The sequence below is a fragment of the Xylanibacter rarus genome (genome assembly GCF_001275135.1).
GTDB lineage: Bacteria > Bacteroidota > Bacteroidia > Bacteroidales > Bacteroidaceae > Prevotella > Prevotella rara.
Genome location: NZ_LFQU01000007.1, coordinates 1 through 115,343, shown reverse-complemented (window position 1 = coordinate 115,343; position 115,343 = coordinate 1). Strand labels below are relative to the sequence as shown.

Below are 115,343 nucleotides of genomic sequence, written 5' to 3'. Positions count from 1 at the left end.
ATACTGCAATAGTTTTATGTGACGAGTCTCTTTTACCAACAATCATACACTGCATACCCAAAGAAGTTGAATGCGTAAACATTACTTCTGGCTATCCACTTTTTCAGACACCAGTTTCATCGTTTGTTCTACAGCTACTCGATCTTAAATTAAAAGGCTATTCACACAACAAGAACAGATACCAGCTTCATTATGTAGCTCAGATTTTGTCGCATCCTTATGCACAATATATATCAGAAAAATGCTCGGACCTATTGAATGAACTAAAAGAAAAGAACATTTATTATCCAACATTTCAGATTCTTGACAAAGATGAATTTACAAAACATCTGTTTGAGCTACAGAATAACAATAACGATTTGATGCAATGGCTTATGGACATCTTGAAACGAGTTGCCATAAATATGGGCAATACAGACAAAGACCCATTGTTTCAAGAGTCGATATTCAGAATGTACACATTATGCAATAGATTAAATGAACTGGTCAAGTCAGGCGACCTTGATGTGGACGTAATAACATTGCAAAAGCTTATCGTGCAACTGATCAACTCAACCTCTATTCCATTTCATGGTGAGCCAGCAGAAGGCATCCAAGTTATGGGTATACTTGAAACCAGGAATCTGGATTTTGAGCATGTACTGATTCTCTCATGTAATGAGGGAAATATGCCAAAAGGCATAACGGACTCGTCCTTTATACCTTATTCGATAAGAAAGGCATACGAACTGACAACGGTAGATAACAAAGTAGCCATTTATGCATATTATTTCTACAATTTGATACAGAGAGCCTCTGACGTTACAATTGTATACAACAACTCAACAGAAGACGGACACACAGGTGAAATGAGCCGATTTATGCTTCAACTTATGACAGACGGTAACTTTGACATCAAGCGCATATCCCTAAAAACAGATCAACAGCTGGTATATTCAAAGCCTAATATAATTGCCAAGGATGAAACCATTGTCAATATATTAAACTCGATGAAATTTATTTCACCGACATCAATAAACAGATATATGCGTTGTCCGCTGCAATTTTACTTTTACAATATTGCCCAGATTAAAGAACTTGATGAAAGTGACGAAATGGACAACAGGATGTTTGGTAATATATTCCATGGAGCTGCAGAAATATTATACCGGAAATATCTTAACGCAGAAAACCACATCATTACAAAAGAAACCATTAATAAAGCATTGGAAGACAAATCGTTAATTGGAAGGATTGTTGATGAGGCCTTTACTGATATATACTTTAAGCAAGAATATAATGACAACAATAACAAATCGTTTTATAATGGTCTGCAGCTGATTAATCGAGAAGTAATAATAAGGTATCTGAAAAGATTAATTGAAATTGACTCAGCATTGGCACCATTTACTATCATTGGGATTGAAAATGACGTCTATGAGGATATTAAATTTGTTGCAAATGGTGACGAACGTAAGATATGCATAGGCGGACGCATAGACAGAATGGACAAAATTGTTGATAAAGAAAATAATACAGAAAAAATAAGAATTGTTGACTATAAGACAGGAAGCAGTAATCTAAAAGATGCGAAATCATTGGACGACATATTCATACGTCCGCTAAATACAGAAATACACGCAGACTATTATCTGCAAATAATGCTATATTCGTTAATAGTTAGAGGCAATAAGAAATATAACAGCAGCAGTTTGCCTGTAAGTCCTGCACTGCTTTTTATACAGCACTCTTCAGAAGAAGGATATAATCCGATAATATCAATAAACAAGAATAAGATTAACGATATATCTGAATATCTGCCGGATTTTTTGGAGAATGTCAAGTCTATATTGTCTGAAATATTTGACATTGCTACTCCATTTAAGCCTACAACAGAAAGAAAAACATGTGAAAACTGTCCGTATGCACGCTTGTGCAACTGCTAAAATTCTACATGAAGATACTTCAAAAAACGAATACTATTACAAATATCCCAGACGACATATACGTTAAACTGTCATCTGGGATATTTTTGAGTTACTATATCAATAAACTTAGTGCATAGATTCATCAACAAATGACAATGGCAACAAATCTTTTATGCTGTCAATAACATAAATGCCATCTGTTCCACAAAGTAATATCTTTATGTTACGTTGGTATCTTTGCTCCATTTCTAATATTACTTGCCGGCAAGAACCACAAGGCGAAACAGGAGTTTTAACCAGTCCTTCTATATTTTTTGCAGCGATTGCAATGGCTGTTATCGCCAACTCTGGATGATTAGACTGAGCATTAAATATCGCAGCACGTTCAGCACACATAGTAACGGGAAATGCAGCATTTTCCTGATTGGCCCCAATCACGATAGTACCATCCTCAAGCCTCAACGCAGCCCCCACCTTAAAGTGGGAATAAGGTGAATATGATTTGTCTGTAGCTTCAATAGCATGTTTTACCAATGCTTTTGACATATCATCAAGTTCTTCAAATTTTAACAGACTTAATTCTGATTTTATAATGATTTTTTCCATGTCTACGTTTATATTTATTCATTTTCGTTGTTTGTCGGATCTTTAAAATATTCATAGCAACCAACATCCGGGAGTTCATCTCTTTGTCTTCCGTCACGGTCTTCAGGCAAGGAATATTCTATCGCAGCAGTGTTTATAGCCGGAGATTTTTCGTTCAGATGAAAGTCATACCTCTGTTTGTCTATATCAACTAAAACAAAGTTTTCTTCTCCTGATACAGCTGAAGTGTCCTCAACATTCTCGAAAGCCACATTAATTATATTCTCATCGTCCGTAACTTCTGGTGTACGCAATAATGAGTTCACAAATCTATAATTAAACTCTTTCGTTTCATCATCCATCTTCGCACCAGTTATTACATCGTTTGCATAGCCAGTAACAATACTATTCAGACAATCCATCTTTAACAACGGCATATAACGTTCACCCTGAAAATTAGAATAATACAGAGCAGCTCCGCGATTAGAGTCAAATGGATAAAACTGTGCCAATGTACATTGTTGTATTATTGCACTGCCGCCAAATATTGCCACACAATCATTTAAGGTATTGGTTATTTGGCTGTTACGTATCTCTATTGAACAATTTTCAGATTTAACGCCATATCCCTGACAATTATGAACTGTACTATTAAGTAATTGAAGTTTAACCTTCGATACATCAGAAGAGTCACAAACAATACCATTAAATGTGCTATGAATGTCTGTATAGCAGATTTTATTATCGTAAGAAGAACCATAGAAACGGATTCCCTGCCACTGACCACTGACATTATCGTAAGGAAGATAGTCAAACATGTTATCCAGTCTGTCACCACGAAGCACAATATTTCTATCTGCCGTACCTTCAGATATCATACGGCCATATATATTAATTCCGGCATCACCATGAAAATACAAAGTTGTTCCGGCTGCTATATTCAATGTAGCACAGCTGTCAACCGTCAGTCCACCATAAATTACAGTCGGTTTAGAGTCTGTTCCGATAGTAGTGTCATTTTGCACATACACATTCTTCAGTAAATTGGCATCCCACGTATAAGCGTTTAAAGCAACCTTCTGCTCTACCCCACTTTCCAAAAGGAAAACAAGCTCATCCTCGAGCAGTTGAGGCTCCTGCTTTCCGTTTTCCGGAGATGTTAATTCAACAAATACCCTTATACTGTCATTTTTACGGATCTCTACGTCAGAAATTTGATACCCTGACGTCGGGCTAAGGTATTCTCCGTCAACATTTATTCTAAATCCAGTCTGGTTTCCACGAGCTAATCTAACCTTTGTACATCGTATCCCGTCGCCAGCCTTATTATAAACCCAAAATGTACGTGTAGAAGTTGGAACCGTTGAAAAAATGGTATCCATACTTATCGTATCAGTTGAAAATGTCAATATGTCAGATTTTGACAATGAAAAAGAATCATCGTCTGTACACGACACAAACAGACAAAGAAAACTTATTAGTGAAATAATATTTTTTATCTTCATGATTATATAACGATGTTTGAAATATTATATTGCACTTAATTTGAAAGAAATTATTTCATTCCTTATAGAACATTATTTCACAAAATAACAATAAATCCTTGTTCTTGCTTATTCAACATTATCAATGTCCCTATTAAAGGGGGCACCGAATAAATACATACGACTTGAAATGACAAATACAGCAGTAACAGACTTATGTTTTTCTGTATGTAATTCATTATTTATGACAAGCGCAAATCTGTATATTATCATTTATGCTTCACTATACATCTTCTAATAAAAAACATTTCTGCCTTTTCTTCGAAAGAAACCAATGAAATACATCCATTAAACAAATGACTTTTGGATTAAAAACAACTGATTTATGGGCAAAAACTCAATCACTAATAATCTGAAAGGCATACGCGTATTTATATTAATAAAACGGATATATACAAACCGAAACAATCCTTTTTAATACAAAATCAGCTTTATTTGTTATAATTTTTTACAACTAAAAAAGTATTAGACAAATAAAGATTAAGTATACATCTAAATTTATAAATCAAATTATATGCACGACACACATTCAAAATAAAGACGATAATGCATTAATGAAAAGCTCCATTACATAACCAAGCCCAAGCAAACCATTGATAATAAAGAAGTACTCTCTATACATAAATAATATAGGGGCAACATCATGAAAATGACTTGCCCCTATATTAAATAATATTTAAATTACAAAGAAATCAATCTGTTCCTTCTATCTTAAACGACAGGCTATCTTTATCTGGATTCTTATCTATTAAGATAACGTCATTATCTTTTAATTTTCCATCCAATATCAATTCACAAAGCCCATCCTCAATATAGTTCTGTATTGCTCGTTTCAAAGGTCTTGCGCCAAATTGCACATCATAGCCTTTTGAGGCAACAAACTCTTTTGCAGCATTTGAAATCTTTATGTTACAACCAAGTTCCTTGATTCTGCCGACAAGCCCCTTTAACTCTATGTCTATAATTCTTTTTATAGCCTCAAGATCCAATTGGTCAAATGTTATAATCTCATCAAGACGATTCAAGAATTCAGGACTAAACTGCTTACTCAAACTTTTTTGTATTATGCTTCTAGCATATTCTTTGTCGGTTTCATTGATGTTTTCACTGCTAAAGCCACCTGCATTGAAACCTATACCGCGTCCAAATTCTTTTAATTGACGAGTTCCAGCATTACTTGTCATGATTATCACCGTATTACGGAAATCTATCAAGCGGCCATTACCGTCTGTCAGACGTCCTTCATCAAGAACCTGCAATAACATATTGAACACATTGCCGTGTGCCTTCTCAATCTCATCAAGCAATACAATTGAATATGGATGACGTCTTACTTTCTCTGTAAGTTGTCCGCCTTCTTCATATCCTACATATCCCGGAGGAGCGCCAACTAATCGAGACGTATTAAAGCTCTCGCTGTATTCGCTCATGTCAACACGGATCAACGCATCAGAACTGCCAAACATATGCTCAGCCAGTTTCTTCGCCAAATATGTCTTACCGACACCCGTTGGTCCCAAAAACATAAACGCTCCTATCGGATGATTTTTCTCTTTCAGACCAACCCTGTTACGCTGTATAGCCTTAACCATCTTTTCGATAGCCTTATCTTGAGCAACTACAACAGCTTTCAAATCATTAGCCATATTTTTGAGCCTTGCACTTTCGGCCTCAGCCATCCGTTGTACAGGCACACCTGTTATCATTGACACTACCTCTGTAACATCATTCTCTGTTATTTCATCTCGAGTGCCAATCTCATTATTTGCCCATTTTTCCTGAAGTTCAGAAAGTTCAGCTTCCAATTCTGTCTGCTTATCCCTGTAACTTGCAGCCAGCTCAAAGTTCTGATTTCTTACCGCAGCCTGCTTCTTCCCTTTGATAAAATTAATTTCTTTTTCCTTTTCACTTATCTCAGGAGGCATTTGTGTGTGCCGCAGATGCACACGTGCACCCACCTCATCAAGAACATCAATAGCCTTATCAGGAAAGAACCTGTCTGTTACATACCTTTCTGTCAATTTGACACACGCCAATATGGCATCGTTAGTATAAGAAACATGATGGTGATTCTCGTAACGCTCTTTTATATTATTCAAGATGGTTATTGTTTCATCAGACGTTGTCGGTTCCACAATAACCTTCTGAAACCTTCGTTCCAAAGCTCCGTCCTTCTCGATAGAATTACGATATTCACTTAATGTCGTTGCTCCAATGCACTGAATAGTGCCACGTGCTAATGCCGGTTTCAATATATTGGCGGCATCCATTGAACCCGGAGTAGAACCGGCTCCTATAAGCGTATGTATCTCATCTATAAAAATAACGACGTCAGGATTCTGCTCTATTTCCTTAATCAGTGCGCGTATACGTTCCTCAAATTGTCCACGATACTTTGTGCCTGCAACAATAGCAGTCATATCAAGACTAATTATACGCTTATTGAATAGGACTGGTGATGTATGATGCTTGTTAATAAGCTGAGCCAGACCTTCAACTATTGCGCTTTTACCTACACCAGGTTCTCCAATCAAGATTGGATTGTTCTTCTTTCTACGACACAAGATTTCTACAACGCGCTGAATCTCACGCTCACGGCCTACAACAGGATCCAATTTTCCTTCCGAGGCGCATTTAGTCAAATCGGTTCCAAAGTTATCTAGCACTGGCGTTTTTCCTTGGCTTCTATGTACACCAGTTGCAGTACTCTGCGGATTTGATTTCTGTGAATTACCGCCATTAATACTAAGCATGCCGTCCTCATCTTCATCCTTATCAGGCATGTCAATCCCATCATTTGTCATATAACCTGATTTATTCTGAAAATAGGTTAACGCATCTTCATAACTCATATTATTAAACTCTAACACCTCTTTTGCTCCATTATTTGCATGATCATGTAAAATCGCCAACAATAAATGCTGTTCATCAACCATTTGCATAGACTGAATACGGGCCTCCAAAACAGCAAGTTTTAAAATATTACTGGCCTTTTCATTCAACACAAGCTCATGAGTATTTAAAGGTTGCATAAAATCATCTTCACGCACCTTCTGTTCCAACTCGGTTTTTATTGACTGATAGTTTATATCTAATTTCAAAAATAATTCATGCACAGGGCCCGTCTTGTCACGAAGTATACCAAGCAGCAAATGCTCCGGACCAACAGACCTGCTGGCTAACCTGGCAGCCTCTTCTCTGCTAAACGCTAGAATTTGAGACACTTTTGGTGAAAATTGACTGGTCATTTTATATATATTCTTATTTACAATAATTTTACGATGCAAAGATAAACATTTTATCACAAACAAATATTATGCCATATTTCATTTTTAATTATAAGCGCGCAGATTTTAGCATTCAAAATAAAAAACATATATCCTCTTTAATATTTAACAATAACTATTTTGCAATCATTTTAAATAGTTATTAATAAAATAATCATAAATCAATAAAATCTCTCATTTCTTAAAAATACATAATACAAAATTTGTTTTTGTATGATTTTTTATTAACTTTGCGCCCATATTACAAAAGAATTATGGCAACAAAATTATTAACACCTGATTATATTTTTGAATCTAGTTGGGAAGTTTGCAATAAGGTCGGAGGTATATATACAGTTCTTTCAACAAGAGCAAAAACCCTACAGAATCTTCTGAAAGACAAAATTATTTTTATCGGTCCTGATGTTTTTATTAACGATAATCCTTATTTCATAGAAGACAACAAACTGTTTTCTGAATGGCATGAACAAGCCAACAAAGAAGGTCTTGTTATTAAAATTGGAAGATGGAATATACCAGGACTACCTATTGCAATATTGGTAAACTTCAATCAATATTATAAAGATAAAAACAATATTTATACATGGACATGGGAACATTTTCAGGTAGACAGTCTACATGCCTATGGTGATTATGACGAAGCGTCTATGTTCTCATATGCAGCTGCCAAGGTAGTTGAAAGTTTCTATAATTTTTATCTTGACGATTCTCAAAGGGTCATATATCATGCAAATGAATGGATGACCGGGTTAGGACTTCTGTACTTAAGCTACAAGATACCACAAATTGCAACAATATTCACCACTCATGCCACGAGTATAGGAAGAAGTATTGCAGGAAACAATAAGCCGTTATATGATTATTTGTTTGCCTATAATGGTGATCAAATGGCTAACGAGCTTAACATGCAAAGCAAACATTCAATTGAGAAACAAACTGCTAAATACACTGACTGCTTTACCACTGTAAGTGAAATTACTGCAAATGAATGTAAAGAACTTCTGGATAAGCCTGTAGACGTTATCTTGCCCAATGGCTTTGAAAATGATTTTGTACCCAAAGGCGCAGAGTTTACCAGAAAAAGGAATATTGCCCGCAAACATGTTCTAAACATTGCGAATGCATTACTCGGAACAGACTTAGACGACGACACACTCATTGTATCAACTAGTGGACGATATGAGTTCAGGAACAAAGGAGTTGATGTATACATAGAAGCAATGAACAGGTTGCTTAGAGATAATCGTCTGAATAAAAAAATACTTGCATTCATCGAAGTTCCCGGATGGGTTGGTGAACCTCGCGAAGACTTAAAAGAACGTATTAAGTCACAAAAGAAATACAACGAGCCATTACCAGTACCAATGATAACACACTGGCTTCAAAATATGAGTCAGGACAATGTCTTAGGAATGTTGAAATTCTTAGACATGCAAAACAGGTATGAAGATAAAGTAAAATTAATATTTCTGCCTTGCTATCTTAATGGCAATGATGGTATTTTCAACATGAAATATTACGACCTCGTATTAGGAAATGACCTTTGCGTTTATCCTTCATACTACGAACCCTGGGGATATACTCCATTGGAGGCAATTGCATTTAAGGTTCCATGCATAACATCTGATTTAGCAGGTTTTGGACTTTGGGCAAATGCCGAATTTGGAAGATATGGAGAAATTACTGACGGCGTAAAAGTTATTCACCGTACAGATTACAATTATTCTGAAGTTGCTGATAAGATAAAAGATACAATTGTAGAATTCTCCAATATGTCCGACAGCGAGATTAAGAAAGCCAGAAACAATGCAGAAAAGCTGTCTAAAAAAGCATTATGGAGCAATTTTATAAAATACTATTACCAAGCATATGACTTTGCGCTCAGACGAGCAGAAGCAAGAAAGCATTAAATCAATTTGTAAATTACATAAATTAAATAAACAATGAAAATTAAAGCAGACTATGTCAACGCTCCACAATGGAGAGAACTGACTGTAAAATCAAGATTACCTGAACAATTAAAGTGTTTAGATGAACTTGCTCATAACATGTGGTGGGCATGGAACTACGAAGCAAGAGATTTATGGCGCAGCTTAGATGAAAAATTGTACGAAGAAGTTGGTCATAATCCTGTTTTATTGCTCGAACGTCTTAGCTATGACAGAAAAGAAGAAATTGTCAAGGATAAGACAATAATGAAAAAAGTTAAGGACGTATATTCACTGTTCCGTAAATATATGGACGTTAAACCAAATACAAAACGTCCTTCTGTTGCATATTTCAGCATGGAGTATGGTCTTAACCAAGTTCTTAAGATATATTCAGGCGGTCTAGGAATGTTAGCCGGTGATTATCTGAAAGAAGCATCTGACAGCAATGTTGATATGTGTGCCGTAGGATTCCTTTATCGCTATGGATATTTCAAGCAGTCCCTCAGCATGGACGGACAGCAGATTGCAAACTACGAAGCTCAAAACTTCAACTCACTTCCTATTGTTCGCCAACTTGATGCCGAAGGCAATCCCTTGGTTGTAGATGTTCCATATATGAACTATCAAGTTCATGCTTATGTATGGAGAGTTAATGTTGGTAGAATTCCGCTTTACCTACTTGATACAGATAACGAAATGAACTCTGATTTTGACAAACCAATAACCCACTCTCTTTACGGTGGTGACTGGGAGAACCGTCTGAAACAAGAGATTCTGTTAGGTATAGGAGGTATTTTAACTCTTAAAAAACTAGGTATAAAGAAACAAATATACCACTGCAACGAAGGACATGCAGCATTATGCAACCTTCAGCGTCTTTGTGACTATGTACAAAGCGGACTCTCTTTCAATCAGGCAATAGAGTTGGTTAGAGCCTCATCACTTTACACTGTTCATACTCCAGTTCCTGCCGGTCATGACTATTTTGACGAAGGTCTGTTTGGCAAATATATGGGCGGTTACCCCTCAATACTTGGCATCACATGGGATGAATTTATTGGCATGGGACGCACTAATCCTGATGACCACAACGAAAAATTCTGTATGTCAACATTCGCCTGCAACACTTGTCAGGAAGTGAATGGTGTAAGTAAGCTCCATGGATGGGTCAGCCAGAAGATGTTCTCAGGAATATGGAAAGGTTATTATCCGGAGGAAAACCACGTTGGTTACGTTACCAATGGTGTTCACTTCCCCACATGGGCAGCAACAGAATGGCGTAAGCTATATGCCAAATATTTTGACTCAGCTTTCATGTCTGACCAAAGCAATGAAAGCATATGGCATGCAATATACAAAGTTCCAGATAATGTCATTTGGGACACACGCATGGTATTAAAGAAGAAACTTACAGATTATATTCGCGATAAATTCCGTGAAACATGGCTAAAGAATCAAGGAGATCCTTCAAGAGTTGTTTCTTTGCTTGAAAAGATCAATCCAAATGCCTTGATGATTGGTTTCTGCAGAAGATTTGCTACATATAAGCGTGCACACCTTCTGTTTACTGACCTCGACCGTCTGGCAAAAATTGTCAACAATCCAGAGCGTCCTGTTCAATTCCTGTTCTCAGGAAAAGCCCATCCTGCAGATGGCGCAGGCCAAGGTCTTATAAAGAAGATTTTCGAAATTAGCCAACGTCCTGAATTCTTAGGAAAAATTATCTTCCTCGAGGATTATGACATGCAGCTTGCACGCCGCCTGGTTTCAGGTGTTGATATATGGATGAACACACCGACACGTCCTCTTGAAGCATCTGGTACATCTGGTGAAAAAGCTGAAATGAACGGTGTTGTCAATTTGTCTGTTTTGGACGGCTGGTGGCTCGAAGGATATCGTGAAGGAGCCGGCTGGGCACTTACAGAGAAACGTACATACAAGAATCAAGGCTACCAAGACCAACTTGATGCTGCAACGATCTACGGATTATTGGAAAATGAAATCATACCTTTATACTATAACAAGAATGAAAACGGATATAGTGAAGGTTGGATTAAAGTGATAAAGAACTCTATCGCAAAAATTGCTCCTCATTATACCATGAAGAGACAATTGGATGATTATTACGAAAAGTTCTATACAAAAGAAGCTATCCGTTTCGAGAAACTTGCAGCAAATGATAATCGTTTAGCAAAAGACATTGCACAATGGAAAGAAAGCGTAGCTGAACGTTGGGACTCAATACATGTTGTATCAAAAGAATCTATGTTCCCCAACACTGGTTTAGAAACAGGAGTTACATACAAAATTAGATACGTAATTGACGAACAGGGCTTAAATGACGCAATAGGACTTGAATTTGTTTCATTAACTGTTGACAATAATGGCGAAGACCGTATTTCAAATGTATTCCCATTCAAGTTAATCGGACATGAAGGCAACCTTTACACATTTGAAGCTACAGTAGAGGCATCAGAAGCAGGCACATACAAGACTGCCGTCAGAATGTATCCAAAGAATTCTGCCCTGCCTCACCGTCAAGACTTCTGTTATGTAAAATGGCTTGATTAATAATCATTTGCCTATAAGCGACATTATGTAATTTTTATTACATATATAACTAAAGATAAATCTCCTTAACTAATGACATTTTTTTGTCAATAGTTAAGGAGATTATTTATTATACTTTGTCCAAGTTCCACATCAAATAATCCATTTAATCATCCCTAAAAATTCTTACGAGACATCATCCTGGACAGCATCTCTTATATTTTTTGAAGCATGCAACAAAGAGCTTTCATGGCTCTTTTGAAGTTATAGGCTGCAGCCGCCATAAGCACGTTTACAATATCTCCCACCACACCCTTATAAAAGTTACGGCCTAATCGGTAATCTGATTACTTAATACCAACAGATAATGATGGTTTTAAGGGACAACTAAGTAAAAAACGTGCTTTACTTAAAATCACAAGCAAAAAGACATATAAAATTTCTAAATTATTAACCTATCGTTCACCTGTAATGAACAGACCTGTTTCGCATCATAAATGCCCCCTTATTTGTGACTGTAAATACACTACTATTATTTATAAATTAAACCATATGGATTTATTTCATTTTGAAATTTATAAAATCATCCTAGAAATTTATAATAAAACAAGAAAGATGTTCACGACTTTTGCCTTGATTATTAATCATAATTGACATATAGAATAATAAGCTATTTTTATCCAAATAAAAAGCCCTACATTCATATCACTACGAATGTAAGGGCAACAACCTTAAAACAACCTATCGAATGTATTAATTAACCATTATCATGCTAACATTTTGCTCATATACTTTCTAATAACCTTACGAGCACTACCTAACTTATTTTCGACACTCTTATAATTCATATTTAATGTTTTAGATATCTCAGAAACAGCCAAATCGTCGTATATATTCATCTTGTAAATCTTTCGTTGATTTTCATTTAGTTTCTGAATTCCGCAATCAAGTATTTCGATAATTTCCTCAAATGAATAATTGGGAAAGTCATCACAAGAGTCCTTTTTAGTCTTAGACACAACATAACAAGAATAATCATCCACTGATTTTTTATGCCTATAATAATCGTATATAAGATTGCGCGTTATAGTATAGACCAAATTTGAAAGACTCTCTTCCGTCAAAATTTTATCTATTGACAATAACTTAATAAATACATTTTGAACAATATCATCGGCGTATTCTGTTTCTTTAATTCTGCTTACAACGAATGCACGCAAATCATTAAAATGCTCTGCATAATACTTGCCAATTGTAGTAAATTTAGTTTCGAGTTTTTCCATAGCTGTAAATTAGCTTTATATATGCAAAGATACTTCATTTCCTACGACACAAAAAATGAATCAATCTATTTATTCCTGCCGTATACAAATTCAAATTGTTTTGAAACATCTAAAAAAGTTATAGCCAACAGCATTTACAAAAAGCAGAATCTCTAGCAATAAAACACAGCCATCTGACAATCAATTAATTATCAATAATATTTTATTAAAGCAATAGCCGTAATCATTACTTATATCTAATTTCAAAATGTCAGGCAGATATTATTACGAATAACAAAAGCAATAATGATCTCCCGCACTTAATTAATAACAATAAAAGTAAGCGACAATTATGGCACAGTATTTGCAAGTTGATTTGACGATTACTTATTACAAAAATACATTTAAAATACATATAGCTATGCAAAAAGGAAATATTGGGGTTACAACAGAAAACATTTTCCCCGTCATCAAAAAATTCTTGTATTCAGACCATGAAATATTCCTTCGTGAAATGGTAAGCAATGCTGTAGATGCAACACAGAAAATAAAAACACTTGCTGATAAAGGAATATTCAAAGGTGAACTTGGCGATTTGACGGTACGTGTTACTCTCGACGAGAAAAACAACACACTTACAATCAGCGACCGAGGCATCGGTATGACAGAAGAGGAGATTGACAAATATATTAACCAAATTGCATTTTCAGGTGTTAATGATTTCCTTAATAAATATAAAGACAATGCCAATGCGATAATCGGACATTTTGGACTTGGTTTCTATAGTTCGTTTATGGTCAGCAACAAGGTGGAAATCATAACAAAGAGCTACAAAGACGGAGCAAAAGCGGTTAAATGGAGCTGTGACGGCAGTCCGGCATACGAAATAGACGATGCAGAAAAAGCAGATAGAGGTTCAGATATAATACTTCATATTGACGATGACTGTAAAGAATTTTTGGAAAAGGCACGCATACAGTCTCTGCTAAACAAATATTGCAAATTTATGCCCGTTCCTGTAGCTTTTGGCAAAAAGACAGAATGGAAAGACGGAAAACAAGTTGAAACAGAAGAAGACAATATAATAAACAGTGTAGAGCCGTTATGGACAAAAACTCCAAGTACGCTTAAGGACGAGGATTACAAAAAGTTCTACAACGAACTCTATCCTATGCAGGATGAACCTCTGTTCTGGATACATCTTAATGTAGACTATCCATTCAACCTAACAGGTATATTATATTTCCCACGCATCAAGTCTAATATTGAACTTCAGCGTAATAAAATACAGCTATACTGCAATCAGGTATTCGTAACAGATCAAGTTGAAGGCATAGTTCCTGAATTCCTTACACTATTACACGGAGTAATTGATTCTCCGGATATACCTCTAAACGTAAGTCGAAGCTATCTGCAAAGTGACAGAGACGTAAAGAAGATCTCTACATACATTACTAAAAAAGTTGCAGACAGACTCAACAGCATATTCAAAGAAAACCGCAAAGATTATGAAAGCAAATGGGATGACCTGAAGCTTTTCATAAATTACGGTATGCTGTCTCAAGAGGATTTCTATGATAGGGCTAAGGACTTTGCACTGTTGAAAGATGTTGAAGGCAAATATTTCACATTTGACGAATACAAACAATTAATAAAAGACAATCAGACAGACAAAGACGGACAGCTTATTTATCTTTATGCAAACAATAAAGAAGAAGAATATTCTTATATTGAAGCTGCAAAAGATAAGGGATATAGTGTATTGTTGCTTGACGGACAGCTCGATGTTCCTGTTGTTTCAATGCTTGAGCAGAAATTTGAGAAGAGCAGATTCATGCGCGTAGACAGCGATATTATAGACCGTCTTATTGTCAAAGATGATGTCAAGAAGACAGAACTTGACAGCGATCAAGCCGACAATTTGTCAGCAGCATTCCGTTCACAGATGCCTAAAATTAACAAAGTTGAATTCAATATTGAAGTTCAAGCCCTGGGAGAGAATGGCATGCCTGTAATGATCACTCAAAGTGAGTATATGCGCAGAATGAAAGACATAAGCCGTTTCCAAAGCGGAATGAGTTTCTATGCTCAGATGCCAGACAGCTATAGTCTTGTTCTGAACAGCGATCATAAGCTCATAAAAAATATTCTTGATGATGAAACCAGCAAATGCAGTGATGCTCTTAACCCTGTAATCAGCGAAATAAAGGGTCAACAAGCACGCCTTGCAGCTCTACATCAGAATCAAAGCAAGAAAAAGCCGGAAGAAATTACTCAAGAAGAAAAGGATGATCTTGCAAATACAGAAAAAGCATTAAACGAACAACGTGAGAAAAAGAACCAAATCATCTCAGAATACGCTAAAGATAACAAAATTGTGCATCAGCTAATAGACTTGGCTCTGCTTCAGAACGGCATGCTGAAAGGATCATCCCTCGATGCATTTATTAAACGTTCTGTTTCTTTAATAAAATAAGAAACAGCGTTGTAACACTTTGCAACATAAAATCAATTAACTCAACTTATAAAAAAATACACCCAAGCATTTAAGTTTTAACTCAAGCTTGGGTGTATTTTATTTTTGTTTTATCAAGAATAGATCTTCATCTTCAGCAATCATTTTTCCTAATCTTGTGTTTAAGCTAATTAATTTGACTGTTTTTCACATAATAAACCACTGAGTTTTACATCAAAAATCATTGACTTTTACCTTAAAAGTCTATTAGTTTCAAATCGAATAAAGATACAGCGTTATTTATCCAAAATCAAACATCCAGCACCGCACACGACATAATTTATCATGAAACGCAGATAAAAACTATCAATTACGTTCCATGTATATTACAAAATAAATTATTACATAAAATATTCAGATAAGACGCTATCAACCATCACATAAAAATCTAACACTTGCAATATCCGAAACAATACCAGTTATTCACCAAACATTTTAAGATATAGATGTATTTCGTTATACGTAACATCCGGTCCGACACCTGAATATATATCACTTACGGACCTATTATTTGGATTATTAATAATAAAAGTCTTTATAGCTTTTATATGCTCCTCAGGTACAAGACGATCCATCTCAAGTTCACCAGCCTCAACATAACGGGCAATATGTCCAAATACAGTGCCATAAACAAGTCCTCTTTCTTTAGCAATCTGCTCTATTGTCATACCAGAAGAAAACATGTCATAGCTAATTTTATAAGTTGGTATCTTCGGCTCTTTCACTGTCTTTGGTTTTCTTGCCTTTACTATTTTCTTTCCACCATCATCAATACTCAATAATATCTTCGATTTTATCCGGAGATAATTCGGTATTGAAAATTCAACATTATTGTCTTCCGCATGTATGAAAAGCTGTTTTTTTAGTTCTATATCCCTGAAGAAGACACTATATCTGTCATCAAACTGTTTTTTAACAGCCTTATTCTCAATCTCAACTTTTGTTTTGTTGCACAACAAGGTGAAAACCTTCATCTCTTCAGAGAAATACGCTGCAGCTTTATGTATCCTCGTCTGAATATCAGGGCTGCTTATATCAGGATTTGCATGCAACATTCTTGTATATTGTATTTTAAAGCGATATGACACATCAATAATGCGCTCAAACGACAGCCCTATACGTTTATATTCAGCCAAGAGTTTCGGATATTTTTTATACAAATGCTCATCAAGCGTTCTCAACAACATATCAAACGAAGACTTCAATGACGAAAAATCGAACAATTCGTCCAACAACTGTATAACATAAGAATTATGCAAAGCTGATAATGTTTCTGCAGACGGAACACGCTTGTCGATAGTGTTAATATATGCATCCAAAGTACTGTCACTGATTATGGCATCACGTTGTAAAGGGGCACTCAACACCATTCCGTCAAGAGTTCTGCAGCGACTTAATGCAACATATGCCTGTCCGTGTGCAAACGAATGTGAAACATCTATTATAGCATGATCAAAAGTCAGTCCCTGGCTTTTATGTATTGTTATAGCCCATGCAAGGCGTAAAGGATACTGTCTGAAAACACCTTCTACAGTTTCTGTTATTTCTTTTGTAGTTTCATCTATAGTATACTTGGCATTTGCCCACTCTGATTTTTCAAGATTGAAGCTTTCTCCTCCATTCTTATCTCTGACAATAATAGCACTTTCATCCAATGACACCACTTCGCCAATCATACCGTTAAAGAAACGTTTCTCTGGGTCATTTTTAATAAACATAACCTGCGCTCCCTGTTTTAGAACCAAATTAACATCGGCTGGATATGAAGTTTCAGGAAAATCCCCCTCAATCTCAGCCTTAAATTCATATTCACGCGAAGGCAACAATGACAGTTCCCTGTCATTTATCATATGTGCCGGATTGTTATGTGTCGTCAAACGAATATAATCGCTGTCTTTCTCTGGAATAAAATCAGGAATATAACGTCTGTTTAAAGCTGACAATGTTTCATTTGTAGCACGATTCTCCCGTATCTGATTCAAGAGAGAGATAAACGTTTCATCTTGCTGTCTGTATACGGTATTAAGCTCAACAGTATGATACTCTGCAGCATTAAGAGCCTTGCTTGAAAAAAAGTAAGGTGTCGGATAATACTTGCTCAACATTGCCCATTCTTCATCTTTTATAACGGGAGCAAGCTGTTGCAGATCGCCAATCATCAGCAGTTGTACACCGCCAAAAGGTTTTCCATGGTCACGGTATCGTCTCATTACGGAATCTATTGCATCAAGCAAATCTGCACGTACCATACTTATTTCATCAATAACAAGCAAGTCCATGGTTCGTATTATGTTACGCTTAACCTTACTGAAACGATAATACTTTTGATCTTCACCTCCAAAGGTAGCTCCAGGCACATAAGGAGACAGAGGAAGTTGAAAGAAGGAATGAATGGTTACTCCTCCTGCATTTATTGCAGCAATACCTGTAGGAGCGAGCACGACAAGCCGTTTAGTTGATTTGTTCTTTATTTCCTTGAGAAACGTTGTTTTACCTGTTCCAGCCTTACCGGTCAAAAAAAGATTTGCCCCGGTATTTTCTATTATATCCCAAGCCATTGCCTGCTCGGAAGCAGCATTCATCATAGTATACTAAAATAAAAACAGATAAGTTGTATTTAAAATATAAAATCGAAAAAGGCGCAGAAAAATCACCACGCCTCGCGATATTTTCCTTCTTCTTTATCTTTCAGCATGCTGAGATATGAATTGTATCTGCTTTCTGAAATATAATGTTCCTCAACAGCTTTTCTTACGGCACATCCCGGTTCATGAGTATGCGTACAATTATTGAAGCGACAATCTTTTGAAAACTTAAATATCTCTTTAAAATATCCACAGATTTCTTCTGGCTCCATATCAAATGTACCAAATCCCTTTATTCCGGGAGTATCAATAACCCATCCCCCGTAAGGTAGTGGAAGCATTTCACTGAATGTTGTAGTATGCATTCCTGTGTTATGAGCTTCACTAATTTCAGCTGTCCGTAAGTTTAATCCTGGTATCAGATGATTTAACAGGGTACTTTTACCTACACCGCTATTTCCACTAAAAAGCGTTATACGGTCTTTTAGCTCAGGGACAAGGCAATCAAGCGATTTTGCATCAAGAGCTGAAACAGCAAAACATGTATAACCTATTGTCTCATAAAGGTTTATCATTAAATTCTGATAGTTTAGTTCAGCTTCCGAAAGTATGTCGGTTTTATTGAATATTAAAGAAACAGGTATTCTGTAAGCTTCTGCTGATGCCAAAAACCTGTCAATAAATGTTGTGGATGTCTCCGGATAATTTACTGTAACAATCAGAAATGCCTGATCTATATTTGCTGCAATAATATGGCTCTGCTTAGAGAGATTTGGAGACTTTCTTATAATATAGTTTTTTCTTTCCTCAATATCTTTTATAAAAGCCGTACCTTCCTGATTGCAGATTATCTCAACACGGTCACCCACAGCAACCGGATTGGTGCTGCGGATGCCCTTTAGTCTAAAATTGCCTTTAATTTTACATTCTACAGTGTGTCCTTCGTCGGTTTTAACCGAATACCAACTACCTGTATTTTTTATTACAAGTCCTCTCACTGCTGTTATACTGTCATTATTTCCTTATTCTTTGCAGCAAGCAAATCATCGATTTTCTTGATATACTTATCATGAAGTTTCTGCAATTCAGCCTCTGCATCTTTTTCATTATCCTCTGAAAGGCCGTCTTTTATAGCTTTTTTAAGTTTGTCTTTTACATCAGCACGCACATTACGTACCTCAACCTTAGCCTTCTCTCCAATCTTGTTGCATTGTTTAGCGAGTTCCTTACGACGCTCCTCTGTGGGCTGTGGTATGCCAAGTCTTATTATCTCACCATTGTTTTCAGGAGTTATGCCAACATCTGAGTCCATAATGGCTTTCTCAATATCCCTAATCATTTTTTTATCCCATGGGCGTATGGCTATTGTCCGCGCATCAGGTGTTGACACATTAGCAACTTGATTCAAAGGAACCATTGATCCGTATGAATCTACTCTTATACCATCAAGAATGGCAACATTTGCACGTCCGGCACGTACACGAGAGAGCTGCTCATCTAAAAACATAGCAGCCATTTCCATTCTCTCTTCGCTTTCGCTTAAAGTTGTCTTTACGTCTAACATATATAATTATATTTTGTTACATAAATATTTTCAAATCAAGCTCCAAAACACATCACTACAGATATTGTCTTTTTTGCTATTTATTGATATTTCTATTCATCTGCTCATGAACCATATTTGTGAGGTCAACAAACTGCTGTATTGAAAGTTGCTCAGGTCTCTTTGTCATTATATCCTGTTCAAAAAAGCTGTCATCAGGCATTCTGTCAAACAATTGTTTTAATGATACACGAAGCATCTTCCTCCGTTGGTTAAAAACAGCCTTTACAACACGCCTGAACATATGCCAATCACACCCCAAATCATTAACATTGTTACGAGTTATACGAATAACTGCACTTTTAACTTTTGGCGGTGGATTGAATACGTTTTCATCAACTGTGAACAAATACTCAACATCGTACCAGGCCTGAATAAGCACACTTAGTATTCCATACGCTTTTGTTCCAGGTTCGGAAGCCATACGCTGAGCCACTTCACGTTGAATCATTCCGGTACAACATGGTATCAAATCTTTATTATCCAACATCTTAAAAAAGATTTGTGAAGATATGTCATAAGGATAGTTTCCCGTAAGAACAAACTTCCGTCCGTTGAATACTGTATTCAGATCCATTTTAAGGAAATCATCCTCAATAATGTTTTCTCTTAAATCCGGATATTTTTCATTAAGATAATTAACAGATTCAGAATCTATTTCAACAACCTTTACATCTCTGTTTTTTTGAACAAGATACTGAGTCAATACACCCATACCGGGACCTACCTCCAAAATTGGAATATCAGGGCATGCATCTACGGTATCGGCTATTGCATTGGCAATATTAAGATCCGTCAGAAAATGCTGTCCTAAATTTTTCTTTGGCCGTACTGTTCTCATATCTTATTTTTTGTTTTTGCAAAAATAAATAAATATTTTGCAAAACAGACACATTGACATGGAAAAAATAATATTATCTGAAAATAATATGACAAAAATAAGTTACATTGTTACTTTTTCCCGTCTTAAATTTAAAACACATTTATAACAAACGATTAACTAATTTAAAATCAAATCCAATGAAAACATTAAACAAATACCATGGAGTTGTAGTGCCAATGGTCACACCTATTACAAAGAATAACGAAATTGATATTGATGCCGTAAAACGAATTATAAATAATTTTGCTCAATATAATGTATCTGCATTGATAATGGGAACAACAGGAGAAGGTAATTCTGTTTCAGTTGAAAGTGGCGTTAAAATGATAAAAGCTGCATCGGAGGCAGCCGCAGGAAGAATAACAATATACGCCGGACTTGCCGGGAATTGTATTTCAGAACAATATGATGCGGCTGTAAAGTTTATTGAAGCAGGTGCAGATGTCATTGCAGCCACACTGCCATGCTACTATTCATTAACACCGAAACAAATGTATGAATACTACAAGAATCTTGCAGACACGCTTACTGCTCCTTTAATGCTATACAACATAACTATAACTACCCACATGAGCATACCACTTGACGTTATTGAAAAACTAAGCCATCATCCCAACATTGTTGGATTAAAAGACTCTGAAAACAACATTCAACGCATGGAAGAAGCGTTAACACTATTCTCTGACCGCGAAGATTTTGCATACTTCTGTGGATGCGCAGCTAATTCTGCAAAAGCTCTGTCACTAGGAGCAGACGGCATTGTGCCAAGCGTAGGTAATTATTTGCCTAAGATATATAATGACTTGTTTGAAGCCGGAATAAGCGGAAACACAGAAATTGCAAATGATCTACAAGCTAAAACAATTGAAATTGGAAAAATAAATACCGACAATCTTACACTTGGCGAATCCCTTGCAGGTTTAAAAGTTATAATGAAGATGTATGGACTTTGTGAGACATATATGCTACCTCCCCTTACAGAGCTTGAAGAAGAAACTGTAATTAACATTCAAAATAAAGTCAGGGATATCATTAATAAATATAAATAACATGTAATACTAACCTTAAAAAACATACCATGAATTACGAAGGTCTACACTGGATTGACACAACAATCGTGATCGCATCCGTATTGCTTGCCATAGGTGTTGGCATTTATTTTGCAAAAAGACAAAACTCAACAGAAGCTTATTTTGCTGCAAGCGGCAACATACCTGCATGGGCTGTCGGTATGTCTATGTTTGCGACAATCATAAGTAGTGTAACATTTTTAGCATACCCAGGAAGCGCATATTCAGGAAATTGGATTTTATTAGTACAAGGTCTGATGGTTCCATTGGTTTTACTTGGAGTAATAGGCTTTATCGTTCCATTATACAGAAGAGTAATAAAACTTAGCACATACGAATACTTTGAAAGACGTTTTGGAGCATTTGCACGATTCTATAGTTCTATAGCATTTGTGTTGGAACATTTTTCTAAAATGGGAACCATACTATATCTACTAGCCATGGCCATGGTTGCTTTTTCTGGCGGAATAAATATCACTTGGTTTATCATTAGTATTGGTATTGCAGTTATTATTCTTACATACTTCGGCGGCATGGAAGCTATAATATGGATGGACGTCATCCAAGGATTTCTCCTTATCATTGGCGGAATAATGGCTATTGCCATGTTATTCCATCTAACAGAGGGAGGGGCTTCCGCGATATTAAATATAGCTGCAGAACATAACAAAATTGATTTCGGTCCATACGCTTGGGATTTCACACAATTGACATTTATTGTAATGGTGTTTAATGGCATCTTCTATGCCATACAGAAATATGGTACAGACCAAAGTATTGTACAGCGATATCTTACCGCAAGAACTGATAAAAGCGCAAAAAAAGCGTCATATCTGGGAATTATGCTAAGTGTACCGACATGGGCTTTATTTATGTTCGTTGGCACATGTTTATTTGCATATTATCAGATAAATGCAGGCGATTTACCGTCAGGTATTAAGAGTGATGAAATTTTCCCATATTTTATTGCGACAGAAATGCCAATCGGAATAACCGGACTTATAATCTCCGCATTGATTGCAGGAGCGATATCTAGTTTGGATGCAGATGTTAATTGCATATCAGCTGTAGTTGTAGAAGATTACTATACACGTTTTCGCCCAAAAGCAACAGACAAGCAAAAATTACTTGTCGGACGCATATCTGTAATTGCAATAGGCATAGGAGCTATCCTAATTGCATTATTATATGTAGCCTGGGGAGGTGAAGGCGTTTTAGGTACATTATTCGGGCTTTATGCAATATTGTCTGCAGGCATCGTCGGCATATTTCTACTAGGTCTGTTCAGTCGCAGAGCAAATTGGCAAGGATTATACATAGGTATTGCGGCTGCAATCTTATTCACAGCATATGCAGTATTAACGACAACAAAATTTGGCAACGATCCTAATGCTGGAATAATTTTAGATCTTGAAGATTGGAATTTCAGACATCACACTTATATGCTCGGCGTATATAGTCACCTTATTGTATTGGTCGTTGGGTATATTGCGAGTCTGTTTTTCAAGACACCTCTTGCTGATAAGGAGCTGACAATATATGGTTACCTTGAAGAAAAGAAAAATAAAAAATAACATATTACAAATATGAAAGAAATTACATTACTTCAACCACAAAAGATTGTGTTTGGAACAAATTGTATAGACAAATTTGTGAACGACTATTTAAAACTTGGTCTTAACCGTCTATTCATTATAACCATGCCAGTAATTAGGCCTTTGATTTCCAATATGGTTGAAAGACTTAATAAAAATGGCATACATATTGAGTTTTACGAAAAGATATGCAATGAGCCATCTATAACAGACTTTGATGCTCTAATGGCAGAAGCAAAAAAATTCGGTGCAGACAGTTTTCTTGGCATCGGCGGTGGAAGCATTCTTGATATAACTAAGCTTGTTGCCACATTGATTAACAGCAATCAAAAAATTGAAGATTTATTCGGCATTGATCTTATTAATCAGAAAGGGAAATGGTTTGCGTGTATGCCGACTACAGCCGGTACGGGTAGCGAAGTATCACCCAACGCAATATTACTTGATGAAAAAGACTCTTTGAAAAAAGGTGTTGTAAGTCCATATTTAATAGCAGATGCGGCATACATTGACCCCAAACTGACATGGAGCGTACCTGCCAAAATAACAGCAGAAACAGGTATGGATGCCTTAACTCATTGCATTGAAGCATATACAAACAAGTTTGCACATCCTATAGTTGACATGTATGCACTTCAAGGCATTAAATTAATCGCAAGCAACATATTTAAAGCTGTAACAGACGGGAATAACGTTGAAGCACGTGAGGCAATGGCATTAGGAAGTATGTATGGTGGTTTATGCCTTGGACCTGTTAATACAGCTGCTGTTCATGCCTTATCATATCCACTTGGAGGAGAGTTTCATATATCACATGGATTGTCAAATGCAATATTGCTACCTTCTGTCATGAAGTTTAATTACACCGCAAATCTTAAAAAGTATGCAGATATAGCAATTGCATTTGGTGCAAAACGTGGAACAACAGATGAAGAGACGGCTCTAAATGGAGTTGATTATATAACAAACCTTTCAATAAAATGTGGAATACCTACAACACTTACAGAAATTGGCATTCCGCAAGAAGCAGTAAGCCGTATGGCAAAAGCAGCAATGAAAGTACAAAGGTTACTAAAGAATAATCCACGTGAAGTTACAGAAACAGACGCATGTGATATTTACAACAATCTATACAAATAAAACAAGACCATGGATACGAACAAAAAGCCAATATTAGCATTAACAATGGGCGATCCTGCTGGTATTGGTCCTGAAATAATAATAAAATCTCTTGCTTTTAAAGAGACCTATAATAAATGTAATCCTGTTGTTATTGGTGACGCGTCAATAATGGAATATGCAGTCAAACAATGCAATATATCTTTATCTATTAATGCTATTGATGATATAAAAGACGCAATATTTACCTATGGGACAATAGACGTATATGATTTAAAATGTATCAATATGGATACATTCAAACAGGGCAAGGTAGATGCTCAATGCGGCAATGCGGCATTTTTGGCGGTAAAAAAGGCCATTGAACTTGCTATGGCAAATATCGTTGACGGCACTGTAACTGCTCCCCTAAATAAAGAATCCCTAAATATGGCAGGACACCATTTTGATGGTCACACAGAAATATATGCCCATTTTACGAATACAAAAAAATATGCCATGCTGCTTGCTGATGAATTTATGCGTGTAATTCATGTATCAACACATGTACCACTTCGAAAAGCGTGTGACTTAGTGAAAAAACAACGCATAATTGACGTCACCGAACTAATATATAATGCATGTCAACAATTTGGCATTTCACATCCCCAAATAGGCATTGCCGGTCTTAATCCTCACGCTAGCGACAATGGACTCTTCGGTGATGAAGAAAGGAATGAAATCATACCTGCTATAGAAGAACTGCGTTTAAAAGGATATGATGTAGAAGGTCCGATTCCACCAGATACATTATTTGCAAAAGCAAAATGTGGAAAATACGACGGATGTGTGGCCATGTACCACGACCAAGGGCATATTCCATTTAAGGTCGTAGGTTTCAACTGGAATAAAGAAACAGGCCAAATGGAAAGTGCGAAAGGTGTTAACATAACATTAGGATTGCCAATAATACGTGTTTCCGTAGACCATGGAACAGCGTTCGACGTTGTTGGGAAAAATATAGCAAGTCCTGATGCGATGATGCTTTCAATAGATTATGCATCACGCATGGCAAGGGAAAGAATAAATAATCAGAAATAAATTTTTCAACATGATTGTTGTCATTTCAGACGATATTACAGGTGCAGCAGAACTTGGAGGTATTGCATTAAGATATGGATTAAATACAATAATTACAACTGATATCACCAATGTTCTGCCGCATTCAGATATACTTATTATTGCTACTGATACCCGTTCTGATACTGAGTCTGGCTCTGTAAAAGCTATCAAACATTTAATGTGTAAATTGAAAGATAAAGCCATTACAATATACAAAAAGACAGATTCAGTTCTACGTGGCCATATTGTAGCAGAAATTAAAACGATAATCTCATATTCCTATTATAGGAACACATTATTGTTACCTCAAAATCCGTCTAAGGGGAGAATTATTAAAGACGGTATCTATTACATCTATGAAAATAAATTAGATAAAACCAAATTCAGGAATGACCCGGAATATCCAATATTATCATCAAACGTTAATACATTATTAAATAATTCAGCCAAAATCCTCAATATAGACGATATTACTTTATCTGATAATAATATTTACATTGCAAATGCCCAAAATGAAAACGACATCATTATACAATTATCCAAAGCGCATAAACACACATTACTTTCCGGTGGAGCAGATTTCTTTAACTGCATAATAAAGAAAGAATTTAATGTTTATCCGTTAAGAAAAGAAGTTGCAAAGATTCCAAATGCAAATCGCATTATAATTGTATGCGGAAGTACACAAAGTAATTCTCTTGTCAATGAACCTTATATAACAGAGCACAACGGATATGAAGCTGTAATGCCTGATGATGTATTTAACGGACATGGAATAAATAAATGGATTATTAAGCTAAAAAAGTTATATGATAAACATGAAACAATGATTCTCAATGTTGGAAAAAGAGAAAATCGAGGAAAAGAATATGCAGTCAGACTTAAACATATCATGGCTGAAGCCACAAGAACTCTCGTTAAAATACATCAACCGGACATACTAATCATAGAAGGAGGAGCTACAGCATATTCAATAATTCAAAATTTGAAGTGGTACAACTTGGAATTTAAGACGGAATACTCTCCAGGTATAGTGAGTATGCTTTATGATAAAACCGAAATAATATTAAAACCTGGCAGTTACTCTTGGAATGACATATTTAAATCCAACAAATAGTAACAAATTAAAATCTATGATATGCATTGTAATTTTTCTATAATCTTTTCTAAAGCCCCAAATACGATTTCATTTTCAAAAGAAGACAAACACAACCGCAAAATAAAGTTGCATAACAAAAATATAAATCGGCCATAATGAGGCTGACATTTTTATTCCGACATAAAGACTTTTATAAACTTGATACAAATCACCAAGTTTACCACATGAAATTCCATATGACAAAGAAAGAACTATAACAATAAATGCAAATAAAGGAACTGCGCCGGCCGTAAAAGCGCTAGGACACAATTCGCCTGTAACTCCTAATAGAACCGCATGTGGAACAAATGTCAGAGAAATTATGACAATACAAAATACGATAAAAAATATAGCAGAAATAATTAATGCATGTTTCTCTCTATATGTGATGGGACTCCCCCTATAAACACATAAAATAGCATCACAAAAACCACTATACCTAAATGTGCCCCATGCAATTGAGCACAAGACTAACCATACTAATAGTGGAGATGCCAAACAATAAGCAAAACCACCCATAAACTGACGCACCCCTTCTTCACTTATCATTGACCTTATTGGTAATGATGGATTAACAGAACTGACAATCCACGAAAATACTATCACACAAATAAACATTAACAACAATGTCAATGCGGATAAAGCCAATACTTGTTTACGATGCATCATTTAAATAATTCATTAATTATAAATCATCTGGTATAATATTATCCACGTCAAGAATATGAAGTTCAATCGCTCTGGTTACCAATCTTGTTGCATTTATTCCAACACCTCCATTACCATCAGGGAATAGTCTGCGAATAAGTTCGTTCTGTCTTTTTTCCAAACTCTTAACACCAAAAGGCATACCACGCAATCCCGTTATCTGTTCTTTCGTGTATCCTAATGCAAGATGTCTCAAAAAACGCTCATCATATTCATCAATCTCATAATTTACCAACGCTTCTTGGCGCATTATTTGTTTACTTACGCTATCTTTAAAGCGTTTAACAATCTTTTCAAGTATTGGCTGATTGAAAACATACTTACGCCCTTTCATTACACTAGAAATATCGCCCCGCGTAAGAAGTTCACCACTTTTTAGTATAATTCCGTCACAGCCAGCATCAAGTGCGTCAACCCATAATTTCTCGTTAAGAATTTCGCCAGTGAATATCAAGACTTTAACATCAGGATACAACTCTTTAGTTTGTCTACAAATCTCAACTCCAACCGTTGTTGAGCCGCCAAGTCCTAAATCAAGCAATACCAAATTTGGCAATTGCTGCTTAATCAAATGCCAATACGCAATTTCACTATCTGCAGTACCTATTATCTCTGCCTCAGGTATATCATTTCTTAATATACCTTCCGTTCCTTTTAATTCTAGAGGAACGTCTTCAACTATAATAACTTTAAAACTATTCATTTTAACTCTTAATTTAAGATGTTTTTATATTTGAACAAATATACCTAGCCAAAGTTATACGCAAAATCATCTTGTTCTCCCTTTCCTCGAAAATTGTAACAATACCACATCCATGAAGATTAGTCAGTTCACTATTTTCACGTATAATTTGTCTACATATCAAATATGGAATATTTTTTACTGATGGAACAAACAAATCAATATTAGTTTTCATCAAATCAGACGATAAACTACGGCAGATAACATCAAAAACTATATATTGATTATTTTTAGAGGAAATTATCACATCACCATTTACACATCCGCATTGAGTTTTCAAAATATCAAATAGATACTTTATCAATACGCTATCCCCTAACACGTATTCATCTATACCGATTATTTCTTTTAAAGAGACAGGTTTGCATTCATAAGATACTAAATCAACCTGTCGCTGTATCTGCTCACATAACAGAGTATACAATTCTTTATAATATACAGTAACTTCAATTAAAGGTTGAATATTTTTATCCGCTTCATCAACAAGCTGTCTGATTCGAGAAGGATAATACATTGTTTCATGCTTCAACGCACTCAAACAATTATCTGTAACATTATTACATACATACAGTTTTTCATCCTCATATCTAGCCCGATTAAGTTCGTCTGAAAGATATTCTATATCAGCCTTCTTACGTTCATTCAAGTCAATCGAGTTATCCAAAACACTTTTTATCTGCCCTATCACTTTTTGTAACGAATGAGGATATCTTGAAACATCAACTTCTGAGATAGTTGAAATCTTTTGCGAAATAGATTTATCAGAAAAAAGAAGTTTATTAATATCATTAATTTTGTCTACACAAAAACGATAATATAAGACATGGCGATAATATAACAAATAATATAATCCCGCAGCAGAAATTAATAATATAATAAGAAATATGACTGCTATTACTTTATTTGTTTTCGAACGCTGCATTGTAAGACAATATTCAGCCAAACCTCTATCTGCAGACATTTCTTTAAATAGTTGAGTATAAATTTTATTATTATATACATACAAATCCCATTTATGTAATGCCAAAGAAGCGACTGCACATTCGTTACGAATATCTAGAATTACATCATAATCAGTTTTAATCTCCTTACGAAACCATATAATATCAGCAGGCAAATCCGTCTCTGCGCCTTTTAGCGATATCAAGTCTTTTCCTTGGTGATATGCCTGCTTATAGAATAAATTCAAATAGGAAATTGCAGAATCTGCATAGTTCAACGTTTTTTGATATGTTCCATTAATATTACTATAATATGCAGAATCAGCAAAATTACTTGCTTTTATTAAATATTCTGATTTTACTTTTAAAACAGTATTTGCTTTTATTTCTTTTACATCCTCTGCGTTAAGATTTATCGTCAGACTAAAGCTTATAAGAAATAAAAAGCCACGTAGAATACCATACGGCAAGCGAAAATAAAATCTACTACCCTTTCCTATTTCGCTCTCTGCAAAAATACCACATACATTAAAAATCTGACTAGTCTTACGATACTTGTCAATAATACCTTTACAATTCATAAGACCAAAACCATGTCCATTCTTTATTTTGTGTCCAAACAAGTTTTCCAACTTTTGCTTATCAATACCCTCACCTGTATCAGAAACAGATATTTCAACGTAATCAGTTTTTTCTTCTGCACTAATCACTACAGTTCCACCTGCTTTTGTAAATTTACGAGAATTATCTGAAAGTGTATTAAGCATGAACAAAGTCATTATTTTATCAGCCTTAACTACAGCTGAAGAAGACCGAACTTCTAGTTTTATACCTTTTAGTTGAAAAGAAGCTGTTGATTTTAGCAAGACATTAAAAACATCCTGTAACTTAAAGCTTTCAATATGCAAAGAAAGCTGACCTTGTTGAAGTTGAATCCAATGAGTAAGTACATCATTATATTCATTGATTCTATCAATCAATTCTTTAACATAACAATACCTTTCTCGCCTTATTTCATCTGATTCTACAGACATCTCTATCCGCTTTACCTCATTTATTATTCGATCAATATAAGGCAATACATTATTAACAAGAAAAACCTTAGAACGATTGTCCACGTTTCTTCTTTTAGCTTTTTCTATACTCAAACGACATAAATTCAATTGTTCTTCAACCTCTTCATAACTTTCATCAAGATTATTTAAATACTTACAATTCAACTTATTCCATTCCTGTAAAGGTTTTAACAAATCGTCAATATAAAATTTTTTATCTCGCTTTTTTCTTAAACGATTAAGAATAAAAAACAATGCAATAACAATACATATTAAACAGATTATGAATACTATAAGGACATTAAGTTGCATTGATGTTTTTTCCAATTGTTCAGCACGAGCTTCTAATTGCCTATCTTGTCGCGTTTCTTCTCGTAAATCAAGATATTTATTACGATAAATGTCACTATTATTCTTATCATCAATCGCAGAATAAGCCAAACTCAATTGTTCACAGATACTAGCGACTAAATCAGGTGCTTGGTTTATCAAAGGCTCTGCCAATGCATTTTCCAAACAGATCAAAGAAGATGTATAATCACACACAGTCCAATAACAAAAAGCCAAAGTACGGTATGCTCCTGCAATTTGATATACATCTCCATAACTAACAAATAATGATAATGCTCTTTGTGCTAAATTTCCGGCCAACAAGCTATCAGGCATATTATCAATATTAAGATAGTTTATTGCCAATTTATTATTTAAAGACAACCACGTTCGATTGTCTTTATCTATAAGATGTTCACTTAACGCTTGCAAAGAGTTTGCTTCCCAGTACTTGTATTTTCCTTTCTTAGCATACAAATAACATTTAAACAAATACTCGAATTCTTTTTGAGAAACATCATACTGTGTTTTTCCTTCAATCAATCCGCCGCTCCCTAATTGATATAAATAATTTATATATTGGGCTGTATCCTTATATATTTCAGTTATAGAGTCTATTTGCAATATGGCATGCTTAGCCTTATCAACAAGTCCCAAATAATAGTAATAAGTAGAACTAACTATCAGAAACTCTGATTCGGCATAATTAAGACGCCTTGACAAGCGTTCTGGTAAAGACTTTTTTTCTTCGTTTATTCGCTTTAATCTGGCTTGAGCACGTTCACGAAAATCGTAAAACTTTTTATTTTCTGATTCTCGCTGACACAATCTCATACGCTGAATATCAGCAATTAAAAGTTCTACTTGATTATCTGTAACATAAGTAACGCTATCAAGAAAATCATATGCTTTTTCATAATTCATTTTTGAAATATGAAAAAAAGCCAAATTATTATATGCCTCTGCACATGCAGAAGAATTTCCTTTCGACAAACTTAATGCCTTATTGGCATAATAATAAGTTGAATCCAAGTCCTTGTAATGATATACATAAGATATATCATTCAACCTGTCAACTTCTGATTTTTCGTTTTCAAAAGAACAAGCTGAAAAAAATAAAAGGCTCAATATGCCCAGAAGCACAATCGAGCCTTTCAATACGTATCTATTATCCGCGAGCCTTAGCAATATACCCTAAAGCTTCTTTACACTTATCCGTAATAGCTTGCCAATTACCTGCAGCAATAACATCTTTCGGGAATAACTTAGAACCCATTCCCACACAGAACACGCCTGCTTTAATCCATGAATTAAGATTTTCCTCATCAGGAGAAACGCCACCGGTTACCATCAATTTAGACCAAGGCATAGGAGCCAACATTCCCTTAACCAATTTTGGTCCTAAAACGTCACCTGGGAATACTTTACATAAATCACAGCCTAATTCCTGAGCAAAGCCTACTTCTGAAACACTTCCGCATCCAGGAGTATAAGGAACCAAGCGACGGTTACAAACCTTAGCAATTTCCGGATTAAACAACGGGCCAACTACAAAATTAGCACCAAGTTGGATATACAATGCGGCTGTTGCGGGATCAACAACAGAACCGACACCTAAAGCAAGTTCAGGACATTCAACGGCAGCAAACTTAACTACTTCACCAAACACCTCGTGAGCAAAATCACCACGATTGGTGAATTCGAAAGCACGAACGCCTCCATCATAACATGCTTTTATAACTTTTTTTGCTATTTCTACATCCTTATGATAAAAGACTGGTACCATTCCAGTTGAACTTATCTTGTTCAATACCGCAATTTTATCAAATTTAGCCATTATATTCTATTTTTTATTTATAATAACACTTAAACAATATACGGACTTTTGAAAGTTTTATTCTTTAAACACGCAAATTGTCAAAGCATTTCTTAGTTTATAAATTTCAGATGTCAAAACATTACTCATGCCAGCATCAACGCTGAACACGACCAGAAGCGTCACCACCAGCAAGGTTTTCAACCTCCTCTGCTGACATCAAATTAAAGTCGCCCGGAATTGTATGTTTCAAGGCAGATGCTGCAACGGCGAACTCTAATGCCTTACCCTGATCTTCCGGATATGTCAGCAATCCATGTATAAGACCACCGGCAAAAGAATCACCACCACCAACACGATCAATAATAGGCATTATATCATAATGCTTACTCTGGTAAAATTCTTTTCCGTTATAAATCAATGCCTTCCAGCCATTATGGGTAGCAGATAAAGACTCACGAAGAGTTGAAACGACATACTTAAAGCCAAACTCTTCCATCATGCCCTTGAATATGCCATAATATCCTTCAGCATCTGTTTTTCCACCTTCAACATCTGCATCCGGCTTAAAGCCTAAACATAACTGTGCATCTTCCTCGTTACCTATACATACATCAACATACTTCATCAAAGGTTTCATTATACTCTGAGCCTTCTCTGATGTCCAAAGTTTTTTACGGAAATTAAGGTCCACACTAACAGTTACGCCATGACGTTTTGCAGCCTCACAAGCAAGACGTGTAAGTTCTGCAGCCTTGTCACTAATGGCCGGAGTAATTCCACTCCAATGGAACCACTGAGCTCCTTCCATTATCTTATCAAAGTCGAAATCTTCAGGATCAGCTTCAGCGATAGAACTGTGAGCACGGTCATATACAACCTTTGAAGGACGCATACTTGCACCTGTTTCAAGGAAATATATACCTAAACGATCACCACCACGCGCAATGAACTGTGTATTAACTCCGTATCTGCGTAATGCATTTAAGGCACACTGTCCTATTTCATGTTTAGGTAATTTCGTTACAAAATAAGCCTCATGACCATAATTCGCAGCACTAACAGCAACGTTTGCCTCGCCACCACCATACACAACATCAAAATTATCACATTGAACAAATCTCTTCTGACCGGGAGATGAAAGGCGAAGCATTATCTCGCCCAAGGTTACAACTTTAGCCATTTCTTTAATTTTTGAATGTTTATAGATTTATAATTTGTTTTTTCAGTTCACAAAATTAATATTTAAATTAAAACCAAACAAATAAAACAACAAAAAAATGTGTTTTTCACAAAAATCGCCTTTGTGTTTTCGCACGATTCAGTTTTTATTGCTATTTTTGCAGAAAATATTTCACTTTATCTTTGAAAGTGGATTTATATATGAGCGAAAAGATAAGAATTAAAGACATTGCCGAGAAATCAGGTGTATCAGTTGGAACCGTTGACAGAGTTTTACATAACCGTCCGAATGTATCCAAATCAGCAAGGGAAAAGGTTGAAGCTGTTTTAAAAAACATAAATTACCAACCGAATATGTATGCAAGTGCTCTTGCATACAACAAGTCATACACTTTTTATTGTATAATTCCTCAACATAAATCAGAAGCTTATTGGGAAGAAATTGAAGAGGGAGCAGCAAAAGCATGTGAAGCAAGACGTGATTTTCACATTGATGTGAAAATGATGTACTATAAAAGGTTTGACCCGTCTACTTTTATTAGGGAATACACCAAATGTCTAAATGCAAATCCAAATGGGGTAATTGTTGTGCCTAGCGATTTAGAAACGACGAAAGGTTTTACGGAAAAATTGCACGAACGCGGCATACCTTTTATATTATTAGACTCATATATGCCAGATTTAAAGCCACTTTCATTCTATGGGCAGGATTCTTTTTGTAGTGGATATTTTGCTGCAAAAATGCTCATGTTAATAGCATCAGGCGAAAAAGAAATAATGCTTATGAAACAGACTAAGAACGGAAAAGTCGAAAGTAAGCAACAAGATAACAGAGAAGTTGGTTTCAGGCATTATATGCAGGATCATTTTCCACAAACGAAGATTATTGAGCTAGATTTACCGTTGGATGAAGATGAAAACAATTATGACTCTATCTTAGAAAATTTCTTTACATCAAACCCGCATATACATCATTGCATCACTCTATGCTCAAAAGGTCATATTGTCGGTGAATTTTTATTAAAGACCAATAGACGTGACGTTCAAATAATGGGATATGATATGGTTGAAAAAAATGCGAAATGCTTACGATTAGGAACAATATCATTCCTCATCGCCCAACATGCCTTCATGCAGGGCTACAATTGTGTCGATACATTATTTAAGGCAATAGTGTTAAAAAAGAAGGTTGATCCGGTAAACTATATGCCAATAGAATTATTGTCTAAAGAGAACGTGGATTTCTATAGACGCACACAATTATAAACTTAATTTACACAACTATAAAACAAATCATTTTATGGAAAAAGTTTCATTCATTAAAATTAATCCGGCCGATTCTGTTGTAGTTTGTCTAAGGGACTATAAGCAGGGAGAAGAAATAAGCATCAATGGCAAAATTATAACCGTTTTGCAGGACACTCCTGTCGGCCATAAAATCCTTTTACAAGACACAAAGGCTGGTGAGAACATCATCAAATACGGCTATCCTATAGGACATGCCCAAAAAGATTTAAAGGCCGGTGAATGGATTAATGAGAACAATCTAAAAACGAATTTATCAGGTAAACTTGCTTATGAATATAATCCTGTAAATGAAATTCTTCCCATCGAAAACCAAAATCTAACATTCAATGGATATGTCAGAGCCAATGGTGAGGTTGGAATAAGAAATGAAGTATGGATTGTACCAACTGTAGGATGTGTAAATGGAATAGCAGAAAAATTAGCGACAAAGCTGGCTGAAGAAACAAAATTAGCCGGTATTGACGCCGTTCATGCCTGGCACCACAATTATGGATGTTCACAATTAAGTGAGGACCATGAAAACACCAGAAAAGTGTTACGCGACATTGTCCTTCATCCTAATGCCGGAGCTGTTCTGATATTAAGCTTGGGATGTGAGAACAACCAGCCTGACCATTTTGAAAAACTTTTAGGCGATTACGATAAAAGTCGTATAAAATTCCTTGTAGTACAAAAGGTTCAAGGAGATGAAGTTGAGGAAGGAATGAAAATTCTGCACTCATTATACGACATAGCAAGTAAAGATGTAAGGACAGAGTGTCCGTTAAGCAAGTTGCGTATAGGATTAAAATGTGGCGGAAGCGATGGATTAAGTGGTATAACAGCCAATCCGCTTGTTGGAGAATTTTCTGACTTTATTGTTGCACAAGGCGGAACATCTATACTTACAGAAGTGCCAGAAATGTTTGGTGCAGAAACAATTCTCATGAACAGATGTCAAAATGAAGACCTCTTTAATCAGACTGTAAAACTCGTTAATGACTTTAAAGAGTATTTCTTGAGCCATGGCGAACCTGTTGGTGAGAATCCTTCACCTGGAAACAAAGCCGGTGGAATATCTACATTAGAGGACAAAGCACTTGGATGTACTCAAAAATGTGGAAGAGCCCCTGTTAGTGGTGTATTAGGCTATGGCGACAGACTAAAAACTACCGGTCTTAATCTGTTGTCTGCACCAGGAAACGACCTTGTTGCTTCAACAGCATTAGCTGCTGCAGGCTGTCAGATTGTTTTATTTACGACAGGACGCGGCACGCCATTTGGTACATTTATTCCGACTATGAAAATATCAACCAATAGTGCACTATTTAACAACAAACCAAATTGGATTGACTTCAATGCAGGAGAATTGGTTGAAGGAACAGATATGAAATCCCTATTGGACAAGTTCATCAAAAAGATAATATCTGTTGCCAATGGTGAAAAAACATGCAATGAGAAAAACGGGTACAGAGAAATATCCATCTTCAAAAATGGTGTAACACTTTAAACATATTTTCAGGATGATGTAAACGCATCATCCTGAAAAATAAAAACGCTGCAAAAGCAGTTATAACCACAAAAGATATGCAAGTTGTAATAAGAAATTTCATTAAATTATTATCTACTGGGGCATTTCAGTCATATTGTACACTTGAAGAAATGTCTGAATATAAATGGAATCAACTATTATACATTGCTAAAATAAATGATGTTGAAGATTTTATCATATCTGGAATAATTTATTCAGATAACTCATCAAATAATATTATACCAACAAAGATCACGAACTCTATAAACGAAACTATTTATTCCAATACAACAAGAATCACACCAAAAGACGACCAATACAGACAGTCGACAAAAACAATAAATAAATTCTCTAATTCATATTTAAACAAGAAATTAAATCGAATTATTTATAATGAGATTCATAGTATCGATACATCTGTAGACTCTATAACATTCTTAAACAGAAGTATTGATAACATTAAAAATCTTTTATCCGCAAATTCATACATCAGAGACCTTGTAGAATATGGCATTTATTTAAGAAAATATGGTAATAAAATAGATTTCGTTAAAATAGACAATTGGATAAATACATTAAAGATGAATAAAATAATGAACTTAGTTGGTATATACCTCATTAAGTTCTTCAACTTCGATACAAGCGAAATCCCATTCTATAATAACCAAAATAAAATCAAAACGGGAGAAATAAAATTACCGCTAAACCTTAAAGCAAAATCGGAGGACAAGATGAATGAGACTCAAAAAGAAATTAATAACTTGATTTGTAATATCCCAAAGCCTAATACCGGTATGTTCAAGTATTTTTCATTCTTTCCACTTGAGACAACAAGCATCTTTTTCTCTAATATTTTTTAACAGTCTTTCAAATATTGAGGAATAACTAAAATTTTATAATTTTCTTTGTTGTACCAACGATTAAGTGTATCTTTGCCAAAAATAAGGAATCATACAATGAAACAATACATTTTTATTATTATCAGCCTATTTACTCTAACACAATATATATCTGCACAAGATTACAACACCTACGTTCAATGTGAAGACACATGCAGACATATTCACGGAATAGATCTCAGCCATTATCAAGGAGACGTTTTCTGGGAAACAATTGGTGAAAATAGTAAAATGGCCTATGTTTATTTAAAAGCGACAGAAGGCGGTACACATATAGACAAAACATACGAAAGAAATATCGAATTAGCACACAGATATGGTTTAAAAGTTGGCTCATACCATTTTTTTCGGCCTAAAACTGATTTAGTTAAGCAACTCGAAAATTTTAAATCACAATGCCGTCCTGGAGACCAGGACCTGATACCTATGATAGACATAGAGACAACAGGGGGGCTTAAGACTGACGAATTTTGTGATTCATTATTTAAATTCATCGATTTAGTTGAGAAGGCCTATCGCCAAAAGCCTTTATTGTATACATATACAAATTTCTACAACAAACATCTCCAAGGCAAAATTGACAATTATTGTCTTATGATTGCCCAATATTCTGATGAGGAACCAAAACTTGCAGACGGAAGAGATTATACTCTTTGGCAATATACTGCAAAAGGACGCATAAATGGTATCAACACATATGTTGACAAGAGCAGATTTATGGGACGTCATAGCATGAGAGAAATACGGTTTAGACATTTCTAATAAAATAACATATAAAATAAAAATATAAAAATGGCAATTATTAAATGTCCTGAATGTGGTCATCAAACTAGTGACAAGGCTCCTGTATGCCCCAATTGTGGAGTAGAAATCGCAGGAAAAATAATAAAATGTCCTTATTGTGGAGAAATTTATTTAATAAGTGAGATTGTCTGCCCACATTGTCACAAATCACCTTCCAATGGCAATAATCCTATTGAGAATGACAATCAAAGCCTTGTTGAGCAAAACTCAACAAATGTAGAAAGGAATAGCTATCTGACGTCAGACAATGGTATAATCGTTCCTACAAAAGACGAGTCAAGCAATAGTTTGAATACAACGCCTCAAGAACAATATACGACTCCCAACGACAACACTCCTAAAGCAAGAAAAAATAACAGGACAACACTGATTGTTTCGTTAATAATAGCAGTGTTGGCATTAGGTGTATGCTTCTATTTCTACAACAGGGCGCAAAGTGAAAAGGAAATGGAAGAATATAATTTTGCCTTAAGCAGTGAGGATCCAACAATTTTACAAGAATATTTAAATAACTTTAAAGATGCTCCACAAGAGCATATTGATTCAATTAAAGCACATTTGCAAAGACTTGAGCAATTAGATCAGGATTGGACAAATGCCATTGTAAGCGGCAGTAAATCAGCGCTGATGGATTACTTAAGCAAACATCCTGATAGTCCACACAAACAAGAAGCAATGGACAAAATTGATTCTATTGATTGGGCACAATGCCTAAAATTAAATACCTCTGAGGCATATCAGATGTACATGGCAGACCATTCTGATGGCAACCATTATGAAGAGGCACAAATTGCTTTGAAAAAGATTAAAGCAAATACTGTAAGCATGGAAGAAAGACAAGCAATAAGTAATCTCTTCCATAACTTTTTCGTAAGCATTAACGAGCGCGATGAAGTTAATCTCGTTTCAAACATAAATGATAACATCAACTTTTTAGGTAAGCAAAATGCTACAAAACAGGATATTATTTATTTCATGAACAGATTGTATAAACAAGATGTTCAGAATATGGTTTGGAGTATCTCCGGTGACTACAACATACAAAAGAAAGAGATTGGTGACGAACAATATGAATATATTGTAAATTTCATGGCAAATCAGAAAGTTGAGAAAGTTGATGAGCCAAGCGCAAACTATAAGTATAAAATTAATGCAAGAATTAATCCTGACGGTAAAATGACAGAAATGTCTATGACAAGGATAAATGAATAATAATATGTTAAGATTAGTCGCCATAAGTTTCTTTACTATATGCCTTAATACACTATTGATGGGCCAGGAAAAGACTATAAAACTCCGAATTATACAGACTAGTGATGTTCATGGATGTTTCTTTCCCTATGACTTCATTGAGCGTAAACCAGCAAAAGGTTCTTTAGCACGTGTTTCAACATACATAAAGGACCTCAGAAAAACTTATGGTGCTAATCTTATATTGATGGACAATGGTGACATTTTACAAGGTCAACCTACATGCTATTACTGTAATTATGTAAAGCCTGAACTTCCCAATGTAGCTGCATCGGTCATAAATTATATGGGCTATGATGTCCAAACTATCGGAAATCATGACATTGAAACCGGTCATAATGTATATGACAAATGGATAAAAGAGGTAAAGTGTCCAATGCTTGCTGCAAATATAATATCAAAAGATACGGAAAAGCCATATCTTAAGCCTTACCATATAATAAATCGTGACGGCATAAAGATTGCTATTATTGGCATGATAACTCCTGCAATTCCCAACTGGCTTAACGAAAAACTTTGGGAAGGCATGTCTTTTCAAGAGATGAAAGAATGTGCTTTATATTGGACTACCTATTTGAAGAAGCAGGAAAACCCTGATATAATAATAGGCCTTTTCCATTCTGGAGCCGAAGGAGGAATAATTACAGATGAATATGAAGAAGACGCCTCCTTAAGAATTGCCAAAGAAGTACCTGGTTTCGATTTGATTTTATATGGGCATGATCATAAGAAACACATTGAAACAATCAAAAATAAAGACGGACATGATGTTCTTTGCATGGATCCTTCATCTAATGCATACTTCATATGCGATGCTGAAATAGACGTAACAATAAACAACGGGCAAATAATAAATAAACAGATAAAAGGAAGTCTGAAAGATGTAAGAAATCTGCCTGTTGATACTGCATTCATGGAGTATTTCAAGGACGAAATAGACAGCATAAACAACTATGTCAATAAGAAAATAGGCACTTTCAAAAATTCAATATACACACGTGACTCATATTTCGGAAGCAGCGCATTTTGTGATTTTATCCAAAACGTTCAGCTTAAAGTAACAAATGCCGATGTATCATTCAATGCTCCATTGTCATTTGATGCCTGTATAAAAGCTGGTGACGTATTTGTCGGAGATTTATTTAACCTCTATAAATATGAGAACCAGATATATACGATAAAAATGACTGGCAAGGAAATAAAGAATTACCTTGAAATGAGTTATGGCCTATGGACAAATACAATGGTATCGAAAGATGACCATATAATGCTGCTGAATATTGATAGCGTCAACGGAATAAAAAAATATACATTTAAAAATCTTGCCTTCAATTTTGACAGTGCAGCAGGAATTGACTATGAAGTAGATGTAACAAAACCTTATGGAAATAAGATACATATATTGCAGATGTCAAATGGCGAATCTTTTATAATGGACAAATGGTATAACGTAGCAATGAACAGCTATAGAGGCAATGGCGGAGGTGAACTTTTAACACGTGGTGCCGGGATACCAAAAAATTCCATCAAAGGCAGAATTATATATGAAAGCGAACATGATCAAAGGTACTACATCATGAAAGAAATAGAAGATGCTAAAATTGTTAATCCTAAACCAAACGACAACTGGAAATTCGTACCATCATCACTAGCAATACCGGCAATAAGACGCGATAAAGACCTGCTTTTTGGCAATAGATAATCAATTAATTGCCATATTATAATTTATAAACTATGAAGAAGTATTGGTTTGTTTTTAATAACACAGATTTATTACTTGAAAAGAATTCAGACGGTAGTTATACGATTCCTTTTCAGGAGTATCCTCCTACTGAAATTGGAAAAGATACAACCATCCATGATATAACTCCACTGGAATCTTACGAAGTAAAAACTTATCGAATAGACGGCCCTATTATCAACGATAAGTTTGAAATGTGTAATTTAAGGGCATCATATCATAAACTGCCCCAACCACTATATCTCAAAGCAGGCAAATGTGAAGAAATACTTTATTGGGATTCAAATACAAAATTCTGTGGCGTATGTGGCGGACACATGAAACTCAATACTGATATTTCTAAGAAATGTGAGAAATGCGGAAAAGAAATATGGCCACAACTTGCAACAGCGATAATAGTATTAATACACAAAAATGATCAGGTATTACTTGTTCATGCAAACAACTTTAAAGGTAATTATTATGGTCTAGTTGCCGGATTCGTTGAAACAGGCGAAACACTTGAGCAAGCTGTCGTAAGAGAAGTAACGGAAGAAACGAGTTTAAAAATCAAAAACCTTAAATATTTCGGATCTCAGCCATGGCCATACCCTTGTGGCCTAATGATTGGCTTTTATGCAGAATACGAAAGTGGTGAAATAAAATTACAACGTTCAGAACTGGGTGCAGGTGGCTGGTTCACCATGGACAATCTTCCACCAATACCGGAAAAATTGTCTATTGCAAGAAAACTTATTGATAATTGGATTGAAAATCATGATAAAATTTAACGCAGACAAAATAATTTTCAATTTATATCCTGATATATAAAAATATCAGTCGTGCCAAATCAGCAAATTTAGATTATATGTATAGGGCAAAATATAGAGTAACAAAGATGTACCACCCTATCTACTATCAGGATCAGAGAGCATCCATCTACTTATAGAATGAAATATAAGTACCTGATACAATCAGAATTTAAATGCCCTGTCATTGTTCTCATGTTTTATCAACAAGGTATTTTGATACCTAATAACACACGAAAATTGCCTTATCTGCTCTGCATTTAGTTCATAATTTTATTCTTAATTGTAATTCTAGGTCAGTGGCAGAAGAACGATTAATCTGCTGATAACTGCTGCCAATGATTTCTCTGTCAAAATATTTTGTCGCTCCTACTTTAGCAAACAATGTGACCTGTTTCAAAATATCATAACTGGCAAAAAAGGAACCTCGAATACCATGCCCATAAAATGACGGGAAATAGTATGAATAGAGCATACCCTTTTCATAAGAATACACACGGCTGTCATAACTGTCTGTATTAAAATAAGAAAAAGAAACATTTATGTTTAACCGTTTTTTTAATATGTAATTGGCATTCTGCGTTATCATCCATCCAAAACTATTTTCTTTGTATGAAGAAAAAGCAAGATCAGCCTGCGTCTTAGCTTTCCAGGCTCCAAAACTATACGCAGCAGAAAAACGTGCTCTATGATCAATTTTATTGATTAAATCCGTTTTATCTTTATTGTCTTTCTCACGTATTTTAAGCCGATAACGTGCTGAAAATATCCATCTAGGCATAACATATGTCAGTTGCAACGTATTATCTAAAGAACATGAACTTTTTGAAGCCTGATACTTAGGCCATGCAAAATAAGCATAATCGATATATGCAATTATGTTTAACGCCTGTGACGGCCGCCATGTCATTCCCAAATATATACCACTTTCATTCTGCACAGCCCCACCCTCATTAAAACTTTCAGCAAACAACGAATAATATTTGTATGAATAAAAACGCTGAAGAGCCAACATGGTCAAACGATCTGTTATGCTATAGCTTAAAGAATTAATCGTAGCAACAGCTTTACAGCCACCAGTTGCAGTCTCTCCACTGAATGACAGGCGGCTACCAGTATAACCATAATTTACACCTACATTATAAAATTCTTTACCATGAGCATAATATCTGCGATAAACCGAAGTAGTTTTAGGCACAAGCTCTTTATCTAAAGATGTGTATGCAGCAGTTGCCCCTACATAAAATCCTCCAAAACGATAATCTACATTACCGCCCAAAAGCAAATGTGAAGAATTATTTTTCTTATCCAATTCCGTCTTGGTTCGATGGTAACCAGAATTTAGTATTGTAGAAATTGTACCGTCACCTTTATTCAAAGTAGCATCAAACTTGCGATAAGAAACAAATAAACTTAAATCTAACCCTTTGGCTAAAGTAAATGTACCTGCAGCCCCTTGAAGATAGTTTCCGTCAGAAGTTGAAGAGTGAGCCCTTATATTGCTTCCACCTCTTCCCATGGATGATAGCGTTGACAACTTGCCAAAACTAAAGTTATTATTCATAACAAGCCCCATTCCGAAACGCAGCCTGTACCTGCCTAACGCCAAAGTTTTTATACGCCCCATTTTCTTCAAGACAAGATAAAATGAATAAAAATCATATCCCATACTATTTCGGCCTGCAAAAAACGGCTCTCCGGCATCTTGAGATCCAAGGAAGCCTAATCGTAGATAATCTCCATAATCGAAGTCATACCTTACACTATGTTTATATTTATAGCCCTGATATCCATTTATATCACCTTTTCTGTCATAAAAAGGTATTTTTATGGTTCCGACAACCTCATGTTTACCATATTTTACGATGTTTTTAAAAGACGGAAAGCCCTTTTTATGCGTATCTCCAGCATAAGTAAAATAAAAAAGAAGCCTACGCTTATAATATGACAAATCTTTTATCATTACGAGTTCACCCAAAGATTTCATTGGTCCATAACGATAAATATACTCACTGATATTCTCTACATCCTTTGCAGTCAAAAAAGGAAACTGCTCCAGATCCTCTCTAGATGCTGTATTAATATTTATTGGATTTTCTTCCAGATCACACAAAAGTTCAAATGAAGACTCCCACGATGAAGACTCTATATCCTCAAGTTCACTTAACTGGTACAAAAACTGTTCCCATTCATGTGTCTGCTCTGCGTCGATATGCAATGATATGCAAAACAAAAATATAAATATAATTAGTTTTTTCATCAGAAGATTTAAAGTAATTAGTCTGAAAGTTAAATCTATGTGTTCTGTAAAAGCAATATATGATATTTACAAAGTTACACATTTTTTACGAAAACGAAACGAATCATACTAATTTAATATGAATAATTTATCTAAACTGTTTCCACGTATATTATTATTTTTACTAATTTTTGCAAAAGATTCTGCATAATTTGCTCATAAATTAAAACAAGAAATAACCAAAAGATTATATTCAAAATAAACAAATAAATATGATAGACGAATTTCTAGCTTATAACAAACAGTTCGTTACAGAAAAGGCTTATGAACCATATGTAACCACCAAATATCCAGATAAGAAAGTTGCAATTGTATCGTGTATGGATACAAGACTTACACAATTACTTATGGCATCCTTAGGAATAAAGAACGGGGATGTAAAGATGATAAAAAATGCAGGAGGCATCATTCAGTCACCATTCGACAGCACCATACGCAGCTTACTCGTAGGAGTATATGAACTGGGAGTCAAAGAAATTATGATTATAGGACACACTGACTGCGGAGCACAGCATCTAGATCCAGACGAAATGATCAGACTAATGCTGGAAAGAGGTGTTTCACAAGAACACATAGACATGATGAAATATTGCGGAATTGACTTCAGATCATGGCTTAATGGATTTAACAATTCAGAAGAAGCTGTCAGAAAGTCTGTAGAAATTGTTGCCAAACATCCTCTTATGCCCAAAGACATTATTGTACGCGGATTTATTATAGATTCATATACAGGCAAACTTTCTGAGGTTATATGCTAAACAGAAACCTCAGACAAAATAATTAAGAGCAACTATTATTTACTCGGATCAATCAAAAGAATTATTAGCAGAGCATAAGATACATCCTTTCAAAGCACAAAAGGACATCTTTTACGTTTCAATATATGTCATATTGCAGCATAAAAGCATACAAACAAGCAACTAACTGAATATCAATACGTTATACAACGGTCATATAATTCAGTTGTTTTTACCCTAAAACTCAATGATTTTTATGGTAAAAATAACTGAATTAGTTCATCAAAATCAATTACTTCATAACTTTCAACCAATAAACATTGATTAATAAAAATTAAATCAATAAACATACATCATTATAAAATAAATTTATCTGACACAATAGAATAAAATAACCATACATCAAAAATGTCAAGGCACCATTTATGACCTATTAAGAACAACAATTATGAGGTAACTAGACTTTAACGTTTAGCATCTCTAAAAAACAGTAAAAATAATACTTGACATAATTTATCCATTGACCAGCCGTAAAATACTATCAAAAATAAGACAAAATTATAACCTTCAGAATAAAACAATAAATACAGGATTTATATTCACTTCCTGATATATACAACACACAAGCTGCATTATAACCTTAAATTTCATTAGAACAAACACATTTAAGGATAAAAAGTATAGATTGCACTAGATATGCATTTTTTTAATAAAACAGGTTGGAAGCTTGCAAAATAGCCAAATTATAAAAAAGAACAATCCCGACTGAATTATCTTCAGTCGGGACTGCCAAATTATTTAATAAACCGTCTTTATATTCAAAGCCAATTAGAAGAACAAGTAACGGTTATCCTTAACATTTGCATTTATGTAAAGTTCTTGCATGAAGTTACCCGCATACTGCATCATCTTCTGACGCTGACGCTGCTCATATTCTTTTGCATTAAACTTAACAGGACGCATTTTCTTTTCCAAAACCTGGAACAGATATACTCCACCGTTACCCTTAACTGCAGCAGAACTGAACTTACCCTTCGCTGTTGCAGCTACTGCACCACTAAGTGCGGGCTCGCTCATACCTGTAGACTGAACAAAGACAGGTGCAGCAAATGTTACCTGATTAACTGCAGAAACCTGAGCACCTTTTGCCTTAGCTGCAGAGATGCTGTTCACACCTTTAACTTTAGCCATAAGCATTTCAGCCTTCTTATCACGCAATACTTCCTGCTTTACATAATTCTTTACATTTTCATCATCAAGTGAACGGTATCCCTTCTTGTTAATCTTGGTCATAACCAAAACAAGCAGATGGTCATTATCACCACACTCATAAAGCTGTGATACCTTGTTCTCGTCTGTCTCGAATATCCACTTAAGAGCTTCACGAGTTCCATGTATACCAGCTACGTAATGCTCTGAATTGCGTATATCCATGCGTTCCTGAACTTTGTAACCATACTTAGAAGCATTCTTCTGCATAGCCTCCAAAGTCTGACTCTCACTGACGAACTGGCTAAACTTATTAAATGCAGCTGAATATGTATTCTTTGAGAACTCAATCGGTTTCTTAATCACAGCAGCTACATACTTATCTGTCATAGCCTTACGGTCTGTAATCTGCAGAATCAAATTACCTTGTGTAAGTTTTAAGTTCTTTATTTCATTAACGGGCAATGTATTCAAAGACTCAATATAAGACTTTGTATCAGCGTCCATTGAAGTTGCATTCTGATACTGATTAGATGTTATCCAATTCTTCTCGCCTGTCTGACCATATTTCTTTGCAATAGCTTCAAACTCAGCTCCACTCTTGAGTGCTGTAAATATACTGTCTGCAGTTTTTGCAGCATCAGCAGGTGTTGCGCCACCAACCTGAATTGCACGGAACTGAACAGAATCAGGCAATTGAACTTTTGATATAAGTTTTACTACATTTATGGTATTATCCAACTTATTTTCTACAGGTGCAGAAGTTGAACCTACAGCCATAGAATCAAGACGTGCTGCTATATCTGTCGGGAATGCAGCTTTTGTCTGAGGAATACCTAAATATGTAACCAAAGAACCGCTATTTCTTACTATTTCAACCGGATCAGCTGTTTCCTTCAATGACTGCACATATCCGGCAACAGTCTTATTCAAAGCTGCACGGTCTGATGCAGAAGGCAAAACCTGATAATCAACATATTTGATTGAACGTGTTTCTTCATATTGTTTGAAACGAGGCTTGAGTTCTTCATACTTAGCCTTCAAGTCTGCATCAGAAATCTTTACCTTGTTGTCATTTATAGAAGAATAGGCGAATGATGCCAACTGGATATTGCTTTCTTGATTTTCATCTGTATACGCCATTTTAGCAGATACAGGATTAGAAATCAAACATCCGGCCAACAATGACTGATATTTCTGAGCCAATACCTGCTGACGCAAAGATTTCTCTATAAATGTCCAAAAATTATATATACCCTGATACTGCTCTGCCATCTGCGGATTTGTTGTTTGAGCCTGCTTGTATTCAGCCAAGAACTTCTTCAACAAATTAGCATCAAAACGTCCTGTTTGCTGGTTTACGAAAGGAGTCTGAAGAAGCATCGGGTTTGTTCCAGCGTTAAGTATGTTCTGCAGTTCCTTGTCTGTAACCTGCAATCCCAACTTAGATGCTTCCTTGCTGATGATTTCAGTTTGAACAAAAGTATTCCAAACCACATCCTTTACTTGATTAAGATCGTCATCAGTAAGATTGTCGCGACCTTGAGTCATTTTAATAACGTTAGTGTACTCGTCAACTAGCTTCTGAAAATCTTGCACATTGACTTTGTCACCTAAAACTTCGCCTACTTGTTGACGGCTCTCGTTTCGTGATGACTCACAAGAGCGGAACAACTCTTCAGCAATAAATGCAAAAAGGGCGAATCCTAATATACTGATGAGGATAACGCCTTTGCTTCTGATTTTTCCTAATGCTGCCATTATTATAAATATTTATTTTTTATTATTCCCTCAAATTAGTATTTTGAACATTTTAGCGCACAAAATTACAAAAAAGAAAATAAAAACAATTATTTTTCTCTTAAAAAGTTCATTGTTAAGGCTTTTCATACTGTAATTCATGCGGTATTAGCTCATTTAATCGGTATAACCTACAATCGTATCAAATTTACGGAACGCTTAAAATTAGTTTTATTTAACATTAAATTTCTTTATGCACTGTTTTGGCCGAAGGAGTTGTAGGCAATCGTTTCTTTGCCTTAACAGTATCCGGCGCTGTTAAGATAGTATCATTATCTGTATTTTCGCCAAATTTACCTTTGACGAAAGATCCCTTTGTATTAGATATTGTATAATGTCTTAAATGCTCATCACTCAAGAAATAAGTGCCCTGCATCTCTCGGTCTGGAGTAATAAGATGAGAAAATTTATGACTATACAGCTCATGGCTGTTCTGATCCCAAAACAGTTCCTCACTTGAAAAGCGCATGCCATCAACTGTTCTTACGCGAACACGCCCCCTCAGCTCCCAAATCTTTGACTGGTCATAATAATATGCGGTATCGCTTTGAATATAGGCTTCAACATGGAACTTCTCATCAAACTGCTCCAAGAAAAGACCTTTATCAAAAATCCATCTAGATGGTTTTTTCTCTTGATTTACCTCCCAACGTTCAGCAACAATACGGTATTTAATTAAGCCTGAATCTGAAACCAATGTATTAACACCATAGGAAATCATTACGGCAACAGAATCACGAGGATTTATTGCTGGCGCAATGTGTTCTTTTCCCTCCTGACAAGAAAGGAAAAGAAACACAAACACTATGAATATATAAGATTTCAATATCTGCTTAAATAAAAACATTAATCAACTTTCCACTTCATGAACCAACGTTCGTTAAACGTTATTCCTATATTAATACGAAAAGTATTCTCTGTCAACAGACCATCTGCTGATGAATGAACCCATTGTCCGGAAACATTAAGAATAGACCTGTTATTATAGCTATTGATAATTGGAATACCGAATCCTGCACTTACGCTTATTTCCTTAGGTCCATCCTGACCGTTCACTTTATAATAAGGTGTTGAATATGAGACGCCTGCTCTAAAACGGACTCTATCAATAAAATCACGACTCATTTCATTATTACAGAATTCTCCTCCTACAGTAACTTTATATCTGTCTTTATAATAATTGTCAACTAATTCATAAGACGGAACATCATTAACGACATTGTATACCGGATACTTTACTCCACCCCACTTTTGAAGAGTGAAATCAGAACCAAGTTTCAACTTATTCTTATAATTCCACATAAAACCGGCACCGAATGACATCGGAATTTCCAAACCATTATCCACTCTAAACGATGTAGTATCTGCGACAGAAGTCGATGAGTTTGTTGAAATAATCAGACATTCCGGATCTGAATTCAACTTATGGCCAAGTCCATAAGTCAAACCCAACGTCAATGAATTATTCTTATTCAAATTAACTGAATATTGGAGTCCAAAATCCAACTTATAACTATTTACAGTTGCCGTATAATATTTTGACAAAGTATTCACCCAACTGTCACTATAGCTGTTAACAACAGAGCGGTTTAAGTCACCCCAAATATATGAGACATTAGCACCAATTGACAATCCTTTTAGGAATTCCCAACCAGCTCCAAAATACACTTGATGGATACCGCCACTGCCTGAATAAGTATTTGTATAAGTGGTACTTCTGTCACCATCAAGATAATCAGTAACAGAATAATTATATCCTATATTAGTGAACGGTATTAATCCAAAACTCACACCAACATGCTTAAATGCCCTAAATCCGGCAACAGCATACTCAAAATCAGCATTATTAGCATTGACTTTAGTTCCATTCTCACTGAAATTTGTTATCTGACCAGACATGCCTGCATCAAAAATAAATGTCAGCGAGTCCATTGAAGAATATGACGCCGGATTTATATAATTAACTTGATTATGCTCTCTAAATCCCAAACCCAATCCGTTCATTCCTCGATTAAAACCGCTAGTCTGCTCACTTAACTGTCCTAATCCATACTGGCTATAAGGAGAATTAGTTCCACTTTGAGCGAATGTCGGAATTACACAAAGCGACAATAATGTTGCGCTTAACGCCGTTCTATACAATTTCATTGTTATATTCTAATATTCTGTTAAGTCCAATGGGGACAATAAAATCATTTGCAAAGATGGGCATTTTTTCTGAAAAATGCAAATTCAAATGAACGCCACCAGTTAAATAAACAAAAAGATCCGGATATTTTTCTAAAAAGGCTCTTACGTAACCTTCTATTTCATATTTAATACCTTGAACGACACCACTTCTTATCGCATATTCCGTAGTGTCACCCAGCATCTTCACGCAACCTTTTCGCTCAATTAACGGCAATTTTGCCGTATGTTCATGAAGTGCATAAAAACGCATTGTAGGTCCCAAGGAAATATTACCGCCCTCATAAACGCCTTCAGCCGTAACAAAATCAAATGTTATACACGTGCCGACATCTATGACGAGGACATTGCAATCAGGTCGCAAATAATTAGCACCGACAACTGCGGCCAAACGATCCGCACCTAACGTTGAAGGAGTAGCATAGCGATTAACAATTGGAACAGGAGTTTCACCGCTTATTAATTTGATTACAGGAAACGGCAAATTTTCAAATGCCGACACCAAATCGTCATCAAGACTCGCTACTGTAGAATATATACCTTTATTAAAATGGTATTTATTACAAAAATCAGTCAGTCTATATATTGCATCGCTTTTATCAACACGAACACATTCAATGATATGTCCATCATTGAAGCATGCGAATTTCACACACGTGTTTCCTATATCTATAATCAGATTCACTTGACTGTTTTAAATTACAGCGTGCAAAATTATTAAAAAAATTGGAATAATAGTATGTTAAATGAGAAATATGAATTATTTTTGCATCGTGAAACGTTTCAAAACATTTATAATTCTGACCATAATATGCCTTATTTCGCTAAATACAAACGAAATAAGTGCCAGTAATAGCGTGCAGTCTCTAACAACAGACGAAGATTCGATAGAGATAAGTTTGTTGACCTGTGCACCAGGGCAAGAGGTCTATAGTCTTTACGGGCATACTGCCATCAGATACAACGACAAAAAGAGGGGAATTGATATTGCCATCAATTATGGCATGTTTTCATTCAAAGCCCCCTTTTTTATTCTAAGGTTCATCTTCGGATTGACTGATTATGAAATGGGTATTATTCCATTTGATGCCTTTTGTGAAGAATACAGATATGAGAACAGAAGTGTCACACAACAAGTTCTCAATCTCACAGCTAAAGAAAAAAAGGAGATAATTAAAGCTATCGAAAAAAATTATTTACCTGAGAACAGAGTATACAGATATAACTACTTTTATGATAATTGTACCACACGCGCCCGCAACATCTTGCTTGACAACATTGACGTGGAGGTATGTTATCCTAATAAAAAGGAGTCATATCCGTCATTCAGAGATTTAATACATTCATTTAATGATAATGACCCATGGGCAAGATTTGGCAATGACATTTTACTTGGCGCAAAAGCAGACAGAAAGACCAATCTAAATGAATACCAATTCTTACCATATAATTTAATGTATGACTTCGAGAAAGCCACTATAAAAGACAAAAATGGCATTACTCGCCCTTTAATTCTATCCCAGCATGATGTAGTAAAGTGTCAGACAAGCATAAATAATGAAAAAGGATTTCCACTACGACCCAGCACTTGTGCATGGATATTCCTTGGATGTATAATAATAACTACAATCATTGAAATATGCTTTTAAAAAGAATTTTTGGCTTTTTGACGCACTTTTAATTTTTATATATGGTTGTATAGGTTTGATACTATTAATGATGTTTTTCTCAAAGCATCCTACAACAAGTACAAATCTGCAAATATTTTTATTTAATCCACTGTCGCTATTTTATATATACAATATTGTAAAACGTAATAGGACAAATCGTCTTTGGTACTATCTCTCAGGATCAATCGCATGCTTCTTTATCGGAGGGCTGTTTCAGGACTACGCTGAGGGCACGTACATTTTGGCATTATCTTTGCTGATAAGATGCATATATAACATTATTCGTAAAAAGAACAATGATAAATAAATACATTACAGCAACATTCTTAGCAGTTGCATCAATAGGAAACATAAGCTCACAAAATGTAAGACCTGTTCCTAAATTGGTTGTAAATATAGCCATAGACCAATTAAGGACAGATTACATTGAAGCTTTTATTCCGTACTATAGCGAAGGAGGAATAAAGAAACTCCTAAGAAATGGTGCTGTATACAGCAATGCACAATATATGTTTTCTCCAGTGGACCGTGCATCATCAATTGCTTCAATTTCCACTGGCACATCTCCATCATCCAATGGAATAACAGGATTCAGATGGTTAAACAAAAACACTTTGATTCCCGTAAATTGTGTTGATGACAATAGTTATGAAGGTATCTTCACAAAAGAAGGAGCATCTCCAAAAAATATCATCACCACGACCATAAATGACGAACTTAAAATAGCAACTGAAGGTGACGCCATTGTATATAGTATAGCTCTAGAGCGTGATGCTGCAGTTATCGGAGGTGGTCATGCTGCAGATGGAGCATTATGGTTCAATAAAGACAACAAATGCTGGTGTTCATCTAAATATTATTTCAAAAAAGCTCCAAGCTGGTTAGAATCTTATAATTTACTTTACGCGAATAATTTCACTGAAGACAATGTAAATGCAAATATTACAAATGTTGCATTAGAATGCGTGAATTCCTGTGGAATGGGAACTGATGACATCACAGATATGCTGTCATTAACATACAGCGTGAAGATTCCAGTAAAAAAAATAAACAAGCAACAATTACAAAACACATATATACAACTTGATAAAGAACTTGAAAAGTTAATATCAAAACTCGAAAGCAAAATAGGTATTAATAATCTTTTATTCGTCGTAACAAGTACAGGATATTGCGATGAAAAAGAAATTAATTACGAAAAATACAGAATACCTAGTGGTACTTTCTATATAAACAGAACAGCCAACTTACTTAATATGTATCTTGGCGCAATATACGGACAGGACAAATATATTGAAAGCTGTTTCTACAATCAGATATTCTTAAATTTAAGGCAAATTGAGCTGAAGCGTATAAATATAAGTGATCTGTTAAGCCGTGCTCAATCTTTCTTGATACAAAATTCTGGAATAAAGAATGTGTTTACCAGTAATGACTTGATGCTATATGGCGACAAGAATGATTCAAAACTACGTAACTGGTACAACCCTGACAATTGTGGAGATTTAATAATTGAAGTTTCACCAGGCTGGAAACTCCTAAATGAAGATACAAAACAGCAATATGTTTCTAAAGGGAATGCAATACCTTTTCCTGTAATTTTTTACGGGACAGGAATAAAGCATGAGGAGTTAATTACACCTGTAACAATAGACAGAATAGCTCCTACAATAGCAAAAATAATTAGGATTAGAGCCCCAAATGCATGTTCGGCATTGCCTTTATATTAAATAAAGCTAAAAATAATATAACTTTTTACAATAAATTTGTACTTTTGTACACAAATACTCACAATTCATAAAAGAAAATAAAATATTATAGATATGGGTTTTAATAATTTTTTAAAGTCATTGTTCGGTGATAAATCGTCAAGAGACATGAAACTGATACAGCCATTAGTTGAAAAAGTCAAGGCGGCATATCCTGAAATTAAAGCACTTGATAATGACTCTTTGCGTGCCCGCACAAAGGAAATTCAAAAGTATGTTCAAGAATCTGCTCAAGATCAAAAGAAACAGATTGCTGAACTGAAGGCAAAAATCGAAGAAACACCTATTGATGAGCGTGAAGATATATTCGCTCAAATCGATAAGCTTGAAAAAGAGGTGCTTGAAATTTATGAAAAAGCCCTCAATGAAGTGATGCCCGTAGCCTTTAGCATCATAAAAGATACAGCCCGCAGATTTGCAGAAAACGAGGAAGTAGTTGTTACTGCAAATGACTTCGATAGAGAACTTGCTATTAGAAAAGATTTCGTTAGGATTGAAGGAGACAAAGCTATCTACAGTAATCACTGGATGGCCGGCGGTAACGATATGAAATGGGATATGGTTCATTATGACGTCCAACTTTTTGGTGGTGTCGTATTGCATCAGGGAAAGATTGCGGAAATGGCAACAGGTGAAGGAAAAACACTCGTTGCAACATTGCCTGTATTCTTGAACGCTCTTACCGGAAACGGTGTACATGTCGTTACGGTAAATGATTACCTTGCAAAACGTGACTCTGAGTGGATGGGACCGCTCTATGAGTTCAACGGATTATCTGTTGACTGTATTGACAAACACAGACCCAATACACCTGAAAGAAGAAAAGCATACCAAGCAGACATTACATTTGGTACAAATAACGAGTTTGGTTTCGACTATCTTCGTGACAATATGGCAATATCGCCCTCAGATCTTGTTCAACGAGCTCACAACTATGCAATTGTCGATGAGGTTGACTCTGTGTTAATTGACGATGCACGTACACCTCTTATTATATCAGGTCCTGTACCAAATGGTGATGACCAGATGTTTGAAGAATATCAGCCATTGGTTGAACGTCTTGTTGATGTTCAAAGGAAATTGGCCACACAATTCTTGGCTGAGGCTAAACAAAAAATAAGCGAAGGCCGTGAGAAGAACGACCAAAAACTTCAAGAAGAAGGTTTCTTGAGCCTATACCGCTCTCACAAAGCATTACCGAAGAACAAGCCGCTAATCAAATACCTTTCAGAAGAAGGTATAAAGGCTGGTATGCTCAAAACGGAAGAGTATTACATGGAAAATAACAACCGTCGCATGCCTGAAGCCGTTGAACCTTTATATTTTGTTGTTGAGGAAAAATTAAATTCTGTTGATTTGACAGACAAAGGAACAGAATGGCTGGCAAAACAGGTAAATGACAAAGAGTTGTTCGTGTTGCCGGATATTACAGCACAGCTTTCTGCATTGGAAAATGAAAAAGAACTTGATGATCAACAGAAACTTGATAAGAAAGACCAACTTCTGAATCATTACGCAGTTCAAAGTGAGCGCGTACATACATTACAGCAACTTCTGAAGGCCTACACCATGTTCAATAAAGATGACGAATATGTTGTCATGGACGGTGAAGTTAAAATCGTCGATGAGCAAACTGGTCGTATCATGGAAGGAAGACAATGGAGCGATGGTCTACACCAAGCTATAGAGGCAAAGGAGCACGTAAAAGTAAAAGAAGCGACACAAACATTTGCAACAATAACTCTTCAGAACTACTTCCGTATGTATCATAAACTCTCTGGTATGACGGGTACGGCAAGTACAGAAGCAGGAGAACTTTGGGATATTTATAAACTCGATGTTGTTGAGATTCCAACAAACAAGCCAGTCATAAGAAACGACATGGACGACCGAGTTTATAAAACAGCCAGAGAAAAATATAACGCCGTCATAGAGGAAATTGAAGCAATGCGAAATTCTGGTCGCCCATGCTTGGTTGGTACAACATCTGTAGAAATATCAGAACTGTTAAGCAAGATGTTGCAGATGCGCCACATTCCTCACAATGTGTTGAACGCAAAGCTTCATCAACGAGAAGCTAATATCGTAGCAGAAGCAGGACGTAGTACATTAGGAAAGGTCACTGTTACAGATTCTGACGGAAATCAACATGTTGAAGAAAGATTACTTGGAGCCGTTACTATCGCAACGAATATGGCTGGACGTGGTACCGATATTAAGTTGTCTCCAGAAGTAAAGGCTGCTGGAGGTTTGGCTATCATTGGTACAGAACGTCACGAAAGCCGACGCGTTGACCGACAGCTTCGTGGACGTGCAGGTCGTCAGGGAGACCCGGGTAGCTCAGTATTCTACGTAAGCCTTGAGGATAAGCTTATGCGATTATTTGCAAGTGAAAGAATCGCACGAGTTATGGACCGCCTCGGCTTTAAAGATGGAGAGCGTATTGAAAGTCCGATGATTACCAAAAATATCGAAAGAGCACAAAAGAAAGTTGAAGAGAACAACTTCGGTATTCGTAAACGTCTGCTTGAATACGACGATGTCATGAACAAACAAAGAACTGTCGTATATGAGAAGCGTCGCCATGCACTCATGGGTGAAAGAATCGGAATGGATATTACGAACATCATCTGGGATCGCGTTGTAAACATCATTGAAAAGAACGATTATGAAGGCTGCAAAGATGAGTTCCTCAAAATACTATCAATGGAATGTCCGTTTACTGTGGAGGAATTTACCAACGATAGCCATGACAATTTGGCAGAAAGAGCATTCCAAATGGCAATGGCAGACTTCAAACGTAAAACTGAGCGCATTCAAAGCGTAGGATGGCCTGTCATTAAGGATGTTTACGAAAACCAAGGTGACAGATATGAACGTATAATGGTTCCTATTACTGACGGTAAACGAATTTTCAATATTCCATGTAACTTAAAGGAAGCATACGATACTGAATGCAAGAGTGTCGTAAAACAATTCGAGAAAACTATCCTGTTACATATTATTGATGATTGCTGGAAAGAGAACTTACGCGCATTGGACGAATTGAAGCATAGCGTACAAAATGCTTCATATGAACAAAAAGATCCGCTGGTTATCTTCAAATTAGAGAGTGTTAAACTGTTCGATGATATGGTAGACCAAATGAATAACCGAATCGTCGGAATTCTTATGAGAGGACAAATACCAGAAATGCAACAAGAAGAGGTACACGAAGCAGCTCCGGAGCAAAGAAGTCAACGCTATACTGAACAAAAAGACGACATGACAGATCCGGCACAACAGGCAGCAGCACAACAAGATACAAGAGAAAGTGCAGAGCCTAGAAGACAGATGCCTATTCATAAAGATAAGCTGCCGGGACGAAATGATCCATGTCCATGCGGAAGCGGTAAAAAATTCAAGAACTGCCACGGCAAAGGACTTGTATAAATATCTATAAGGTTGATTATTATAACCAAATAAAAGCAATTCACCCAAGAAGACGTTCAACAACGTAATCTTGGGTGAATTATTTTTATAAAATATCCTATAAATCTATCTTCTTAGCCAATTCAAATCGTTATTCATACAAAAAGCAAATCTGCATAAAAACAGTCCCAATAAATAATGCTGTCAATATGACATACGGATTAACATGAATCCCTTCGGACATTTTATTAGTTCTGCATATTAAGATATTGCTTAACTGCATCAGCACAACGTTCGCCGTCGATTCCTGCAGAAACTATTCCTCCTGCATATCCGGCACCTTCACCACATGGGAAAAAGCCTTGAATACGCACATGTTGCAATGTTTCCGGGTTACGCATGATTCTCACTGGCGAAGAAGTTCGTGTTTCTGTGGCAATAAGCACAGCTTCATTGGTAAGGAAACCATGACTTATCCTTCCAAAAGTTTCAAATCCTTGTTTTAGTCTTCCCGCAATTATCTTTGGCATCCAAAAATGTAAAGGACTAGAGATTAGTCCAGGTGCATAAGAACTCTTAGGCAAATCATAACTGAGTTTAGAGCGTGTAAAATCAACCATTCGCTGAGCCGGGGCTGTCTGCCTCATATTGCCTTGCTGCCAACACATCTTCTCTAAATTCTCTTGAAAGCGCATCATGCACAAGGCATCACGCTCTCCTTCAATATCTTCAGGATGAATTTCAACAACCATTCCGCTATTTGACCATTTAGAAGAACGATTACTCGGGCTCATGCCATTTACAACAATCTGTTCCTTTCCTGTCGCAGCAGGAATTACAAAGCCACCAGGACACATACAGAATGAATAAACGCCACGCCCATCAACCTGAGTGACAAAATTATATTCCGCTGCAGGCAGATATTTTCCACGTCCGTTCTTGTTATGATATTGGATCTGATCAATAAGTTCGGCCGGATGCTCAAGCCTCACACCAACAGCAAGTCCCTTGGCTTCAATTTCTATTCCAGACTTATATAGATACTCATAAATGTCCCTTGATGAATGTCCTGTAGCCAAAATCACGGGTCCTTTAAAGACTAATTCATTACCACTTTTAAGATCTACAGCCTCGACACCCAATGCCTTATCATTTTCAACAATGATTCCTGTTGCCTTTGTTTGAAAATGAACTTCTCCACCACACTTTAATATTGTATTTCGCATATTTTCTATAACACGCGGAAGTTTGTCTGTTCCTATATGCGGATGAGCATCGGCTAAAATCGCAAGAGGAGCTCCATGCTGACAAAAGACATTTAATATTTTACTTATATTACCCCTCTTCTTACTTCTTGTATATAGTTTTCCATCAGAATAAGCACCGGCACCACCTTCACCAAAACAATAATTGCTTTCATTATCAACCTTATGAGTTCGTGAAATGGCAGCAAGGTCTTTTTTACGTTCATGAACATCTTTACCACGTTCTATAACAATAGGACGCAATCCATGTTCTATAAGACGCAAAGAAGCGAAAAGCCCACCAGGACCTTCTCCAACAACAACAACCGAAGGAGCTGAAGAAACATCTTTATACTCTACATGCTCAAAAACATCATCCTCAGGCTCTTCATTAATATACACTCTTACTTTCAAATTAATAAAGATAGTACGCTGACGGGCATCAATACTACGTTTAAGCACTCTGACATGCTTTATTGTCCTCGCATCAATAGCCTTTTCACGTGATATATATTCTTTTATTGTTGCTTCATTGAAAGCCTGTTGAGGCAGCACACGTAATTGATATTCACTTATCATATTCAAAATATTATTTCAAAAATTTATTCATAAAGTCAAGAACACTCTTCTGTTCTTCTATGCCACATGAGTGGGTTATATCCCTTAACTCAGTCACCAGTCTGTCTCCGGCCTTCTGACTATCCCACACATCATGCATAATTGCATAAGCCTTTTTGACTCCAGGTACAGGAAATAGCTTATCGTTCAATCCGTTAATAAAAAACATAGGTTTAGGACAAGCAATACTAGCAATATGAGGATAATCAAGATACTGCCGTAATGAAGGAATACAGTTAGCAAATCCTCCATTTTCCTTACGTCCGTACTTCCATGTCATCTGCACATCGGTTGTCACCATCCAACAAACAGATGCACATGCGGCAATTTTTTCAGACAAAGCCGCAAGCATCCACGCTCTGTAAGCTCCCATAGAAAATCCAATACACCCTATCCTGTCTGAATCAACCACATTGAGACTTGCAAGAAAATCTGTTGATGCGATATCATCATATGTCATAAATGCGCATAGATTTCTTCCGTACATCATCATGTTACCTGCAATAATATCATATTTTTTTCGGTCAACACCTTCCGCTCTACCGCGTTCTCCCCATAAAGGGGCATCAGTAGAAAACACTACATAGCCATTTTTTGCCAGATAATCGCCAAAGAATTGTCCGCCGTATAACTTATCACACCACTGACGTGCATCTGCAATAACAGCAGAATCTTCATCAAACGGCATTATCATCTTTTCTTTGCCAATAAACAAATGCGCCCCATGATCATGCAAAAGATTTATAGCAGGAAACGGTCCTTTGCCATCAGGAATCAACAAATAAGCTTTCACACGATAATAATCAGAAAGATTAAATTCAATTTTACGGGCAACATATCCGTCTCTATGCTCTTCTGAAAGTATCTTTATATCATAACTTTTTGCTGCCGTTGGCGGTGTCATCATACATTCAAACACCTTTTTACGTGCTGTATCTTTCCATTTACCAAAATCTGTTTCATTACAATTGCCCCATGCCAGTGGATACTTCAAGTCTGCAAGTAATTTATCAGCGTATACTGGAAAATCCTTATAAAATTCATAAGACTTTCTCTTCTGACCGTTTACATTCACAAAAGATACAGCCAAAACGAGGACAAGCAGCAACGTCCGTTTATATATAACCTGTAACATAATATTCCAATTTTGTGCAAAAATAGCAATTTATTATGTAAAATAATTGCCACAAACAAGAAATCTTGCTAAATTTGTGACCAATTTAACAGAGCGTAAACCCTATTTGTCAGAGGGGCTCAACTAAATAAAAGAGATAAAATGAAAGTATTAAAGTTTGGAGGAACGTCCGTAGGTTCCGTTAAAAGCATTATGTGCTTAAAGAGGATTGTTGAAAAAGAAGCTAAAAAACAATCAGTAATAATTGTTGTCAGTGCATTGGGAGGCATCACGGACAAGCTTTTGTCTACTGCTCAAATGGCACTGAATGGAGATGAATCATATAAGAGAGAATTTGATGCCATGGTGAACCGCCATCATCAGATGATTGACACTATAATAACAGACACAACCAAGCGTGAGAATCTTTTTAATACCGTAGATGCTCTTTTTGAACAATTAAAGAGTATCTATTATGGCGTATATCTGATACACGACCTCAGTGAAAAGACACAAAACGCAATTGTAAGTTACGGTGAACGGCTTAGTTCAAACATTGTAGCAACACTGATAAAAAACGCATGCTGGTTTGATGCACGCGACTTTATCAAAACTGAACATAAGAAGAATGGTAAACACATTCTTGACAGTGAGCTGACAAACTCTTTAGTATGCGAAACATTCAAGGATTTGCCACGAATATCTGTTGTACCAGGCTTCATAAGTAAAGACAAGAATACCGACGAAACAACCAACCTAGGAAGAGGCGGAAGTGACTACACCGCGGCAATCATTGCTGCGGCATTAGATGCTGAGGTACTTGAGATTTGGACTGATGTTGATGGTTTCATGACAGCAGACCCTCGCATAATACAAACTGCATATACCATAAATGAGCTCAGCTATATTGAAGCAATGGAGTTATGCAACTTCGGAGCAAAAGTAATTTATCCTCCGACGATTTATCCGGTATGCATAAAGAACATACCAATAAGGGTAAAGAACACTTTCAATCCGAAAAATCCTGGCACCATAATAAAAAAAGAAATAAACAATGATACTAAAGCCATAAAAGGTATTTCAAGCATCAGTGGTACGGCATTAATTACCGTCACCGGTTTATCTATGGTCGGCGTAATCGGTGTAAACCGAAGAATATTCACTGCATTGGCAAATAATGGCATATCTGTATTTATGGTAAGCCAGGCTTCATCTGAAAATTCAACCTCTATCGGTATGAAAGAGTCTGACTCTGAAGCTGCGGTAAACGTACTTAACGAAGAATTTGCCAAAGAGATTGAAACAGGAGCCATGTTCCCGATGCGTGCAGAGAAAGGACTTGCAACAATTGCCGTTGTCGGTGAAAACATGAAACATGTTCCCGGCATAGCAGGCAAGCTGTTTGGAACACTTGGACGAAGCGGTATAAGCGTCATCGCATGTGCCCAGGGCGCATCTGAGACAAACATTTCGTTCGTTATCAACGGCATGTATCTACGCAAATCACTCAATGTTCTCCATGATTCGTTCTTCCTTTCTGAATACAACGTACTTAACCTTTTTATATGCGGTGTTGGCACAGTTGGCAGCAAACTTATAGAACAAATACGCTCACAACATGATGAACTGAAACAAAACAGGCGCCTGCAATTAAATGTTGTCGGCATCGCAAGCAGCCACAATGCAATATTCGACCGCGAAGGCATTGACCTCGACACATATAAAGAACAGCTTGTACAATCAGAGATTACCGACACCGAGACACTACGCAGAGAGGTTATTGGCATGAATATATTTAACAGCGTATTCGTAGACTGTACTGCCAGCAAAGATGTGTCAGCTTTATATCAGGATTTTCTTGAGCACAACATCTCTGTTATTGCAGCAAACAAGATAGCAGCCTCATCTGATTATGAAAGTTATATAAAACTTAAACAGACAGCCCTTGCCAAAGGTGTTAAATTCAGATTTGAGACAAATGTGGGAGCAGGGCTTCCTATCATCGGAACAATAAACGACCTGCGCAACTCTGGTGACAAAATTCTGAAAATAGAAGCCGTATTAAGCGGAACGCTAAACTTCATATTCAACGAACTGTCTGAAAATGTTCCGTTCTCAGAAGCTGTCAGACGTGCAAAAGAACAAGGCTATAGCGAACCAGACCCCAGAATAGACTTAAGCGGAATAGATGTCATACGCAAACTCATCATCCTGACACGAGAAGCCGGATATAAAGCCGAGCAGGATAATGTTGAGAAGAAACTCTTCATTCCAGAATCATTCTTTAATGGTTCATTGGACGATTTTTGGAAACATCTGCCTATGCTTGATGATGAGTTTGAACAGAAACGCAAACGGCTTGAAGCCCAGAACAAAAGATGGCGCTTTGTTGCAAAAATGGAAATGGGGAATACCAGCGTAGAACTCACAACAGTAGAAAAAGGACATCCTTTCTATAATCTTGAAGGGTCTAACAACATTGTGATGCTAACTACTGAACGCTATAAAGAATACCCGATGTTAATACAGGGCTACGGCGCAGGAGCAAGTGTAACGGCAGCCGGTGTGTTCGCTAACATAATGAGCATAGCAAACATTTAGTCCATAAAAGGAGGGGCTACATGAAACATATCATCATTTTAGGCGACGGAATGGCAGATCATCCCGTCGCCAGACTTGGAGGCAAAACCCTTCTTCAATATGCCGACAAGCCTTATATGGATATGCTCGCATGCAAAGGGCGTACAGGTAGACTAATAACTATTCCTGACGGATTTCTTCCGGGCAGCGAAGTTGCCAACACTGCCATCCTAGGCTATGACCTTAATCGAGTCTATGAAGGCAGAGGACCACTAGAAGCAGCAAGCATCGGATACGACATGAGACCTGATGATTTTGCCATGAGGTGCAACATAATAACGCTTGAAAATGGTGTTATCAGAAATCATAACGGAGGGCATCTGAATACTTCAGAAGGAGAAATACTTATAAAGTATCTGAACAAACATCTCGGCGATGAGCAAATCGAATTCATTACCGGAATACAATATCGCCACCTGCTCATAATACGAGGAGGCAACAAACACATAATTTGTGCTCCACCACACGACTATCCGAACGAACAATGGAAAGGGCTTTTGGTAAAAGCAGAACCCGGATGGGAAGAAAAGCGTGACGGCAACAGAATGACAGGTAATGAAACTGCCAAGCTCATAAACAGCCTGATTGTAAAATCTCAAGAACTTTTAGAGAAACATCCGATCAATAAAGAAAGACGCATAAGCGGAAAAGACGCAGCCAACAGCATATGGCCATGGGGAGGAGGCTACCGCCCAGACATGGAAAAATTATGCTATATGTACCCTAAAATCAAGAATGGCTCGGTTATATCGGCAGTTGACCTGATTCGTGGCATAGGATTTTATGCGGGATTGAAAATAATAAAAGTAGAAGGAGCCACAGGACTTGCGGATACAAACTATGAAGGCAAGGCTGAAGCTGCGATAAAGGCGCTAAAGACGGATGACTTTGTTTTTCTGCATCTTGAAGCAAGCGACGAGGCAGGACACGACGGGGACCTCGAACTGAAACTTAAAACCATAGAGAATCTCGACAGCAAAATCATTAAACCTATTTATGAAGAAATAAAGACATGGAAAGATGCTCCTGTGCGCATGGCTATATTGCCAGACCACCCCACTCCGGTAGAAGTGCGCACTCACGTAAAAGAGCCCGTTCCGTTCATAATCTGGCATGACGGAATAACACCCGACAACGTAAAGACTTACGACGAAATGAGCTGTGCAGATGGAGGATACGGACTGCTAAGACTCAACGAGTTTATGAAAACATTCATGAAAGACTGAAAACAAACCAAAGGAAGCTGCGATATGAGATATTATAGTACAAACAAAAAATCGGAATGTGTTTCACTACGCGATGCGGTGGTAAACGGATTGGCTGAAGACCGTGGACTATACATGCCGGAAAGAATCAACAAGTTGCCTGAAGAGTTTATCAAGGACCTCGACAAAATGTCATTTCAGGAAATATCGTATGAAGTGGCCAAAGCATTCTTTGGCGATGATGTAGAGACTGACGCATTGAAAAAGATTGTCTATGACACCCTGTCGTTCGATTGTCCTGTAAAAAATATATGCAACAAAATATGGACCTTGGAACTTTTTCATGGCCCTACCCTTGCATTTAAGGATATTGGGGCACGATTCATGGCACGCCTGCTTGAATATTTCATCAGGCAAGAATCTCAACAGATAGTAAACGTGCTGGTTGCCACAAGCGGTGACACTGGTTCGGCCGTGGCAAACGGTTTCCTGGGAGTTGACGGCATTCATGTTTATGTGCTGTATCCCAAAGGCAAGGTAAGCAAAATACAGGAGAGCCAATTTACAACTCTCGGAAACAACATAACAGCCATTGAGATTGACGGAGTGTTTGATGATTGTCAGAACCTTGTAAAGAACGCCTTTATGGACAAAGAGCTGAACAATAGCATGAAACTGACATCTGCCAACTCTATAAATGTGGCGAGATTCCTTCCGCAGGCATTCTACTACTTTAATGCCTACGCAAGAATGAAAGCCAACGGACTGACTGACAATCTTGTTGTATGTGTGCCTAGCGGAAACTTCGGAAACATAACAGCCGGACTATTTGCCAAAGAAATGGGTCTGCCAATATGCCGTTTTATAGCAGCAAACAATGCCAACGATATATTCTTTAACTATCTGAAGACTGGCGTTTATGAGCCGAAACCTAGCATACAGACCATTGCAAACGCAATGGATGTAGGCAATCCTAGTAACTTTGCGCGTATATATGACTTATATGAAGGCTCGCATGAAAGAATAGCATCAATGATAAGCGGAGCTACATACACAGACGAAGAAATAAGCAACGCAGTCAAACAGTGTTACAATGAAAACGGCTATATACTTGATCCGCACGGAGCCTGTGGCTATCAGGCGCTAAAAGATCTACTTAACACTAATGAAACAGGGATTTTCTGTGAAACGGCTCATCCTGCAAAATTTAAGGACACAATAGAAAAAATCATCGGAACAGAAATTAAGATACCGCAACGGCTGGCAGACTTCATGAAAGGTAAAAAACAGACCGTAAATATGTCTAATGACTTCAATAGATTTAAAACGTTCTTGCTGGAACAGCAATAGAGCAATAATCTGTAGCGCTCATAAACACATAATGGATAAAAATATGCATCATAAATAAAGGTCTAAGTCTGTTTAACTTTTGGCTTAGGCCTTTATTTATGATAAAAAAGTTTATATATTCAACGCATAACGACAACATCATAATCAAAACAGGCACTTAAATTAAAAGTGAAAGCCATCTTACACGTATACAATCTACTTTACATTTTTAACAATCTAAAATTTGAAAAATCTGTAAAAAATCAAGACCAGAGTTTTCTTTAATCTAGAAATCAGTTCTAAATTTACGTTAATAATATAAGTATATTCAGCCATGAATAATAACACAAATTCACATTTCTGAGCCTTTAATAAGCCCAAAAGCACTATTCTATATTGTAAAACCATTGGTTTTGCTGCTTAAAAGCAATGTGTTTATCTTTAAAAATCTATGGTTTTACATTCTAAAAAGCCACATTTTGCAAAAACAATATGATAAGCCCATATGCGCTGTTACTCTAATCGCCTATAAATCAAGCATATACACAAATTATAATATTTGAGCAAAATTTGCAGCAAAACATAAGAATGAAAATAAAGCACCTGCTCTCAATGCGTCAAAAACAAATAGTTTTCTATTTGAATGGTAGAAAATATTTACAAAAAACAATTTAGAAATGGTGTCAAGATAATATTTCTACCAGCATAAAGAACTAAAAACCCACTCAAAACAAACAATAATCAATGTATGAAAAGTACCGAGAAAAAATAAGGCGAACAGTTGCATATAGACAAACTGCACGCCTTATTTCACATAACTGACATATTCAACAACAAATTTTCCAGCTTTTATATGTCGGCCAATTCTTAAATCTGCTCACATTCTTTAAGCCATAATGCAGACGAAGCATCACTCGGCATACGCCAGTCGCCGCGCGGACTAAGACTGACGCTGCCGACTTTAGGTCCGTCAGGCAGACAAGAACGCTTAAACTGCTGATTGAAGAAACGGCGCAAAAATATTGTAAGCCATTTCTTTATCGTTTCATCATCATAGAAAGGAACTTCAGGATTACTTCCATCGAAAGCTTTACGTGCAAGCATAAAAATCTTTGACGGACGATAACCAAAACGTATTATATGATATAAGAAGAAATCATGAAGTTCATAAGGCCCTACAAGATCCTCCGTCTTCTGTGTTATGTTGCCAGCCTCATCGGCCGGTATAAGTTCTGGACTTATAGGAGTGTCAATTATATCCAGAAGTATGCTTCGTGTTTCATCGCTGTCTTCACTCATAGCAACAAACTTGACAAGATATTTTATCAACGTTTTAGGAACCCCGGCATTCACTCCATACATGCTCATATGGTCACCATTATATGTAGCCCAGCCTAAGGCAAGCTCAGAAAGGTCGCCTGTACCTATAACCAAAGCACCTAGCTGATTGCTGAGATCCATAAGAATCTGAGTGCGCTCACGCGCCTGACTGTTCTCATAAGTAACATCATGCACGTTAATGTCATGACCAATGTCATTGAAATGTTGTTTTACGGCATCTGCAATACTGATTTCACGCAATGTGATGCCAAGACTTTTCATCAGATTTACTGCATTGTTATATGTGCGGTCTGTTGTTCCAAAGCCAGGCATAGTTACGCCTACAATACCCTTGCGCGACAATTGCAGCTTGTCAAATGTTCTTACACATACAAGCAAAGCCAATGTACTGTCGAGACCTCCGCTAATACCAACAACAACAGTCTTGCATCCTGTATGAACAAGACGTTTGGCTAATCCGGCCACTTGTATTGAGAATATCTCATCACAGCTTTTTTCCATGTCGTCAGTCTTCGGAATAAACGGATGAGGATCAACATCACGTATAAGTTCAAAGTCACGCGGCATCACAGTATGAGCATTTACGATACGCGAATCATGTCCACGCTGGGCATTTATATAAGTGCTGTTGGTACGACGTTCGTTACGAATCTTCTCTACATCTATCTGGGTAATTATCAGCTGAGAATCAAGAGCAAAACGTTCACTTTCAGCAAGAAGCTGACCATTTTCATAAGCAATGGCATTTCCTCCGTAGACCACATCCTGAGTGCTTTCGCCAAATCCACAACCACTGTAAACATAGCCAGAAATCATACGTGCACTCTGCTGAGCCAACAGTCCCTTAAGATAGTCGTGCTTACCGATAAGCTCATCACTGGCTGAAAGATTGAATATGATGTCTGCACCAGAGAGCGCAAGATTACAGCTAGGAGGCACCGGAGCCCACACATCTTCACATATCTCCACGCCAAACATGGCTCCGTCGCATGTCCGAAACAGTGTCGGCTGAGGCGTAACTACAATCTTATTGCCTGCAAAACGAATTTCAGAAGGTTGCAAATCTTGTGACGAAGCAAACCAACGTTTCTCATAAAACTCACTATAATTAGGAAGATATGTCTTCGGAACAAGCCCAAGCAAATCGCCTTTTTGTATCACTGCGGCACAATTCAACAGCAAATCGCCAACAACTACAGGCACACCTACAATACTGATTATATCCAGCTTGCGGGTGAAATCGAGCAACATGAGAACTGAAGTTTCTGCCTGCTCTAAAAGAAGTGTCTGTTTAAACAGATCCTGGCAAGTGTAACCGGTAATACAAAGTTCCGGAAAAACAATCACCTCAACACCCTTTCCTTCTGCCATGGCTATAAGACTCTCAATCTGCTGCACGTTATATGAGCAGTCGGCTACTTTAACCGAAGGTATGGCTGCCGCCACTTTAATAAATCCGTTTTGCATGTAAATCCTTTTTTTGTATTATTACTTTATAGTGACCTGAGTAGCTCCATAGCCATACTCCTGAAACGAAGCATCTTGATAAGAGCAATTCTTGTAACGGTAGTTGAGTTCGTGAATCACCGCATGACGCAACACTCCTTCACCCTTTCCATGTATAAAAACTATCTTGACACCATGTTTGCCCATATAGCTGTCCATGGTCTTTCTGAATACATCAAGTTGATAGTTAAGTATATCTGCAGCAGACATTCCTGCAGTTGTATCAAGAAGCTCGTTAGCATGCAAGTCAACAACAACCGGTTCGTCTTTTGACTTCTTGCGAGCATTCTGAACAACAGCTCTCGGTTTGTTGTCATCTGACGCCTTTCGAGCCATCTCCATTTTAAGTTTTTTTGCGTCAACTACAAGTGGACGTACGGGCTTGTCGTTCTCAATCAAAGTATAAATTAATGCAGACTGCTCAAAGAAGTCATTCTCCTGGAATGTATGCAATTTATAGAATTTTACAGTATCTATACGAAGCTGAGCATCAACAGCAGGTTTAAGCAGGAATCCTTTGTCTTTCTTATATGCCACAAACTGTACGGCAACACGCTCAAGTTCATTCAACACTTCACGTCCGAATTCTTCTATAAACAACTTGGTGTTAGGTTCAACAGTTCCTTTAGAACGTAAATTCCAACTTGTACCTTCAACAGTAAGGTAAGTAAAATCAATATAATAATTGCTGTCGTTAATCAAATAAACCTCAAACTTTGTGTTAGTTATCTCTTTTATGTCAACCGGCACAAAGCCAAGATAAACAGACAGCGCATCTCCACCTTTTCGCTCTTCAGGCTGTGCAGTAAAAGTTACAGGTCTGTCGGCGGGATCATAATCTTCGTCTTCATCCTTAACCGTACTGACATTCTGAACATCATGCTTTATATTATAGTCGTCATTGTCTATTACAACAACGTCAGTTATACTTGTTGGTATCTGAAAACCGTCTTCGTCCTCTACTAGAACAATATTCTTACCCTGAAAGCCGGCAACGACACCGCCTCCAACTTCACTCAAGAATCTTACTTTATCTCCTATTTTCATCGTTAATCGTTTTTATTATGTTAAGGAATCAACAAAGAACTGTCACCATAACTCAAGAACCTGAAATCATGGCTCAAGGCATAATCATATATAGTTTTCCAGTCGCCATGCACAAAAGCACTGACAAGCAAAAGTAAAGTACTTTGAGGCTGATGGAAATTGGTGACCAACATTTTTACAATCTTATACTCATAACCCGGAGCAATGATTATCTGTGTGCTTCCATGGAAAGAATTCTGTCCGTTACGGTCAAGATAGTCTACTATATTTTGCAAAGCCTCTACAGGCGACAAGTCTGTCTGTGTTTCATAAGGCTCCCACTGATCTATATGTAACTGTTCTTCTTTCAAATCCGGATTTTTGCTCAAACGCACACCTATATAATAAAGACTTTCAAGAGTTCTTACGCTTGTCGTACCAACAGCCACAGCACATGCATTGTGCTCTATTAGCTTCTTTAATGTTGATTTAAGCACGCAGATATATTCGGTATGCATGTTATGTCCGGCTATCTCTTCACTCTTTACAGGTTTAAACGTTCCGGCTCCAACATGAAGAGTAAGTTCTTCACGCTCAATACCTTTATCATCAATTGCCTTAAGTACATCTTCAGTAAAATGCAGACCGGCGGTTGGGGCAGCAACACTGCCCTTTATCTTTGAATACACCGTCTGATAAGTAACCTTGTCGCTCTCTTGAGTATCACGTTTAAGATATGGCGGTATTGGCAGTTCACCTACATTTTCAAGAATATCCGCAAATGTTATATCCTTATTATCCCACGCAAAGTCGATCCAATGACTTGTCCCATGTTCCTGACGATAAGTTGCAGTAAGCGTTACTTGTGTTCCTTTTATATCAAAGACACGCTTAAGCGCCCCTTCTTTCCATTTCTTAAGATTACCGACAAGACAAAGCCAAGAACATGAACCATTTGTCTGAAACATCTGCTCATAGTCAGCAGGTTCAGCCGGTTCAAGTAAAAAAACTTCAATAATGGCTCCTGTTTCCTTTCTGAAATGTATTCGAGCCTTGATAACTCGTGTGTTATTAAATATCATCAGCGAGCCTTTAGGCAAATAATCTGTTATATTATAAAAGACATCTTCAGAAACTTTACCTTTGTCGTATATTAAAAGTTTGCTATGGTCACGTTGGGCAACAGGAAATTTTGCTATACGTGATTCTGGCAAATCATAATTAAAATCCTTAATCCTAATATGTTTTGTATCCATCTTTTTGTGAAAATCTAAAATATCAATGCTCTTATTATGGAATAAACCAATGTTAAAACTAAAACTAACACAACAATGTTGATATCAACATAGTTGTATCCAGTTGAAGAATATTGTGTGGAAATATAATTAAACCCGGGATGCATACGTAGATATGCTTTAATATATAAGAAATAAACAATCATTCCAACGATTGCTCCCCATGTAAGACCTACAATTATATCTCCAGGATAATGAAGTCCCAAGTACATTCTCGTCCAACAATTTACCAAAGACCACAATATAATTGCCACAGTAAATGTTCTATTACGTATAAGCAATGAGAAAAACATTGCTATACAGAATGTATTTGAAGCATGGGCCGAGAAGAAACCATACTGAGTATCACGCATCCCATTAACTATGTCAATTGTATATTTTACGAAAGGATCCCATGATGGCCTGTAACGTGCAACGAAAGGCTTAACAATAAAATCCGTAAGACCGTCCGACAATATTATACACAAAATAACGCTCCCGACAATAAGCATTATCTGCTTCATCGTCTCATTATTCTTTATCACAACATATAATAAAGAGAGATAAAGCGGTATCCATGTCAATCCTGACGTAAGGATTACAGCCAGATTGTCAAGAAACAATGATTCGCTTCCATTAAAAAACGGAAAGAATTTCGCGGTCTATCTCTATTAATGTCTGCATTTAATCAATTAATAACTTTATTTGTCTTATATTCGTTCTATTTGTGAATTCAAAATCCACCCTTCACGTCCATCTTCAAGTTCAACCTGCTTCCAGTCCTTCATGGTGTCATCTATTATCTCAACACGGCTGCCTTCATGGACTATGACCGTTGCCTCACTGTTTGCCACAGGGGTCTTACGCAAGCCAGCTGATGGCGATATCACGATAGCTCCGGTTCTATTTGTCAATATCTGCTTTTGCTCATAAGCAAAAATATTACTGAAAACAAAACCAAAACAAATACGACAGCACTATAAAAACCAACTTTACGCAACACAAGTTTAGGAGCAAACAAATAAATCAAAACAGAAATTAATGCAACAACAATGCAAACGATAGCAATACTTGCCCATTGGTCAACGCTTGCAAGATTAACCAACGACTTGTACCATGTCACAAAAAACATCTCCGACTTCGGCGTAATCTTATCAATCGTCTTTGAACGTGCCATCTGAAGATTGAAACGTATATCAGCATCTCCAGGAGCCAACAGCAAAGCGCGTTCATAATTCAAAACTGCTCGAGTTATATTGTCTGTACGATAATACGAATTGCCCAAATTATAATACAACTCAACGCTAGGCCCTTTCTTCAAAAGTTCCTCATAATCTTTAATTGCCTGCTGATAATGGCCTTTTTTATACTCATCATCAGCATTCTTCTTTGTTACAGCACCAACTGATGCACAAATACAAAATAGCACAAGAAATACCAGAAACCTTTTTGAACTATTTTTCTTTGAGCCACTCAATGTATTTTCTATTTTTATTATTGCTGACATTGCTGTTTCAAAAGTCTGATTCATATTACCTTTTATATCTCCTGGCGCATAACGATTATATTCACATTCGTCAATAGCATGAATAAACATCGAAATTGTATTCTCATCGATGTCTTTAGACATAAGATTCTCTGAAATATTGTCTTTTGAAAGCCTTTCTACAGGAATATTCAATTTTGCACTTACATATCCCCACAAAGTTCTCAAAACTTCATCATAGAATTTCTCATGTTCATTTGCAGCCATCAACTGGCTTGCATACTTTAAGCGTTTTGTTGCGATACGATTTGCTTTTTTCTTCCTTAAATCTGTAATATTTGCATTGTTTATAGCACGCTTGCGGAAAAGAATCAATACTCCGGCAAACATGGCAAACAACACTGACAATATCGCCCAATAAGATGTTGACCCATAAAATATATCTGTCAAATCTTGAATTTCCACATCACCTTCCTTGATTGGATGTATGTCCTGGTTTTTGAGATCACTGTAATCCGCAGAAAGTCCTGCGCTGCCGTCACCTTTAGCAACATCAAGTTTAAATGACTGTGTTTTAATCGTCTTATATGAGTTGGTAGACACATCATAATAAGTAAATTCTACAGCAGGAATCTCATATTTACCTTGATTACGAGGAACCGCCAAGAAATCATATATCATGTTGCCTTCTACTCCATTTGAAGTCAACTTTGTCTTATCTGTTATCTTTGCATCATATTTATCAAAATCCTTTGGGAAATTGACAACAGGTTGCTTTATCAGTTTCAAGTTTCCTATACCGCCGACAACAACACGAATAGTCACAGGCTCATTAGCCTTTATCTCTTTCTTATTTATCTGTGCACTAATGTTAAACTTACCTACACCACCGGAAAAATTAGCCGGACGTTTTGGTAAAGGATCCACCTGTATAGTCACACCTGGTGCTTTAATTTTTTTCTTGACCTCTATATATCCAGAACCTCCATTCAGAAATGCTTCAAAAGGATCAACATTACGATTTTGCTGAATAACGGTACCAGTAAATGTAATGCTCGGAATTTCAAGCTTACCCGTCATTTGCGGATACATAACATATTGACTCCAAGTCACACACCTATAAGCTCTTCCATTTACGCGTTCTATATGATATGACTTTTGTTGTGGAAGCGGTATTTCTTGCGTGTGAAAACCTGTAAGGTCAGGCATTTTGCCCTCAAGTTCAGTCAAATCAACTAATGTATAAACCTTATATGTAAGCAGGACTGGCTCTTGCTCATGTACACGTCGCTTGTTTGCACTTACTTTTATAAATAAATCTCCACCTTGAATAGGCGTGCCGGCTTCTCTCAAACGAGGTTGATTATCAGAATCATCATGCATACGTGGCGAGCCATTACCACTTTGACTTGCCCCTGAAACAGTGATCTTCACTGCTTTAGATGCTAACCGTCTTCCGTTAGCAACGACATGTGCAGGAGATATTGTGAAAGTACCATTCTTTGAAGCGCACAATATAAAAGTATAAGTAACAGATGAAGTACTGCTTGTATGACCGTTTATCATCTGAAAACTTGATTGAGAAGATGTGTATGGACCAGTTATAACTTCCAAAGCCTCAGGCACACTTCCCAAACGAAAATCACTAACATTCTGGGTACTAACTGTATATGTCAACCTAAAATTTTCGCCTGCAGAAACACGTGAAGGTGCATTAACTATAAGTTTCTGTGCATTTGATACAATTACACAGAATAAACATAGCTGTAATATCAATAAATATCTTTTCATAAATACAAACTTCTAATTTATCATTATTACCAGTTTTTCTGCAAGCGACGAGAACTTGGCTTCTGTAAAGCCTTCTTCATTCGCTGCTGTGTTGCCTTCTCACTCTGCATTGCAGCATTAAGCAGCTGCTCTGCATTATCCTTACTCATCTGCTCCTCTTTAGGCTTTGCCTGATTGTCCTGACCTTTATTTTTATCTTTTTCTTTATCGTTCTGCTTATCCTTGCCGTCCTGCTTATTTTTATTATCCTTTTCTTGCTTCTTGTTCTGATTGTTCTTATTACCCTGTTTCTTCTGCAATCTTTTACAAAGAGCTAAATTATAGCGTGTTTCATTGTCTTTCGGATTATTTCGCAAAGACTGTTCGTAAGCTTTGATTGCCTCACCATACATTCTATGATTTTGACAGATTACTCCTATATTATGATATACAAGAGCCAATCTTTGCTTATTTTTTTCTATTTTTGCCGCATTAAGATATTGCACTACAGCAGCAGAGTCTTTACTCTGCATCATAAGAGCACATCCCAAATTATAAATAGCCTGTGAATTGGCTGGATTTTTAGAAATAGCTTTTCTATACATTACTTCCGCCTTGTCATAAGCCTTTTTGTGATACAAGCGATTTCCATCACGCACAAACTGACGATCTGTCTGTGCTATTGAATCTATGGATATCCCCAGTAATATAATTAATAAAAGATGTTTTATCATATTAACTTATTGCAGATTTTATCTATTGTTTATTTAAACAGCTTTATCTTCTTGAAAAATGGGTTCTTGCGCTCAAGAATCAACATTTCTATAATCAGAAGAATAAGCACCAATATTCCTACGGCCTGAAACTGTTCATCATATTCACTATAAACGACACTAGAGATATCACCCTTCTGAAGTTTCGTTAATTCATCATTAAGCTGGCGCTGTGCAAGACTTGTATTATCAACATGTATGTATGCGCCTCCACCAGCTTGAGCAACCTGCTTACACATTTCTTCATTAAGAGCAGATATCACCTCCTGACCTGAATTATCTTTCATATAACCGCCATTACCGTCTGGCACTGGTGAACCTTTTGTTGAACCAACTCCAAGGACAAAAACCCTAATGCCATTCTTACGTGCCTTTTCTGCTGCCTCAATAGCTCCTCCTTCGTGATCTTCACCATCAGTTATAATCAATATTGCACGTCCGACCTTATCTTGCTGGGTAAAACTTTTTGAGCTCAACTCTATAGCTCCAGCCAAATCTGTACCCTGAGTTGCTATCAATGAGGGATCTGTATTCTGTAAAAACATCTTTGCAGACACATAATCACTTGTAATAGGCAATTGAATAAAAGCGTCACCTGCAAAAACAACAAGCCCAACTTTATCATTTGTAAAATTGTCAACCATGTTTTCAACAAGCATCTTACTCTTATCCAATCTTGACGGAACAACATCTTCAGCTCTCATTGAGTTACTAATATCCAATGAGATTATAACTTCTATACCTTTACGTTTTTCTTGACTTATCTTTGTTCCCATCTGCGGACGTGCCAACATAACTATCAACAACGCCAAAGCCGCTATCATCAGCCAGAATTTCAACGACTTACGGGATGACGAAACGTCTGGCATGAGCTGCTTTAGTAAGGACAAATCACCAAACTTTTTCAGCTTAAGCTTACGTTTACGCATCTCCAGAAATCGTATTACGATAATAACCGGAATAATTATAAGCAAATATAGAAAGGCAGGATTTTCAAATCTGAACATAACCTTATATTTAATTTATTATGGAATACGACGAAAGACTGTCAATCTCAACAGTATTTCCAATAAAAATACGATTAAAGCAGCCAATGCAAATGGCTGATATACATCATACCTCTTAGAAAACTTTTTTACGTCCATCTTTGTCTTTTCCAACTTATCAATATCCTTATATATCTTTTTCAATTCAGCTGTATTTGTTGCACGATAAAATTGTCCGTCTGCAGTAGAGGCTATCTCGCTTAAGGTTTTCACATCAACATCTGCCCTCATATTGACATACTGAATCGTACCGGCAACCTGCATAGGGTATGGAGCCATTGTCTTGCTTCCAATTGCTATTGTATATACACGTATCCCTAAACTCTTAGCAATATTAGCAGCTGTCAACGGAGAAATATCTCCACGATTATTACTTCCGTCTGTCAACAAAATAACAACCTTACTTTTTGTTTTACTGTCTTTTAAGCGACTTACAGCATTTGCCAATCCCATGCCTATTGCAGTACCATCCTCTATCAATCCCCTTGCAGCTATATCTGTACGCACATTCTGCAATAAATTTATCAATGACGTATGATCTGTTGTCATTGGGCATTGTGTAAATGCTTCACCTGCAAAAATGGTAAGACCGATATTATCATCAGGACGCCCAGAGATAAACTCTGATGCGACACTCTTAGCTGCTTCAATACGATTTGGCTTCAAATCTTCAGCAAGCATACTTGTGGAGACGTCCATAGCCAACATTATATCAATACCTTCTACTGTACGACTACCCCAATTACTGTGAGTTTGAGGACGAGCTAAAATTACAACAACAAGCACAAAAACAATAATGCGCAATAACATAGGTAGCCACATCAAGCGCACACGCAGACTTTTCGGAGCATACTGATATGCATGTGTGTCACTCATGCGCATCGTAGGCTCACTCGTCTTTCTATGAAGCAAATACCAAATTAAATAAGGTATGAGCAACAGCAACAACAAGAAATATTCTTTATTGACAAATTCCATAATTTATAGTCTCCTATATCAACAAACTAACTTGATATATTGCAAGAGCCAAAAGCGAAATACTTACTACCACAAGAGCTATTATCGAAACCTTCAAGATGGTCCTTGAACGCATATTACGTTTATCTGTTTCTGTAAGTTTAGGTTCTATTCGCTCTACAACAGGCTGATTTTCTACCTTAGTTGTATTAATAAATTCTATTGCATTTACCAAGTTGGCGTCATTCTCATTAATAAGTGTCGAATATTTGGCAAATTTAACAAGGTCTGCCGTAACGAAAAGTTCCTTCAATTCGTCTACCATTTTCTTGTCGTTCTCGTTTTGCAGTCTTGTTATAATCTCAGAACTTGTCATCTCCATTGCATTAAATCCAAAACGCTCTTTGATGTACTTACGCAACACATCCGTAAGAAGTGTGTAGTAAGCTTTTTGATCTTCAGACATCAATCGACGATCAGACTTAATATGCTCTATCTCACTTAAAGCCTTTTGGTGAGGCAATACTTTTTTCACTATTCTCACACGCGCAATGACCGGTTTATTTTCCTTAAGGCGTGTCCACAAATAATATGCGAGCACTCCCATAAGAACAAACAACACACTAAACCAAAAAGGAGAAGCCCAATCTTCCCACTGAAACGGATTATTCTGTACATCCTTTGGCGGAAAGAACTTTTCAGGATGCAATGTATCAACAGGAACAGTCAACACCTTAAGGGCAAGACTTTTGCTCTGATATTTTTTACCATCAACGGTCACCTTCATTGGCGGAATATAATACAGATTCTCGTCAAAAGAAGTCAAAGTATAACGCTTTGTTACTTTAATAATATTATTATCCAATTGTGAAGTATCAGCCTTTGAATCAGACAACACTTCAACGCCTGGCGTTATATACTGTGAAGGCTTAAACACAGGCATTTTAATAACAGCTCCTTCCTTGGCTGTTACAGTCAACACAACATCTGTCTGTTCACCAATAAGAATCTCTATCGAATCTATTTTTGACTCGACAGACACCTGAGCATATAGGCCTAAGACACAAGCCACTAATGATATAATACAAATAATACGTTTCATTTAATCATGAATAATCAATTTAACCGCAGCACATGTTTTATTAACTACGCATGGCAAACAGTTGCATCAATGATTTTACATAATCCTGGTCAGTCGCAATAGATATATTATCTACATTGCTTTTATTAAATATAGAACTTAGTTCCTTTTGTCTATTGAGCCAATACGAATAATGAGCATCACGCAATCGCTTGTCGCTCGTATCTATATACATCTCATGTCCGGTCTCTGCATCACAAACTTTTATCAGACCTACATCAGGAAGAGACTTGGCACGTGGGTCATATACTTGCAAAGCAACTACATCATGCTTACGGTTGCATATTGTTAATGCGTTTTCAAAATCGGTGTGCGTGTAGAAGTCACTCATAATAAATGCTGTACATCTACGTTTTAACACACTTGTGAGAAACTCAACAGCCTTTTTCAAATCCGTCTTTTTACTTTCAGGATGAAAATCCAGCATCTCACGAATTATAAAAAGTATATGCTTACGACCCTTTTTCGGAGGGATATATTTTTCTATTTTATCAGAAAAGAATACAACTCCTATTTTATCGTTGTTCTGTATGGCACTGAAAGCAAGTGTTGCTGCGATTTCTGCCACCATCTCCTTTTTCGTTGTTTTCTGTGTTCCGAAATCTAAGGAGCCACTGACATCTATCAAAAGCATTACCGTAAGTTCACGCTCTTCCTCATATACTTTGACATAAGGTTTATGAAAACGCGCAGAAACATTCCAGTCTATATCACGTATATCATCACCATACTGATAATCACGCACCTCACTAAAGGCCATACCACGCCCTTTAAAGGCAGAATGATATTGCCCGGCAAATATATTATTGCTGAGCCCGCGAGCCTTTATCTCGATTTTTCTAACTTTTTTGAGAATGTCCTGGGTATCCATCAAGGAACCTCCACCTTATTAATTATATCACTTATAATTTCTTCACTTGTAACATTAGTAGCCTCTGCTTCGTAAGACAAACCGATTCTATGACGTAAAACATCATGAGCTATTGCTCGTACGTCTTCAGGAATAACATATCCGCGTCTCTTGATAAAAGCATATGCACGTGATGCTCTAGCCAAATTAATACTTGCACGTGGACTGCCACCGAAAGTGATCAAATCCTTTAATTGTGATAGTCCATATCTGTCAGGATATCTTGAGGCAAATACGATATCAGCAATATATTGTTCTATCTTTTCATCAATATACACCTTTTCAACAACCTTACGTGCCTCAACAATATCATCGGCTGTGATAACCGGAGTTACCTTCGGAAGCGAACCTGCAAGATTTTCTCGTATAATAAGTTTTTCCTCTTCAAGTGTAGGATAATCTATTATTACTTTAAGCATAAAGCGGTCAACCTGAGCCTCTGGCAGAGAATAAGTACCTTCCTGTTCTATCGGGTTCTGTGTTGCCATTACCAAAAAAGGATTCGGCAAGCTGAAAGTCGTACTTCCAATTGTTACCTGATGCTCCTGCATTGCTTCCAGCAAAGCACTCTGCACCTTTGCTGGAGCTCGGTTTATTTCATCCGCCAATACAAAGTTCGCAAATACGGGACCTTTCTTTACCTGAAATTTCTCATCTTTCTGAGAATAAATCATTGTACCGATTACATCGGCCGGCAAAAGATCGGGAGTAAACTGTATACGGCTGTATTCTGAATCGATAAGTTGAGACAATGTTTTAATAGCCAGTGTTTTAGCCAATCCAGGTACACCTTCTAACAATATATGTCCATCGCTAAGTAGTCCTATTAAAAGTGTATCAACCAAATGTTTTTGTCCTACAATAACACGGTTCATACCCGCTGTGATGTTAGCCACAAAAGAGCTTTTTTGTTCTATCAAGATATTCAACTCGCGGATATCTATAGATTCTGCCATAATTCCAAATTTTATTGTTACACTTATTTTACCCGCAAAAATACTACATTATGAATTGATGTGCGAAAATTTGGGACTAAATAATATTAAAAAAGTTTCTTATTACTTTATTATGCCTATAATATAAAGCGCTTTATCCATATCAATAGCACAAACGAGACTACTTCAATATTATTCAGAATGACAATATTAAACCATATCATTACAACAAAACAGATTGATTTCTGTCTTTCCCAGAATATCCCATACGGATAAAAACTGATTCAAGACAGAAATCAATATTAACTATTCATACAAATGTAAAACTATTTACACAGATTGAGAAATGCTTCTTATCTTATAAAAACTCATATCAGCTCCCAAACTGCCAATATCGTTATTTTTGAATAAAAATACTAAGACAAGTTATCGTGACTATTCCTTCTTTTTGCTCACCAATTTTGGTATTTTCAGTCGCATACCTTCCCTTATATCAGAAGTTCCATTATGAACCATTATATAGCATTCCATACCTTCACCAAGATAGAACCTTGAAATTTTGCTCAAAGTCTCGCCTTTCTTTACCGTAACCACTCTGTCTGTGCCCACAATACGATAAGCGCCGGTTCTGACTGCAGTTGCTGCATTTTTCAAATCCGCTCTTTCAACAGTAGCTGAAGATGGTTTTGTTGGCACATTCCCTTCTCTTTCAGACTTCTCTATCGTATTTTTATTTACGTTTATCGAATCATGTAAATTCTGCTTCAACCTATTATCAGCAGATTTAACAGAATCATTATTCGCCATCGTATCGGCAGCACCTATATTGGCAGACGCAGGAGGTTGCTTTATTGTAACATATTTTATTACAGGCTTAGTATTACTTTCATTCCAATAGATACCGCCCCAAAAAGCCAAGGCTGCAACAACCAACATTAAAAAGATCCAATAATACCAGGCCATGCCTGATTTGCTGTGTATTTTTTGTACGTCAGAATCATCGTGAACTTCGTCTATACGACCGGTTGCGACAAATTGTTCTATGGTTTTATTAGCAAACCTTTCAGTTTCAACATTTTCTGTCTGTCCTGTTTGAACTTCTCCTTCAAGTACATTTTCAGAATCTTGTACACAATTTTGCAAACCTACTTCATCTTCATTATCACAAATAATTGACGCCCCTGTCTCCTCTTCATTTTTATCCTCACCAACTAAATCTACATGCTTTGAATCAGTAGCAATATCATCATCATTCAGACCACCTGCATTCTGCTCTGAATAATCCTTGTCGTCATTTTGCCCACTTATAGGTCTAGCAGAATTTTCTGTATTTCCAGATGCAGTCTCTTCTTCTAAATCTTTGCTACTAATACAATCCTGGTTATCCGACCGACCTTGCTCAAATTGAGGCAAATCGTAGTTGCTATTAATGATATTAAAAGATTCCGTATTACTTTCCTGAGAATTAGTCTCATCAACATCATCACTTATATTTTCAGAATCAACATCATCAATGCCGTCATCTTTCAAATCAGAATCATCAGGAGCTTGTACCTTTGCCATATCCTCAAGTTCAACCCCGTCATTCAACACAACAGTTTCAAACTGCGCAAAAGGCTTATTCACCAAATCGCGCATAACAGGATCTGCAGTAAAAGTTATTTTGGCGTGACTCTCTATCAACACACGCTCTCCTGTATTTACATTTACACTTTCTCTCTCACGAACATCAATAACTTTAAATGTGCCTAATCCTTTTACTTTAACTGCTTTTTCGCTGTGCAGACCTTCATTTATCAAATCAAAAAACGAAGAGACAAAAGCCTCAGCATCCTGCTGCGACAACCCATGCTTGCCTGCTATCACAGCAGCTATTTCCTGTACCGAATTCTTTGCCATTATCCCTGCCCTCCATTTTTAACCTTTTCTTTAAGAGATGCTATTGGCTTAAAACCGAGAACAAGTTTTGGAGGAACAAGCATGCGTTGTTTAGTTCCCGGATTTACGACTATTCTCTCAAGACGTTTTTTTACTTCAAAAGTACCAAATTTAGGAATAGACACAACATCCCCTTTCTGAAAACAATCATTCATGGAGTCTATTATTGTGTTCACCATTTTTTGGGTATCATCCTGCGTATATCCCATTCTCTGAGACAACTCAGAAATAAAACTTTTATTGTTCATACAAAAACATTCATATTAAATCAAGCATAGCGTAAAAACACGATGCCAAACATTACCAACAGCCTAATTATGGTATTTTATACTATAAGGCAATCAATAGTTTACTGTACCATACAGGTCAAACTCTTCTGCATCAGTTATTTTCACATTATAGAAACAACCTGTACGAAGACGTTTTTCACTTACAGGTATGAGAACCTCCGGATCTACTTCAGGAGAACTAAATTCAGTTCTACCAATATAATAATCACCTTCTTTTCTATCTATAATGACCTTAAACACCTTTCCTATTTTCTCAGAAGCAATCTCACCACTTATATTCTGCTGTAAATCCATTAAACGGTCCAAACGTTTTTGTTTAATATCATCAGCAATATCATCATTATAATGAATTTCACTATAAGTACCTTCTTCCTCTGAATAGGCAAAAGCTCCCATACGCTCAAACCGCGCCCATTTGGTGAACTCCATCAATTCTTCAAAATCCTCGTCGGTTTCACCAGGAAAGCCAACCATAAGCGTTGTACGCAAATGAATGCCTGGAACCTCCTTCCTTATACGTTCTATCAACGCATAAGTTTCTTCCTTAGTTATATTTCGTTTCATTGCCTGAAGCATATTGTCAGAAATATGCTGTAATGCAATATCCAAATACTTACATACATTTGGTTTTTCCCTTATGACATCTAAAAGTTCATAAGGAAAATGTGTTGGATAGGCATAATGCAAACGTACCCACTCTACACCGGGAACATCTGCAATTGCAGATATTAAATCAGCGATATGACGTTTACCGTCTATATCAATGCCATAATATGTTAATTCCTGAGCAATAATCTGAAATTCCTTTACGCCAGATGCCACAAAAGCCTTTACTTCCTCAAGAATCTCTTCCTTAGGCCTGCTGACGTGCCGTCCGGTAATCAGCGGTATGGCACAATAAGCGCAATGACGGTCGCATCCTTCACTAATCTTTATGTATGCGTAATGATGCGGAGTTGTAAGGAATCTCTTATTTCTGCAATCCAACACTTCGGCCTTACCTAAATCGGTAAGCAACTGTTTGAAGTCAAATTTCCCGTAATATTTATCTACCTGAGGTATTTCCTTTTCCAATTCTGCTTTATATCTTTGGGACAGGCATCCCATGACATAAAGTTTGTTTATACGTCCCTCTTCCTTTGCCTGTGCAAATTCAAGAATAGTATTTATACTTTCTTCCTTTGCATCACCGATAAAGCCACATGTATTAATGACAGCAATTTCTCCTTGTGGATTTTTGCTGTCATGTACACATTTATATCCATTTAGCTCAAACTGGCGCATAAGAATCTCACTGTCAACAAGATTCTTAGAGCATCCCATGGTTATAAAATCTATCTGGTTCTTTCTCACTTTTCTACCTTAAAGAGTGAATCTACAAATTGTTTCTTATTAAACAGCTGAAGGTCTTCCATTCCCTCACCCAATCCTATATATTTAACAGGAACTTTCAACTGGTCTGATATTCCAATCACGACACCTCCCTTGGCTGTTCCGTCAAGCTTCGTTATGGCAAGACTTGTTATTTGAGTTACAGCAGAGAACTGCTTAGCCTGTTCAAAAGCATTTTGTCCGGTTGAACCATCAAGCACGAGCATAACCTCATCCGGAGCCTGAGGAATGACCTTTTTCATCACATCCTTTATCTTCTTAAGCTCATTCATAAGACCGACCTTGTTATGCAAACGCCCTGCAGTGTCAATCAACACTACATCAGCTCCGTTAGCCTTTGCTGAACTTAGCGTATCAAATGCAACACTTGCGGGATCAGCACCCATCTGCTGTTTGACCACCGGAACTCCGACACGTTCTCCCCATATAGACAATTGCTCTACAGCAGCTGCACGGAACGTATCTGCTGCGCCAAGGTAAACTTTCTTGCCGGCTTTCTTAAATTGGTAAGCGAGCTTGCCTATTGTTGTCGTCTTTCCAACGCCGTTAACACCTACAACAAGTATCACATAAGGAGAATGGTCTTGCGGCAGTCCCCAATCATCATTGTCCTCGGAGTTATTTTCAGCCAACAAGGCAGCAATCTCATCACGAAGTATGCCGTTAAGTTCTGACACTGAGACATATTTGTCTCGTGCAACTCTTTCCTCAATTCTGCGAATTATTTTTAATGTTGTATCAACACCGACATCAGACGTGATCAAGACTTCTTCCAAATTGTCGAGCACATCATCATCAACTTTAGACTTTCCTGCAACGGCACGGGCTATTTTTGAAAAAACACTCTGCTTTGTTTTCTCTAAGCCCTTATCTAAAGTTTCTTTTTGTTCTTATTAAAAATACCAAATAACCCCATAATAAATATTTTGCTACAAAATTAGTAAAATGAACTCACATCCACAACAAAAAAGGCTGCAAAATTATTTGCAGCCTTTTTAAAATATCTCATATTCAAAGATTAGTTCTTAAAAAAGTCTTTAACAGCCTCATTAGGTACCATCTGCTCGTCAAAGATATAGGCACCTGTCTTAGGACTTTTCACCATCTTAATAACCTTAGTATAAGCGCGACCATCCTTTGAACCTTCGTGGAGGGTAGCGACGGTTTTCTTTGCCATTTTCTAAAACTGTTTTAATTGTTATTACTTAATCTCCTTGTGAAGAGTCATCTTCTTCAAGATAGGATTATACTTCATCAACTCCATTCTCTCAGGAGTGTTCTTGCGGTTCTTTGTTGTAACATAACGGCTTGTACCAGGAAGACCGCTATTTTTCATTTCGGTGCACTCCAATACAACCTGAACTCTATTACCCTTAGCTTTCTTTGCCATTGTGCTTATTCTCCTATAACTTTAATATCCTTCCAATCGCAGTAGCCTTTAGAAACAGCCTGCTTAAGAGCTGCGTCCAAGCCAACCTTATTAATCAAGCGCAAGCCAGCCGCACTTATCTTCAAGCTTATCCAGCACTGCTCTTCTACGTAATAGAATTTCTTGCTGAAAAGATTCACGTCAAAGCTGCGTTTTGTACGATGCTTTGAGTGTGAAACGTTATTTCCAATCTGAGCTTTTTTCCCTGTTATTTGACAAATCTTCGACATTGCAATCTACGTTTTTTGTTTAATCTTTTGATACTTATTCCAAACAGAGTGCAAAATTACTAACTTTTTCTGAATAAGCAAAACATTTTCGCTAATAATCAAATATTTATCTTTTTTTAGCACTATTAAAGAAAGTCAAGACTAATACTTGAGAGTTCTTAATCGCACAAGAAGACAATCAAACGGCTCAAAGCATCAATCAATGCTTTTCAACATCTGTTGGCGCTTCCTCTGCAAGTCTGTCTGTCAGATACTGCAAGAACAACTGCAATGCCTTGCTTGTGGCATTAGCCAAGTTCAGGTCGCGGCCTTTATCTTCCTCAAGTTTTAAAGTCACGATGTCATCAGCACTTCCGCATGCTATCCAAATAGTTCCAACGGGGTTCTCGTGTGTGCCTCCTGACGGTCCAGCTATTCCTGTTGCAGAGATTGCATAGTCAACGTTAAGCAATTTTATTGCCCCTTTAACCATCTCAATGGCTACTTCCTCACATACAGCTGTCTTTTCTTCAAGAACCTCATGACTTACTCCCAACACCTTTTCCTTAACTTCATTGGTATATGAGACTATGCTGCCCTTAAAATAGTTTGACGCTCCGGGCATAAGGACTATTGCTTCAGCTATACGGCCACCCGTGCAGCTCTCCGCTGTACCTAATGTCTTGCCTTTTTCCCAAATAAACTGACTTATCTCTCTGCTGAGTATTTTGTTTTCGAAATCCATATTTAATTTATTTATTGAAAAGTTACTTTTGAAAATGCCGGTTTATCTATTGAGCAATAGTCATTGTCAAGATATTTATAATAGCCCGTTATGCCAATCATAGCCGCATTATCGGTGGTATAGCTGAACTTCGGTATATAAATTGTCCAGCCATACTTCTCCGCATGCTCATGGAAGGCATTGCGCAATCCGTTATTTGCGCTGACACCTCCGGCAACAGCCACATGCTTGATATTTGTCTGCTTTACGGCAAGACGGAGTTTCTTCATCAATATATCAACAATAGTATACTCAAGGCTGGCAGCCAAGTCTTCCTTATGATGCTCTATAAAATCAGGATCGTCCTTTATCCACTCACGCAAACTATAAAGGAAAGACGTCTTTAGTCCGCTGAAGCTATAATTCAATCCTGGTATATGCGGCTCGGCAAACTTATATGCATGAGGATTACCCTGACGGGCCAGCCTGTCTATAATCGGGCCACCAGGATAACCCAGCCCCATTACCTTTGAACACTTATCGATAGCCTCACCTGCAGCATCATCAATAGTCTGTCCGAGCACCTGCATGTCATTATAGGCATTAACCTTCACTATCTGCGAATTGCCGCCACTAACGAGCAGGCAGATAAACGGCAATGGAGGAGCAGAATGGTCGTCGTCGCTCTCTTTAATAAAGTGAGCCATGACATGCCCCTGCAAGTGATTGACATCAATAAGAGGAATGCCTAACGAACGGGCCATACCCTTTGCAAAGCTGACTCCAACAAGCAACGAGCCCATAAGTCCCGGACCGCGCGTGAAGGCAATGGCAGACAGCTGTTCTTTCTCAATACCGGCACGCTTCAAAGCCTGATCAACAACCGGAACGACATTTTGCTGATGCGCACGCGAAGCAAGCTCTGGCACAACGCCTCCATAAGCCTTATGCACTTCCTGAGAAGCCGTCACATTGCTCAACAGCACGCCGTTGCGAAGAACAGCAGCAGAAGTGTCGTCGCAGCTGCTTTCTATACCTAATATATATACGTCATTCATAATCTAAAATCATTCTGAAAGAATTTCCACACCATGTTCAGTCATAAGGAAAGTGTGTTCCCATTGTGCACTCGGCTTCTCATCACCGGTTATCACTTCCCAGCCATACTTGTCATCAGCATCAATGAACACCTGCCATGTTCCCATATTTATCATCGGCTCAATAGTAAACACCATGCCAGGCACAATAAGCATGCCCGTTCCGCGGTGACCAAAATGCAGGACCTCAGGCTCTTCATGGAACTTAAGCCCCACTCCGTGGCCACAAAGATCACGCACGACACCATAATGATACTTCTCGGCATGCTTCTGTATCGCATGTCCGATATCGCCTACAAAGCAATATGGCTTAGCGGCCTCTGCTCCAATCTCAAGACATTCCTTGGCAACACGGACCAGCTGCTCCTTCTCTGGTGTGGTCTTGCCGATAATGAACATTCTGGAAGCGTCGGCATAATATCCGTCAAGTATTGTAGTAAAGTCGACGTTAATAATATCTCCTTCCTTAAGCACATCTTCTTCCTTAGGTATGCCATGACATACGACTTCGTTTATGCTTGTACATACACTCTTAGGATATCCCTCATAATTAAGGCAAGCCGGTGTGCCGCCATGGCTTACACAATAGTCATAACAGATTTTGTCTATCTCAAGAGTATTCATTCCTTCATGAATATTCTTGGCCACTTCGTCTAACACTTCTGTGTTGATAACTCCGCTTCGTCTTATACCTTCAATCTGCTCGGGAGTTTTTATCAGATCACGCGTAGGCACAAGTTTACCCTTGTTTTCCCAATACATAACCTGTTTATCCATGTCAGTAATCGGCTGACCAGAGAGACAATGCCATCTCCTTTTTTTCTTGAAAACCATTTTATATTATTTTAAACGCCTACAAAAGTAGCAATTTATTACAACATCTTATCTGTATATGTCTGAAATTCCGCACAAACATGCCGAATGATTTCATAAATGAAGAAGTGAGCGAAGCTCACCAGTCCAGTCTGAACCGTTATCCGGGCACATTGTCATGAACCCCAATTTGCCGGCAGCCTCAACATTGCGCGGGCCGTCATCGACAAAGAGTGTCTCTTCCGGCAGAATATTTTCGTTGTCAAGCACTTGTCTGAAAAAATCAGACGCAGGTTTCATTATGCCAAGACGATAGCTCAAATATAGAGCATCGAAATAGTCATTGAGAGACGAGCCTTTTCCATCAAATTCACTGCTCAACGCCCAATCCATCATAAACGGATTGGTGTTAGACAGCAGAATAAGACGATAGCCCTTGGCACGAAGCTCTTTCAGCAAGTCAAGATTGCGCTGCGGAACATCTTTACGATAGCCAAGCCATGCATGCTTACACTCATCGAACGTAAGTTCGTGCCCTGTCAGGCTGCTGAGTTTGCTGCGAAAATCCTCCGCAGTAATCTTTCCTTCCTCAAGATTTCCGAAGATGCCTGACTGCGTGTAAGAATCAAGATAGCGCTCGGCATCAGACAGACCGAGAGCCTTGAAACGGCGCAAAGCCTCTGCAGGGTCAAGGGTCATAATGACGCCGCCCAAATCAAAAACTATATTCTTTATGACACGTTCCATAATAAAGCCAACGTTTTAACTTAATAATGCTTCATAGCCCTGTCCATCTCGCGCCGGTCTTCTTTCTCCTTCATCGTCTGACGCTTGTCAAATTCCTTCTTACCTTTAGCCAAGGCTATATCCATCTTTGCCCGTCCATGATCGTCAATAAACACCAATATGGGCACTATGGTGAAACCAACTTGCTTGGTGGCTTCCTGAAGTTTATGAATCTCGCGTTTATTCAGAAGCAGCTTACGGTCGCGTTTTGCCTCATGGTTGTTATATGAGCCGAAGAAATAAGGCGAAATGTTCATTCCCTTGACCCATATCTCGCCATTGTGTATATAGCAGAAGCTGTCAACAAGCGAAGCCTTGCCAAGCCGAATCGACTTTATCTCTGTACCGGTAAGCACAATACCGGCTGTGTATGTATCAACAAAAAAATACTCGAAAGAGGCTTTCTTGTTACGGATGCTTACCGGACTTTTCTTTCTAAGCAGTTCTTCTTCTTTGTTCATTTTTCAATCTGTTTTATTCCTCAACCGTTACAAAACGTTCGATATGCTCATCCACGTAACAGGCCACCATCCCAGTCCAGGTCTCTTCGTTCTCAACGAACAAGTCATCGAGGTCGTCAAATTCGGGATATTGCTCAAACATAGCCATAAACTCATCATCTGTGCACTCGCGCTCTATTTCATTCTTATATTTGAAATAAAGCTTTCCGGCCTTTTTTACAAGACTTGCCAGCTCGTCTATGCCCCACCCTTTTATCGCTTTTGCAAAAGGGTTGCGGAACAGGAAACTTCCATATCCGTTATAAATCAGCTGAACAAAACCTCCATCCATCACCTCATTATGCAGTATGTCATATGCAAGAAGCGTTATCTGATCCGAATTGAGTTCTGCCATTGTGTCGGCTGTAAGCTCTCCGCCCACGCTCGCCATTATTGCGTCTGTAAACACTTTCAAGAACTCATCCATACCTGCCGAAGCAGCATTGCGCAAATCAGAATCTTTAACTTTGGCTATATTCATATATCTTTCGTTTACCGGTAATTATCATGCAAAGATAACGCAAAATAAAAACAACACAAAATAAATATCTGATTTTATTGACATTGTAGACTATCGGAGCATGTCAAAATCAAAAAATTATATGACACAACGCAACGACACCATAGCCGGAACATGCCACAATGACATTAAGACAAAAACGGTTATTGTTCTCAAAAAGGACAAAACGCTGGAACATCAAAAGTAAAAAATCAGGACATTATTATTTTTTGTTTTAGAAAATGCAACGTTAATCAAGATTAAAAACATGAATATCATACTGGCCGATTGTTAACACACGTTCACTATTAGACGTGTATTTATAATCATTTCAAGTGATTTCAAATACAAAAAGCACTTAAATCCGAAGCAAAAAGCAATGAGTTAGACCACAAAACATGGCATATCAGACTGCAAAAAGCCATATTTTACATATGCGGAGTGCTGCAGTTTTCAGTCAAAATAAAGTAACACACTTATAATCAAACACTTGCAGCAAATGAGTATTTTAGCGCATTTTCCCATCAAACTACAAATTCCAAAACGCGACAGGCATTTCAGGAGCGTTAAATGTCACAACAGCAACAAACAGCTTGTTCCGAAATAAAACAATTATACATGCGACAAAAGCTATAAATATAAGCCCAAATCATTTATAAGGGCAACAGAATAATGACAAAAGCATTATTTAAAATAAAAAAGAATGCTGAAACTACATAAAATAGGCAGCCCACCTGCAGGGATAACCAAAAGCAATAAACAGAAATTCTTTGCGTTATATATTATAAAAAAAGACCTTATGAAGAAAACTATACTTTTAACATTGCTGACATCACTCATCACGTGCGCCAATGCACAAAGGCATGAAATTTATGACCCAAACATAAAGTCGCTGCAAGTGGTGGCCGGACAAAACTGGATGTCGCTGCCTGTGATAAAACTAAGAGGAAACAGTCCTAACGACATTATAAACATCGGGTTCGACGATCTCACGCATTCTTATCACAGATATGTATACAAAATTGAGCACTGCAATGCAGACTGGACGGTGTCAGACCAGCTTTTTACCAGCGACTACATCGAAGGATTTGCCGACGGAAGCACCATAGACGATAATGAAGAGTCGATAAACACAAACGTACTTTACACACACTACAAGTTGCGCATACCGAACGAAGACTGCCAACTGAAGATGAGCGGCAACTACAAACTTACTGTTTATGACGAAAACGACAACAACCGGCGTGTGTTTACGGCGTGTTTCATGGTACTCGAGCCTCAAATGGGATTGCAGCTAAGCGTTACGACAAACACAGACCTCGACTTTAACAAGGCTCATCAGCAGGTGTCGATGCAGCTGAGCTATGGCAACATCAACGTAACCGACCCGACATCACAGATTAAAACTGCCGTAATGCAAAACGGAAGATGGTATAACGCCAAACTGAATGCAAAACCGCAATACATCATGCCCAATGGCCTTAAATGGGACCACAACAGAGACCTGATATTTCCTGCCGGAAACGAATATCACAAATTTGAAGTTCTTGACGTCAGCCACCCGACAATGGGCATCGACCGCATTGACTGGGACGGCAAGAACTATAATGTATATCCGTTCATGTGCGAGCCGCGGCTGAATTATGTCTACGATGAAGATGCCAACGGAGCATTCTACATACGCAACAGTGACAATATTGAGAACGACATTTCATCAGAATACGTATTCGTGCACTACAGGCTGAAATGCCCTCAGAAAGTCAACGGCACAGTATATCTGAATGCAACATGGACCAACGACTGGTTTACGCCGGACTACCAAATGACATACAACGATGCCACCCGGTGCTATGAAGCAACAATAATGCAGAAACAGGGTTACTACTCATATCAAATTGTGATGCTCGACAACTCCGGTACTGTGCAGATAATGCCTACTGAAGGAAGTTTCTATCAGACAGAAAATAAATATCAAGCCTTAGTCTACTACAGAGGTCAGGGAGAACGTACAGACAGACTTGTGGCATATCAGGAGGTTCAGATAAAATAGTAACACGTGAATACTTTTATAAAAACAGGGCGGCTTTATTTTAAACCGCCCTATTTTTTATGACAAGCCAACATTCTGCGCATGTGTATTGAAATGTCAGACATCGTCTTACACATCAAATTGCAATTAACCATAAGATTATTTCGCAGAATCATAAGTTAGCCCAAACAAACAATACCATGCAAATACACCCATTTGTCATAATAAAAGATTAAAGAAATGGCAACCACCACACAAAAGGAAACATCAGAACAAGACGCGGGAAACGCTAAAGACAAAAGGAGACAGCCTGCATGTCAAGAAAAATAACATGGCAGATATTTTCACCTTATGAGTGTAAATATCTGCCATAATTATATTTATACCTAAGCAAATCGAGACTGATTATCTGGCTGTATAATTGTTTTTCCTACATACTGCATGTAGGTGTTGCAGCCATAATAGCCTAGAAGTGATAACCTAACGTGAGCAAAAGCTGATGGCGCTTGTTTGAAACGTTCACAGCATCGCAAATGTTATTATTTTCAGGCGTATCCTGAGGTCCTGCATAATAATTAGTGAACGGGCTGAAATCACCGTCCTGAACAGTATACTGGTATGCAAGGTCTAAAGACATCTTGCCTATGTTATATCCTAGACCACATGTTATACGGTTAGTTGCCTTCCAGTTTGTATAATCTGTCGAAGAACTGTAATACGAACCGGGAGAGTTTATTGTTCCGTCTTTATATCCATATTTCTCATACATCGGCGAAACATAATTATATCCAAGTCGTAAAGACAATTTTGCATCCGGCTTAAACTCAACACCAAGTTTCAGCGTGCTGACACCTTTCAGAGTGTTTTCTGTATGATTGTTCATTGCGTTATCACTTGCACTGCTCTCCCAATATTCATCATAATACCAGTCATATCCTCCGCCAGTGTTTACTCTTGAATCAATACATCCATAATCGGCATACTCATATCCTGCACCGATGGCCAGATAATTGCCCACTGTGGTACCAAGGCTCACGCCAAACTTCCAAGGTGTATAAAGTTTAAAGTCATAGCTCTCGCCTATTTCGCCAGAATCATACATGCCTACACTTGAGTTGTTTGCCAAGGTTGTATAGTTTGACGTTGTCAAATCATACCATGTAGGCGTTGCAACAGAAAGGCCTATACGGAAAGGTGATGTCTCTATAGGACGTATAATGACACCGGCCTTAACATTAACTCCACTTCCACTTATACGACGTTCATCAGCAAGAGTAACATTTCCCACAGACCCGCCGTCAGCATCTACAAGAGCCTCGGTATATTCACTATAGCCCTTATAGTTTACATCGCTTATTCCTACGGTAAGACCAAGGTATACACGATCGTTTATATTACCGCTGATGTTAAAATCATACTCGCCTATATAACCGGTATTGGCGCGGTTGAACATATAATTGGTTGCATTGTTATAATAGAATGCACCGTCTGCATCAGAAAGCAAGGCATTGTAGTACAGATAGTCAACTTGGCTAAATGAATTATCATCTGCAAGGAATGTACCGTTATCGTTATAAATATTAAACACACCCTCAGCTCCCTTCATGTAAGACAGTTTATTCTGTGACGCGCCCTTAAGAGCACCGGCAGCAGAAAGTATGTAATTGAAATTACGGCTCTTGTGATAATTGAACGCAAGGTTCAGAAAAGAGTTTCGTCCCGTACGCTTTGAATACACAAAACCAGCCTGATCAAAGCTCATGTTCGTTGTATTACCATTTGCAAAACTTTTACCGTCCTGCTGTGACACGAAGCCAAACGAAACATTTGCCATCGAATGGCGGAACAGACCTATACCGGCAGGGTTTGTACCAATAGTCGAAATATCTGCACCTAAAGCATCAAGCGCACCTCCCATACCTACATAACGGGCTGTGCCGTTGAGGTCTTCGCCTGCAATATTGGCATTTTCATAAGTCTCTTGCGCCGACATATATGATGCAAAAAGAGTTGACGCGAATATAATTAGTAAACGTCTCATAGTCAAAATATTTTTATGTAACAAAATTTATCTCACCCAACAAACTATCTACGACCGCCGAAGTGTCCACCGCCACCTCCTCCGCGGCTACCGCCAAACGAACCGCCACCGAAAGATCCGCCACCACGACTACCGCCGAATGAGCTGCCATTATTATATGACGGACGTGACATCGTGTTTTGATTATTGTAATTATTTCTGCGGTTACCGTTAAATCGGTTATAATTTGTATTCGAGTTATTGTTTCGGTCGTTATAAGAACCACGGTTGGCGTTAGCACGGTTATTTGTGCCACGATAACCTCTGAAATTCTTGTTTACTCCTCCTGAGTGGCCATAGTTCACACGCCCGTGATTACTCGTTCCGGTTATGCCCCTATAGGGTCTGTAATATGAAACAGGCCAATACCACGAATGATACCATCCATAGCCCCCAGGCCTGTACCATCCATAATACCATGGATCATACCAAGGACCATACCAACCTGAATAAGCATACCAATATGGACTGCCATACCAATAAGGTCCATACCACCCATAATACCAAGGATCGTACCAATAAAAATCATCAAACCGGCTCATACGGCGGCTATACACATAGTCGTCCTCGGGATTATAACTTTCATCATACTCACCTTCCGCCCCTGCATATGCAGTTGTCTGCAACGAATCAGATGGGCTGAAGTCAATAACATCACTAGCTGTTGTGTCTGAGGTCTGGACGTATCCCTCATTACCCCAAAAGCCACGCCTGTTGTATTCGTCTACATCCATATGATTTTCATGATATGACGCAACAGGAGCCACTTCCTTCACAACTTTTTCTGTCTTCTTGGGCGTAAAATACATATCATCCTGAGCATATGCTCCTGACGATATCAGACCAAATAAAAATAATGCTAAAATATTTCTTTTCATAAACCCCACCTCCTAATATTATTATAAAATAATACCTTTGTCTTCATATTCTCTACACTTCTTAATTTAATAAGCAGATTTTCTTGTATGCAAAAATAAAATTTCTTGTAATGCAAAATTAGGGAAAAACCCTAAACCATAATAGGTTTTCCCCTATTTTTTATACATTTGCATAAAAATTTAACACGTAGTATGAAATATCTTGAAGTAAAATTCTGCATTACAGACAATCAAGGACAAAATATCGATGACGAAATGCTTCTGCAAGCAGCAAAAGACATTCTATGTGACTTTGCAGGAAATGCCGGCTTTGAGTCATTCGAGGATGTCATGTCGACTGTAACCGGTTACGTTCAGACACAAAACTTCAACAAAGAAGTTTTAGATGAATGTCTTAACAACTTTCCTATAGACGATATCCAGATAACCTATAACGTTGAAGATGCTGAGGACAAAAACTGGAATGCCGCATGGGAGGAGCAAGGTTTTAAACCTATACTCATTGAAAATAAATGTATAATACACGATAAGAACAATGTACCGCAACTTGTTGAAGACGAAAACCTGCTCAATATAACAATTGACACAGAACAGGCATTTGGCACAGGCAATCATGAAACGACATACATGATAATCAACGAGCTTTTTAACACAGAACTGAAAGATAAATTATTTTTAGATTGCGGATGTGGAACAGGCATTCTGTCGATAGTTGCATCTAAACTTGGCGCCAAAGCCGTAACTGCTTATGACATAGACGAATGGAGCGTAAGAAACACTACGCACAACTGCACTCTTAACAACGTTGAGAATGTGTCTGTACTATTGGGCGATTCAAATGTATTGAAAGATATAAAAGACAAATACGATGTAATAACAGCCAACATAAACAGAAATATTCTACTTGCCGACATGCATATGTTCAAACAGAAAATGTCTGCGGGAGCTGTGCTGATATTAAGCGGATTCTATACAAGTGACACTGAAATATTAGTAGAAAAGGCTAAATCGTTTAAACTGACCCTTATTGACAATAACAGCAAAAACGATTGGTGCATGCTCAAATTTAAAAATCTGGATTAATAATGAATAAAAAGAAAAGCATCTTACTTAGTCTTTATATTTATTTCAATCGGCCAACAAGTATATCCAGCGACAAATAACAGTCTTAGATTTAAATTTATAACTGTTGGCCGGTTGAAATATTTTGTTTTACATTAACTATATACCGACACGCAAATAGCTTCTGTCGTCAAAAGACTTATTTCCTGCCATAAGTCCTTTTGTTGCTTTAAATGTATTCATACAAAGCGGATCGTTCTCCAACTGGCTTGCCAGCATAGCCTCACTTTCGTCTAAAGTCGGTTTCAAAAACGGATAACCGTCACTCGCCAAAACAAGCTCATTTATCCCTTCGTCAACATTTATCACACGAACTTTATCCATAGGTATATCAAAACCGTCAATAACAGCATAAGAAACATTCTGATATCTGCAGCATTTTACCAATTCCGGAAGTATACTTTCTCTTCCACAATCTTTTATACTTACACTTTCCGGTGTTATACCATTATTAATTGCTTCACGTAAAAATAAAGCTCTTTGTTCGGCTAATTCCTGTTCATAAGGCTTAGGATTATCATAAAAGCAACCACCAACAAGACACTGACAATCTCCAATCATCCATACTTGCCTCAACTTGGAAGAATAAACAATCGCACTAGCCGTAAGACGCTCTTCCGGATGCAACTTCAATCTTTCAACATCTATTTTTAAATCTATGTATTTCGAATATATGGATTTTGTCATATATTGACAAAATCCATATACATCAATGTCACTAGAAATAGAATTTATACAATTCTTTATGAGTTCCATGCAATATCTGCCGTTAGAACACAAGCCGTTCATACGGATAGGTGTCTTGCTTGTACTCCCATCTATAACAGCAGCTAAATTCTCATTAACGATTATTCCGTCTTCGCACTCCTCTTGGCTTTTCTTTCCTACTACCAGTTGTTCTATTATTTTCATTCTTCGACTTGTTTGCGTAATTCTGCAATGGTCTTGGATATAGTTGCCTGATCAAATCCGGTCGTCCAAGCCTCATCAACTCATGTTCGATATTTCTTCTCTCTTCCGGCTTATACCAAAAGAAGAATTGCCTTTGGGCAAGTTTCTCACGTTGAGTTTTAGCCGAAAATACAGGTTCCAATGTATAAGGATCAAAACCGGTGTACCAAGCCTCTGTACTTACGGTCATTGGAGTTGGTGTAAAATCCTGCACCTGTTCCAGATGAAAATTTAAGTTTTTTGTCTTTACAGCAAGTTCTGCCATATCTTCTTCCTTACATCCGGGATGGCTGCTTATAAAATAAGGTATAATCTGCTGCCTTAAATTCTCCTTTGTGTTTATATCGTCAAATATCTTTTTAAAAGACTCAAACTGAGAGAACGGAGGCTTACGCATTAACTTTAACACCCTATCAGATGTATGTTCAGGCGCAACTTTCAGTCTGCCGCTAACATGCCTGCAAATCAGTTCGCGTGTATACTCTTTTGCAGCTTTATTAATATTCTCATCATCACTTCTATGAAGCAACAAATCGTAACGTACACCGCTTCCTATAAAACTCTTCTTTATGCCGGGCAGTGAGTCTACGGCCTTATATACATCCAGCAATGGGCGATGGTCTGTATTAAGATTCTTACATATATTAGGATTTATACATGACGGCCGTTTGCATTTTTCACAAATAGATTTATTCTTTCCCGACATGGCATACATGTTTGCAGACGGGCCTCCCAAATCACTTATGTATCCTTTAAAGTCAGGCATTTCGATAACCTTCTTAACCTCTTTAAGTATGCTTTGCTTACTTCTTGAAACGATAAACTTACCTTGATGGGCACTTATCGTACAAAAAGCACACCCGCCAAAACATCCACGATGAATATTTACAGAATGTTTTATCATCTCATAAGCAGGAATACGCTTATTTTTATATTTCGGATGAGGAAGTCTGGTATACGGCAAATCATAACAACTGTCAAGTTCCTCTGTTGTCATGGGTAGATAAGGAGGATTTACGACAGCATAATACCCGTCAACTTCTTGCAGAAGCCTGTGCGCATGTAGCATGTTTGACTCTTCCTCTATATGCCTGAAATTCTCTGCCTGAAACTTCTTATTTACAAGACATTCCTCATGAGAATGCAAGATAAGATCATCGGATTTAATGTCATTGACAAAATCTTTCTTCTTTATAAGATACACTGTTTGCGGTATATCATGTATTTCATGAATGTTGCGTCCCTCCTGCAACTCTTTACAAAGTGCAGTAATCGGTTTCTCTCCCATTCCATAAATAATCATGTCCGCTCCAGAATCACACAGAATACATTTCTTCAGTTCATCTTTCCAATAATCATAATGAGTAAGCCTGCGCAAAGAAGCTTCAATACCACCTAATATAATCGGAACATCAGGATATAGTTTACGTAGGATATGACTGTAAACAACTGTCGGGTACTCAGGTCTGCAATCATGCCTGCCATCCGGACTATATGCATCTTCAGAACGAAGACGGCGATTGGCCGTATATTTATTAACCATAGAGTCCATACATCCTGGCGCTATACCAAAGAACAGCCTCGGACGTCCCAGCTTTTTAAAGTCACGGAAATCACCATGCCAGTCAGGTTGCGGAACAATTGCGACACGTAAGCCTTGTGCCTCCAAAGTTCTCGCAATAACAGCACAGCCAAAAGAAGGATGATCTACATAAGCGTCTCCTGAGAACAAGATAACATCAAGTTCATCCCATCCTCTAAGTTCAACCTCCTTTTTAGTTGTAGGTATCCAGTCTGAAAGCCTATAATCAGTCATTTACTTTATTTTCGTTATCGTCAGATGACTTGTTTTCATTTTCCCATTTGATAAACAACAACACGAGCTGATACAAGCCAAAAGCCTTCATGTTATTATTATAAATCACATCAAGGCACAAATCAAGAAGTTCCTTATCAACCTCGGCAGAAGACTCCAACATAGACCTGACATTAAGTTTAAGTTTATCAAGCACCGGTTCATCAATAATGCCGTTACTGTCAATAAGATTCTTCAAAAGAGAATACTTCTTTATTGTATTCAGATGCTCTTCCGTCACTGCTATATTTCTTGTTCCAGATGCGTTTGCTTGAATTTTGTAAGTTTCCATATTATAATCTATTTAAAAATAAAATTAAGAATTCCTGTCATTACTGCCGCACGTTTCTTTTCTGACGTTATACACTCGAAGGGGAAACCCATTGTAAAAGAGCGACGCTCCTTACCGTCATAAGCTACACATATTGAATTTCCTGTTCCATCTGTTAATGCACAAAAAGCCGGACTAACGGGGCTCAACACATCAATATAAGGAGAAGCATAATGTACATCATTGTACATACTAAAAATTTCAAATGAGGTATTCATTCCTTCTACCTTATTATTCGTCCGCATATCAATTATTCCGTTATGTGTAACGTGCAAAACATCATTTAAAAATTTCTGTTCTTTATTACTTTTCATGTCGCTTCCTATATAAGCTCCACTGACTATAAGATTTCCATTGTATTCCGTAAGTTTCTTTTGGAAAGAAGAAGAAAACGTCTTATAATAATTTAAAGAATAGCCATCATCCTTTTCCAATCCTAAAATGACATCAACGCAGTCATAATTGCCAAGCACAACCTTACCATTTTCAATTGAAGATTTTGAGCAACTTACAATATTATACTTATTTGATGCCATAATAGCCTTAGCATGTTCTGGTATGTAGTTAAACTCATTACCTTTTATTATAAATCCTTCAAGTTCACTTCCGCTGTAACCGAGTCCACCCGGCCCCTCAATTCCTAGCTTTGTCTTGTCAAAACATATCTGACTACCGCAAAGACCTAAAGTTTTACCTTCAGTTACCCCTAAATCTTTATTCAAGTCAAAACCCTGCTGAGATTCCTCATCAATTACAGCCGGTGCAGAAAGACGCTGAAATCCATTAACAATAAGAACGTCTTTTGCGGCATTAGAATGATATACAGCAGATATAACTTCAGAAGTAAAACTTTCACCGCCATCATTCGCTGCAGAAACTTTGAAATTATACAACAAACCAGGCTGCAACTTTATTTTACATGCTGTACCTGTTATCTTAATGCCATTATCAAACCCGGCGTTGCCTGCGGATGTATAAAGTATATATGAACTTGGCACAGCCGTTGGTTCTGTCTTATCAATCTGAGCATCCCATTTCAACAGGATCGTATCGTTTGCATAAAATTCAGCCCTAAAGTCAACAGGAGTCAAAGGCGTAACAACATAAGGCTTTTTATGCATTTCAGAAGAAAAGCGTAATATAGACTTATATATACTACGGGCTAACGTAAATCTAAAATTGGGGTCCTGGCCATAAATCATATCTGGGAAATTCTGATGCGACAGTGTTTCCAATATAGCTGATGTGACCTGCGGACACCGAGTCTCAGCATAATTTTTATCATATACTTCACGTTTCGTCCATTTTTTATATTGAGACTTAATATCTTTATTCACACCATCAAGCAACATTCCTGCAAACTTTTTAGAATTTGAGCGTGAAAGTCCTGAATAAAAAATACCGTCATTAGGGAATGTCGTACTAATAGCCAACGTACCTATTATAGACGAATAATCATTAGCAACTCCTGCATCACTATGTATTGCCAAAGACAATTCTATAGGGACATTCAATCCATTCATTGTTGGAGCGAAACAAGAACCTCCCGCAAGCCAATTTGCCATGAACGGCCTGGTGTATATATCTTCCTTATAGTCGTCTTCACCATTTTTCGACCGGTATACACTGTCTGGAGCACCAGCCCACTGAGCATAGTAACGAGCCCCTTCAAGGCATCTGGGCAAACCGCTTATAATGTTATTTCGCTTAACATTACCCATACCTCCGCCAAACCTAACCGCGTCGGCTGTTACAAATCCATTATACGCACTCTCATTCGTCAGAACAACACGATTACCGGAATTACATCCTGAATCAAAATCGAATGTGCCAAGATAAACCCATGTGCCTCCTCCCATCTGCTGATTAACATAAAAGACAGTCTTACGTCCTTGATGATACACTATATACTGAGCATCCGGGATGCTTTTCTTATGTGTGGGATAACTGACATAAACAGCATATTGACCTCTTTCCGGGAAATTCGGCTGGTATGATATCTCACAATTCCTCACGGCAGAAGCCTTAGCCGCCCTGGTTGTTCCTTTTTCAAAAGGATTTTCGCCATCATCATAATACTTTTCTGTATTGGCAAAGCCCTTTATTCCCGCATCTTTCCATTCTGTGCCGACATTTATCTCTGTATAATAAGGCAAAAGCGTCTTATTATCATTATCAATAATTATCTCGTTCTTTTGCCAGTCACGTTCGCGTGGTGTAAAGACCACAGCCCCTGCCTTCTCAAGCATGGGAATTAAATACGGCACGACTATTGTTTGTGTGTACAGATCCTCATTCGTGCAGAATAGGTTTGGCCTCTGCCATTGCCACCTATTTTTATTCTTATTATAATATCTGCCATGGCTGGCATAAACAGAGAGATGTCGATTTTGCAGTCCCTTCGTTATACTTATCGGTCTCGAACCATTATAAACCCATGGTATTCCCTTGTACTCGATATCCTCCTTTATTTCTCTTTTCTTTTCTGAAGTCTCCTTTTTGTCCTTCTTGCCTTGTGAAGACACTATTTTACGATGTGTCCCGCATGAGACAAGGAGTATACTAAATAAGAACAAAAAAAATTTCTTTTGCATAAATCAGTCTCCAGTAGTAAACAAATCCGGATGTAATCCTGAATATTCCTTGAAATAGTCTTTTATTATTTTCATATCCACATCAATATCCCCTGACGGAACAAGACTTTTATTACATTGAATGAGATGTCTTTTGTAGTCCAATCCATATAAAAGTATTGGTATACCTGCCTTCAAAGCAATATAATAAAAACCTTTTTTCCAATTAGGATTGCGAGATCTCGTTCCTTCCGGCGTTATACAAAGATAGAATGTGTCTCTAGACTTTGCGGCGTCAGCCAACTGGTCGGTCATCTTTGTATGCTTAGACCTACTGACCGGTATACCTCCTATTTTCTTAAAGAAAAACCCGAGAGGCCATACGAACCATTCCTTTTTCATCATGAAATTAATTCTCAGGCCTTCGGCTCTCATGTATAGCTGTCCTATTACAAAGTCCCAATTACTGGTATGAGGCGCCAGACAGATAATATACTTATCCGGATGAGACACGGTAACATCTTTCTTCCAACCACCTTTTTTATACAAAAGCCACTTGCAAAGTGTTTGCAGCATGACGTGAATAAATTATTTAGATGTTAACTATATGATCAACAATTTCGCAAATCTGAGCATTAAATTTGTCCTTTAGATCTTTATAATATGATTTTTTTGACATTCCTGGTTCCGGATGCGAAACTCTTCTAATAGAATTGTCGTGTACTATTAAGATTGACGACAATATCGCCTTAACGTCTTCCGTATCCTTCTTACCACTATATAATGATGCTGCCATACACTCAGAAAAAACATCACTACAGATATAATTAATCATTTTTTTTAAATTTCTTTTGCTTGCCATATTATTCTTATTTTTTATGTTTATCTAAAACTTTACACAACAAATGTAATAAATAAATTAATAATCACAAGCCGTTTAATGAAAAAAAACATTATTTTATTCAAAATATTTTATTTATTTTTCTATATTGACAAAAATTCGTAAATTTGCACAGGTCTAAAAGCTATATTTATAACTAACTATATTAATTTAATTTTGGTATTATGGAAAAAAGTGCATTACAGAAAGCCAGAATTGACTACGCACCAAAATTGCCGACATCACTTCAAGGTTCTGTAAAAGTAAAAGAGGGTGCTCCAACACAAAGTGTGGACGATCAGGAAGACATCAAAAAATTATTCCCCAACACTTACGGTATGCCGGTTGTGGAATTTGAACCCAGCAACGAGACACAGACTTGCGAAATGAATGTGGGCGTTATTCTTAGTGGAGGTCAGGCTCCCGGCGGACACAACGTCATAACAGGTCTGTTTGACACTATCAAGCGTCTCAACCCCAACAACAAGCTGTACGGATTCATCCTCGGCCCTGGCGGATTGGTTGACCACAAGTATATTGAAATCACAGAAGACTATATCAACGATTATCGCAACACTGGCGGTTTCGATATGATTGGTTCAGGCCGCACCAAGCTTGAAAAGATTGAGCAATTTGAAAAAGGTCTTGAAATTGTACGCGAACTCAACATTAAAGCTCTTGTTATAATTGGCGGTGACGACTCTAACACAAATGCATGTGTCCTTGCCGAATATTATGCAGCAAAGAAATATGGCGTACAGGTTATAGGATGCCCCAAGACCATTGACGGTGACTTGAAGAATGACCAGATTGAAACATCATTCGGTTTTGACACCGCAACAAAGACTTACTCTGAACTTATCGGAAATATCGAGCGCGACTGTAATTCGTCTAAGAAATATTGGCACTTCATTAAACTGATGGGACGTTCTGCCAGCCACATTGCACTGGAATGCGCCCTGCAGTGCCAGCCTAACATCTGTATCATCTCTGAAGAGGTTAAGGCTAAGAACATGACTCTTAACCAAATTGTTGAGAACATCTGTAATGTAATAGCCTACCGTGCAGAGCAAGGCCTCAACTTCGGAGTTATCCTCATACCTGAAGGTCTTATCGAATTTATTCCTTCAATCGGAAAACTTATCGAAGAGCTGAACGACCTCTTGGCTGCTCACGGCAATGACTACAAAGGACTCGACGAAGAAGCACAGCGCGAATACATACTCGCTCACCTGAGCGAAGAGAACAAGCAGACATTTGCCACACTGCCTGCTAACGTTGCCCGCCAGCTTTCACTCGACCGTGATCCTCACGGAAACGTTCAAGTTTCTCTCATAGAAACAGAAAGACTTCTTTCTGACATGTGCGACGCAAAACTTGAGCAGTGGAAAGAAGAAGGTAAATACAAGGGCAAATTCGCATGTCTGCACCACTTCTTCGGATACGAGGGACGTTGCGCAGCTCCTTCTAACTATGACACAAATTACTGCTATGCACTCGGAACAAGCGCTGCTCAGCTGATTGCAAACGGAAAGACAGGATACATGGCTATAATCAAGAACACAACAAAGCCCACAAACGAGTGGAGAGCCGGAGGTGTGCCAATCACCATGATGATGAACATGGAGCGCAGAAATGGCGAGATGAAGCCTGTAATCCGCAAAGCTCTCGTTGAACTTGACGGCAAACCGTTCAAGGCATTCGAGAAGATACGTGACAAATGGGCACGCGAGACAAGCTTCATATACCCTGGTCCTATCCAGTATTGGGGGCCTTCTGAAGTTTGCGACTGCACAACAAAGACTCTTGAGTTAGAACAAGAATAATATTACAATAATACGAAAAAGATGTGTAAAGGTCGGTTTTGCCTGTAAATGCTGACAAGGCATGGCCTTTACACATTCTTTTTATTTTTAGATGATGACTGGTACAAGAAACAAAAACACCTACAATCGGCACACTACATCAACTAACAGATGTGGCAAAAAAAGGCGTTCTCATACCAGGGCATCATTTTTTCACAGATATCCCAGATGGGCATGGTGGCTGGGCGGACTTGGCGTCGTAGCATTATACGTATGTTTTTTCTATTACTTTTTCGTCGGCCCCTTCGGGTTCAGATGGAGAGCCATATACGGTGATGCGAAATATCCCGAGGGGTACGAAATCAGAGGTATTGACATCAGCCATTATCAGGGAGACATTGACTGGGAACTTTTGCAGAATGCAATGATTGAGAAGTGCCCGATACGATTTATATTGATAAAAGCAACAGAAGGCACAGACCGCATTGACCCGAAATTCAAAGAAAACTTCAGACAGGCCAAAGAATATGGCTTCATACGCGGAGCATATCATTTTTGGAGCAACAAGTCTTCAGCACGCTCACAGGCATATTTCTTTTTAAACAATGTATATCTGCAAGACGGAGACCTTCCTCCCGTATTAGACATTGAACACAAGCCAAAGGATGTAAGCCTTGAGGATTTTCAGCGCGATGTACTTACATGGCTTCACATTGTTGAAGACAAATACCATGTCAAGCCGATTATTTACACATATTATAAATTTAAGACGACATATCTCAATGAACCGGTATTCAACGACTACCCTTACTGGATTGCGCATTATTATGTCGACAAAATTGAATATACGGGCGAATGGAAATTTTGGCAGCATACTGACGCCGGACGTCTGCCGGGCATAAAAGGATATGTTGATTTCAATATTTATAACGGAAGTTACTACGACTTGCGCAAACTGACCATTGGATACGAACAAGATTAAACAGAAATCTTATATTAAGATTTAGCTGAATTGCTGTTCAATTTTGAACATATTGGCATTTGATTTTTCATATGCCCAGCAGGCTATGTCAAAAAAGCTTATACCGAGACGGCCGGAAAAGAATAAATAAACTTGTATAATTAGAACAATATGCATTATAATGAAAATGATTTTACTTAAATATACAAGTCATCATGCGCACCTGCAAGCCATAATATTAGATATAAAACGTAGCTGTCTAAATAAAGGACGACAAAGAAATAATGTCAATAAATATTACTAATTTATGTTCAAAGTTTTCTCTAAAATAGAATTTAATCATTATAAAAATGAGAGAAATTTTAGCACAAACCTGCCTAAATCCATGCATTTATTGACAAATAAGCCTGAAAATATCATCGAAACAGGCACTTTAACGCGACAAAATCTATGCAATTAATAAGCAAAACCTATGCTTTTCACCTTTAAAACCATAGGTTTGGCTCAAAAAAATCATAACATTCTGGCTATCGGAGAATACGTTTACTGCAACATAACAGCATAAGGCACTGACAGACAATGCATTGCATTTTACGTGTCATTTTATTCTTTTTCTGAAGGCAAACACAAAAAATTCGGAACATGGCAAGTCTGAATGCGTCAAAATCAAAAAGTTTTCTAAATAACGTTCATAAAAGCGCCCTACCCGTCAACGTATTACTATTGTCTTAAACCAGTCTTTCAGGACACCTCCATAATTGTCCTGCGAATCACTGACGAGAATAAGCGTCCTGCTGCCATCAGCCAACTTAGGACCTAAACACATTCCTTCATAATTAGCAACTGACCAGTCTAAGAGAGAAAGGCGGGTAACGAAGGAATATACCAGCCGTTTGTTCAGAAACTTTGTATCAGCCCCAATCGCTTCGCCCGAGGACAATGGTTCTGCATCTTCAGGAACAATCTCATATAATTTACATTGAGCAAAAGCCCCAATCTTTAGCATTGGAACAAAAAATTCACGCTCAAGTACCAACAGGCGTCCGTCACCAAGTGCAGTCAATTCACTTACTCCCATTGCATAATTGCTCGATTTTTTATTTGCCATAGGTTCATCCATGCGATAAGCGTACTGCTTCACCGGCTGAAGTTTTTCATCAAACGCCTGAAGTCTCAACACGTTACGTACCTTATTCAGCGAAGTGGCACACTCACCGTCACCATTCATTGTGCTCTCATTTATGGTCCAAAACAAGTGTGCCTCCTCATCATACACCAATGACTCAAAGCCATAATTGCCTACACATTTTTTATAATCATCCGGAATATTCAGACTGCGGCCTGTAGCCTTGCCGTCAGCCGTATATTCACCAATAACATTATCAGACTCTCTGCTAATGAAAAACGTTCCCGTTGAAGGAACATACGCAATAGCCTCACAGTCAGCATTACTTAAAGAGTCGCCTTTGAAGCCCAAATTCGTAACATCCTTAATTTCTCCCGATACAGAATCAACATCTATTCGAAATACAAAGAATCCGTCTGTTGCAGACTTATCCGAAACGACAGCATATTCATTGCCGCCCACAGGTGTTATTCCGCTGTAATTTCCGGCAGGAACCTTTATCGGAAAAGCTTTCTGCCCACAGTCTTTAACAAACTCTGTCTGAGCCCAAAACAAAGTCGGACACAAAGTCATCAGTATTACTGAAATCAATCTTCTACTAATCATCTTTAATCTTAATTATATTTACCACACGGCACAATGCCAATTAGTCAATCAATTCAAGAAGACTATAATCAAGTGCAAATGTAACAAGAAAAATTCTTTAAGTTGACAAAATGCTATATTAAAATCTTGTATAAAAGCACTATAAATAAAATGAAACTTTAAAATAATTCTTTGTTATGACAATTTTTTTATATAACTTTGCGCCTCAAATAGTAAACTATATAACAGAATCAATATGGCCAAAAAATTTGCCGAGCACAACGGTCTGAATCTGACAGAAACGAACAAGGTTGTGCTTGATAGTTGGAACAAGAATAACGTATTTCAAAAATCTATAACAGAGCGTGAGGGATGTCCACAATTTGTATTCTTTGAAGGTCCCCCTTCGGCAAACGGACATCCGGGTATACATCATGTCCTTGCACGTACGATAAAGGACACTTTCAATCGCTATAAGACCATGAAAGGATTTCAGGTTCACCGCAAGGCCGGATGGGACACCCACGGACTTCCAGTAGAGCTTGGAGTTGAAAAAGAACTTGGCATAACCAAAGCAGACATTGACAACAAGGAATCTGAGAAATACATCTCTGTTGAAGATTACAACAAGAAATGCCGTGAGAACGTCATGAAGTTCACGGCAGAATGGAGAGAACTTACAGAGAAGATGGGTTATTGGGTTGACCTTGACAATCCTTATATCACATACGACAACAAATATATAGAAACTCTTTGGTGGCTTCTGAAACAGCTTTATGACAAAGACCTTCTATATAAGGGATACACCATTCAGCCTTATTCACCGGCTGCGGGCACCGGTCTGTCAAGTCACGAGCTCAATCAGCCAGGATGCTACCGCGATGTTAAGGACACCACAGTAACAGCTCAGTTTGCTATCATTGACCCGAAGCCTGAAATGACAGAATGGGGTAAGCCGTATTTCTTGGCATGGACTACTACTCCATGGACACTTGCCGCAAACTCAGCATTGTGCGTAGGCCCAAATATCGACTACGTTGCCGTACAGACATACAACGGATACACAGGTGAACCGGAAACAGTTGTATTGGCAGAGGTTCTTGTTCCTTCATACTTCAATACAAAGAACGAGAACAACGATTTGGCAAGCTACAAAAAAGGTGACAAAGTTATACCTTATAAAATAGTTGCCCATTACAAAGGTTCTGATCTCGTCGGCATGAAATACGAACAGCTTCTGCCCATGATCAAGCCTATGACTGATGGTGCATTCCGTGTAATCCCTGGTGACTACGTAACAACTGAGGACGGTACAGGTATCGTTCATATTGCTCCTAACTTTGGTGCCGACGATGCTAATGTAGCTAAAAAAGCCGGTGTGCCGCCAATAGTGCTAATAACAAAGAAAGGCGAACACCGCCCTATCGTAGACCTCGAAGGCAAATACTACGTTATTGACGACTTAGACACTGACTTCGTTGAGAAATTTGTCAATAAGGATGCATGGAGCAAATACGCCGGAAGATACGTAAAGAATGCTTATGACGAGAATCTTACAGATAAAGACGAGACTCTCGACATATCTATCTGTATGGACTTAAAGGCTGCAAACAAGGCGTTTAAGATAGAAAAGCACGTACACAGCTATCCGCATTGCTGGCGTACAGACAAACCCGTGCTGTATTATCCTCTTGACAGCTGGTTCATACGTTCAACTGCATGCAAGGAGAGCATGGTTGAAAAGAACAAAACTATCAACTGGAAACCCGAAAGCACCGGTACAGGACGTTTCGGCAACTGGCTTGAGAACCTTAACGACTGGAACCTGAGCCGCAGCCGTTTCTGGGGTACTCCGCTCCCAATATGGCGCGATGAAGACGGAAACGAGATATGCATAGGCTCATTGCAGGAGCTTTATGACGAAATAGAAAAGAGCGTTGCAGCTGGATTCATGGCAACCAACCCGTTAAAGGACAAAGGTTTTGTGCCCGGTGATTATTCACAGGACAACTATGACAAGATAGACATGCACAGGCCTTATGTCGACAACATTATACTTTGCAGTAAGACCAACAAGCCTATGAAGCGCGAAACCGACCTTATAGACGTTTGGTTTGACTCAGGAAGTATGCCTTATGCACAGATTCACTATCCGTTTGAAAACGCAGACATGATAGACAAGAATCTGGCATTCCCTGCCGACTTTATCAATGAAGGTGTAGACCAGACACGTGGATGGTTCTTCACTCTGCACGCAATAGCTACTATGGTGTTTGACAACGTTGCATTTAAGAACGTTATCTCAAGCGGTCTTGTGCTTGACGCTAAGGGCAACAAGATGAGTAAGCGTCTCGGTAATGCTGTTGACCCATTTGAAACACTCGAGAAATATGGCACTGATGCAGTACGTTTCTATATGCTGACCAATTCAGCTCCATGGGACAACCTTAAGTTCGATCCCAATGGCGTAGACGAAGTGCGCAGAAAGTTCTTCGGAACATTATATAACACATATTCATTCTTCAGCCTGTATGCCAACGTTGACGGCTTCGACTATTCACAGGCAGAAATTCCGGTTGCAGAACGTCCGGAGATAGACCGTTGGATATTGTCTGAACTCAACTCTCTCATAAAAGGCGTTGACGCCTCATTGGCTGACTATGAGCCGACAAAGGCAGGCCGTATGATTGACGAGTTCGTAAATGATGATTTGAGCAACTGGTACGTTCGTCTTAACCGCAAACGTTTCTGGGGCAAGGAGATGGACAGCGACAAGCTGTCTGCTTACCAGACATTATATACCTGTCTGGAAACAATAGCCAAGCTTCTGGCACCATTCTCACCCTTCTACTCAGACCAGCTGTTTAAAGATCTTGAGAATGCTACCGGACGCGATAAAGCCGAGTCAGTACATCTTACAGACTTCCCTGTTGCTGACGAAAGTCTTATTGACAAAGACCTCGAGGCTAGAATGGAGATGGCACAAAAGATAACCTCTATGGTTTTGGCTCTCCGTCGTAAAGTCAACATAAAGGTTCGCCAGCCGTTACAGTCAGTAATGATACCTGCAACAGATGAAAGTCAGAGAAGACACATCGAGGCAATTAAAGACCTTGTAATCAATGAGGTAAACGTAAAAGAGCTCAAGTTTGTAGAAAGCTCAGACGTTCTGGTCAAGAAAGTTAAGTGCAACTTCCGTACAATGGGAAAGAAGTTCGGTAAGCTCATGAAAGGCATTGCTGCCCAAATGGGAAATCTGAGCCAGGAAGAAATTTTATCTCTTGAGAAAGAAGGAAAAATAACCTTAAATGTCGACGAGCAGGAGGTTGTTGTTGAAGCTACTGACGTTGAGATTATAAGTGAGGACATTCCGGGATGGCTTGTCGCAAACGAAGGCAACCTCACTGTAGCTCTTGAAATAGAACTTAACGAAGAGCTTAAGAACGAGGGTATGGCCCGCGAACTGATCAACCGCATTCAGAACTTGCGCAAAGACTGCGGTTTGGAGATAACTGACAGAATTAACGTCACTATTGCTCCAAACGCCCAAATCGAGACAGCAGTCAAAGCTTTTGCCGACTACATCAAGGGACAAGTACTGGCCGATTCAATAACATTGGCTGATAATGACGGTGTGAACACTAACTTCGATGACTTTGACGCAAACATCAAGGTTGAGAAAGTTTAACCTCAAATATTAACTTTAAAATTTATATATTATGGCAGAAAAGACACGTTATAGCGATGAAGAGCTCGAAGAGTTCAGAAGCATAATTAACGATAAGCTCAAATTGGCACGCCGCGACTACAGCAAAATGATGAAAACGCTGATGAATGCCGATGGTAATGACGTTGAGGACACATCTCCTACTTACAAGATATTGGAAGAAGGAAGTGCCACACAGACCAAGGAAGAGCTTATTCAGCAAGCCAGTCGCCTGCAGAAGTTCATCCAGGGACTTGAAGCAGCACTGATAAGGATAGAAAATAAAACGTATGGCATAGACCGTATAACAGGCGAGCTTATACCGAAAGAACGCCTGCGTGCCGTTCCTCATGCGACGTTAAGCGTTGCATCAAAGAATGCCAGAAATCACTAAATGAAAAGTATTAGTACACATAAGAGAAAAGGGCTGATATCCATATTTGCAGTTATTATACTTCTCGTTATTGACCAAATAATCAAAATTGAGGTCAAAACCAGTATGTGCCTGCATGAAAGCATCAGGATTACTGATTGGTTTTATATAAGCTTTATCGAAAACAACGGTATGGCTTATGGGATGACTATAATAAACAAATTGGTTCTCAGCCTTTTTCGTATTGTAGCAATTAGCGTATTGGGCGTCTACATCTACAGGCAAATAAAAAAGAATGTCAGGACATTTTATCTTGCCTGCTTGGTATTGGTGCTTGCCGGTGCCATAGGCAATCTTATCGACTGCATGTTTTATGGGCTGATATTCAACGCCTCGTCACCCTATTATGTATCATACATGGTACCGTTTGGCCATGGCTATGCTCCATTCCTTATGGGTAAGGTGGTTGATATGTTCTATTTCCCCCTGATAGTAACGACATGGCCCGAATGGGTTCCATTTTGGGGTGGAGACGAATTTATCTTTTTCAGTCCTGTCTTTAACTTTGCAGACGCCTGCATCAGCGTTGGCGTAATTCTGCTTCTGCTGTTTTGCCGTACAGAACTCTCACAAATATCATTTAGCCGAAAATGAAAATCAATACAAGTTTCCTGCTGATATCTCTCTTGCTGATAATTTTTTCATGCAAGCCTCAAGTACCTGGGAAATACCTTCAGCCAGACGAGTTCGAGGATATATTGTATGATTACCATTTAGCGGATGCAATGGTCAACAATGACGGTTCAGACGAGAAAAAGTATGAAGTGACATTATACCGTCAGGCTGTATTAAAGAAATACGGAATAACTCAGGCCGAGTTCGATTCTTCGCTTGTCTATTATGTACGGCATGCTGACAGACTGCACAAAATATACGAAAATCTGTCAAAGCGCCTAAGCGATGAAGCCCTGGCACTAGGAGCGTCAGCTAACGACATCAGCAAATATGGAGACCTGACATCTGTAAAAGACACATCTAACATGTGGAGAGGTGTGTCGTCGTGCGTTCTGATGCCTAACGCTCCGTACAACACTATGTCGTTCGAGATTACGGCAGACAGCACGTATCATGAAGGAGACAAGCTCATTTTCAGCTTCAACAGCAACTTTATCTTCAAAGAAGGTGTCAGAGACGGAGTTGCCATGCTTGCCGTACAGTTCAAGAACGACAGCATAGCAAGCAGCGTTATTCATCTGTCATCAAACAACAATTACAGCATCAACATTGCTGATACTGAGAATAACGGAATTAAAGCCATAAGGGGATTTGTGTATCTGAACAAATCTTTATCTGATCAGAACAAAAATGCCCTTAACCTATTGGCTATAGACAGAATAAGACTCATACGCATGCGCAACAACGGACGCACTAAACCGCAAAGCACAAGCAACAATAGCGTAACAGACAGAGACACTCTAAAAAGAGTAAATGGAACTAATACGGTAAAACGCGCCGACTCTGTAAGCAAGCCGAAACAGCCGGCCAATCAACCGGCAATCCCTGTACGCTCAATTTCCAACGAGCCTGTGCAAATGAGACGCATTGCACCTACACCGCAAAAGCTTAAAGCACAATAGTTGTAGAACAAAACAATTTACATCCTTACATATATGCCAAGGCGAATAGCAGCAAACAGAATTATATTCGGCAGCAAGGAATTTATACAATATGCCATCGAGATTGAAGGCTGCATTGTAAAAGACTATTACCCGCTCACAGAAGAGCTGCCGTTTACCGAATGGCTCGGAGGCACAATAACATTGTCTAACGACGCTGAAGGATGTATAAGGGCGTACAAGGACGGAAAACTGCTGACACAAGACTGCTACTGAACCGTAAATGAAATATATTTATTGCAGACTATATGATTTGACTAGCTTTATCACTTGCAGACAAATGATCATTGGCATCATTTGCCACACAAATTCTTATAAAACCATTATCTCTCATTCCCAAGGATTTACAGATATCATGAAACCATTCTGATAACAGCAGATATCAGTAAATCATACTTTCAGCCATAGATATCCTCACACTGTATTTAACCCCAATCAGTCATTGGTCCGCATGCTGCCTGATAACTGTTTTCGGCAAAAAAACATGCAAAGGCAAGCCTTTGCCGTATAATTACGGCTTAGCATTGCTTCACTTCTACTGCATCAGATATGAAACCGATGGCGTTTCTTTGCCTTACGTGGAGTCATCGGACTGAATGACGGAGTCGAAGATCCTCCACTCCACCCCTTGACAGAGGCTCCTCCATAAGGCACTCCTCTATATTGTGCATAACGTTGGCGGATGCGGTCGACATAATCAACCGTCTCCGAGCCTCGCATATATCCATGCTTCACCACAGGGTCGTTATAATACTGTGGCTGCTCGAGGGCCAGAATATAATACGCCACGTCGCGCCATCTGTGAGGACTCTTCCCGTTCTTGCGTGCAAGAGCCATAGCATCCTGAACATGGAAATATCCGCCGTTATATGAAGCCAGTACAAACAGCTGCCGCTCTGCTGCGCTCGGGATATTTCTGAAATATCCGTTTAGCTCGCTTATATAGCGCGCTGCCGCACTTATGTTTTTCTCCGGATCATGAATATCCGACATTGCCAGTCCGAGATGCGAAGCCGTACCGGGCATTATCTGCATCAGTCCGCGGGCACCGGCCCACGACCTGGCCTGAGGATCGAAGCACGACTCCTGATAACACTGTGCAGCCATAAGGCGCCAGTCCCATCTTGCAACAGGAGCATATTTCTTGAACAACGGGTCATAATGAGATATCACGCCGCCGGCCCTGTTAAGGAAGGGGGCATATACATGTCGCTTTACGCTTTTTGACGACAGCAGATAGCTTTCTTCCTTCTTTATGTCGGCAAGCATGTTCGGCTTGTACCAGCTGTTCAGACTGTCTGCCAGCTCCTTGTTTCCCGTGTCTACCGCCCACTGAACACCGAGAGAGTCAACACCGGCGCCACAGGCAATAAGCCTGTTTTTCTGTGCCAGCTTCTTAGGCAATGGAAAAGCTATAAGGTCTGCGTCGCCAGCAAGCAGACGCTTAACCATCTCTGCCGTATCCTTACACACCTCAACTCTCAGCGACACTCCAAGCTTTTGTGCAAACTTCTCACACAAAAGATATTGCGCGCCCATACCTCTGCCACGATAATCATAGTATGTCTCCGGACCGGTCAGCGTCAGTGCTATAAGTTCACCGTTGCCGACAATGTCGCTTACTGTAAAGTTGTCATTAGGCAATATTGTGTCTGTCTGCACCTCGCCCCATGGCGTAACAAGGGGTTCTTTCTTCTTTTCTGCGCACGATAGCATCACCGCCACAAGCAAGGCTGTCAGTAATAATCTTAACGGTTGGTACATATTTTCATAATAAAAACGCAGATAAAATTCAATCTGCAGCAAATCGGATACAAAAGTACAACGATTTTTGCAGATATGCTTAAAAAGAAGTAATTTTGCCATGTATTTTTAATTAATTTATAAATTATATTGTGAGTTGCAGCATTGTCTAAAGCCGCCTGTTTGACGATACTATAAATCTGCCTGACCTATCAGACATCAGGATAAGCTCAAACAAACGCACACATGATGCCATCACAATAATAATAAAGAACATAAGACAAAATTAGCCATGAAGCCATTAAAAGAATTAACTCGGCCAAATATATGGAACCTGAAACCTTACAGCAGCGCACACAACGAATGCGGCGCAACAGCAGCAAAGGTGTTTCTCGATGCCAACGAGAATCCATATAACTCGCCTTACAACAGATATCCCGATCCGCAGCAGTCCGAAGTCAAAGCCCGACTGTCTAAAATAAAAGGCGTAAGGCCCGAGCAGATTTTTCTCGGCAACGGCTCCGACGAGGCCATCGACTTGCTCTATCGCTGCTTTACATGCCCTGGCAGAGACAACGTTGTGGCCATAGAACCTACATACGGCATGTATAAAGTCTGCGCCGACATCAACGATGTTGAATACCGCACGGTTGAGCTTGACCAAAATTATCAGACTACAGCCGACAGGCTGCTCCATGCATGCAGCGACACCACTAAGCTTATATGGATATGCTCGCCCAACAATCCTACCGGCAACAACATCATGCGCGATGAGGTTGTCAAAGTGATAAATGAGTTTCAGGGCATTGTAGTGGTCGACGAGGCTTACTCTGATTTCTCTTCAGAGCGGCCGCTGCGGCTCGATATTGCCAAGTATCCTAACCTTGTTGTGCTCAACACCTTCAGCAACGCATGGGGATGTGCGGCAATAAGGCTCGGCATGGCTTTTGCGCAAAAGGATATAATAGACATCTTCAACAAGGTGAAACATCCTTACAACATAAGCACACTGACGCAGAGGCAGGCCATTGAAGCACTTAAAGAGCCTTACGAGGTAGACAAATGGGTGAAGACCATACTGCTTGAAAGGGGCAGAATGATTGAGGCGTTCAGACTGCTGCCCTTCTGCGAACGGATATACCCTACTGATGCCAACTTCTTCCTTGCCAAGATGAACGATGCGCAGGCCATTTACGACTATCTTAAAAGCAATGGCGTGATTGTAAGAAACAGAGCCAACGTGCATCTTTGCAACAACTGCCTGCGCATAACCATAGGCAGCAAGAGCGAAAACAACGAACTGCTGTCGGCCCTGAGACAATACTGACCGGATACTCAGGCCTGATGTACGCGTCAATCAATATGCGACATCGCTTAAATGAACAATGTTTTTTATTAAATAGGCATAACAACTACAGATAATACGGACAGGCGTCAGGCTGCATTTAGCCGATGCCTGTCCGCTTTTATTTCACGAATAGATACATGGCCTCAGACGCCCTACAGCTTCCAACTCTTAAATCATCCTGCTTTTTTTATTCTTAAAGACGAATAACAATTTACCAATTTAATACGGATGCTTACGGAACTATTAATTTTTAAGTTTTCATTTTTAGTTGCGCTTTTGCGCCTTCTCTTCACTTCCGTCAGGCGTTTTTCATCTTTAATTTTAACTTTTAATTTTTAAGTTCTCATTTTTAGTTGCGCTTTTTGCGCCTTCTCTTCACTTCCGTCAGGCGTTTTTCATCTTTAATTTTTAACTTTTAATTTTTTAATTTCTCATTTTTAGTTGCGCTTTTTGCGCCTTCTCTTCACTTCCGTCAGGCGTTTTTCATCTTTAATTTT

General features: G+C 37.9%; 86 protein-coding genes and 2 pseudogenes (1 of these 88 running past the window's edge). 34 read left to right on the top strand and 54 right to left on the bottom strand.

Annotated elements, in window-relative coordinates; all coding sequences use genetic code 11:
* On the top strand, positions 1–1,925 hold the 3' portion of the coding sequence (locus ACU52_RS05550; RefSeq protein WP_053398059.1) for a PD-(D/E)XK nuclease family protein. Its footprint begins 934 nt before the window's first position; the window shows 1,925 of its 2,859 coding nt (coding positions 935–2,859); its start codon lies off the left edge, out of view; the stop codon is at positions 1,923–1,925.
* A 108-nt stretch (positions 1,926–2,033) separates the two neighbouring features.
* Here ACU52_RS05550 and cdd read toward each other — a convergent pair whose 3' ends face one another.
* The 3 genes from cdd to ACU52_RS05535 form a co-directional block, all read right to left on the bottom strand.
* Positions 2,034–2,513 (bottom strand): cytidine deaminase, encoded by a 480-nt coding sequence (gene cdd / locus ACU52_RS05545; RefSeq protein ID WP_053398058.1) that lies wholly within the window; start codon positions 2,511–2,513, stop codon positions 2,034–2,036.
* Positions 2,514–2,527: 14 nt separating this feature from the next.
* Positions 2,528–3,874 carry a right-handed parallel beta-helix repeat-containing protein gene (locus ACU52_RS05540; protein WP_316936645.1) on the bottom strand — a complete coding sequence of 449 codons (1,347 nt, stop codon included), beginning with the start codon at positions 3,872–3,874 and terminating at the stop codon, positions 2,528–2,530.
* 854 nt (positions 3,875–4,728) lie between these two features.
* Positions 4,729–7,284 carry an ATP-dependent Clp protease ATP-binding subunit gene (locus ACU52_RS05535; protein WP_053398056.1) on the bottom strand — a complete coding sequence of 852 codons (2,556 nt, stop codon included), beginning with the start codon at positions 7,282–7,284 and terminating at the stop codon, positions 4,729–4,731.
* Positions 7,285–7,577: 293 nt separating this feature from the next.
* Here ACU52_RS05535 and ACU52_RS05530 point away from each other — a divergent pair, with 293 nt between their 5' ends.
* Together ACU52_RS05530 and glgP are read left to right on the top strand one after the other, a co-directional pair.
* Positions 7,578–9,233 carry a glycogen/starch synthase gene (locus ACU52_RS05530; RefSeq protein ID WP_053398055.1) on the top strand — a complete coding sequence of 552 codons (1,656 nt, stop codon included), beginning with the start codon at positions 7,578–7,580 and terminating at the stop codon, positions 9,231–9,233.
* A gap of 33 nt (positions 9,234–9,266) precedes the next feature.
* The gene (gene glgP / locus ACU52_RS05525; protein WP_053398054.1) at positions 9,267–11,825 is read left to right on the top strand and encodes an alpha-glucan family phosphorylase; all 2,559 of its coding nucleotides are present in this window, start codon (positions 9,267–9,269) and stop codon (positions 11,823–11,825) included.
* Between the two features lie 746 nt (positions 11,826–12,571).
* Here glgP and ACU52_RS05520 read toward each other — a convergent pair.
* Positions 12,572–13,087: an RNA polymerase sigma factor gene (locus ACU52_RS05520; protein ID WP_021853704.1), complete on the bottom strand. Its 516-nt coding sequence runs from the start codon at positions 13,085–13,087 to the stop codon at positions 12,572–12,574.
* 400 nt (positions 13,088–13,487) lie between these two features.
* On the opposite strand from ACU52_RS05520, the gene htpG reads away from it, so the two are divergent.
* Positions 13,488–15,542 carry a molecular chaperone HtpG gene (gene htpG / locus ACU52_RS05515; protein ID WP_053398053.1) on the top strand — a complete coding sequence of 685 codons (2,055 nt, stop codon included), beginning with the start codon at positions 13,488–13,490 and terminating at the stop codon, positions 15,540–15,542.
* A 458-nt stretch (positions 15,543–16,000) separates the two neighbouring features.
* Here htpG and ACU52_RS05510 read toward each other — a convergent pair whose 3' ends face one another.
* The 4 genes from ACU52_RS05510 to rsmA form a co-directional block, all read right to left on the bottom strand.
* A complete protein-coding gene (locus tag ACU52_RS05510) occupies positions 16,001–18,163 on the bottom strand; it encodes a helix-turn-helix domain-containing protein (protein WP_082335179.1) in 2,163 nt (720 codons plus the stop codon).
* A gap of 68 nt (positions 18,164–18,231) precedes the next feature.
* Complete coding sequence (rsgA, locus tag ACU52_RS05505) at positions 18,232–19,164, bottom strand: ribosome small subunit-dependent GTPase A (RefSeq protein WP_021854896.1); 933 nt, start codon at positions 19,162–19,164, stop codon at positions 18,232–18,234.
* 5 nt (positions 19,165–19,169) lie between these two features.
* Positions 19,170–19,730 carry a ribosome recycling factor gene (gene frr, locus ACU52_RS05500; RefSeq protein ID WP_021854897.1) on the bottom strand — a complete coding sequence of 187 codons (561 nt, stop codon included), beginning with the start codon at positions 19,728–19,730 and terminating at the stop codon, positions 19,170–19,172.
* Positions 19,731–19,806: 76 nt separating this feature from the next.
* A complete protein-coding gene (gene rsmA, locus ACU52_RS05495; protein WP_021854898.1) occupies positions 19,807–20,610 on the bottom strand; it encodes a 16S rRNA (adenine(1518)-N(6)/adenine(1519)-N(6))-dimethyltransferase RsmA in 804 nt (267 codons plus the stop codon).
* A 179-nt stretch (positions 20,611–20,789) separates the two neighbouring features.
* On the opposite strand from rsmA, the gene ACU52_RS05490 reads away from it, so the two are divergent.
* From ACU52_RS05490 to ACU52_RS05470, 5 genes are read left to right on the top strand one after another with little or no spacing between them, the layout of a single operon-like run.
* Positions 20,790–21,701: a dihydrodipicolinate synthase family protein gene (locus ACU52_RS05490; RefSeq protein WP_053398051.1), complete on the top strand. Its 912-nt coding sequence runs from the start codon at positions 20,790–20,792 to the stop codon at positions 21,699–21,701.
* A gap of 29 nt (positions 21,702–21,730) precedes the next feature.
* Complete coding sequence (locus ACU52_RS05485) at positions 21,731–23,296, top strand: sodium:solute symporter family protein (RefSeq protein WP_053398050.1); 1,566 nt, start codon at positions 21,731–21,733, stop codon at positions 23,294–23,296.
* 12 nt (positions 23,297–23,308) lie between these two features.
* The gene (locus ACU52_RS05480; RefSeq protein ID WP_053398049.1) at positions 23,309–24,457 is read left to right on the top strand and encodes an iron-containing alcohol dehydrogenase; all 1,149 of its coding nucleotides are present in this window, start codon (positions 23,309–23,311) and stop codon (positions 24,455–24,457) included.
* A gap of 9 nt (positions 24,458–24,466) precedes the next feature.
* On the top strand, positions 24,467–25,516 hold the full coding sequence (gene pdxA, locus ACU52_RS05475; protein WP_053398048.1) for a 4-hydroxythreonine-4-phosphate dehydrogenase PdxA: 1,050 nt from the start codon (positions 24,467–24,469) through the stop codon (positions 25,514–25,516).
* A gap of 10 nt (positions 25,517–25,526) precedes the next feature.
* On the top strand, positions 25,527–26,654 hold the full coding sequence (locus ACU52_RS05470) for a four-carbon acid sugar kinase family protein (RefSeq protein WP_053398047.1): 1,128 nt from the start codon (positions 25,527–25,529) through the stop codon (positions 26,652–26,654).
* 75 nt (positions 26,655–26,729) lie between these two features.
* Here the strand turns inward: ACU52_RS05470 and ACU52_RS05465 are convergent, their stop codons facing one another.
* The 5 genes from ACU52_RS05465 to ACU52_RS05445 all read right to left on the bottom strand — a co-directional run bounded on the left by ACU52_RS05465 (position 26,730) and on the right by ACU52_RS05445 (position 33,450).
* The gene (locus ACU52_RS05465) at positions 26,730–27,224 is read right to left on the bottom strand and encodes a hypothetical protein (protein ID WP_053398046.1); all 495 of its coding nucleotides are present in this window, start codon (positions 27,222–27,224) and stop codon (positions 26,730–26,732) included.
* A 136-nt stretch (positions 27,225–27,360) separates the two neighbouring features.
* Entirely contained in the window at positions 27,361–28,086 is a 726-nt protein-coding gene (locus ACU52_RS05460; RefSeq protein ID WP_053398045.1) for a DUF5932 domain-containing protein, read from the bottom strand.
* Positions 28,087–28,099: 13 nt separating this feature from the next.
* Positions 28,100–31,594: a sensor histidine kinase gene (locus tag ACU52_RS05455; protein WP_239684874.1), complete on the bottom strand. Its 3,495-nt coding sequence runs from the start codon at positions 31,592–31,594 to the stop codon at positions 28,100–28,102.
* Positions 31,595–31,619: 25 nt separating this feature from the next.
* A complete protein-coding gene (locus ACU52_RS05450) occupies positions 31,620–32,288 on the bottom strand; it encodes a bifunctional 4-hydroxy-2-oxoglutarate aldolase/2-dehydro-3-deoxy-phosphogluconate aldolase (RefSeq protein WP_021854907.1) in 669 nt (222 codons plus the stop codon).
* A 136-nt stretch (positions 32,289–32,424) separates the two neighbouring features.
* Entirely contained in the window at positions 32,425–33,450 is a 1,026-nt protein-coding gene (locus ACU52_RS05445; protein ID WP_021854908.1) for a sugar kinase, read from the bottom strand.
* A 200-nt stretch (positions 33,451–33,650) separates the two neighbouring features.
* On the opposite strand from ACU52_RS05445, the gene ACU52_RS05440 reads away from it, so the two are divergent.
* The 7 genes from ACU52_RS05440 (at position 33,651) to nudC (ending at position 41,732) form a co-directional block, all read left to right on the top strand.
* Positions 33,651–34,715 carry a LacI family DNA-binding transcriptional regulator gene (locus ACU52_RS05440; RefSeq protein WP_021854910.1) on the top strand — a complete coding sequence of 355 codons (1,065 nt, stop codon included), beginning with the start codon at positions 33,651–33,653 and terminating at the stop codon, positions 34,713–34,715.
* 34 nt (positions 34,716–34,749) lie between these two features.
* A complete protein-coding gene (locus ACU52_RS05435; protein WP_053398043.1) occupies positions 34,750–36,246 on the top strand; it encodes a UxaA family hydrolase in 1,497 nt (498 codons plus the stop codon).
* Positions 36,247–36,323: 77 nt separating this feature from the next.
* The gene (locus tag ACU52_RS05430) at positions 36,324–37,127 is read left to right on the top strand and encodes a hypothetical protein (protein WP_053398042.1); all 804 of its coding nucleotides are present in this window, start codon (positions 36,324–36,326) and stop codon (positions 37,125–37,127) included.
* Positions 37,128–37,223: 96 nt separating this feature from the next.
* Positions 37,224–37,928 (top strand): glycoside hydrolase family 25 protein, encoded by a 705-nt coding sequence (locus ACU52_RS05425; RefSeq protein WP_021854913.1) that lies wholly within the window; start codon positions 37,224–37,226, stop codon positions 37,926–37,928.
* A gap of 30 nt (positions 37,929–37,958) precedes the next feature.
* Entirely contained in the window at positions 37,959–39,182 is a 1,224-nt protein-coding gene (locus ACU52_RS05420; protein ID WP_053398041.1) for a zinc ribbon domain-containing protein, read from the top strand.
* Positions 39,183–39,186: 4 nt separating this feature from the next.
* On the top strand, positions 39,187–40,923 hold the full coding sequence (locus ACU52_RS05415) for a bifunctional metallophosphatase/5'-nucleotidase (RefSeq protein WP_053398066.1): 1,737 nt from the start codon (positions 39,187–39,189) through the stop codon (positions 40,921–40,923).
* A gap of 32 nt (positions 40,924–40,955) precedes the next feature.
* On the top strand, positions 40,956–41,732 hold the full coding sequence (nudC, locus tag ACU52_RS05410; protein WP_053398040.1) for an NAD(+) diphosphatase: 777 nt from the start codon (positions 40,956–40,958) through the stop codon (positions 41,730–41,732).
* Positions 41,733–42,015: 283 nt separating this feature from the next.
* On the opposite strand, the gene ACU52_RS05405 is transcribed toward nudC, so the two are convergent.
* Positions 42,016–44,010 (bottom strand): helix-hairpin-helix domain-containing protein, encoded by a 1,995-nt coding sequence (locus ACU52_RS05405; RefSeq protein ID WP_053398039.1) that lies wholly within the window; start codon positions 44,008–44,010, stop codon positions 42,016–42,018.
* Between the two features lie 251 nt (positions 44,011–44,261).
* Between ACU52_RS05405 and ACU52_RS05400 the strand changes: the two genes are divergently transcribed.
* On the top strand, positions 44,262–44,807 hold the full coding sequence (locus tag ACU52_RS05400; RefSeq protein ID WP_053398038.1) for a beta-class carbonic anhydrase: 546 nt from the start codon (positions 44,262–44,264) through the stop codon (positions 44,805–44,807).
* Positions 44,808–45,614: 807 nt separating this feature from the next.
* Here ACU52_RS05400 and ACU52_RS05395 read toward each other — a convergent pair.
* From ACU52_RS05395 to ACU52_RS05380, 4 genes are all read right to left on the bottom strand, one after another.
* Positions 45,615–47,756, bottom strand: coding sequence for a peptidylprolyl isomerase (locus tag ACU52_RS05395; protein WP_053398037.1), 2,142 nt, complete (start codon positions 47,754–47,756; stop codon positions 45,615–45,617).
* Between the two features lie 220 nt (positions 47,757–47,976).
* Positions 47,977–48,642 (bottom strand): LPS export ABC transporter periplasmic protein LptC, encoded by a 666-nt coding sequence (gene lptC, locus ACU52_RS05390; protein WP_053398036.1) that lies wholly within the window; start codon positions 48,640–48,642, stop codon positions 47,977–47,979.
* Positions 48,642–49,943 (bottom strand): BamG family beta-barrel-assembly machinery protein, encoded by a 1,302-nt coding sequence (locus ACU52_RS05385; protein WP_021854924.1) that lies wholly within the window; start codon positions 49,941–49,943, stop codon positions 48,642–48,644. The genes lptC and ACU52_RS05385 overlap by 1 nt, the downstream gene beginning before the upstream one ends.
* Positions 49,930–50,667 carry a type III pantothenate kinase gene (locus tag ACU52_RS05380; protein ID WP_053398035.1) on the bottom strand — a complete coding sequence of 246 codons (738 nt, stop codon included), beginning with the start codon at positions 50,665–50,667 and terminating at the stop codon, positions 49,930–49,932. The genes ACU52_RS05385 and ACU52_RS05380 overlap by 14 nt, the downstream gene beginning before the upstream one ends.
* A gap of 61 nt (positions 50,668–50,728) precedes the next feature.
* Here ACU52_RS05380 and ACU52_RS05375 point away from each other — a divergent pair, with 61 nt between their 5' ends.
* The 4 genes from ACU52_RS05375 to secA all read left to right on the top strand — a co-directional run bounded on the left by ACU52_RS05375 (position 50,729) and on the right by secA (position 56,853).
* A complete protein-coding gene (locus tag ACU52_RS05375) occupies positions 50,729–51,631 on the top strand; it encodes an Lnb N-terminal periplasmic domain-containing protein (RefSeq protein WP_239684873.1) in 903 nt (300 codons plus the stop codon).
* On the top strand, positions 51,615–51,959 hold the full coding sequence (locus tag ACU52_RS15970) for a hypothetical protein (RefSeq protein ID WP_053398033.1): 345 nt from the start codon (positions 51,615–51,617) through the stop codon (positions 51,957–51,959). The genes ACU52_RS05375 and ACU52_RS15970 overlap by 17 nt, the downstream gene beginning before the upstream one ends.
* Positions 51,949–53,382 (top strand): alkaline phosphatase family protein, encoded by a 1,434-nt coding sequence (locus ACU52_RS05365; protein ID WP_021854927.1) that lies wholly within the window; start codon positions 51,949–51,951, stop codon positions 53,380–53,382. The genes ACU52_RS15970 and ACU52_RS05365 overlap by 11 nt, the downstream gene beginning before the upstream one ends.
* Before the next feature lie 93 nt (positions 53,383–53,475).
* On the top strand, positions 53,476–56,853 hold the full coding sequence (gene secA, locus ACU52_RS05360; protein ID WP_053398032.1) for a preprotein translocase subunit SecA: 3,378 nt from the start codon (positions 53,476–53,478) through the stop codon (positions 56,851–56,853).
* Positions 56,854–57,080: 227 nt separating this feature from the next.
* Here the strand turns inward: secA and ACU52_RS05355 are convergent, their stop codons facing one another.
* Both ACU52_RS05355 and ACU52_RS05350 read right to left on the bottom strand, forming a co-directional pair.
* On the bottom strand, positions 57,081–58,655 hold the full coding sequence (locus ACU52_RS05355; protein WP_053398031.1) for an NAD(P)/FAD-dependent oxidoreductase: 1,575 nt from the start codon (positions 58,653–58,655) through the stop codon (positions 57,081–57,083).
* 10 nt (positions 58,656–58,665) lie between these two features.
* Entirely contained in the window at positions 58,666–59,829 is a 1,164-nt protein-coding gene (locus ACU52_RS05350; protein ID WP_053398030.1) for a dienelactone hydrolase family protein, read from the bottom strand.
* Between the two features lie 141 nt (positions 59,830–59,970).
* Between ACU52_RS05350 and thrA the strand changes: the two genes are divergently transcribed.
* From thrA to thrC, 3 genes are read left to right on the top strand one after another with little or no spacing between them, the layout of a single operon-like run.
* The gene (gene thrA, locus ACU52_RS05345) at positions 59,971–62,409 is read left to right on the top strand and encodes a bifunctional aspartate kinase/homoserine dehydrogenase I (RefSeq protein ID WP_053398029.1); all 2,439 of its coding nucleotides are present in this window, start codon (positions 59,971–59,973) and stop codon (positions 62,407–62,409) included.
* A gap of 20 nt (positions 62,410–62,429) precedes the next feature.
* Positions 62,430–63,674: a cofactor-independent phosphoglycerate mutase gene (locus ACU52_RS05340; protein WP_053398028.1), complete on the top strand. Its 1,245-nt coding sequence runs from the start codon at positions 62,430–62,432 to the stop codon at positions 63,672–63,674.
* A gap of 24 nt (positions 63,675–63,698) precedes the next feature.
* Complete coding sequence (gene thrC, locus ACU52_RS05335) at positions 63,699–65,003, top strand: threonine synthase (RefSeq protein WP_053398027.1); 1,305 nt, start codon at positions 63,699–63,701, stop codon at positions 65,001–65,003.
* Positions 65,004–65,849: 846 nt separating this feature from the next.
* On the opposite strand, the gene ACU52_RS05330 is transcribed toward thrC, so the two are convergent.
* The 24 genes and pseudogenes from ACU52_RS05330 to ACU52_RS05220 all read right to left on the bottom strand — a co-directional run bounded on the left by ACU52_RS05330 (position 65,850) and on the right by ACU52_RS05220 (position 88,806).
* On the bottom strand, positions 65,850–67,790 hold the full coding sequence (locus ACU52_RS05330) for an NAD(+) synthase (RefSeq protein ID WP_053398026.1): 1,941 nt from the start codon (positions 67,788–67,790) through the stop codon (positions 65,850–65,852).
* Positions 67,791–67,811: 21 nt separating this feature from the next.
* Positions 67,812–68,876 carry a DUF2027 domain-containing protein gene (locus tag ACU52_RS05325; protein WP_021854936.1) on the bottom strand — a complete coding sequence of 355 codons (1,065 nt, stop codon included), beginning with the start codon at positions 68,874–68,876 and terminating at the stop codon, positions 67,812–67,814.
* A gap of 20 nt (positions 68,877–68,896) precedes the next feature.
* The gene (locus tag ACU52_RS05320; protein ID WP_053398025.1) at positions 68,897–70,111 is read right to left on the bottom strand and encodes an S-adenosylmethionine:tRNA ribosyltransferase-isomerase; all 1,215 of its coding nucleotides are present in this window, start codon (positions 70,109–70,111) and stop codon (positions 68,897–68,899) included.
* Between the two features lie 14 nt (positions 70,112–70,125).
* Positions 70,126–70,653: a phosphatase PAP2 family protein gene (locus tag ACU52_RS05315; protein WP_316936644.1), complete on the bottom strand. Its 528-nt coding sequence runs from the start codon at positions 70,651–70,653 to the stop codon at positions 70,126–70,128.
* Between the two features lie 186 nt (positions 70,654–70,839).
* Positions 70,840–73,406 (bottom strand): annotated as a pseudogene (locus tag ACU52_RS14710) (BatD family protein).
* A 26-nt stretch (positions 73,407–73,432) separates the two neighbouring features.
* Positions 73,433–74,119: a tetratricopeptide repeat protein gene (locus ACU52_RS05305; RefSeq protein WP_021854940.1), complete on the bottom strand. Its 687-nt coding sequence runs from the start codon at positions 74,117–74,119 to the stop codon at positions 73,433–73,435.
* 29 nt (positions 74,120–74,148) lie between these two features.
* On the bottom strand, positions 74,149–75,165 hold the full coding sequence (locus tag ACU52_RS05300) for a vWA domain-containing protein (protein ID WP_053398024.1): 1,017 nt from the start codon (positions 75,163–75,165) through the stop codon (positions 74,149–74,151).
* 18 nt (positions 75,166–75,183) lie between these two features.
* On the bottom strand, positions 75,184–76,182 hold the full coding sequence (locus ACU52_RS05295) for a vWA domain-containing protein (RefSeq protein WP_053398023.1): 999 nt from the start codon (positions 76,180–76,182) through the stop codon (positions 75,184–75,186).
* 13 nt (positions 76,183–76,195) lie between these two features.
* A complete protein-coding gene (locus ACU52_RS05290; RefSeq protein ID WP_021854943.1) occupies positions 76,196–77,263 on the bottom strand; it encodes a BatD family protein in 1,068 nt (355 codons plus the stop codon).
* 40 nt (positions 77,264–77,303) lie between these two features.
* Positions 77,304–78,173: a DUF58 domain-containing protein gene (locus ACU52_RS05285; RefSeq protein ID WP_021854944.1), complete on the bottom strand. Its 870-nt coding sequence runs from the start codon at positions 78,171–78,173 to the stop codon at positions 77,304–77,306.
* A complete protein-coding gene (locus ACU52_RS05280) occupies positions 78,173–79,168 on the bottom strand; it encodes an AAA family ATPase (protein ID WP_053398022.1) in 996 nt (331 codons plus the stop codon). The genes ACU52_RS05285 and ACU52_RS05280 overlap by 1 nt, the downstream gene beginning before the upstream one ends.
* A 414-nt stretch (positions 79,169–79,582) precedes the next feature.
* On the bottom strand, positions 79,583–81,046 hold the full coding sequence (locus ACU52_RS05275) for an HU family DNA-binding protein (protein WP_053398021.1): 1,464 nt from the start codon (positions 81,044–81,046) through the stop codon (positions 79,583–79,585).
* Positions 81,046–81,333, bottom strand: coding sequence for an HU family DNA-binding protein (locus tag ACU52_RS05270; protein ID WP_021854947.1), 288 nt, complete (start codon positions 81,331–81,333; stop codon positions 81,046–81,048). The genes ACU52_RS05275 and ACU52_RS05270 overlap by 1 nt, the downstream gene beginning before the upstream one ends.
* A 93-nt stretch (positions 81,334–81,426) precedes the next feature.
* The gene (rimO, locus tag ACU52_RS05265) at positions 81,427–82,728 is read right to left on the bottom strand and encodes a 30S ribosomal protein S12 methylthiotransferase RimO (RefSeq protein WP_053398020.1); all 1,302 of its coding nucleotides are present in this window, start codon (positions 82,726–82,728) and stop codon (positions 81,427–81,429) included.
* Positions 82,725–83,683: pseudogene (ftsY, locus tag ACU52_RS05260) on the bottom strand (signal recognition particle-docking protein FtsY). The gene rimO and the pseudogene ftsY overlap by 4 nt, the downstream one beginning before the upstream one ends.
* 102 nt (positions 83,684–83,785) lie before the next feature.
* Positions 83,786–83,944, bottom strand: coding sequence for a DUF4295 domain-containing protein (locus tag ACU52_RS14705; RefSeq protein ID WP_006950479.1), 159 nt, complete (start codon positions 83,942–83,944; stop codon positions 83,786–83,788).
* Between the two features lie 24 nt (positions 83,945–83,968).
* On the bottom strand, positions 83,969–84,157 hold the full coding sequence (gene rpmG / locus ACU52_RS05255; RefSeq protein ID WP_021851691.1) for a 50S ribosomal protein L33: 189 nt from the start codon (positions 84,155–84,157) through the stop codon (positions 83,969–83,971).
* A gap of 5 nt (positions 84,158–84,162) precedes the next feature.
* Positions 84,163–84,426 (bottom strand): 50S ribosomal protein L28, encoded by a 264-nt coding sequence (gene rpmB, locus ACU52_RS05250; RefSeq protein ID WP_021854950.1) that lies wholly within the window; start codon positions 84,424–84,426, stop codon positions 84,163–84,165.
* A gap of 199 nt (positions 84,427–84,625) precedes the next feature.
* On the bottom strand, positions 84,626–85,150 hold the full coding sequence (locus tag ACU52_RS05245; RefSeq protein ID WP_053398019.1) for a CinA family protein: 525 nt from the start codon (positions 85,148–85,150) through the stop codon (positions 84,626–84,628).
* An 11-nt stretch (positions 85,151–85,161) separates the two neighbouring features.
* On the bottom strand, positions 85,162–86,187 hold the full coding sequence (tsaD, locus tag ACU52_RS05240) for a tRNA (adenosine(37)-N6)-threonylcarbamoyltransferase complex transferase subunit TsaD (RefSeq protein ID WP_053398018.1): 1,026 nt from the start codon (positions 86,185–86,187) through the stop codon (positions 85,162–85,164).
* A gap of 9 nt (positions 86,188–86,196) precedes the next feature.
* Positions 86,197–87,060, bottom strand: coding sequence for a type I methionyl aminopeptidase (map, locus tag ACU52_RS05235; protein ID WP_021854953.1), 864 nt, complete (start codon positions 87,058–87,060; stop codon positions 86,197–86,199).
* Positions 87,061–87,153: 93 nt separating this feature from the next.
* Entirely contained in the window at positions 87,154–87,786 is a 633-nt protein-coding gene (locus ACU52_RS05230; RefSeq protein ID WP_053398017.1) for an HAD family hydrolase, read from the bottom strand.
* A gap of 20 nt (positions 87,787–87,806) precedes the next feature.
* On the bottom strand, positions 87,807–88,286 hold the full coding sequence (gene smpB / locus ACU52_RS05225) for an SsrA-binding protein SmpB (protein ID WP_021854955.1): 480 nt from the start codon (positions 88,284–88,286) through the stop codon (positions 87,807–87,809).
* A 13-nt stretch (positions 88,287–88,299) separates the two neighbouring features.
* Entirely contained in the window at positions 88,300–88,806 is a 507-nt protein-coding gene (locus tag ACU52_RS05220) for a DMP19 family protein (RefSeq protein ID WP_021854956.1), read from the bottom strand.
* A gap of 817 nt (positions 88,807–89,623) precedes the next feature.
* On the opposite strand from ACU52_RS05220, the gene ACU52_RS05215 reads away from it, so the two are divergent.
* Positions 89,624–90,874 (top strand): type IX secretion system plug protein, encoded by a 1,251-nt coding sequence (locus ACU52_RS05215; protein WP_053398064.1) that lies wholly within the window; start codon positions 89,624–89,626, stop codon positions 90,872–90,874.
* Between the two features lie 445 nt (positions 90,875–91,319).
* Here the strand turns inward: ACU52_RS05215 and ACU52_RS05210 are convergent, their stop codons facing one another.
* Both ACU52_RS05210 and ACU52_RS14700 read right to left on the bottom strand, forming a co-directional pair.
* Entirely contained in the window at positions 91,320–92,894 is a 1,575-nt protein-coding gene (locus ACU52_RS05210; RefSeq protein WP_021854959.1) for an OmpP1/FadL family transporter, read from the bottom strand.
* Positions 92,895–92,938: 44 nt separating this feature from the next.
* A complete protein-coding gene (locus tag ACU52_RS14700; protein WP_082335177.1) occupies positions 92,939–93,811 on the bottom strand; it encodes a hypothetical protein in 873 nt (290 codons plus the stop codon).
* A 192-nt stretch (positions 93,812–94,003) separates the two neighbouring features.
* Between ACU52_RS14700 and prmA the strand changes: the two genes are divergently transcribed.
* Positions 94,004–94,894, top strand: a complete 891-nt coding sequence (gene prmA, locus ACU52_RS05195; RefSeq protein WP_053398013.1) for a 50S ribosomal protein L11 methyltransferase — start codon at positions 94,004–94,006, stop codon at positions 94,892–94,894.
* A gap of 138 nt (positions 94,895–95,032) precedes the next feature.
* Here the strand turns inward: prmA and ACU52_RS05190 are convergent, their stop codons facing one another.
* From ACU52_RS05190 to ACU52_RS05165, 6 genes are all read right to left on the bottom strand, one after another.
* The gene (locus ACU52_RS05190) at positions 95,033–95,845 is read right to left on the bottom strand and encodes a hypothetical protein (RefSeq protein WP_053398012.1); all 813 of its coding nucleotides are present in this window, start codon (positions 95,843–95,845) and stop codon (positions 95,033–95,035) included.
* Positions 95,775–97,700, bottom strand: a complete 1,926-nt coding sequence (locus ACU52_RS05185; RefSeq protein ID WP_053398011.1) for a YgiQ family radical SAM protein — start codon at positions 97,698–97,700, stop codon at positions 95,775–95,777. The genes ACU52_RS05190 and ACU52_RS05185 overlap by 71 nt, the downstream gene beginning before the upstream one ends.
* Positions 97,693–98,031 (bottom strand): hypothetical protein, encoded by a 339-nt coding sequence (locus tag ACU52_RS05180; protein ID WP_021854964.1) that lies wholly within the window; start codon positions 98,029–98,031, stop codon positions 97,693–97,695. Before ACU52_RS05180 ends, ACU52_RS05185 begins: the two co-directional genes overlap by 8 nt.
* A gap of 8 nt (positions 98,032–98,039) precedes the next feature.
* Positions 98,040–100,319: a golvesin C-terminal-like domain-containing protein gene (locus ACU52_RS05175; protein WP_204374657.1), complete on the bottom strand. Its 2,280-nt coding sequence runs from the start codon at positions 100,317–100,319 to the stop codon at positions 98,040–98,042.
* A gap of 348 nt (positions 100,320–100,667) precedes the next feature.
* Positions 100,668–101,219: a 1-acyl-sn-glycerol-3-phosphate acyltransferase gene (locus ACU52_RS05170; RefSeq protein WP_021854966.1), complete on the bottom strand. Its 552-nt coding sequence runs from the start codon at positions 101,217–101,219 to the stop codon at positions 100,668–100,670.
* 16 nt (positions 101,220–101,235) lie between these two features.
* On the bottom strand, positions 101,236–101,505 hold the full coding sequence (locus tag ACU52_RS05165; RefSeq protein WP_021854967.1) for a hypothetical protein: 270 nt from the start codon (positions 101,503–101,505) through the stop codon (positions 101,236–101,238).
* 203 nt (positions 101,506–101,708) lie between these two features.
* Between ACU52_RS05165 and ACU52_RS05160 the strand changes: the two genes are divergently transcribed.
* Positions 101,709–103,349 carry a diphosphate--fructose-6-phosphate 1-phosphotransferase gene (locus ACU52_RS05160; RefSeq protein WP_053398009.1) on the top strand — a complete coding sequence of 547 codons (1,641 nt, stop codon included), beginning with the start codon at positions 101,709–101,711 and terminating at the stop codon, positions 103,347–103,349.
* Between the two features lie 94 nt (positions 103,350–103,443).
* Positions 103,444–104,310: a glycoside hydrolase family 25 protein gene (locus ACU52_RS05155; protein ID WP_053398063.1), complete on the top strand. Its 867-nt coding sequence runs from the start codon at positions 103,444–103,446 to the stop codon at positions 104,308–104,310.
* 688 nt (positions 104,311–104,998) lie between these two features.
* Here the strand turns inward: ACU52_RS05155 and ACU52_RS05150 are convergent.
* Positions 104,999–106,021, bottom strand: coding sequence for an esterase-like activity of phytase family protein (locus ACU52_RS05150; protein ID WP_082335175.1), 1,023 nt, complete (start codon positions 106,019–106,021; stop codon positions 104,999–105,001).
* A 235-nt stretch (positions 106,022–106,256) separates the two neighbouring features.
* Here ACU52_RS05150 and ileS point away from each other — a divergent pair, with 235 nt between their 5' ends.
* The 5 genes from ileS to ACU52_RS05125 are packed head-to-tail and all read left to right on the top strand — an operon-like array spanning position 106,257 to position 111,971.
* A complete protein-coding gene (ileS, locus tag ACU52_RS05145; protein ID WP_053398008.1) occupies positions 106,257–109,688 on the top strand; it encodes an isoleucine--tRNA ligase in 3,432 nt (1,143 codons plus the stop codon).
* 31 nt (positions 109,689–109,719) lie between these two features.
* Entirely contained in the window at positions 109,720–110,100 is a 381-nt protein-coding gene (locus ACU52_RS05140; protein ID WP_021854975.1) for a TraR/DksA family transcriptional regulator, read from the top strand.
* Positions 110,101–110,733 (top strand): lipoprotein signal peptidase, encoded by a 633-nt coding sequence (locus ACU52_RS05135; protein WP_053398007.1) that lies wholly within the window; start codon positions 110,101–110,103, stop codon positions 110,731–110,733.
* Positions 110,730–111,716, top strand: a complete 987-nt coding sequence (locus tag ACU52_RS05130) for a DUF4296 domain-containing protein (protein WP_053398006.1) — start codon at positions 110,730–110,732, stop codon at positions 111,714–111,716. Before ACU52_RS05135 ends, ACU52_RS05130 begins: the two co-directional genes overlap by 4 nt.
* Positions 111,717–111,749: 33 nt before the next feature.
* On the top strand, positions 111,750–111,971 hold the full coding sequence (locus ACU52_RS05125) for a hypothetical protein (protein WP_053398005.1): 222 nt from the start codon (positions 111,750–111,752) through the stop codon (positions 111,969–111,971).
* A 327-nt stretch (positions 111,972–112,298) separates the two neighbouring features.
* Here the strand turns inward: ACU52_RS05125 and ACU52_RS05120 are convergent, their stop codons facing one another.
* Positions 112,299–113,519: an MltF family protein gene (locus ACU52_RS05120; protein ID WP_394330577.1), complete on the bottom strand. Its 1,221-nt coding sequence runs from the start codon at positions 113,517–113,519 to the stop codon at positions 112,299–112,301.
* A gap of 271 nt (positions 113,520–113,790) precedes the next feature.
* On the opposite strand from ACU52_RS05120, the gene hisC reads away from it, so the two are divergent.
* Positions 113,791–114,825, top strand: a complete 1,035-nt coding sequence (gene hisC / locus ACU52_RS05115; protein ID WP_021854980.1) for a histidinol-phosphate transaminase — start codon at positions 113,791–113,793, stop codon at positions 114,823–114,825.
* Positions 114,826–115,343: the final 518 nt, after the last annotated feature.

What these genes read in the sequence shown, in the direction of transcription:
- ACU52_RS05465 (WP_053398046.1), bottom strand. Translation starts at nt 27,224, where the DNA reads ATGATAAGTGAAGAAGGGGTGCGTCAGTTTATGGGTGGTTTTGCTTAT.
- thrC (WP_053398027.1), top strand. Translation starts at nt 63,699, where the DNA reads ATGAGATATTATAGTACAAACAAAAAATCGGAATGTGTTTCACTACGC.
- ACU52_RS05395 (WP_053398037.1), bottom strand. Translation starts at nt 47,756, where the DNA reads ATGGCAGCATTAGGAAAAATCAGAAGCAAAGGCGTTATCCTCATCAGT.
- ACU52_RS05440 (WP_021854910.1), top strand. Translation starts at nt 33,651, where the DNA reads ATGAGCGAAAAGATAAGAATTAAAGACATTGCCGAGAAATCAGGTGTA.
- ACU52_RS05270 (WP_021854947.1), bottom strand. Translation starts at nt 81,333, where the DNA reads ATGAACAATAAAAGTTTTATTTCTGAGTTGTCTCAGAGAATGGGATAT.
- ACU52_RS05415 (WP_053398066.1), top strand. Translation starts at nt 39,187, where the DNA reads ATGTTAAGATTAGTCGCCATAAGTTTCTTTACTATATGCCTTAATACA.
- ACU52_RS05435 (WP_053398043.1), top strand. Translation starts at nt 34,750, where the DNA reads ATGGAAAAAGTTTCATTCATTAAAATTAATCCGGCCGATTCTGTTGTA.
- ACU52_RS05540 (WP_316936645.1), bottom strand. Translation starts at nt 3,874, where the DNA reads ATGGATACCATTTTTTCAACGGTTCCAACTTCTACACGTACATTTTGG.
- hisC (WP_021854980.1), top strand. Translation starts at nt 113,791, where the DNA reads ATGAAGCCATTAAAAGAATTAACTCGGCCAAATATATGGAACCTGAAA.
- ACU52_RS05340 (WP_053398028.1), top strand. Translation starts at nt 62,430, where the DNA reads ATGAAACATATCATCATTTTAGGCGACGGAATGGCAGATCATCCCGTC.
- lptC (WP_053398036.1), bottom strand. Translation starts at nt 48,642, where the DNA reads ATGTTTTTATTTAAGCAGATATTGAAATCTTATATATTCATAGTGTTT.
- ACU52_RS05290 (WP_021854943.1), bottom strand. Translation starts at nt 77,263, where the DNA reads ATGAAACGTATTATTTGTATTATATCATTAGTGGCTTGTGTCTTAGGC.
- thrA (WP_053398029.1), top strand. Translation starts at nt 59,971, where the DNA reads ATGAAAGTATTAAAGTTTGGAGGAACGTCCGTAGGTTCCGTTAAAAGC.
- ACU52_RS05190 (WP_053398012.1), bottom strand. Translation starts at nt 95,845, where the DNA reads ATGAAAATAATAGAACAACTGGTAGTAGGAAAGAAAAGCCAAGAGGAG.
- ACU52_RS05350 (WP_053398030.1), bottom strand. Translation starts at nt 59,829, where the DNA reads ATGTTACAGGTTATATATAAACGGACGTTGCTGCTTGTCCTCGTTTTG.
- ACU52_RS05535 (WP_053398056.1), bottom strand. Translation starts at nt 7,284, where the DNA reads ATGACCAGTCAATTTTCACCAAAAGTGTCTCAAATTCTAGCGTTTAGC.
- ACU52_RS05420 (WP_053398041.1), top strand. Translation starts at nt 37,959, where the DNA reads ATGGCAATTATTAAATGTCCTGAATGTGGTCATCAAACTAGTGACAAG.
- ACU52_RS05175 (WP_204374657.1), bottom strand. Translation starts at nt 100,319, where the DNA reads ATGCTTGAGAAGGCAGGGGCTGTGGTCTTTACACCACGCGAACGTGAC.
- ACU52_RS05220 (WP_021854956.1), bottom strand. Translation starts at nt 88,806, where the DNA reads ATGAATATAGCCAAAGTTAAAGATTCTGATTTGCGCAATGCTGCTTCG.
- glgP (WP_053398054.1), top strand. Translation starts at nt 9,267, where the DNA reads ATGAAAATTAAAGCAGACTATGTCAACGCTCCACAATGGAGAGAACTG.
- ACU52_RS05275 (WP_053398021.1), bottom strand. Translation starts at nt 81,046, where the DNA reads ATGGCAAAGAATTCGGTACAGGAAATAGCTGCTGTGATAGCAGGCAAG.
- ACU52_RS05460 (WP_053398045.1), bottom strand. Translation starts at nt 28,086, where the DNA reads ATGAATAGTTTTAAAGTTATTATAGTTGAAGACGTTCCTCTAGAATTA.
- ACU52_RS05530 (WP_053398055.1), top strand. Translation starts at nt 7,578, where the DNA reads ATGGCAACAAAATTATTAACACCTGATTATATTTTTGAATCTAGTTGG.
- ACU52_RS05285 (WP_021854944.1), bottom strand. Translation starts at nt 78,173, where the DNA reads ATGGATACCCAGGACATTCTCAAAAAAGTTAGAAAAATCGAGATAAAG.
- ACU52_RS05295 (WP_053398023.1), bottom strand. Translation starts at nt 76,182, where the DNA reads ATGGAATTTGTCAATAAAGAATATTTCTTGTTGTTGCTGTTGCTCATA.
- ACU52_RS05215 (WP_053398064.1), top strand. Translation starts at nt 89,624, where the DNA reads ATGAAGAAAACTATACTTTTAACATTGCTGACATCACTCATCACGTGC.
- ACU52_RS05180 (WP_021854964.1), bottom strand. Translation starts at nt 98,031, where the DNA reads ATGGAAACTTACAAAATTCAAGCAAACGCATCTGGAACAAGAAATATA.
- ACU52_RS05325 (WP_021854936.1), bottom strand. Translation starts at nt 68,876, where the DNA reads ATGAAAATAGGAGATAAAGTAAGATTCTTGAGTGAAGTTGGAGGCGGT.
- frr (WP_021854897.1), bottom strand. Translation starts at nt 19,730, where the DNA reads ATGTTAGACGTAAAGACAACTTTAAGCGAAAGCGAAGAGAGAATGGAA.
- ACU52_RS05300 (WP_053398024.1), bottom strand. Translation starts at nt 75,165, where the DNA reads ATGTTCAGATTTGAAAATCCTGCCTTTCTATATTTGCTTATAATTATT.
- ACU52_RS05445 (WP_021854908.1), bottom strand. Translation starts at nt 33,450, where the DNA reads ATGGCTAAAGTTGTAACCTTGGGCGAGATAATGCTTCGCCTTTCATCT.
- ACU52_RS05160 (WP_053398009.1), top strand. Translation starts at nt 101,709, where the DNA reads ATGGAAAAAAGTGCATTACAGAAAGCCAGAATTGACTACGCACCAAAA.
- ACU52_RS05405 (WP_053398039.1), bottom strand. Translation starts at nt 44,010, where the DNA reads ATGAAAAAACTAATTATATTTATATTTTTGTTTTGCATATCATTGCAT.
- htpG (WP_053398053.1), top strand. Translation starts at nt 13,488, where the DNA reads ATGCAAAAAGGAAATATTGGGGTTACAACAGAAAACATTTTCCCCGTC.
- cdd (WP_053398058.1), bottom strand. Translation starts at nt 2,513, where the DNA reads ATGGAAAAAATCATTATAAAATCAGAATTAAGTCTGTTAAAATTTGAA.
- nudC (WP_053398040.1), top strand. Translation starts at nt 40,956, where the DNA reads ATGAAGAAGTATTGGTTTGTTTTTAATAACACAGATTTATTACTTGAA.
- prmA (WP_053398013.1), top strand. Translation starts at nt 94,004, where the DNA reads ATGAAATATCTTGAAGTAAAATTCTGCATTACAGACAATCAAGGACAA.
- ACU52_RS14700 (WP_082335177.1), bottom strand. Translation starts at nt 93,811, where the DNA reads ATGAAAAGAAATATTTTAGCATTATTTTTATTTGGTCTGATATCGTCA.
- ileS (WP_053398008.1), top strand. Translation starts at nt 106,257, where the DNA reads ATGGCCAAAAAATTTGCCGAGCACAACGGTCTGAATCTGACAGAAACG.
- ACU52_RS05135 (WP_053398007.1), top strand. Translation starts at nt 110,101, where the DNA reads ATGAAAAGTATTAGTACACATAAGAGAAAAGGGCTGATATCCATATTT.
- ACU52_RS05305 (WP_021854940.1), bottom strand. Translation starts at nt 74,119, where the DNA reads ATGATAAAACATCTTTTATTAATTATATTACTGGGGATATCCATAGAT.
- ACU52_RS05120 (WP_394330577.1), bottom strand. Translation starts at nt 113,519, where the DNA reads ATGTACCAACCGTTAAGATTATTACTGACAGCCTTGCTTGTGGCGGTG.
- ACU52_RS05165 (WP_021854967.1), bottom strand. Translation starts at nt 101,505, where the DNA reads ATGGCAAGCAAAAGAAATTTAAAAAAAATGATTAATTATATCTGTAGT.
- ACU52_RS05485 (WP_053398050.1), top strand. Translation starts at nt 21,731, where the DNA reads ATGAATTACGAAGGTCTACACTGGATTGACACAACAATCGTGATCGCA.
- ACU52_RS05425 (WP_021854913.1), top strand. Translation starts at nt 37,224, where the DNA reads ATGAAACAATACATTTTTATTATTATCAGCCTATTTACTCTAACACAA.
- rpmB (WP_021854950.1), bottom strand. Translation starts at nt 84,426, where the DNA reads ATGTCGAAGATTTGTCAAATAACAGGGAAAAAAGCTCAGATTGGAAAT.
- pdxA (WP_053398048.1), top strand. Translation starts at nt 24,467, where the DNA reads ATGGATACGAACAAAAAGCCAATATTAGCATTAACAATGGGCGATCCT.
- ACU52_RS05355 (WP_053398031.1), bottom strand. Translation starts at nt 58,655, where the DNA reads ATGATAAGTGAATATCAATTACGTGTGCTGCCTCAACAGGCTTTCAAT.
- ACU52_RS05170 (WP_021854966.1), bottom strand. Translation starts at nt 101,219, where the DNA reads ATGCTGCAAACACTTTGCAAGTGGCTTTTGTATAAAAAAGGTGGTTGG.
- ACU52_RS05375 (WP_239684873.1), top strand. Translation starts at nt 50,729, where the DNA reads ATGAGAAATATGAATTATTTTTGCATCGTGAAACGTTTCAAAACATTT.
- ACU52_RS05450 (WP_021854907.1), bottom strand. Translation starts at nt 32,288, where the DNA reads ATGGCTAAATTTGATAAAATTGCGGTATTGAACAAGATAAGTTCAACT.
- ACU52_RS05385 (WP_021854924.1), bottom strand. Translation starts at nt 49,943, where the DNA reads ATGAAATTGTATAGAACGGCGTTAAGCGCAACATTATTGTCGCTTTGT.
- ACU52_RS05140 (WP_021854975.1), top strand. Translation starts at nt 109,720, where the DNA reads ATGGCAGAAAAGACACGTTATAGCGATGAAGAGCTCGAAGAGTTCAGA.
- ACU52_RS05130 (WP_053398006.1), top strand. Translation starts at nt 110,730, where the DNA reads ATGAAAATCAATACAAGTTTCCTGCTGATATCTCTCTTGCTGATAATT.
- ACU52_RS05155 (WP_053398063.1), top strand. Translation starts at nt 103,444, where the DNA reads ATGACTGGTACAAGAAACAAAAACACCTACAATCGGCACACTACATCA.
- ACU52_RS05150 (WP_082335175.1), bottom strand. Translation starts at nt 106,021, where the DNA reads ATGATTAGTAGAAGATTGATTTCAGTAATACTGATGACTTTGTGTCCG.
- rpmG (WP_021851691.1), bottom strand. Translation starts at nt 84,157, where the DNA reads ATGGCAAAGAAAGCTAAGGGTAATAGAGTTCAGGTTGTATTGGAGTGC.
- smpB (WP_021854955.1), bottom strand. Translation starts at nt 88,286, where the DNA reads ATGAACAAAGAAGAAGAACTGCTTAGAAAGAAAAGTCCGGTAAGCATC.
- ACU52_RS05185 (WP_053398011.1), bottom strand. Translation starts at nt 97,700, where the DNA reads ATGACTGATTATAGGCTTTCAGACTGGATACCTACAACTAAAAAGGAG.
- ACU52_RS05510 (WP_082335179.1), bottom strand. Translation starts at nt 18,163, where the DNA reads ATGAATGCTGCTTCCGAGCAGGCAATGGCTTGGGATATAATAGAAAAT.
- ACU52_RS05245 (WP_053398019.1), bottom strand. Translation starts at nt 85,150, where the DNA reads ATGGATTTCGAAAACAAAATACTCAGCAGAGAGATAAGTCAGTTTATT.
- ACU52_RS14705 (WP_006950479.1), bottom strand. Translation starts at nt 83,944, where the DNA reads ATGGCAAAGAAAACCGTCGCTACCCTCCACGAAGGTTCAAAGGATGGT.
- secA (WP_053398032.1), top strand. Translation starts at nt 53,476, where the DNA reads ATGGGTTTTAATAATTTTTTAAAGTCATTGTTCGGTGATAAATCGTCA.
- rsmA (WP_021854898.1), bottom strand. Translation starts at nt 20,610, where the DNA reads ATGAGAACAGTACGGCCAAAGAAAAATTTAGGACAGCATTTTCTGACG.
- ACU52_RS05315 (WP_316936644.1), bottom strand. Translation starts at nt 70,653, where the DNA reads ATGAAGCAGATAATGCTTATTGTCGGGAGCGTTATTTTGTGTATAATA.
- ACU52_RS05230 (WP_053398017.1), bottom strand. Translation starts at nt 87,786, where the DNA reads ATGGAACGTGTCATAAAGAATATAGTTTTTGATTTGGGCGGCGTCATT.
- ACU52_RS05470 (WP_053398047.1), top strand. Translation starts at nt 25,527, where the DNA reads ATGATTGTTGTCATTTCAGACGATATTACAGGTGCAGCAGAACTTGGA.
- ACU52_RS05400 (WP_053398038.1), top strand. Translation starts at nt 44,262, where the DNA reads ATGATAGACGAATTTCTAGCTTATAACAAACAGTTCGTTACAGAAAAG.
- ACU52_RS05490 (WP_053398051.1), top strand. Translation starts at nt 20,790, where the DNA reads ATGAAAACATTAAACAAATACCATGGAGTTGTAGTGCCAATGGTCACA.
- ACU52_RS05280 (WP_053398022.1), bottom strand. Translation starts at nt 79,168, where the DNA reads ATGGCAGAATCTATAGATATCCGCGAGTTGAATATCTTGATAGAACAA.
- ACU52_RS05520 (WP_021853704.1), bottom strand. Translation starts at nt 13,087, where the DNA reads ATGGAAAAACTCGAAACTAAATTTACTACAATTGGCAAGTATTATGCA.
- ACU52_RS05330 (WP_053398026.1), bottom strand. Translation starts at nt 67,790, where the DNA reads ATGCAAAACGGATTTATTAAAGTGGCGGCAGCCATACCTTCGGTTAAA.
- ACU52_RS05365 (WP_021854927.1), top strand. Translation starts at nt 51,949, where the DNA reads ATGATAAATAAATACATTACAGCAACATTCTTAGCAGTTGCATCAATA.
- ACU52_RS05320 (WP_053398025.1), bottom strand. Translation starts at nt 70,111, where the DNA reads ATGGATACAAAACATATTAGGATTAAGGATTTTAATTATGATTTGCCA.
- ACU52_RS05480 (WP_053398049.1), top strand. Translation starts at nt 23,309, where the DNA reads ATGAAAGAAATTACATTACTTCAACCACAAAAGATTGTGTTTGGAACA.
- map (WP_021854953.1), bottom strand. Translation starts at nt 87,060, where the DNA reads ATGGTTTTCAAGAAAAAAAGGAGATGGCATTGTCTCTCTGGTCAGCCG.
- tsaD (WP_053398018.1), bottom strand. Translation starts at nt 86,187, where the DNA reads ATGAATGACGTATATATATTAGGTATAGAAAGCAGCTGCGACGACACT.
- ACU52_RS05210 (WP_021854959.1), bottom strand. Translation starts at nt 92,894, where the DNA reads ATGAGACGTTTACTAATTATATTCGCGTCAACTCTTTTTGCATCATAT.
- ACU52_RS05430 (WP_053398042.1), top strand. Translation starts at nt 36,324, where the DNA reads ATGCAAGTTGTAATAAGAAATTTCATTAAATTATTATCTACTGGGGCA.
- ACU52_RS05125 (WP_053398005.1), top strand. Translation starts at nt 111,750, where the DNA reads ATGCCAAGGCGAATAGCAGCAAACAGAATTATATTCGGCAGCAAGGAA.